General features: G+C 38.1%; 95 protein-coding genes and 1 tRNA gene (2 of these 96 running past the window's edge). 56 read left to right on the forward strand and 40 right to left on the reverse strand.

Features of this window, described 5'->3' with window-relative positions; genetic code table 11:
• A protein-coding gene (locus ACS604_RS12055; RefSeq protein ID WP_151964171.1) for a PaaI family thioesterase crosses the window boundary here: on the reverse strand, positions 1-262 show its 5' portion. The gene continues 176 nt to the left of window position 1, outside the view; only the first 262 of its 438 coding nucleotides appear in the window; the start codon lies at positions 260-262; its stop codon lies off the left edge, out of view.
• A gap of 240 nt (positions 263-502) precedes the next feature.
• On the opposite strand from ACS604_RS12055, the gene ACS604_RS12060 reads away from it, so the two are divergent.
• Positions 503-1,342: a DMT family transporter gene (locus ACS604_RS12060; protein WP_312821078.1), complete on the forward strand. Its 840-nt coding sequence runs from the start codon at positions 503-505 to the stop codon at positions 1,340-1,342.
• A gap of 52 nt (positions 1,343-1,394) precedes the next feature.
• Here ACS604_RS12060 and ACS604_RS12065 read toward each other — a convergent pair whose 3' ends face one another.
• A complete protein-coding gene (locus tag ACS604_RS12065; protein WP_004790755.1) occupies positions 1,395-2,630 on the reverse strand; it encodes a pyridoxal phosphate-dependent aminotransferase in 1,236 nt (411 codons plus the stop codon).
• Positions 2,631-2,838: 208 nt separating this feature from the next.
• On the opposite strand from ACS604_RS12065, the gene ACS604_RS12070 reads away from it, so the two are divergent.
• Positions 2,839-3,018 (forward strand): hypothetical protein, encoded by a 180-nt coding sequence (locus ACS604_RS12070; RefSeq protein WP_002118942.1) that lies wholly within the window; start codon positions 2,839-2,841, stop codon positions 3,016-3,018.
• Between the two features lie 29 nt (positions 3,019-3,047).
• Here ACS604_RS12070 and ACS604_RS12075 read toward each other — a convergent pair whose 3' ends face one another.
• Positions 3,048-4,487, reverse strand: coding sequence for a sensor domain-containing diguanylate cyclase (locus ACS604_RS12075; RefSeq protein WP_174740115.1), 1,440 nt, complete (start codon positions 4,485-4,487; stop codon positions 3,048-3,050).
• Between the two features lie 175 nt (positions 4,488-4,662).
• The gene (locus ACS604_RS12080; protein WP_004790757.1) at positions 4,663-5,454 is read right to left on the reverse strand and encodes an A1S_2505 family phage non-structural protein; all 792 of its coding nucleotides are present in this window, start codon (positions 5,452-5,454) and stop codon (positions 4,663-4,665) included.
• A gap of 180 nt (positions 5,455-5,634) precedes the next feature.
• Here ACS604_RS12080 and uvrB point away from each other — a divergent pair, with 180 nt between their 5' ends.
• From uvrB to proB, 8 genes are all read left to right on the forward strand, one after another.
• Complete coding sequence (gene uvrB / locus ACS604_RS12085) at positions 5,635-7,656, forward strand: excinuclease ABC subunit UvrB (protein ID WP_049837230.1); 2,022 nt, start codon at positions 5,635-5,637, stop codon at positions 7,654-7,656.
• Positions 7,657-7,749: 93 nt separating this feature from the next.
• Positions 7,750-8,337 (forward strand): lipocalin family protein, encoded by a 588-nt coding sequence (locus ACS604_RS12090; RefSeq protein WP_005307444.1) that lies wholly within the window; start codon positions 7,750-7,752, stop codon positions 8,335-8,337.
• Positions 8,338-8,447: 110 nt separating this feature from the next.
• On the forward strand, positions 8,448-9,395 hold the full coding sequence (gene rarD / locus ACS604_RS12095; RefSeq protein WP_081399477.1) for an EamA family transporter RarD: 948 nt from the start codon (positions 8,448-8,450) through the stop codon (positions 9,393-9,395).
• Between the two features lie 216 nt (positions 9,396-9,611).
• Positions 9,612-11,069: a glyceraldehyde-3-phosphate dehydrogenase gene (locus ACS604_RS12100; RefSeq protein WP_004790760.1), complete on the forward strand. Its 1,458-nt coding sequence runs from the start codon at positions 9,612-9,614 to the stop codon at positions 11,067-11,069.
• Between the two features lie 149 nt (positions 11,070-11,218).
• Positions 11,219-11,944, forward strand: coding sequence for a hypothetical protein (locus tag ACS604_RS12105; RefSeq protein ID WP_004790761.1), 726 nt, complete (start codon positions 11,219-11,221; stop codon positions 11,942-11,944).
• Between the two features lie 11 nt (positions 11,945-11,955).
• Complete coding sequence (locus ACS604_RS12110; protein WP_005307432.1) at positions 11,956-12,630, forward strand: hypothetical protein; 675 nt, start codon at positions 11,956-11,958, stop codon at positions 12,628-12,630.
• Between the two features lie 182 nt (positions 12,631-12,812).
• Positions 12,813-14,033 carry an Obg family GTPase CgtA gene (gene cgtA / locus ACS604_RS12115; protein ID WP_004790763.1) on the forward strand — a complete coding sequence of 407 codons (1,221 nt, stop codon included), beginning with the start codon at positions 12,813-12,815 and terminating at the stop codon, positions 14,031-14,033.
• A gap of 15 nt (positions 14,034-14,048) precedes the next feature.
• Positions 14,049-15,182: a glutamate 5-kinase gene (gene proB, locus ACS604_RS12120; RefSeq protein WP_151826778.1), complete on the forward strand. Its 1,134-nt coding sequence runs from the start codon at positions 14,049-14,051 to the stop codon at positions 15,180-15,182.
• Positions 15,183-15,210: 28 nt separating this feature from the next.
• Here the strand turns inward: proB and ACS604_RS12125 are convergent, their stop codons facing one another.
• Together ACS604_RS12125 and ACS604_RS12130 are read right to left on the reverse strand one after the other, a co-directional pair.
• Positions 15,211-15,867, reverse strand: a complete 657-nt coding sequence (locus tag ACS604_RS12125; protein WP_111854459.1) for an HAD-IB family hydrolase — start codon at positions 15,865-15,867, stop codon at positions 15,211-15,213.
• Positions 15,834-17,042, reverse strand: a complete 1,209-nt coding sequence (locus ACS604_RS12130) for a DUF1615 domain-containing protein (RefSeq protein ID WP_192835355.1) — start codon at positions 17,040-17,042, stop codon at positions 15,834-15,836. Before ACS604_RS12130 ends, ACS604_RS12125 begins: the two co-directional genes overlap by 34 nt.
• Before the next feature lie 83 nt (positions 17,043-17,125).
• Between ACS604_RS12130 and dusB the strand changes: the two genes are divergently transcribed.
• Positions 17,126-18,151, forward strand: a complete 1,026-nt coding sequence (gene dusB, locus ACS604_RS12135; RefSeq protein WP_312821074.1) for a tRNA dihydrouridine synthase DusB — start codon at positions 17,126-17,128, stop codon at positions 18,149-18,151.
• Positions 18,152-18,189: 38 nt separating this feature from the next.
• Here the strand turns inward: dusB and ACS604_RS12140 are convergent, their stop codons facing one another.
• Positions 18,190-19,236, reverse strand: coding sequence for an NAD(P)H-dependent flavin oxidoreductase (locus ACS604_RS12140; protein ID WP_474771866.1), 1,047 nt, complete (start codon positions 19,234-19,236; stop codon positions 18,190-18,192).
• Between the two features lie 117 nt (positions 19,237-19,353).
• Positions 19,354-20,055 (reverse strand): VIT1/CCC1 transporter family protein, encoded by a 702-nt coding sequence (locus tag ACS604_RS12145; protein ID WP_004790769.1) that lies wholly within the window; start codon positions 20,053-20,055, stop codon positions 19,354-19,356.
• Positions 20,056-20,306: 251 nt separating this feature from the next.
• Between ACS604_RS12145 and ACS604_RS12150 the strand changes: the two genes are divergently transcribed.
• Positions 20,307-21,527 (forward strand): tetratricopeptide repeat protein, encoded by a 1,221-nt coding sequence (locus tag ACS604_RS12150; RefSeq protein WP_474771867.1) that lies wholly within the window; start codon positions 20,307-20,309, stop codon positions 21,525-21,527.
• A gap of 1 nt (position 21,528) precedes the next feature.
• On the forward strand, positions 21,529-22,671 hold the full coding sequence (gene wecB / locus ACS604_RS12155) for a non-hydrolyzing UDP-N-acetylglucosamine 2-epimerase (RefSeq protein ID WP_474771868.1): 1,143 nt from the start codon (positions 21,529-21,531) through the stop codon (positions 22,669-22,671).
• On the opposite strand, the gene ACS604_RS12160 is transcribed toward wecB, so the two are convergent.
• From ACS604_RS12160 to ACS604_RS12200, 9 genes are all read right to left on the reverse strand, one after another.
• Positions 22,656-23,576, reverse strand: a complete 921-nt coding sequence (locus ACS604_RS12160) for an alpha-amylase family protein (RefSeq protein ID WP_174759435.1) — start codon at positions 23,574-23,576, stop codon at positions 22,656-22,658. The genes wecB and ACS604_RS12160 overlap by 16 nt on opposite strands.
• Positions 23,554-25,398: a hypothetical protein gene (locus tag ACS604_RS12165; RefSeq protein WP_474771869.1), complete on the reverse strand. Its 1,845-nt coding sequence runs from the start codon at positions 25,396-25,398 to the stop codon at positions 23,554-23,556. Before ACS604_RS12165 ends, ACS604_RS12160 begins: the two co-directional genes overlap by 23 nt.
• Positions 25,399-26,649 (reverse strand): glycosyltransferase family 2 protein, encoded by a 1,251-nt coding sequence (locus ACS604_RS12170; RefSeq protein ID WP_005307402.1) that lies wholly within the window; start codon positions 26,647-26,649, stop codon positions 25,399-25,401.
• Positions 26,636-27,532, reverse strand: a complete 897-nt coding sequence (locus ACS604_RS12175; protein WP_474771870.1) for a hypothetical protein — start codon at positions 27,530-27,532, stop codon at positions 26,636-26,638. The genes ACS604_RS12170 and ACS604_RS12175 overlap by 14 nt, the downstream gene beginning before the upstream one ends.
• Complete coding sequence (locus tag ACS604_RS12180; protein WP_004790776.1) at positions 27,532-28,275, reverse strand: hypothetical protein; 744 nt, start codon at positions 28,273-28,275, stop codon at positions 27,532-27,534. Before ACS604_RS12180 ends, ACS604_RS12175 begins: the two co-directional genes overlap by 1 nt.
• A 196-nt stretch (positions 28,276-28,471) precedes the next feature.
• Positions 28,472-29,914 (reverse strand): cryptochrome/photolyase family protein, encoded by a 1,443-nt coding sequence (locus ACS604_RS12185; protein WP_474771871.1) that lies wholly within the window; start codon positions 29,912-29,914, stop codon positions 28,472-28,474.
• A 118-nt stretch (positions 29,915-30,032) separates the two neighbouring features.
• Positions 30,033-30,515, reverse strand: coding sequence for a peptidylprolyl isomerase (gene slyD, locus ACS604_RS12190; protein ID WP_005307390.1), 483 nt, complete (start codon positions 30,513-30,515; stop codon positions 30,033-30,035).
• A 135-nt stretch (positions 30,516-30,650) separates the two neighbouring features.
• Complete coding sequence (locus tag ACS604_RS12195; protein ID WP_238611838.1) at positions 30,651-31,937, reverse strand: NAD(P)/FAD-dependent oxidoreductase; 1,287 nt, start codon at positions 31,935-31,937, stop codon at positions 30,651-30,653.
• Positions 31,938-32,035: 98 nt separating this feature from the next.
• The gene (locus tag ACS604_RS12200; protein ID WP_111854451.1) at positions 32,036-33,355 is read right to left on the reverse strand and encodes a D-alanyl-D-alanine carboxypeptidase PBP6B; all 1,320 of its coding nucleotides are present in this window, start codon (positions 33,353-33,355) and stop codon (positions 32,036-32,038) included.
• Between the two features lie 171 nt (positions 33,356-33,526).
• Here ACS604_RS12200 and ACS604_RS12205 point away from each other — a divergent pair, with 171 nt between their 5' ends.
• The gene (locus ACS604_RS12205; protein ID WP_474771872.1) at positions 33,527-35,230 is read left to right on the forward strand and encodes a M61 family metallopeptidase; all 1,704 of its coding nucleotides are present in this window, start codon (positions 33,527-33,529) and stop codon (positions 35,228-35,230) included.
• Between the two features lie 398 nt (positions 35,231-35,628).
• Positions 35,629-37,866: an NADP-dependent isocitrate dehydrogenase gene (locus tag ACS604_RS12210; RefSeq protein WP_107882857.1), complete on the forward strand. Its 2,238-nt coding sequence runs from the start codon at positions 35,629-35,631 to the stop codon at positions 37,864-37,866.
• Positions 37,867-37,979: 113 nt separating this feature from the next.
• Here ACS604_RS12210 and ACS604_RS12215 read toward each other — a convergent pair whose 3' ends face one another.
• Positions 37,980-38,768 (reverse strand): rRNA large subunit pseudouridine synthase E, encoded by a 789-nt coding sequence (locus tag ACS604_RS12215; RefSeq protein ID WP_474771873.1) that lies wholly within the window; start codon positions 38,766-38,768, stop codon positions 37,980-37,982.
• A 196-nt stretch (positions 38,769-38,964) separates the two neighbouring features.
• Here ACS604_RS12215 and icd point away from each other — a divergent pair, with 196 nt between their 5' ends.
• Positions 38,965-40,221, forward strand: a complete 1,257-nt coding sequence (icd, locus tag ACS604_RS12220; RefSeq protein ID WP_443273633.1) for an NADP-dependent isocitrate dehydrogenase — start codon at positions 38,965-38,967, stop codon at positions 40,219-40,221.
• A gap of 35 nt (positions 40,222-40,256) precedes the next feature.
• Here the strand turns inward: icd and ACS604_RS12225 are convergent, their stop codons facing one another.
• Complete coding sequence (locus tag ACS604_RS12225) at positions 40,257-40,382, reverse strand: hypothetical protein (RefSeq protein ID WP_013197121.1); 126 nt, start codon at positions 40,380-40,382, stop codon at positions 40,257-40,259.
• Entirely contained in the window at positions 40,379-41,605 is a 1,227-nt protein-coding gene (locus ACS604_RS12230; protein ID WP_474771874.1) for a YbfB/YjiJ family MFS transporter, read from the reverse strand. Before ACS604_RS12230 ends, ACS604_RS12225 begins: the two co-directional genes overlap by 4 nt.
• A gap of 48 nt (positions 41,606-41,653) precedes the next feature.
• Here ACS604_RS12230 and ACS604_RS12235 point away from each other — a divergent pair, with 48 nt between their 5' ends.
• The 4 genes from ACS604_RS12235 (at position 41,654) to ACS604_RS12250 (ending at position 47,988) form a co-directional block, all read left to right on the forward strand.
• Positions 41,654-42,535, forward strand: coding sequence for a LysR family transcriptional regulator (locus tag ACS604_RS12235; RefSeq protein ID WP_474771875.1), 882 nt, complete (start codon positions 41,654-41,656; stop codon positions 42,533-42,535).
• A gap of 208 nt (positions 42,536-42,743) precedes the next feature.
• Positions 42,744-44,138 carry an L-cystine transporter gene (locus tag ACS604_RS12240; RefSeq protein ID WP_474771876.1) on the forward strand — a complete coding sequence of 465 codons (1,395 nt, stop codon included), beginning with the start codon at positions 42,744-42,746 and terminating at the stop codon, positions 44,136-44,138.
• 149 nt (positions 44,139-44,287) lie between these two features.
• Entirely contained in the window at positions 44,288-45,103 is an 816-nt protein-coding gene (locus ACS604_RS12245) for a PhzF family phenazine biosynthesis protein (protein ID WP_474771877.1), read from the forward strand.
• A 122-nt stretch (positions 45,104-45,225) separates the two neighbouring features.
• On the forward strand, positions 45,226-47,988 hold the full coding sequence (locus ACS604_RS12250) for a M16 family metallopeptidase (RefSeq protein WP_174728463.1): 2,763 nt from the start codon (positions 45,226-45,228) through the stop codon (positions 47,986-47,988).
• A 61-nt stretch (positions 47,989-48,049) separates the two neighbouring features.
• Here the strand turns inward: ACS604_RS12250 and ACS604_RS12255 are convergent, their stop codons facing one another.
• Positions 48,050-48,433: a DUF3144 domain-containing protein gene (locus ACS604_RS12255; protein ID WP_004790823.1), complete on the reverse strand. Its 384-nt coding sequence runs from the start codon at positions 48,431-48,433 to the stop codon at positions 48,050-48,052.
• Positions 48,434-48,540: 107 nt separating this feature from the next.
• Here ACS604_RS12255 and ACS604_RS12260 point away from each other — a divergent pair, with 107 nt between their 5' ends.
• Positions 48,541-49,173 carry a hypothetical protein gene (locus ACS604_RS12260; RefSeq protein ID WP_004790825.1) on the forward strand — a complete coding sequence of 211 codons (633 nt, stop codon included), beginning with the start codon at positions 48,541-48,543 and terminating at the stop codon, positions 49,171-49,173.
• 35 nt (positions 49,174-49,208) lie between these two features.
• On the opposite strand, the gene ACS604_RS12265 is transcribed toward ACS604_RS12260, so the two are convergent.
• The gene (locus ACS604_RS12265; protein ID WP_474771878.1) at positions 49,209-50,672 is read right to left on the reverse strand and encodes a CYTH and CHAD domain-containing protein; all 1,464 of its coding nucleotides are present in this window, start codon (positions 50,670-50,672) and stop codon (positions 49,209-49,211) included.
• Between the two features lie 165 nt (positions 50,673-50,837).
• Here ACS604_RS12265 and ACS604_RS12270 point away from each other — a divergent pair, with 165 nt between their 5' ends.
• From ACS604_RS12270 to rapA, 6 genes are all read left to right on the forward strand, one after another.
• Positions 50,838-51,221, forward strand: coding sequence for an Mpo1-like protein (locus ACS604_RS12270; protein WP_081399479.1), 384 nt, complete (start codon positions 50,838-50,840; stop codon positions 51,219-51,221).
• Between the two features lie 115 nt (positions 51,222-51,336).
• A complete protein-coding gene (gene thiE, locus ACS604_RS12275; RefSeq protein ID WP_004790830.1) occupies positions 51,337-51,948 on the forward strand; it encodes a thiamine phosphate synthase in 612 nt (203 codons plus the stop codon).
• Positions 51,949-51,990: 42 nt separating this feature from the next.
• Positions 51,991-53,289: a glutamate-1-semialdehyde 2,1-aminomutase gene (gene hemL / locus ACS604_RS12280; protein ID WP_474771879.1), complete on the forward strand. Its 1,299-nt coding sequence runs from the start codon at positions 51,991-51,993 to the stop codon at positions 53,287-53,289.
• A 61-nt stretch (positions 53,290-53,350) separates the two neighbouring features.
• A complete protein-coding gene (locus tag ACS604_RS12285; protein WP_474771880.1) occupies positions 53,351-54,055 on the forward strand; it encodes an acyl carrier protein in 705 nt (234 codons plus the stop codon).
• 132 nt (positions 54,056-54,187) lie between these two features.
• On the forward strand, positions 54,188-54,826 hold the full coding sequence (locus ACS604_RS12290; protein ID WP_004790835.1) for an RluA family pseudouridine synthase: 639 nt from the start codon (positions 54,188-54,190) through the stop codon (positions 54,824-54,826).
• Between the two features lie 144 nt (positions 54,827-54,970).
• Entirely contained in the window at positions 54,971-57,808 is a 2,838-nt protein-coding gene (rapA, locus tag ACS604_RS12295; RefSeq protein ID WP_474771881.1) for an RNA polymerase-associated protein RapA, read from the forward strand.
• 56 nt (positions 57,809-57,864) lie between these two features.
• On the opposite strand, the gene ACS604_RS12300 is transcribed toward rapA, so the two are convergent.
• Both ACS604_RS12300 and fabR read right to left on the reverse strand, forming a co-directional pair.
• Entirely contained in the window at positions 57,865-58,881 is a 1,017-nt protein-coding gene (locus ACS604_RS12300) for an AI-2E family transporter (protein WP_004790840.1), read from the reverse strand.
• A gap of 166 nt (positions 58,882-59,047) precedes the next feature.
• On the reverse strand, positions 59,048-59,743 hold the full coding sequence (gene fabR / locus ACS604_RS12305) for an HTH-type transcriptional repressor FabR (RefSeq protein ID WP_107882831.1): 696 nt from the start codon (positions 59,741-59,743) through the stop codon (positions 59,048-59,050).
• Positions 59,744-59,882: 139 nt separating this feature from the next.
• On the opposite strand from fabR, the gene ACS604_RS12310 reads away from it, so the two are divergent.
• The gene (locus tag ACS604_RS12310; RefSeq protein WP_238611822.1) at positions 59,883-60,950 is read left to right on the forward strand and encodes a ferredoxin reductase; all 1,068 of its coding nucleotides are present in this window, start codon (positions 59,883-59,885) and stop codon (positions 60,948-60,950) included.
• 12 nt (positions 60,951-60,962) lie between these two features.
• Entirely contained in the window at positions 60,963-62,057 is a 1,095-nt protein-coding gene (locus ACS604_RS12315; protein WP_004790847.1) for a fatty acid desaturase family protein, read from the forward strand.
• A gap of 44 nt (positions 62,058-62,101) precedes the next feature.
• On the opposite strand, the gene ACS604_RS12320 is transcribed toward ACS604_RS12315, so the two are convergent.
• Positions 62,102-62,803 carry an SIMPL domain-containing protein gene (locus ACS604_RS12320; RefSeq protein WP_151766895.1) on the reverse strand — a complete coding sequence of 234 codons (702 nt, stop codon included), beginning with the start codon at positions 62,801-62,803 and terminating at the stop codon, positions 62,102-62,104.
• A 466-nt stretch (positions 62,804-63,269) separates the two neighbouring features.
• Between ACS604_RS12320 and ACS604_RS12325 the strand changes: the two genes are divergently transcribed.
• The 3 genes from ACS604_RS12325 (at position 63,270) to ACS604_RS12335 (ending at position 67,894) form a co-directional block, all read left to right on the forward strand.
• Positions 63,270-64,643 carry a diaminobutyrate--2-oxoglutarate transaminase gene (locus ACS604_RS12325; RefSeq protein ID WP_174759340.1) on the forward strand — a complete coding sequence of 458 codons (1,374 nt, stop codon included), beginning with the start codon at positions 63,270-63,272 and terminating at the stop codon, positions 64,641-64,643.
• Between the two features lie 2 nt (positions 64,644-64,645).
• Positions 64,646-66,178, forward strand: coding sequence for a pyridoxal phosphate-dependent decarboxylase family protein (locus ACS604_RS12330; protein ID WP_174731409.1), 1,533 nt, complete (start codon positions 64,646-64,648; stop codon positions 66,176-66,178).
• Positions 66,179-66,463: 285 nt separating this feature from the next.
• Complete coding sequence (locus ACS604_RS12335; RefSeq protein WP_474771882.1) at positions 66,464-67,894, forward strand: aldehyde dehydrogenase family protein; 1,431 nt, start codon at positions 66,464-66,466, stop codon at positions 67,892-67,894.
• A gap of 70 nt (positions 67,895-67,964) precedes the next feature.
• Here ACS604_RS12335 and ACS604_RS12340 read toward each other — a convergent pair whose 3' ends face one another.
• Positions 67,965-68,450 (reverse strand): Lrp/AsnC family transcriptional regulator, encoded by a 486-nt coding sequence (locus tag ACS604_RS12340; RefSeq protein ID WP_474771883.1) that lies wholly within the window; start codon positions 68,448-68,450, stop codon positions 67,965-67,967.
• 134 nt (positions 68,451-68,584) lie between these two features.
• On the opposite strand from ACS604_RS12340, the gene ACS604_RS12345 reads away from it, so the two are divergent.
• The 9 genes from ACS604_RS12345 to blp2 all read left to right on the forward strand — a co-directional run bounded on the left by ACS604_RS12345 (position 68,585) and on the right by blp2 (position 81,426).
• Positions 68,585-70,306: an alpha-keto acid decarboxylase family protein gene (locus ACS604_RS12345; RefSeq protein WP_174741786.1), complete on the forward strand. Its 1,722-nt coding sequence runs from the start codon at positions 68,585-68,587 to the stop codon at positions 70,304-70,306.
• Positions 70,307-70,446: 140 nt separating this feature from the next.
• Positions 70,447-71,826 carry an amino acid permease gene (locus ACS604_RS12350; RefSeq protein WP_174731415.1) on the forward strand — a complete coding sequence of 460 codons (1,380 nt, stop codon included), beginning with the start codon at positions 70,447-70,449 and terminating at the stop codon, positions 71,824-71,826.
• A gap of 476 nt (positions 71,827-72,302) precedes the next feature.
• A complete protein-coding gene (locus tag ACS604_RS12355; RefSeq protein ID WP_474771884.1) occupies positions 72,303-73,334 on the forward strand; it encodes a substrate-binding domain-containing protein in 1,032 nt (343 codons plus the stop codon).
• A 100-nt stretch (positions 73,335-73,434) separates the two neighbouring features.
• Positions 73,435-74,814, forward strand: a complete 1,380-nt coding sequence (gene pstC / locus ACS604_RS12360; RefSeq protein ID WP_004790865.1) for a phosphate ABC transporter permease subunit PstC — start codon at positions 73,435-73,437, stop codon at positions 74,812-74,814.
• On the forward strand, positions 74,811-76,208 hold the full coding sequence (gene pstA, locus ACS604_RS12365; RefSeq protein WP_353154985.1) for a phosphate ABC transporter permease PstA: 1,398 nt from the start codon (positions 74,811-74,813) through the stop codon (positions 76,206-76,208). Before pstC ends, pstA begins: the two co-directional genes overlap by 4 nt.
• 13 nt (positions 76,209-76,221) lie before the next feature.
• Positions 76,222-77,124, forward strand: coding sequence for a phosphate ABC transporter ATP-binding protein PstB (pstB, locus tag ACS604_RS12370; protein WP_004790869.1), 903 nt, complete (start codon positions 76,222-76,224; stop codon positions 77,122-77,124).
• Between the two features lie 146 nt (positions 77,125-77,270).
• Entirely contained in the window at positions 77,271-78,233 is a 963-nt protein-coding gene (gene sohB / locus ACS604_RS12375; protein ID WP_004790871.1) for a protease SohB, read from the forward strand.
• A gap of 137 nt (positions 78,234-78,370) precedes the next feature.
• Positions 78,371-78,988 (forward strand): cytochrome b/b6 domain-containing protein, encoded by a 618-nt coding sequence (locus ACS604_RS12380; protein ID WP_474771885.1) that lies wholly within the window; start codon positions 78,371-78,373, stop codon positions 78,986-78,988.
• A gap of 245 nt (positions 78,989-79,233) precedes the next feature.
• Positions 79,234-81,426, forward strand: a complete 2,193-nt coding sequence (gene blp2, locus ACS604_RS12385) for an Ig-like repeat protein Blp2 (protein WP_474771886.1) — start codon at positions 79,234-79,236, stop codon at positions 81,424-81,426.
• 40 nt (positions 81,427-81,466) lie between these two features.
• Here blp2 and ACS604_RS12390 read toward each other — a convergent pair whose 3' ends face one another.
• From ACS604_RS12390 to ACS604_RS12430, 9 genes are all read right to left on the reverse strand, one after another.
• Positions 81,467-82,105 (reverse strand): DUF2238 domain-containing protein, encoded by a 639-nt coding sequence (locus ACS604_RS12390; protein WP_174742052.1) that lies wholly within the window; start codon positions 82,103-82,105, stop codon positions 81,467-81,469.
• Positions 82,106-82,187: 82 nt separating this feature from the next.
• Positions 82,188-83,576 (reverse strand): adenylosuccinate lyase, encoded by a 1,389-nt coding sequence (gene purB, locus ACS604_RS12395; protein ID WP_004790879.1) that lies wholly within the window; start codon positions 83,574-83,576, stop codon positions 82,188-82,190.
• Positions 83,577-83,631: 55 nt separating this feature from the next.
• The gene (gene hflD, locus ACS604_RS12400) at positions 83,632-84,363 is read right to left on the reverse strand and encodes a high frequency lysogenization protein HflD (protein ID WP_004643577.1); all 732 of its coding nucleotides are present in this window, start codon (positions 84,361-84,363) and stop codon (positions 83,632-83,634) included.
• Between the two features lie 13 nt (positions 84,364-84,376).
• Positions 84,377-85,510: a tRNA 2-thiouridine(34) synthase MnmA gene (gene mnmA, locus ACS604_RS12405; RefSeq protein ID WP_005307300.1), complete on the reverse strand. Its 1,134-nt coding sequence runs from the start codon at positions 85,508-85,510 to the stop codon at positions 84,377-84,379.
• Between the two features lie 4 nt (positions 85,511-85,514).
• Positions 85,515-86,003 (reverse strand): NUDIX hydrolase, encoded by a 489-nt coding sequence (locus tag ACS604_RS12410; protein WP_151964127.1) that lies wholly within the window; start codon positions 86,001-86,003, stop codon positions 85,515-85,517.
• Between the two features lie 144 nt (positions 86,004-86,147).
• The gene (locus ACS604_RS12415; RefSeq protein WP_474771887.1) at positions 86,148-86,699 is read right to left on the reverse strand and encodes a gamma carbonic anhydrase family protein; all 552 of its coding nucleotides are present in this window, start codon (positions 86,697-86,699) and stop codon (positions 86,148-86,150) included.
• 90 nt (positions 86,700-86,789) lie between these two features.
• Positions 86,790-87,938 (reverse strand): D-alanyl-D-alanine carboxypeptidase PBP5/6, encoded by a 1,149-nt coding sequence (dacC, locus tag ACS604_RS12420; RefSeq protein WP_004790888.1) that lies wholly within the window; start codon positions 87,936-87,938, stop codon positions 86,790-86,792.
• A gap of 126 nt (positions 87,939-88,064) precedes the next feature.
• Entirely contained in the window at positions 88,065-88,487 is a 423-nt protein-coding gene (locus ACS604_RS12425; protein ID WP_004790891.1) for an MCR_0457 family protein, read from the reverse strand.
• Between the two features lie 152 nt (positions 88,488-88,639).
• Entirely contained in the window at positions 88,640-89,011 is a 372-nt protein-coding gene (locus ACS604_RS12430; protein WP_005307290.1) for an MCR_0457 family protein, read from the reverse strand.
• 101 nt (positions 89,012-89,112) lie between these two features.
• Here ACS604_RS12430 and surE point away from each other — a divergent pair, with 101 nt between their 5' ends.
• The 3 genes from surE (at position 89,113) to ACS604_RS12445 (ending at position 91,850) form a co-directional block, all read left to right on the forward strand.
• Positions 89,113-89,883 (forward strand): 5'/3'-nucleotidase SurE, encoded by a 771-nt coding sequence (surE, locus tag ACS604_RS12435; protein ID WP_151964126.1) that lies wholly within the window; start codon positions 89,113-89,115, stop codon positions 89,881-89,883.
• A gap of 111 nt (positions 89,884-89,994) precedes the next feature.
• Complete coding sequence (locus tag ACS604_RS12440) at positions 89,995-90,819, forward strand: peptidoglycan DD-metalloendopeptidase family protein (protein WP_049837198.1); 825 nt, start codon at positions 89,995-89,997, stop codon at positions 90,817-90,819.
• Between the two features lie 101 nt (positions 90,820-90,920).
• A complete protein-coding gene (locus ACS604_RS12445) occupies positions 90,921-91,850 on the forward strand; it encodes a LysR family transcriptional regulator (RefSeq protein ID WP_004790899.1) in 930 nt (309 codons plus the stop codon).
• 50 nt (positions 91,851-91,900) lie between these two features.
• Here the strand turns inward: ACS604_RS12445 and ACS604_RS12450 are convergent, their stop codons facing one another.
• On the reverse strand, positions 91,901-94,519 hold the full coding sequence (locus tag ACS604_RS12450; protein WP_474771888.1) for a Lon protease family protein: 2,619 nt from the start codon (positions 94,517-94,519) through the stop codon (positions 91,901-91,903).
• Positions 94,520-94,684: 165 nt separating this feature from the next.
• Here ACS604_RS12450 and ACS604_RS12455 point away from each other — a divergent pair, with 165 nt between their 5' ends.
• From ACS604_RS12455 to rpmE, 4 genes are all read left to right on the forward strand, one after another.
• On the forward strand, positions 94,685-96,871 hold the full coding sequence (locus tag ACS604_RS12455) for an AmpG family muropeptide MFS transporter (RefSeq protein WP_474771889.1): 2,187 nt from the start codon (positions 94,685-94,687) through the stop codon (positions 96,869-96,871).
• A 2-nt stretch (positions 96,872-96,873) separates the two neighbouring features.
• On the forward strand, positions 96,874-97,275 hold the full coding sequence (gene gloA / locus ACS604_RS12460; protein WP_107882805.1) for a lactoylglutathione lyase: 402 nt from the start codon (positions 96,874-96,876) through the stop codon (positions 97,273-97,275).
• 132 nt (positions 97,276-97,407) lie between these two features.
• On the forward strand, positions 97,408-98,379 hold the full coding sequence (locus ACS604_RS12465; RefSeq protein ID WP_171056844.1) for a bile acid:sodium symporter family protein: 972 nt from the start codon (positions 97,408-97,410) through the stop codon (positions 98,377-98,379).
• A gap of 194 nt (positions 98,380-98,573) precedes the next feature.
• Positions 98,574-98,798 carry a 50S ribosomal protein L31 gene (rpmE, locus tag ACS604_RS12470; protein WP_003650476.1) on the forward strand — a complete coding sequence of 75 codons (225 nt, stop codon included), beginning with the start codon at positions 98,574-98,576 and terminating at the stop codon, positions 98,796-98,798.
• A 63-nt stretch (positions 98,799-98,861) separates the two neighbouring features.
• Here the strand turns inward: rpmE and ACS604_RS12475 are convergent, their stop codons facing one another.
• The 3 genes from ACS604_RS12475 to epmB are packed head-to-tail and all read right to left on the reverse strand — an operon-like array spanning position 98,862 to position 103,747.
• Positions 98,862-100,973 carry an EAL domain-containing protein gene (locus ACS604_RS12475; RefSeq protein WP_474771890.1) on the reverse strand — a complete coding sequence of 704 codons (2,112 nt, stop codon included), beginning with the start codon at positions 100,971-100,973 and terminating at the stop codon, positions 98,862-98,864.
• Positions 100,970-102,715 (reverse strand): GTPase, encoded by a 1,746-nt coding sequence (locus ACS604_RS12480; RefSeq protein WP_474771891.1) that lies wholly within the window; start codon positions 102,713-102,715, stop codon positions 100,970-100,972. The genes ACS604_RS12475 and ACS604_RS12480 overlap by 4 nt, the downstream gene beginning before the upstream one ends.
• 15 nt (positions 102,716-102,730) lie before the next feature.
• On the reverse strand, positions 102,731-103,747 hold the full coding sequence (epmB, locus tag ACS604_RS12485; protein ID WP_474771892.1) for an EF-P beta-lysylation protein EpmB: 1,017 nt from the start codon (positions 103,745-103,747) through the stop codon (positions 102,731-102,733).
• Positions 103,748-103,820: 73 nt separating this feature from the next.
• Here epmB and efp point away from each other — a divergent pair, with 73 nt between their 5' ends.
• From efp to ACS604_RS12520, 7 genes are all read left to right on the forward strand, one after another.
• The gene (efp, locus tag ACS604_RS12490) at positions 103,821-104,390 is read left to right on the forward strand and encodes an elongation factor P (RefSeq protein ID WP_004790907.1); all 570 of its coding nucleotides are present in this window, start codon (positions 103,821-103,823) and stop codon (positions 104,388-104,390) included.
• A gap of 164 nt (positions 104,391-104,554) precedes the next feature.
• The gene (locus tag ACS604_RS12495) at positions 104,555-106,651 is read left to right on the forward strand and encodes a carbon starvation CstA family protein (protein ID WP_004790908.1); all 2,097 of its coding nucleotides are present in this window, start codon (positions 104,555-104,557) and stop codon (positions 106,649-106,651) included.
• On the forward strand, positions 106,651-106,956 hold the full coding sequence (locus ACS604_RS12500) for a YbdD/YjiX family protein (RefSeq protein WP_151964121.1): 306 nt from the start codon (positions 106,651-106,653) through the stop codon (positions 106,954-106,956). The genes ACS604_RS12495 and ACS604_RS12500 overlap by 1 nt, the downstream gene beginning before the upstream one ends.
• Before the next feature lie 167 nt (positions 106,957-107,123).
• Positions 107,124-107,200, forward strand: a tRNA-Val gene (locus tag ACS604_RS12505).
• Between the two features lie 335 nt (positions 107,201-107,535).
• The gene (locus ACS604_RS12510; RefSeq protein ID WP_474771893.1) at positions 107,536-110,463 is read left to right on the forward strand and encodes an McrB family protein; all 2,928 of its coding nucleotides are present in this window, start codon (positions 107,536-107,538) and stop codon (positions 110,461-110,463) included.
• 6 nt (positions 110,464-110,469) lie between these two features.
• Positions 110,470-111,753, forward strand: a complete 1,284-nt coding sequence (locus ACS604_RS12515) for a 5-methylcytosine restriction system specificity protein McrC (protein WP_312820976.1) — start codon at positions 110,470-110,472, stop codon at positions 111,751-111,753.
• Positions 111,754-112,859: 1,106 nt separating this feature from the next.
• Positions 112,860-113,414 carry a TetR/AcrR family transcriptional regulator gene (locus ACS604_RS12520; protein WP_474771894.1) on the forward strand — a complete coding sequence of 185 codons (555 nt, stop codon included), beginning with the start codon at positions 112,860-112,862 and terminating at the stop codon, positions 113,412-113,414.
• Between the two features lie 42 nt (positions 113,415-113,456).
• Here the strand turns inward: ACS604_RS12520 and ACS604_RS12525 are convergent, their stop codons facing one another.
• Positions 113,457-114,368, reverse strand: coding sequence for a LysR family transcriptional regulator (locus ACS604_RS12525; RefSeq protein ID WP_312820972.1), 912 nt, complete (start codon positions 114,366-114,368; stop codon positions 113,457-113,459).
• 416 nt (positions 114,369-114,784) lie between these two features.
• On the opposite strand from ACS604_RS12525, the gene ACS604_RS12530 reads away from it, so the two are divergent.
• Positions 114,785-115,343: the start of a cation:dicarboxylate symporter family transporter gene (locus ACS604_RS12530; protein ID WP_125698737.1), read on the forward strand. The gene runs 743 nt beyond the window's last position; only the first 559 of its 1,302 coding nucleotides appear in the window; it begins with the start codon at positions 114,785-114,787; its stop codon lies off the right edge, out of view.

The raw sequence follows: 115,343 nt of genomic DNA on the forward strand, positions 1-115,343 counted from the left end.
TGCCATAGCCTACACCCGCAGGTAACATCGTATGTACTGCACAACCAGTCACCGAATCTAGAACTGTGGCAGCAAAACCACCATGTACGCCACCTAGTGGATTTAGATGGTTATGATCTGCTTGGGCTTTGAATGTAACAGATCCTTCTGAAATTTCAGAAGGTTGCATAGGTATGGTTTTACTAATACTCGCTGCTGGAATGTGGCCATCTATCATGGCTTGTAAAAATTCAAGGCCAGTCATTTCCATCGGATTTTTCATTTTTTGAGTCCTTTAATTCTTTAGGTTCTAAAATGGAACTTGATATTAGCCTATTATTAAGTCATCGATATGTCAATTCTATAGTTAAAAAATGAACTGATAAGGTGAATCTTCGAAACTTGTCAATCTAATATAATATTCCTTTATTATAAAAATTGAATTAAATGAGTTGCATAATGAATTAGATAGATAAGAGGTTCTTCTTATACACTATAAAAAAATAGCAGGAGCATAGGGATAATGCTTTTAAAAATTGCACTAGCAATGATGGCTTTTGCAGCAAACTCCGTGTTGTGCCGTTTGGCTCTAGCAGGGCATCATATTGACCCAATGAGTTTTAGTCTAGTAAGAGTAGTAAGTGGTGCAGTTGTTTTATTGGGGCTATTTTCATATTCAAAATCACCTCAAGCCAAAGTCCAATGGAGTCTAAAAAACGCATTTTTTCTAGCGATTTATATTTTGGCATTTTCGTGCGCCTATCTTCAAATCGATGCTGGTATTGGTGCTTTACTATTGTTTGGCGTTGTACAGCTGACTATGGTGCTTTACGGTTATTGGCATGGTGAGCAGATTGGTATATACCGTGGTATAGGCTTATGTATTGCTTTAGCCGGAATTATTGTTTTGTTATTACCTGGTGCTCATGCACCTGATTGGGGATACGCACTAATAATGGCGATATCTGGTTTGGCATGGGCTGGATATAGTATTGCTGGTCGTAATATGACGCAGCCTGTCGGCAGTACATTGGCAAACTTTACATTAGCTGTGCCAATCGTTTTGTTGGCAAATGTATTGCTTAATCAAGAGCGGTATATTGATTTGCAGGGTTGGGTATTAGCGATTTTGTCTGGTGGTGTGACTTCAAGTGTAGCTTATGTACTCTGGTATGCAATTTTGAAGCATATTGATCGAATGACGGCCAGTACCGTGCAGTTGAGTGTGCCATGTTTGGCAATTATAGGTGGAAGCTTATTTGTGAATGAAGCTGTAACAGGGCGAGTGATTTTCTCTGGTTTTATGGTTTTGTTTGGAATTTTTCTGGTTATTTATATGGTGCCAAAGAAAAACAAAGCATAGATCACTTAAAAAAGGGTTCCCTAAAGAGAACCCTTTTTATGCAAAATGCAGATTATTTCGCAGCTTTTTCAGCTTCAATAGATGCAATCGCAGCATCTACACCTTCAATTGAGTCAGCAGCTTTTTTGATACGTGCTAACGCATCAACAAGTACTTCGTCAGCTGTAGCATATGAAATGCGCATAAAACCGCCTAAACCAAATGCATCACCAGGTACTACTGCTACGCCAGTTTCTTCTAGTAACCATTCAGAGAACTCTGTGCAAGATTTTAAGCCTTTTGCACGAATAAGAGGGCGAATGTTTGCATAGGCATAGAAAGCGCCATCAGCAGGTAAGCAAGAGATACCTTTGATGTCATTTAAGCCGTTTACAACTAAGTCATGACGGCGTTTAAACGCTTCAATCATTGGCTCTAAAACATCTTGTGGACCATTCAATGCAGCTTCAGCAGCAACTTGCGAAATAGAAGTTGGGTTAGAAGTTGATTGAGATTGGATTTTTTTCATTGCACCAATGATTTTTGCTGGACCGGCTGCATAGCCAATACGCCAACCAGTCATTGCATATGCTTTAGATACACCATTTAAAACAATCGTGCGGTCATATAAATCTGGAGCAACTGTTGCGATGTTGTAGAACTCATCTTCCCAACGAATTGGTTCATACATATCGTCAGATGCAACAAATACTTGTGGATGACGACGTAAAACTTCAGCTAAAGCTTCTAATTCAGCTTTGCTATAAATCATACCAGTCGGGTTAGAAGGGCTGTTTAATACAACTAAGCGAGTGTTAGGTGTAATAGCAGCTTCTAATTGTTCAGGAGTGATTTTGAAACGTTGGTCTTCGCCACATTTCACAATGACTGGAGTACCTTCAGCAATAATGACCATATCTGGATAGCTTACCCAGAAAGGTGCTGGAATGATAACTTCATCGCCTTTGTTTAATAGAGCAAGTGCCAAGTTAAAGAAGCTTTGCTTACCACCACATGAAACCAAAATCTGATTCGCTTGATAATCAAGATTATTATCACGCTTAAATTTAGCAATAATTGCTTTTTTTAACCCAGGAGTACCATCTACAGCCGTATATTTGGTGAAACCATTATTAATCGCTTCAATTGCAGCATCTTTGATGTGTTGCGGGGTATCAAAGTCTGGTTCGCCAGCACCTAAACCAATCACGTTCTTGCCAGCAGCTTTAAGTTCAGCAGCTTTGTTGGTTACAGCAAGTGTAGGGGACGGTTTGATAGCATTGACACGATCAGAAAGACGTACGTCCACGGCAATATTCCTCTTATGGGATTAAAAAATAAAAAGCATACTATCTTATCGCAAAAATTAAGTAATTTGCGGATGTAGGTATTTTTAGATGTAAAAAAGTTTGATTTAAGAAAGATCTTGTCGCTGTTTCATTCAATTGAAGCTTTTTTGGAAAGAAATGATAAAAATCATTTATAATAAGTCGCAATCGAAATTTCGAGAATGAATCATGACTGAGCAACAGCCAAAACAGAAAAAGGCTTTGGTGAAATTGCCATTCCCAATGCCGAATGAAAGCAATCAAGCCGACGATGCGGTACACAACCAAGTACGTCCTAAACCAGAGCAATACGCAGATAGAACGTGGATGCCTCCACGTGGTACGCGTCGTTCTATGGGAAAACGCTAATTTTGAAAAACAGGCAATATGCCTGTTTTTTATTGATTGAGTAAAATTTCCTGATAATAACTTTTTTTCTTTTGGTACATGTGATGGTCCGCTCGCTTTAACATGTCCTCAATTTGTTCATTTGTTTGAGTGGTTGCATGTCCAATTGCAATCCGAACTGGATGACTTGAATAATATTGATTGTCGATATTAAAAAGCTCCTGAATGGTCTGAAGCATAATAAGAACATTTGCTTCATCTGCCCCCGGCATTAAAATCACAAATTCATCGCCACCTATTCTAGAAGCCGTATAGGGCGTATTTAAAATAGCCTGACTTAAAATATTTCCAACGCGACGCAATAAACCATCCCCAATATCATGACCAAACTGATCATTGGTTTCTTTCAATCCGTTCATATCTAAGAAAATTGAAGAAACAGGGCGAATAATGCTTCGGTTTAAACGGTTAAGTTCTTCTGTAAAAAAAGCGCGGTTATATAGTTTGGTCAGGACATCGTGTTGTCCCAAATATTCAAGATAATTTTCCGCTTTTTTCCGCGCGGTAATATCTGTAAGTGCAACTTGTACTAGCCCCCAAGTTTCTTCATAACCGGGAAAAACCGTAAATTGAAGCAAGACATTTCTTATTTGGCCATCTAAAGCGTAGTTAATGGCTTCACGTTTATGATGAATATTACCTTGCCATAATTCGATGAGTTGCTCCCGAAAGGTTTCAATCATTTCTTCCGCAAAAATCTTATGTGTATTTCTTAAGAGGGTAGACTTATCAGGAGCCTTAAATAAATCAAGAGTTGCCTGATTAACATCTAAAATTAGAATATCTTCTACACACTGGCGGACAAATTCAGGATGAACATCTAGAAAAGTTCTAAAATCTTCAATTCCCAATAGCCTAAGTTGATCAATTCTATTCTTTATACGGCTGAAATCTTCGACCCAAAGAGATGTAGGTGAATAGATAAACATGGATTCAGCCAAGCGACGATTTTTTTCTTCTTCACGAAGCGCATTTTGATAAGGTGTAATGTCTTCTGTAGTAATTAGTACACGTTCAAAGGTCGATTCAGAACCGGGTAAAATTGAGCCTCTTAACTGAACATCAATACGTTTGCCCGATAAAGTGTAATTTACAGTCGTACTTGAAAAATGGGTTTTACCATTCCATAGTTCTTCTAATTCATTAATATGGGATTCAAACATCTCTTTTTTAAAAATAAGATTTAAACTCGAATACAGTTCTTCGTGAGTTTTTGCTTCAAAAAGTTCTAATGTTTTTTGATTCACACGAATAATTTTAATTTTATGCGCACATTCAATAATTAAATTTTTATTTTGGCTTAAAAATTCATGGAGGTTTTCAATACCTTGATTTCTCCATAGATCAAATTGTTGTTTAACTTCACTGAAATCCTCAATCCACATTGGAATTGGGCTAAGGTCAAAAATTGAAGAATCTAAAGTTTCCATATGTTTCTTTAAGTATTCAGTTTGCCTTAAAGTATAATGAGAAAAATTAAGATTTGGGAATATAAAGAACTTAAATTTATTAGAATAATTAAAAATAAGAAAATTAAATGTAAGTAAAAATAAAATAATGAGAAAGCAGATATTATCTGCTTAGCTCATAAGTTTATTAGAGAAATTAACGATTAATTGGGTGATCAATATTCTTTTCACCACGCCATAACTTGATAAAGTCTTGCTCGTCAAAATCATAAAGTTCCATGAGTGCAACGACTGCACTCACAAAAATCATAGCGCCCTCAGAGTTTCCATGCAGGTCAAAAATTTTACCGTTGAGCTTACCTAAAATATCGCTAAGCTCATGATCGCGGCCTCGGCCATATCGATCTCGAGGGTAGAGTTCTTCATTTAGAACAATAAGAGCAATCGCTTTTTCAGCAGCGGATAAATCTGTTTTATCTAAGGCTTCTTCGAAAGATTCACTTCCGTGATTAAAGTAAAAAATTACTTCATCATTAATGAAACTTTTTACCATCTTTTGAGTTAATGTTGGAAATTGTGAAACAGCATTATCTTCAACATAAGGTTTAAAAGATTCTGGAAAGATAACGTTGTGATCAATATCTTTAAAAAGTGGTGCAATTTCAGAAACTTTATAACCTGCGATGCCACAACCCAAAGCAGTGACAAAATATTTCATTTTAGGATGATTTTTTGCATATATCTTAAAATCTTCAACATAGTGCTCAATTTGGGAAAGAGGCATTTGTTGAATGTGTTCATTTAAAGTTGGAATTGCAAAGCTTTGACCAGCCCAGCCGCGACCCACACCTTCAACTGCACCGAAGTGTTGACTGGCAACGCGTGCTGCACCGCTACCATGCTGTCCAGCAAGGTTACTACCAAATACAAAAACTGTATCTTCTGGGAGTTCGGTTACAATACTTTCATCATGATATTGATAGGTCATGGTTATGCTTTTTATTTAATGGATAGGTTCATGTTGCAACTGATTATGGTATTGGTCAAGTGTTAAGATGCTTAATCTTTTACATTGAATTTCCAACTCAATTTGCACTTTAAATTAAGATAAAAATCCCCATTAAAAAGGGAGACGTTAAATTCAATTTTTTCATAAAGAGAGATAACTTTGAACGAAAATCAACCTTTTGATTTGGTCACTCATTATCAGCCAGCAGGTGATCAGCCACAGGCAATTGAAAAGCTGGTCAATGGTATCGAGCATGGTTTTCGTAATCAGTTATTGCTAGGGGTAACTGGCTCAGGTAAGACCTATACCATGGCAAATGTGATCGCTCAAACACAGCGCCCTACAATTGTGATGGCCCATAATAAAACTTTGGCTGCCCAACTTTATGGTGAGTTTAAGTCTTTCTTCCCCAATAATGCGGTTGAATATTTTGTAAGTTATTACGATTACTACCAGCCAGAGGCTTACGTTCCATCATCGGATACGTTCATCGAAAAAGATGCAGCCATTAATGATCACATTGATCAGATGCGATTATCTGCAACACGCGCTTTATTAGAACGACGTGATGCAATTATTGTCGCATCGGTATCTGCAATTTATGGTTTGGGTGACCCAAATGCTTATATGCAAATGTTGCTGCATGTGGTCGAGGGTGACCGAGTAAGCCGTGATGAAATCATTCGCCGTTTGGTTGAAATGCAATATACGCGTAATGAACTTGAATTCTTACGTGGTACATATCGAATTCGCGGCGAAATTATTGATATTTTTCCAGCAGAATCTGATCAACATGCAATTCGCATTGAACTATTTGATGATGAGGTCGACTCAATCCGTTGGTTTGACCCGCTAACAGGTAAAATGGTTCGTAAAGTTTCTCGGGTAACGATCTATCCGAAAAGCCACTATGTCACACCAAAAGATCACTTAACACGTGCCATCGATACAATTAAGGATGAATTACAAGATCAACTTAAATTCTTCCGTGAACATGACAAATTGCTCGAAGCACAGCGTATTGAGCAACGGACACGTTACGATCTGGAAATGATGCAACAGTTGGGTTATACCAATGGTATCGAAAATTACTCACGTCATTTGTCTGGACGACCATCTGGTGAAGCTCCGCCGACTTTATTTGACTATATTCCAGAAGATGCTTTGCTGATTATTGATGAATCACACGTTACGGTTCCGCAAATTGGAGCGATGTATAAAGGTGACCGATCGCGTAAAGAAAACTTAGTAAATTATGGCTTCCGTTTACCAAGTGCGCTTGATAACCGTCCAATGAAGTTTGAAGAGTGGGAGCGTATTGTACCGACTACCATTTTTGTAAGTGCAACACCTGCTAAATATGAATTAGAAAAGTCAGACCAGATCGTTGAACAGGTGGTACGTCCAACAGGTCTCATCGACCCTGAAATTGAGATTCGTCCTGTCTTAACCCAAGTGGATGATGTTCTTTCTGAAATTAATATTCGTAAGAGTTTGAATGAAAGGGTATTAATTACGACTTTAACGAAGCGTATGGCAGAAGATCTGACTTCATATTTAAAAGAATATGGCGTTAAGGTGGCTTATCTCCACTCAGATATTGATACGGTTGAACGTGTCAAAATTATTCATGAATTACGTACAGGTGTGTTTGATGTTTTAGTCGGTATCAACCTGTTACGTGAAGGTCTGGATATGCCAGAAGTTTCTTTGGTTGCCATTTTAGATGCAGATAAAGAAGGCTTTTTACGTTCGGAACGTTCTCTTATTCAGACAATCGGTCGTGCTGCGCGTAATGTAAAAGGTAAAGCAATTTTATATGCTGACCGGATTACTGACTCTATGCAAAAAGCAATAGATGAAACTGATCGTCGTAGAGCCAAGCAAATTGAATTTAATGAGTTGCATGGTATTACGCCACGTAGTGCAGTTCGTCAGGCTGTCAAAGAAATTGACTCGGGTGAAGTACTTTCAGATGACGAGATTGATGAAAAAGTACTTGAACAAGCACAAGCATTGAGTGCCGATGAAAGACATATTCTTTCAGATCCTAAATTGTTTAGTAAACATATTACTAAGCTTGAAAAAGATATGTTAAAGGCCTCGAAAGATTTACAGTTTGAACAAGCAGCGCGGATACGTGATGAAATTCTTCGATTAAAAGCGCAGATGTTGCAATAAATGAATACATAACGCTACATAATGTGTTTAAAAAACAAGCTACTGTAGATATTTGAGTTCTTTTGTATTCACAACTAATCGTTGAGGGCAACAATGGCATTTCGAAATAATGTTCCGCAAGCCAGTTGGCGTTTGGCTAAAATTGCGTTAGGCGGTGTCGTTTTGGCTGGTTTAGCTGTTGGAACCTATGTCTATGCTCAGCCGAAACCCTTGCAAACTGTTTATAAAGTTGAACTGGACCGATATTTAGGTGTTTGGTATGAAGTCGCCCGTAAGCCTGCATTTTTCCAAAAAAAATGTGCTTATAACGTATCTGCAACTTACACCTTAAATGAAAATGGAAATGTGGTTGTAGATAATCGCTGCTATGACAATAGAAAACAATTACAGCAATCTATTGGTGAAGCCTTCGTGGTTAACCCGCCATATAACAGCAAATTAAAGGTGAGTTTCTTACCTGAAGCTGTGCGATGGATTCCAGTTATTCGCGGAGATTACTGGATTTTAAAAATAGATGAAGACTATCAAACTGTTTTAGTAGGAGAACCTTCTCGTAAATATCTTTGGGTATTATCAAGAACTCCTCATCCTGAACAAGAAGTGGTGGATGAATATCTAAATTATGCAAAAACATTAGGTTTTGATATTCGCGATATTATCCGTACAGAACATAAAGAATAAATATAAATGTCTGATTAAGAAAAAACCATGTTTTCACATGGTTTTTTCTTTTTTATAGTGGATAAATCAAGTATTGTGGTGAGCTGTTTTTACTAAAGTCTAAGAGGGTGGTGATGTTTAAGGGCGTGAGCTTGTCTGTCATGGCATCTGTCACTTTTGGTGTACTTTATTTTTATACTCAATTGTTAGGCCAGCTTGATAGTGAGCAAACTTTCGGATGGCGGATTATTGCAACAATCCCATTTCTAACTTTGTTTATGTGGTGGAGTGGTGATTTAGCGTATATCAAAAATATCTACCAGCGTATTTTGGCTAAGCCATCTTTATTATTGTTGTTAATCACAACCTCCGTTTTAACTTCAGTCCAACTTTGGCTGTTTTTATGGGGGCCTATGCATGGGCGAGGCCTACAAGTATCTTTAGGATATTTTCTATTGCCGCTTGTTTTAGTATTGGCTGGAAGTGTGCTATATGGCGAAAAAATATCAAAATTTCAATGGGTCGCAATTATTCTTGCTGTCATTGGTGTGGGCCATGAAATCTGGCGTTTAGGAAGTATTGCTTGGGAAACTGCATTGGTGGCGGTTGGCTATTCTGCCTACTTTTTATTACGTAAAAAAATTAAAACAGACAATTTAGGCGGCTTCTGGTGGGACTTAGTCATTATTTTGCCGATTGCGATTTATTTAACCCATACAGGTTTACTTCCTTATAGCAAATTTATAGATCAACCGAGCCTTGCTTTGATCATTATTGGGCTTGGAATTTTAAGTGCTATTGGTTTGGGAAGTTATATTCTGGCAAGTCGCTTTTTACCTTTAGTTGTGTTTGGACTTTTAGGATATTTGGAACCAGTTTTGCTTGCTTTAGCTTCTCTAGTTTTAGGGGAGAGTATTGGCCAAGAAGAATGGTTTACTTATATTCCGATCTGGTGTGCAGTATTTGTACTCGTTTTAGAGGGTGCAGTTCACCTTTATCAACAACGTCAAAAAGCCAAAAATTTGCAGTTAAACATCGCAAAATATCAAAAAAGATTAAAAAATGATGCTCAAGATTAGAGCATCAGAATCTAAAAAGTAAGAAAAAGCAAAAATTTAGCTGCTTTAAACAATAAGATAATAAAAAATAATTATAGGTATTTTATGAATTTATGATGAATTTTAGGAAAATCTAGCCACTAACGTCAGCTTTTGATTCATTCTTGTCGATAATTCCATTACAATTACGGGGTTTAAAAAATCACGCCTAGATATAATTAATTAGAGGACGTATCTGTGAGCAAAGACACTATCATCGCCCTGCATGCTGAACACCAAGGCCGTTGGAAAAACCGTGAAGAAATCGCGGAACGTATGATTGCCGTAATCGGTCAATTATACCGTGAAAAAAATATTGTCGTATCTGTTTACGGTCGCTCTTTAATTAACCGTTCTGTTATTCAAATTTTGAAAACTCACCGTCGTACACGTGTTGTAGATGTTGAGCTTTCTGTTGTAAATACATTTCCAATTTTAGAAGCTTTAGCAAAAGTTGAAAACATTGGTTCTGCAGAAGTTGATATCGGTAAACTTGCAGTTGAATATAAAGAAAAAGGCGGTGATGTTGACGCTTTTGTTGCTCAAGCAGTTGAGTCAATTAAAGGTAGTGCAACTTCTGAACAACCTAAAGATGTAGTTCTTTATGGTTTTGGTCGTATTGGCCGTATCTTGGCTCGTTTAATCATTAGCCAATCAGGTTTAGGTCGTGGCTTAAGCCTTAAAGCAATTGTTGTGCGTAAATCTTCTGATGGCGATTTAGCAAAACGTGCTTCTTTACTTCGTCGTGACTCTATTCATGGTACTTTCGCTGGTACAATTGCTGTTGATGAAGAAAACGAAGCAATCATTGCGAATGGTAACTTCATTAAAGTGATTTATGCATCGAGCCCAAGTGAAGTTGACTATACTGAATACGGTATTCAAAACGCGCTTTTAATCGATAACACTGGTAAATGGCGTGATGCTGAAGGTCTAAGCCAACACTTGAAATGCCCAGGCGTTGCACGTGTTGTATTGACTGCACCAAGTAAAGGCGAAATGAAAAACGTTGTATTTGGTGTAAACAACACAGATATCTTAGATGAAGACAAAATCATCTCTGCTGCAAGTTGTACAACAAATGCAATTACTCCAATTCTTAAAGTATTGGATGACAAATATAAAGTTCTTAACGGTCACGTTGAAACTGTTCACTCATTTACAAATGACCAGAACTTAATTGATAACTACCATAAAGCAGATCGTCGTGGTCGTGCAGCTACATTGAACATGGTTATTACTGAAACTGGTGCTGCTAAAGCTGTTGCTAAAGCATTACCTGCATTGAAAGGTAAGTTAACTGGTAACTCTGTACGTGTTCCTACGCCAAACGTATCTCTTGCTATCTTGAACTTAACGCTTGATAAAGAAGTTGATCGTGAAGAAGTGAACGAATACATTCGTCAAATTTCGATTAACTCTAGCCTTCAAGGTCAAATTGGTTATACCAACTCGACTGAAGTTGTATCGAGTGACTTTATCGGTTCTCGTACTGCTGGTGTATATGACGCTCAAGCAACGATTACTTCTGGTAACCGTTTAACTGCTTATGTTTGGTACGATAACGAAGTTGGTTATAGCTGTCAGGTATTACGTATCGCTGAACAAATGTGCGGCGTAAGCTACAAAAAAATTCCAGCAGAATTGAATGCTTAAGATCATTTAACGATCTATAAAAGATTTTCACAAAAAGACCCAGTTTAGACTGGGTTTTTTTACAACCGTACAAAATATATGCTGACTATTTTTTTTAAATAAATGAGAATACAAATTAAGGAAAAAAAGAAAATAGTAAGGGATAGGAATTGTCGCAGTTTAAACGTTTGTTGGTCGTTTTTATATTCATCATTATTGCCAATTTATGTGGTGTACTCATTGCAATATGGGTGTTTAAGCATTTTAATATTTATATTCCATTGAAGAATCAAGCAGTTGCTATTGACTTGCAAGAACCTCTACAAGTTAAGGTTAAAGTACAAGATGCTTTAAACGTGGATGTAAAAGGGCGGGTAAATGCCAGTATTCCAATTGATGAGAAGCTGAATATTCCATTAACACAAACATTAACTCCACGTGTTTACTTCGATAATATGGTGCCGATTAGCACTACAATTCCTGTCAAAGAAACATTAAAAGTTGAGCAGAATTTACCAATTGATACGAAGGTTCAGGTGAGGGTTTTGGGACGTGATATTACGTTACCATTAAAAGGAACAATTCCATTAAAACTTGATGTTCCAATTGATATTAATGTTCCGCTTGAGCAAAAGGTTCATTTGAAATTTGATGCGCCTGTACGGACGGTATTAAAAGAAAATTTACATATTCCTCTAAAAGCAAGATTGGATACTAATATTCCAATTGAGGGTAATTTGAATGTTCCTGTTAAAACAGCACTAAATGCTTCGGTCGATGTGAAAAACACATTGCCTGTGAAGATTGCAAATGGTGAGTTAAAAATTCCTCTGTCCACTATGCGATTAAATCGGGTAGTGGGTTCAGAAACATCGCAGACAACAACTGATCAATAGGGTGAATAGTAATGTTTCGTTCACTCAAGAGTATGTTGATCAGTTTTTTCTTAATGATGATCCTTGCTGCTGTTATGTTTTGGGTATATCTCAATATTCAAGCTAATTTAGTCGTTTCGGCTCATAATGCCGATATTAGTTTGCCTGACTCTTTAGAAACAAAGATTCAGGTTGGTAATACTTTACAGGTTCAATCTATTGGTAAACTTGATACAACATTAGATATAGACCGCCAACTGACATTACCTTTAAAAGGGAAATATCTGGCAGATTTAAGTTTTGCTGTAGAGACACCAATTACAGTGAGTGTTGACTATTCAACAACTTTAAAAATTGATCAGGTTATGCCTCTTGAAACTACGACAGACCTCGTCTACCAAAGTAAGTTTTTACCAAAATTTCCACTTAAACTAGATATTCCCATCAAGTTAGATGTTCCTTTTAATTTAAAACGTAGCTATACCATTCCAGTTAAAATTGTTTTTGATGGTCCTGTTTATTTTGAATTTGATGAGCCAGTAAATTTATCGGTTAAACATCGGTTTAACCCAAGTCTACAAGTGAATGATCCTATGGAAATGGGGAATGTCTCTTCATTTAATGCGATCATGTATAATTCGGTTCCAAAAACAAAAGCAAATCTTGATATGCAAATGACCTTGCCACTGCGTAATGTCCATCCTTAAAAATTGAATAGTTATTCTGCATTTTATTTTGAGTAAAGCCTGTATTTGTAAATCTAAAATGCTTTTGACGACTTAAAGATAAAAACAGATCGTTATAAATGGGAATTGTCCCATTTTCTATTCGAGAATTTTATGAAAATATGGCAGAATAGGCGGTTTTAGAGTTTTTAGAGGATTGGCAGATGCGCTTTGTTGATGAAGCAGTCATTACCGTAGAGGCTGGCGACGGTGGCAATGGCGTAGCCAGTTTTCGCCGTGAAAAATTTGTACCATTTGGTGGCCCAGATGGTGGTGATGGCGGACGTGGTGGAAGTATCTATATTCAAGCTGATGATGATACAAGTACGCTAGTCGATTACCGTTACACACGTAAGTTCCGTGCTGAGCGCGGAAAGAATGGTGCAGGCGCTAACTGTACCGGACGTGGTGGTGAAGATGTGGTTTTAAAAGTACCCGTTGGTACAACAATTGTTGATACAGATTCAGGCGATATTATTGGCGATTTGGTTGAAGATGGCCAAAGAATTCTGGTTGCAGGTGGTGGTGATGGTGGTTTGGGGAATACCCACTTTAAATCATCAACTAACCGTGCTCCGCGTAAATGTACGACAGGCATCAAAGGTGAATTTCGTGAAATTCGTCTTGAATTAAAAGTATTGGCGGATGTTGGTTTATTGGGTATGCCAAATGCTGGTAAATCAACCTTTATTCGTGCTGTAAGTGCTGCAAAACCAAAAGTAGCAGATTATCCATTTACAACCATGGTTCCAAACTTGGGTGTTGTAGATGCTGACCGTCATCGTTCATTTGTAATGGCCGATATTCCTGGTTTGATTGAAGGTGCAGCGGAAGGGGCTGGTTTGGGAATTCGTTTCCTTAAACATTTGGCACGTACGCGTATCCTTTTACACATTATTGATGTGCAACCAATTGACGGTTCGGATCCTGCGCATAATGCAAAAGCAATTATGAATGAGTTAGCTAAGTTTTCTCCTACTTTGGCTAAACTTCCAATTGTTTTAGTACTAAATAAACTGGATCAGATTGCTGAAGAAAGTCGTGAAGAGTGGTGTCAGCATATTCTAGATGAACTAGAGTGGACTGGGCCTGTCTTTAAGACATCAGGTCTATTAAGTGAAGGTACAAAAGACGTTGTGTATTACCTCATGGATCAGATTGAACAACAACGTGAACGCGAAGTTGAAGATCCTGAATATGCAGCAGAAGTAAGAGCTTTCCGTGAACAACTAGAAGTTGAAACACGTGAACAAACCATTGCGGCAAAAGAAGCATATCGCGCTATGCGTCGAGCACAACGTCTTGAAGGCATGTTGGGCGATGATGATGATTTTGACGATGATGAAGACGACAATGATGTAGAAAGCATCTACGTTCGTGACTAAAAAACCGAGGAAAACATGATAGAAGTGGTCGATGGGCAACGTCAGCTCAGTGAGTGTAAACGAATCGTTGTTAAAATCGGATCATCTTTACTCACAGCCAATGGGCAAGGTTTAGATTTGAATGCTATTTCGCATTGGGCGAAACAGATTGCAGATCTACACGATGCCGGACACGAAATTATTTTAGTGTCTTCTGGAGCTGTGGCTGAAGGTATGGTTCGTATGAAGCTTGCAAGTCGACCCACCGATCTACCCAGTCTACAAGCCTGTGCTGCGATTGGGCAGATGGGTTTAATTCATACTTGGTCTAGTGTGCTTGAAGAACATGGCATTCGTACTGCTCAGGTTTTACTCACCCATGATGATCTAGCGGACCGCCGTCGTTATTTAAACTCATGTGATGCTTTGCAAAACTTGATTGATTGGCGCGTGATTCCGGTTATTAATGAAAATGACACGGTATCTACCGACGAGATTCGCTTTGGTGATAACGATACTTTAGCCGCAATGGTTGCAGGTCAGGTTCATGCAGAATTGTTGATCATTTTAACTGATCAGCAGGGTATGTTTGATTCAGATCCGCGTCACAATCCCGATGCTAAATTACTCTCTACTGTTCGTGCCATGGACGATGTTTTATTCGAAATGGCTGGCGGTGGTGGTGTGCTCGGCAGAGGTGGTATGGTGACTAAGGTTCGTGCCGCACGTTTAGCTGCTAAATCGGGTTGTCCAACGCTCATTGCGAGTGGTGAAAGTGACAATGTCTTGTCACGTGCGATGGCAGGTGAAATGCTAGGTACGTTGTTTACTACAGATAAAGACCGTATGACTGCTCATCAACAATGGCTCGCTGCTCATTTACAAACGGCAGGCCGTCTTGTAATTGATGATGGTGCTGTTGAAGCGATTAAATTAAAACATCGCAGTTTGCTTCCAGTTGGGGTTAAAACTGTTGAAGGACATTTTGATCGGGGCGATGTGGTTGAATGTGTAGATAAACAAGGTAAACGTATTGCAGTAGGTCGAGTGAATTTCAGTTCACGGTCTGCTGAAATTATTAAAGGCTTAGCCTCAGATAAGGTTTATCAAGTGTTAGGTGAAGCTCGTTCACTTGAAATGATTCATCGTGATCATATGGCAATTTATTAAGTTATGTCTAAATAAAAAAAAGCTCGCTTTATGCGAGCTTTTTTTCTGGCGTTAAAATAGGTAGCACACGGTCTTCACCTACCATATAGGGGTGTGTCGCGAGACTGAGCATATCTAGGTCTTCTGAGCTATTACCATACGCATAAACTTGATGGTAATGCTGGAGCGTATATTGCTGATGTATTCTTAATTTCTTTTGTTCACTACTACAATCTGGGGTGGAGTAGTAACCTGTCATCATGCCGTTTTTAATTTGAGTTTCAGTACAAATTAATTCGATATTCAGTAGTTTACAAAGTGGAGCAAGATAAACATCAATTGAAGCTGAAACCAGTACCACTCGATCACCACGTAACTGATGATGTTGTAACTGTGCGAAAAGTTCAGGTGAAAGCGAAGAGACTAACTCTTGTGCATATTCTTCACCTAATCTTTGCAGTTCAATTGCAGGGGTATTTTTGAACATGCTGCGAAATAACTTGGCACGCATAGCATGAGCTGGATAAAAGTTAAGATAGTAGGCTTGAATCCATGGCAGGATTTTCAAACCTTGTTTAACAATATGGCGCTTAGACAAAGCATAAAAGATGAAACCTGTAAAACTATCTTTACTACACAAGGTTCCATCAAAATCGAACAGGGCGAGACTTTTTATAGTCTTATGCGTTTCGCTCGTTGCATACATGATTCATATCGTCCGTTTACGCGGGTTGCATACCAGTTGGTATTATAGTCACGACTTAATTTTGGCCCAGAAATGACCACTTGTGGCATCATTGCATAGATAGGTTCTTTACCTGTCTTTGCTTTATAAAGTTTCGTCAGAGCAATATAGGTTTGAGTACTTTCAAACTTTTTCTCTTTTTCTAATTTAAGATCATCACGAATTTGTCGTGGGGTAACCAATACATTATTTTTTGCAAATACAGTAATCAGTTCTTTTTCTGACTGGCTTTGAGTCGGACGCGGATCACCATCTTTTGTGTAAAGAAGTAGATCACCATCAAGACTGATTTCAGTATCTGTTAGGTCATTTAACATGCTTTGAAAAGCAGCATTACGGCTAGAATACATACCTGAGTTATAGTCTGCAAATCGATAAATGGCTTTATCGTAGTCTGCTGGATAAACCATTAAACGATGAATACCATAATATAAACCGCCATATTCAGTATATAAGTCATCACGAAGTGCAGCGGTATTCATGCTTGAGCGTTTATTGGCTTTCGCATAGTTAATATGAACTTGCATAGAACCCAAGGTGGTAATAGGGTTCATTTTCTCGCCAATATCTTGCCCAACTAATTTGGCAGCACCTGTTAATGCACTCACATGGTAATGCTTAGCCATAAAATCGAAAATTTCTCGGTAAAGTAAGTCGAGGTCTTTCTCAGTTTTAACTTTACGCATTTGACTCATATAGTTGTTATCGGGAGAAGGCTGAGTTCTTAGCACTTCTTCAAAATAACCGGCAATTGTTCCACCAATGGTTTTGCCAAGCTTATCTTCAAACTTTTCATTTAAACGTGTGCTAACTTCTTCAACTGCTTTTTGGCCTAATCCCGGTACTTGAGGGTTGGCAACAAAGTTAGATTCTTGATCTACTACAGCCACAATACTACAGACATTTTTCTTGGTTTTAGGAATATCCAAGTCTTTCATAATGTCGTCAATATCTTTAGCCCATGACTCACGATCATGCACACGCGATGGAATTAACTTTTTAATTTGCTGGCTTTCTAATTCAGGCTCATCATTATTTGACCACCAAGCTTTATCACCACAAGCAGCTAAACTCATGCACACGGCAACCATACCGAATGATTTTAATAAAAAACGGGAAGACAACGGTTTGTTCATGGCGAGGAAAGCACCTGCATAAAAAGATGAGCCGATTAAGCGGATGAAGTATACTATGTTGATCATCAATTGTATGAATATATATGTATATTGGTCCCTATCAACTGTCAAATAATTTAATCGTTGCTCCTATGGCGGGGGTTACTGACCGTCCATTTAGAACGCTCTGCAAGTATTTTGGCGCAGGCCATGCAGTCAGTGAAATGATGACTGCCGATAAGACTTTGCGGATGAGTAAAAAGAGCCTCTACCGTGCAAATTTTGACGGCGAACTCGCTCCAATTTCTGCTCAAATTGCAGGTTCTGATCCTGAGCAATTAGCAGAAGCTGCACGTTATCAAGTGGCAAATGGCGCACAAATTGTTGATATCAATATGGGATGTCCAGCCAAAAAAGTATGTAATAAACTTGCTGGTTCAGCATTATTACAAGATGAAGATTTAGTGGCACGAATTCTTGATGCAGTGGTTACTGCTGTTGATGTTCCTGTGACATTAAAAACCCGTTTGGGCTTTTTAAATGGTCAAGAAAATATTTTAAGAGTCGCAAAAAGAGCAGAAGAAGCGGGAATTGCTGCATTGGCTTTACATGGTCGCACCCGTGAAGACATGTATTTAAATACAGCACGTTATGATTTGATCAAACATGTCAAAGAGTTAATCAATATTCCACTTATTGCGAATGGTGATATTGATAGTCCTGAAAAAGCAAAATATGTGCTCGATTATACAGGGGCTGACGCAATCATGATTGGTCGTGCTGCTCAAGGTCGACCATGGATTTTCCGTGAAATTGCTCATTATTTAAAAACTGGAGAGCACTTAGCTGCACCTAATATTGAAGAGGTGAAGCATGTGCTACTTGGGCATTTATCAGAACTTTATCAATTTTATGGCGAATACTCTGGATGTCGTATTGCCCGTAAACATATTGCTTGGTACACAAAAGGATTACACTCAAGTAACGAATTCCGCCAAAATATGTATAAAGTTGAAAGTACTGCTGAACAAGCATTAGTGGTCGAAAACTATTTTAATCAGCTATTAGCTGAAGGCAATTTGATGAGTGATGTGCAAGTTGAGCAGGTTAACTTACTAGAAACTCATTAAAGAAAAAGCCAGTAAATGTTTACTGGCTTTTTTTAAATTTATTCATCTTCTAGCATTTCTACCACTAGCTGATTAACTAAATCGGCAGCAGCTAATTCACGTATTTGTGAGACATTACTACCCGCCCAAAAAGCACCGAAGCCATAGTCTTTATTCTTACTTGCAATTGTATTGAGTTGCTTGGCTAAATCATAGGTATATGGATATTCGGGTTGAGGAGGGCGATTAGGTAAATCAATTTGTGTGTGCCAATGGTTGAGTAATCCACGGGCCGGACGTCCAGAAAGACTGGCACTAATTTGCGTCACAGACTCATTAAATAAAGCTTTACGATATTCGACAGATGCATTTGAAGATAAACATTGAACGAAAGCAGTTCCGAGTTGAACAGCTGTAGCTCCTAAACTCAACATATGTCGTGCTTGTGCGCCGTTCATAATACCACCAGCGGCTACCACAGGTCGTTTGCAATATTTGACAATAAGATGTACTAAATCACTCGTTTTAATTGCTGCATCAAAAGTCTTATTAAAGATTCCACGGTGTCCGCCTGCTTCAATCCCTTGAGCAATAATAATATCTATACCAGCTGCTTCAATGGCTTGTGCTTCAACTAAATTGGTAGCAGAAACCATAGTGACAATTCCGGCATCTTTTAATGCCTGAATTTGATGGGGATGGGGAATACCAAAATGAAAACTGACAGCTTTTGGTTTCGTATCTAATACGACATTTAGAAAATCATCGTTATCAAGAAAACTTGGATAAATACAGTTTAAGTTTTGAGGAGGCTGTTCTCCGAACTTTTCAAACTGTGGCCGTAAATATTCAATCCATTGTGCTGAGGTTTGAGGATTAAGTTGTTCGGGTTGATGGCAGAAAAAATTAACCTGAAATGGTTTTTCTGTAAGTGTTTGAGTTTTTAAAATCTGTTCTCGAGCACTTTGCGCCGTATTTGCTCCGAGCCCTAATGACCCAAGTCCCCCTTGATTAGAAACTTCTGCGGCAAGTTCAGGCGTAGATACACCCGCCATAGGGGCAAGAAAAATCGGATGTTTAATTTCAAGTTGTTGTAACAGGGTCATTTTATTCACCTCATTTCTTTCTCATCACCATAACGTGAAATCAGAACCAAGAGCAAATAATATTGGGCATTTAGTTTTTAAATATTTATTTCTTAAATATTTAAAAGTTCTGGTTTTTTAAAGTGGAGTAACATGAAACAAAGATCCGATCCAGCTTGAAAAAGCCATCGCTAAAATTCCCCACAAGGTAATGCGTAAACTTCCTTTCAGCTTAGAAGTACCTGCAAAATGACTTGATAGCGCCCCTAAAATCGCTAATGAAAGAATTCCTGTAGCTAGGACTGCACGCATAATCCATTGATTCGGGCTCAATAATATAGCGAGCATAGGGAAAAAAGCCCCAAAAGAAAATGATGCAGCAGATGATAATGCGGCTTGTACAGGATTAGCTGCGGTATTTTCATGGATACCGATTTCATCTCGAGCATGGGCCCCTAAAGCATCATGGGTTGTTAACTGCAAAGCAACCTCTTGAGCCAATTCTTTAGACAGGCCTCTAGAAATATAAATTTGGGTGAGCTCATCTAATTCTTTTTGAGGGTGCTTCGAGAGTTCTTTTGCTTCAATCGCTAGATCTGCTTTTTCAATATCTTCTTGAGATTTTACAGAGATATATTCTCCTGCAGCCATTGATGTAGCACCAGAAATTAGTCCGGCAATACATGTAATTAATAGGGTGTGTGAATTGGCTCCACTTGCTGCCATACCCATAATTAAGCTAGTGACGGAAATAATCCCATCATTGGCTCCTAATACTGAAGCTCTTAACCAACCTGAACGGTGAATTGCATGATGCTCTGTATGATGTGGAAAAGCCATGTGTTTTGCCTTATAAATGTTTTATAGATGCTATGAAATTTTACAATTTATTGATCAAAAAATATGTCATCATTATAGGGAATTTAGGGATGCTAAAGAATAGATCATTAATAAAAATGGAGACTAAATAATTAGTTTTAAAAATGCTTAACCTAATTTAACGATGTAAATTATTCTTTTTAATTATAATATTATTGGTCATTCAAAGAACTTGCCCTCCCTAATAAGTCTAATTTACTGTAGAGGTGAAAATGAAGAATAGCAAAACAATAAATTCTATAACTCATTCAATATTAATTATGGGAGCAGTGATTTCTTGTGTAGGCGTGCTAAACATAAGCTCGGCTTTTGCACAAGATCAAATAAATTCTGAATATAAACCGGGTAATCCGATTTATGATAAATGGGACCAATTTTATAAAATTGAGAAGACTCAACCGGAAAATGCCGAGAAGTTATTATTAGAACTCGGCGAAATGACACCTCAAGATATTAAAGTATGGAAAAGTTTAACTTATTTGCAGATTAGAATAGGCAAGCAAGAAGCCGCTTTGCAAAGTTTAAGAAAAGCAGAGGTATTAGACCCAGCAGACGATAATTTAAAACTCCAAGAAGCCTATCTGCTTAACTCTCAAAAAAATAATAAAGAAGCTTTGGTGGTTTTTAAGGAACTTACGCAATCTAAAGATGAGGATATTGCCAATAAAGCGACACAGGCTGTAAAGAATTTAAGTGGAGGGGAAGTCAAAACTTATTTCCGTGATGTGTATTTTGCGCCTTCATATGAGTCACGTTACGACGATGTGATTTTTCCTCTGAAAGCCCGTTATGGTAAGAATCTTGATAATGGTCGAGCACAGGTGTATGGCTTTTTAAACCTAAACCGCGATACCCAATCTCAGGGCGGGGTACGACCTGAAATTATTGATGAAAATGCAGTAACTTTAGGTGTGGGCGCTAATTACCAACCTTGGACATCTATACCTGTGCGCATGTATTTAGAAGTGGGGGGAAGCTACGATCTGATTGATCGAAATAGAGATAAGTTTCGTGAGAGTGTTGTCGGTGGGGTGACAGGTTATCACGAGTGGTATTCTCAAAATAGTTGTAATCAGTCACTTTGCTTTAATGATTACTTCACTGATTTATATGGCAATGCAGCGACTTATTCTAGAGAAGATTATAACGTTATTGGTGATTTGAGATTACGCACGGGGCTGAATGTCTATAAAGGCGAGAACGGAACTGTACAGGCTTATATGAAATTGCATGGTTTAGCTGACAGTAAAGATGAATATTACAATAACTTATTTGAATATGGCCCCGGCATTTCATGGCAGCCTTTTAATTACCAACCTATAAAATTACGTATAGAACGACTATATGGCAATTACTTTAAAGATGTGCCAGTAAATACGAAAGATCATTACAACAATACTCGAGTAGAACTCGTTTTTTATAAGGATTTTTAAAATGAAGAAAGTTTTTATATCTATTGTATTTGGAACCCGTCCTGAATTAATCAAACTTGCCCCTGTTATTTTATTGGCAAAACAAGATCCTCGCTTTCAAGTTGAGGTAATTTTTACTGGACAACATGACGAACTGGTAAGAGATGCGATAGATTTCTTTGGGGTTGAAATTGACCATCGTCTTAAAATTATGAATGCTGGACAAAGTTTAAATCAGCTACTAATACACGGTTTGAGCCAAATCGAGAATGTATACACGGATGGGCAAAAAAGAGATGCAATTGTTATTCAGGGAGATACAACAACTGTTTTAGCAGCTGGTTTAGTCGCGTTTTCAATGAAAGTTCCTGTTGCACATGTCGAAGCTGGTTTACGTTCTTATGATTTGGATCATCCTTTTCCAGAAGAGGGAAATCGTCAGTTAGTGTCACGTATTACTAAATGGCATTTTGCCCCAACAGAACAATCAAAAAGGAATTTACTCAATGAACAAATTCCACTAGAACTCATTACAGTTACAGGTAATACCGTTGTTGATGCGGTGTATTTAGGACGTAAATTAATTTCTGAAAAATCTGATTTGAAGAACCAGCTTGAACCTTATGGAATTCAATTAAAGCAAGATGACAAAGTTGTGCTTATTACTGCGCATCGTCGTGAAAACTTTGGTGGTGGAATTCAAAATATTTGCAATGCGGTTGAGCATTTAGCCAAAGACCATCCTGATTTACATTTTATTTGGCCAGTCCATTTAAACCCAGCCGTACATGATGTGGTTCATGATAAGTTTAAAAATCATTCGCAGATCCATCTTGTTAAACCATTAGACTATCCTAGTTTATTGGCAGTCATAGACCGATCTACTTTTATTTTGACGGACTCAGGTGGCTTACAAGAAGAGAGTCCATCTTTTAATAAGCCAGTTTTAATCTTACGAGATACTACAGAGCGGCCTGAAGTTGTTGAAGTTGGGGCAGGTGTTTTAGTGGGTACAAACCAACAAAAAATTATTGAAGAAGCTGAAAAGCTACTTACTGACCAACAGCACTATGAAAAAATGGCGCACGTAGAAAACCCATTTGGTGACGGGCAAGCAGCTCAACGTATTCTTAATCAAATTGCTAAATCTTATGAATTGGTATAATTATGAGTTAAGAATTTCTTCTCACTTATGGCTTTATTAACACCACCATAAGTGAGTCGATACCACAAGCTCACAATATTGACGCACCAGCGGCTCATGTAATGAGGACCATCAAAAATATAGACAGTTTTTCCTTCATATGCTTTTAGCTGAGAAATAATTTCCCAAGGATATGCAGCTCTAAATTGCCCATTTTTTTTAACTCTAAAGGCTTCTAGTACTATAATTACTTTATCTTTTCCAAGCTTTTGTTCAAGTTGATCTAAAATATGTTTGGCTTGCTGAGGAGACCGTACACCTACGCCAACGCCGTCTTGGAAGAAAACGCCGTTATGTTCTGGTAACCAGCTTTTAACCCATAAATCATAATGTTCGGGTTCGCGTTCACCACTATAAATACTGACCCAAACTGGTACTGGAAGTTTACTTAAAACCTGACCTAAAGCACTTACTCTTAACCAAGTCGGATCTGCTTCTACCGGAAAATAATAACCTTTAGGTGCAGTTTTTTGCTCTTTTATAATTTGGGCAGATTTTTCCCCTAACTCAGTAACATTTGCCCGAGCTTTAGGTTCATTATATTCGCCGGCTAAACCCAATATTAGATTTTTAGCCCAAGGCTCTTGTTTAATTTTTTCTAAATTAATTGCTTTTTCCCATTGAGGAAAGTTTGATTCTTTCCACCATGATTTAGACTCAACAACAGACCATTGGGGAACAAAGGTGTTAACACCCAAATAGTGCCAGTTTCCCTCTGGTGGAGTAGTGTTATTGTCGGGCTGCCAGAAAATTCCTTCAATATGCGGGGCTTGTCCTTGATGTTTGAACAACCCCGCATAAGCTATGACACTACAAATAATTAAAATGATAAAAGCAGCTATTTTAATTGGTATCTGTTTTTTCATTATTTCGTCTTAACCAGTACCACAAGAAGATAATTATTATCATGATTGCAGAGATAATCACAACTAATAAGAAGAAAGAAGATTGTTGGACTAAAGGCGCTTTTTGATTTCCGACAATAAGTTTTTGTAAAACATAAATATTTCCATTTTCTGAAACTAACATTTTTGTCACGTTATTTGGAATTTTATGTTGGATTTTTTCCCAAAGATGCATAAAGCTTTGTGCACCACCTTCTGAGTCGGTAATCACGTCAAAGCGATTATTGTTATAACTCACAATAAAACCATTAACAGCAGCAGGCGCATAAATAATATCTTGATGCATTAATACCTGTTGCTGATAAATATCTTTATTCACACGAACATTTACTGATTGTGGTGCACTTGGTGAATACCGGACTAGGTTAAGTGGCATTGGTCCTTGTGTTAAAAGCATTTTTTTCGCAGTTTGGCCTAATACAATCGCGATATTTAGAGCACCCGATTGATCATCAATTGCAATGGTTGGGGTTGTTGCTAAAGTCATTGAAATTGCCGCTACGCCATTTTTGAGTTTATGCGGCAGTTTTAAAGTCGATTTGGCTGTATCAATCCAGAGTGAGCCATGGGCATTGGGTAAACACTGAGAGTTAGCAATCACCGAGTTTTCAAGCTTTAAATTAAAATTGGTCGTATTAGAAATAGCTTTTGCAAAAATGTTGAATTGTCGGTTTACGGGATCGGAAGCAAGGTCAGCTGTTTTCATGCTGCCTGCAAGTCCGCCATCAATCCAAGCCGTAATATTTGAACCTTGCAATAAACCACTTTGAATGCGAAGTGCAATTTGTCCTTGCAAGATATCGGTTGGTTGCCACACTGCTGGGAAATCAAGAAATAAGTTCTTTTCAGCGTGGTTTAATCTGAAGTCTTCAATGCCTAAATCGGCAAGTGTATTAATTTTTTTAAATTGTGCCCAAGCGGGATTGGAGATCGTTGTGGGAAAAATTGCACTCCCAGTATCAAGCTGCTGTACATAAGAGGGGTTAATTAATCCATTTACAGCAGCCGAGAGTTCTTGTGGGGTATGATAAGTAATTGAAAGAGTGGCTACTCCATCTGCTGGTTTTGCAATCTGTACTAAAGCACCTCCTTTGAGTGGTGTAGCTGAGTGAATCACTTCAATAATAAAATTTGTTTCATCATTTAAATTAATTTGTCCTGAATCAACCCATTCTATCGGCGTGATTGAAGTCCATGAACTTGCTAATCTAGCGAGCATAGAAGCTTCTATAATTTCTTTGCGATTATATTTTAAGATGCCAACAAATGGGGTAGGTCGTCTTGTTTGTGGGTTAAATAATGCATCAGGTAAGTAGTTAAGCTGATAATTATTTCTGATTGAAGTAAAGTCGATTTGAGAATTACTGAAGTAAGTTAAATGATCAATATCTTCTGAACAGAAGGTTTCTTTTGTTTGATTAAGATTGGTAGGCTTAGAATATTGCTGAATAATAAAATCTAAACGGTGGAAGCCACTTTGACTTGGAGGAATATCAAATTTGAATTGACCGTCCCCACTCAGTGTAGTGTTATAAATGAGTTTATCATCATATTTTACGAGTAAAGTTGTATCACTTTCAGTGGAATAATCACTTGAAAATTGAATGTTTTGCCACTGGGCACCTTTTCCAATATAGAAAAAATGAGGCTCGACCGTATATTTAGTTGAAGTGCTAATATCATCGAGTTTCCATATGTACGCATGAGCAGACATGGCGAGCATAAGACTGGTGCTGGCAAGGAGCACTTGAGCTGTTTTATAGAGATCAAAAGTCTTTTTCATTTATTTTTTCTCCTTGCTACGTTCCGTTTTGTACCATTGAAGGGAGTTGCCCTGTATTTTATTTTTAAGCATGTCATATGCGGCTTTAAAAACAATAAATAGAAATATTTGTGAGTAACTTACATAAGATAAAACAGAGTAAAAATAGAGTTCTGGTTTAACTTTTTCGAGAGAAAGGGTAAACCACATTTGTGCGACATATAGACAAAACGAGAGGCCCCACAGTAATGTGAAGGGGCCTGGAACTGAAATGCCTGCGATACCCAGTAACCCAAGCGTCAAGGTGATATGACTCCAGAATAAAGCGGGTACGAAAAGTATGTAGCACATAATGTTATTTAGAATTTCAATTCCAATAGGAAATGGGGTTCTTAACGCTACTGGTAAATATTTACGAGTCACATAAAAATTACCTTGAGTCCAACGTGAGCGCTGTTTAACAAACACACTTAAAGATGGTGGGTCTTGTTGCCAACCAATTGCATAGGGAACCCATTTAATTCGTTTTTGACCGATAAAAATCCGGAAGCTCATTTCAGTGTCATCGACCAATGACTTCTCATCAAAACCACCCAAGGTTTCTAAAGCATCACGCCAAATGACATAGTTGGTACCCATTAATGTTGATAGCTCAAAACGTTGCCAACGTCCGCCTTGGAAAATCCATTGGAAAAAGATGAACTCAATGGCAATAAATCGAGTCAAAATACTATCTTGCCAATTACGGGTTCTTACTTTGCCATTTACAGCCACTAATTTTTTATCCGCAAGTAGTGTTTGAGCTAATAAACGTACACAATCGGGTTCAGGTGTACTATCTGCATCATAAACAACAATGAGTTCACCCTTAGCATGGGGTAGGCCATTATTTAGTGTTCTAGATTTACCTTTGCCTCCCATCCCTTTAGGAACATTGACAATTTTTATACAAGGATAAATCTGCGCTAGATTTTCGGCGATTTCTAGGGTGTTATCTTTAGAACCGTCATTAATGAGCAAAACTTCATATGCTTCGGCTGGATAATCCTGTTGCGCGATTGCATGTAAAGTATCTTCAATCACTACGCCTTCATTATAGGCAGGAATCAAAACACTCAAAACAGGCCATCTATCGGGCACGGGTAAGTTCTGCAATTCTTTTTCTGCTGTTTTTGAGTATTTCCAAGCCTGATAACTTAGCCATGCCCAAAATGCTTGAGGAATCCAAATGCCTAGAAAACCAAATAGGAAGAGAATATCAATGGGAGCCATTTGATTTAACCCTCCTAATAATAGATGAGATCAGCAATAACAATAAAATCACCCCGATGACCAAGGAGATCCAAGAAATATAGCTGCCGAAAGTACCAAGAAGGTCAGGATAGGTTGTGGTTAAAATAAGATCGAGTGGAACTACGACTGTGCTTAAACCAATAAAAATATATCCAATAAAACTGGTATTTATATGTTCGGGGGTACTTATGTATTTAATATTATTAAATTTCCATGAAATGCCGAGTTGAGGGTATCGAATATTTGTGGTCGGAAGATCAGCAGGAGGATTAATAATAATTTCATAACCCGAAACATGGCCATTAAAATTTTTAGCTGAATAAAATAAGTGCTGCTTTTGTTTAATCTCTCTAGAGGGTAGCGGAAGTTGCTTTGGATTAAACTGAACAATATAGCTGCCAGCGGTCTGGGAAATTAAATTTTCATCCCAACCTGTTGAAACAAAAGCAGCCATAGGTCGTAAGCCAATTGCAGTTGAAAATGTAGCTTTGGCTGCAAAATATTGGGGTTGTTCAGATTTAAAAAGAGCAATAGGAATAGCACCTTGACTCACTGCTTCTTTTAATAAGAAATAGTGAGAAAAGCTAAAAACTTCATCTGGTAATATGATGCCTGGCTTTATTCCTTTATGAATAAGACCTTGAAAACTATCTGAACTGATTTGGTCAATTGTAAAAATAGGCCACCATGTGTCCTGTGATGGGAAAAACATGGAAAGATCATCCATACTCTGAACTTCAGTTTTTGTTTGTTCAGATTTAATCTCGCAATGATAATATTGACGATAGAACTGTTGCAAAGTGCCATCTGGATATTGACTAGAGGCTATAATAATTCCACAAATATTAAGAAGATTAGACATTAAGTAACCTCCTCTTCAGGTGGAATCTGGATAACTTTATATTCGACTTCAAGCCGCAAAGTCATAATTTCTTTTAACTTTTTAATAAATTCAGGTTCTTCTTCTGTTTTTTGTTTACGAATAACAATACTGTATATCGTTTCTAGATCATCATCAGCGAACTGGAAAACAATTTCTTGCGGATGATGCTGGCTCAAAATTTTAATCATTTCATTTTGAGTAGTTTTCCATACATCATCACCTAACATTTCTTTAATTAAGCTTCGGTTGAGAATCCTGATTTCAAAGACTTCATAATCTTGTATGTGGTGGTGATCAAGAAGTTTAAAGAAACTACGCTGAAAATACTTAAGTGCGCTAAGTGGGAAAATATCACGGCGATAATTTCGATCATAACTTTGTATATCACGATATTTTTGGACGTTAATTTCAATATTGTGGCGTACAGCACTCAGAAAAAGAGGAATGAGAGGGATAATAAAAAGTAAAAGGAGTTGACGTTCAATATGTGTTTGCGCGCCTAGATCAAGCAGAAAATATACTGCAACGCCTACGAAAGCGATTAAACCTACAATTAAAGATGCACCGACTTCTAAAAAAGCACCAGAAATTAAAAGAATAAGAATAAAAATCCAGCTTCCTCTAAAGCTTACAGGCAGCCACTCATATGCCACCATCCCCATAAATAGATGAGCTGCGATAATCCATAAGACGAGTGTTCTTCCTGGGTTCTTTTGTTGCATGCGAGCTCTGGCTACCTTTTTGTAATGTTAATTTTTATACTTTTATAATGAACTGTGATGATTTTTGAATTTAATTTATTGTTGTGTTTGTCCTTTTATAAATCCCTTTAGTATTATTTTTAGAGTAAAGTCACAATATAGTCAAATTTCTCGTATTTTTTTAATAAAAAATAAACAGATAAGACGTAATTCTTATCTAAATGCTCTTGAAAGTTTCAATTGCCTTAATACGAGTTTCTTTCAAATCAACAATTGGCTTTGGATAATTCAACTGAAGCGGAGTTTTACTTGAGTAGGGTTCATGAATCATTTTATTGTCTAGATGAGCTAACTCATTTACCCATTGACGAATATAGTCTCCGTTTGGATCAAATTTCTTAGATTGAGCAATAGGATTAAAAATTCGGAAATAGGGTACAGCATCAGTTCCAGTTGATGCACACCATTGCCACCCACCATTATTTGCTGCTAAATCACCATCGATTAAGTGTTCCATAAACCATTGTTCACCTATTCGCCAATCGATGAGTAGGTTTTTACATAAAAACATAGCGGTAATCATGCGGACTCGATTATGCATCCATCCTGTTTTTTGAAGCTGACGCATGCCCGCATCAATAATCGGTATACCTGTTTGGCCGGTTTGCCATGCGGTTAGGTGCTCTGGATTATGATTCCACTTAATTTTCTGAGTATCTTTTTTAAACGGAATGTGTTTAGAAACATGTGGAAAATCAAATAAAATATGCTGATAAAATTCTCTCCAAAGCAGTTCATCTAACCAAGTCTGCTGACCTTCGTTTGTCAGATGGAAGTTGCCATGTTCAGCCCTGAAAAGAGCTTGTAGGCACTGGCGGATAGATAAAATTCCAAGATTTAAATAGGGGGAAAGTTGGCTAGTTGCTTTTACATTTGGAAAGTCACGTTCTAATTTATAATTAGATAAATGATCTTCAATAAATAAGTCGAGTTGCTCCAGAGCAAAATCTTCTCCAGTCGGCCACAAGTTTTGTTGGTCTTTAGAAATAGATGAGTCAAAAAAATTTTCTACATCTTCGAGACTTAAACTTTTTATATTTGAATCGGGCTCTGGTTTGGCTTTTTGCTTTTCAGGAATTGGATAGCACTGAGGCAAACCGCTGATATCTAGTTTTGAATAACATGCTTTTTTGAATGCACCGAAAACTTGATATGGTTGCTGTGACTGATTGCGAATAGAACGTAAAGGAAAAATCGTACGGTCATGAAATAAAAAAAGTTCTTTACCTTGTTGATTTAAAGCTTGCTGTACAGTTTTATCTCTTTTTAACTCATTCACGCCTACTTCTATATTGGAGTAAACATTTTCGATATGAAGTTGTTTTGTGAGTTCGCAAATATAATCTGCAATATCTTTCCAGTAGGGAATGACTTGAATGATCAGTGGAATATTAAGCTGTTCTAATTCTTTTTTAAGTTGTTGAAGCTGACGTAAATAGAAATTAATTTTTATAGGTGCATCGTGATGTATTTTCCATTGTTCAGGCGACAAGATAATTAACCCAATCGAAGGTCCTTGCTGGCAAGCATGCCATAAAGCAGCATGATCTCGAACTCGCAAATCCTGACGAAACCAAATCAGCTGATTTACGTTTGACATGAAAGATACCCTTATAAAGTTGAGTGAGTTAGAGGTTTATTATCAAGATATTATATAAAAATAAATACATAAAAAAAGCAAAGCCGAAGCTTTGCTCTTATCTTCATCTAAAGATGAATTAGTGGTGGTGACCACCTGCACCGTGTACGTGACCGTGATCTAATTCTTCTTCAGAAGCTTCACGGATTTCTACGATTTCAACTTCAAAAGTTAAATCTTGACCAGCAAGTGGGAAGTTAGCATCTACAACAACGTTGTCGCCTTCAACGGCTTTAACAGTTACGATCTGAACGCCGTCATCTGTTTGAGCTTGGAATTGCATACCAGGTTGAATGTTTTCAACACCTTGGAACATTTGAGCTGGAACTTCTTGTACTAGGTCTGGGTTGTATTCGCCATAACCTTCAGCTGCTGGTACATTAACAGTAAATTTGTCACCAACAGTTTTACCTTCTAATGCATTTTCAAGACCAGGAATGATATTGCCTGCACCGTGCAAATAGGCAAGTGGTTCGCCTTGAGATTGATCAAGTGTTTCACCCTCAGCGTTTGTTAATTTGTAGTGGAATGAAACCACGTGGTTATTTGCAATAGCAGTCATGTTTTTGATCCATTCAATCAATTAAAGCGTACATCATAAAGTGAAAAATAAATTTTGTAGACTACAAAATCTTAATCTTTGGCACTTTTTCTAATGCGTTTTTATATAAATAGGGACGAACTTAAAAAATTCAACTTAATACAGCTTAATTTTTGGACGTACACGTCTTGTAAGTAAATCTTTCATTGTGAGTAGTCCAGCTTGAGTGTATCCATGAATCGTTGCTTGATGTAAACGATACAAAGATACGTACATGGTTTTTGCAATATAACCTTGCACACTTACATCGCCAAGTAATTCTCCAACGGCTTTATTACGACTTAAAGACACGAGGGAACCTTTGTCGTTAAACGTGAACATAGGCTGTGAACGATTGTTTAAGCGGGCAGCGATAGCATCGACTAAAAAGCTTGCTTGTTGGCTGGCAACTTGAGCACGCGGAGCAAGGGGAGGATGTCTTGCATCAAGCTGGCAATGAGCACAATCACCAAACGCAAATACATTTGGATCAGAATAGGTTTGCAACGTTGCATAGACCATTAAACGGTTAATGTTATCGCGTTTAAAGTCTGTAAAACTTTCTAATACCTTAGGTGCTTTTACGCCTGCTGCCCAAACGGTAATATCACTTTTGAGTTGGTTGCCATTACTAAAGTAGATGCAATGCTTATCAATTTTTTCAACGCGGTGTTGAGTCAAAATTTCAACGCCCATTTTTCTGAGTTGCTCTGCACTGTGTTCAGCAGTTTTATCCGTCAGAGCAGGTAAAATGCGTTCAGAGGCTTCAATGAGTGTAATTTTGACTTGGTTGGGGTGAATTTTCTTTAAACCATATCGATAAAAGTTTTTAGTTGTTTCAATTAACTCGGCTGCAAGCTCTACACCTGTTGCCCCCGCACCAACGATTCCGATATTTAAAGTCCGCTGATTAGGTTGATTTTGAGCTTCAATATAAAGATGGAGTAAATCTTGCTGGAAAACATCGGCTTGTTTTCTGCTGTCGAGGAAATGACAGTTTTCACGCACACCCATGGTATTAAAGTCATTTGATACTGAGCCAAGCGCTAAAATAAGTGTGTCATAACTGAGCTCTTGCGGATGATTCTGTTGGTCCTTAGACACTTGAGGGGGCATTAGTTCAATTAATTTTTTATCTTTATTGACTCCAATTAATGTTCCTAGCACAAATTCATAATGATGTTTTTCTGAGTGTGCGAAATAGTTAGTTTGTTCTTCGTGTGGATTTAAAGATCCAGCAGCAATTTCGTGAAGCAGGGGTTTCCAAATATGAGTGAGGTTTTGGTCGACCAATGTAATTTTTGCTTTACGACTTTTCCCAAAAGTTTCACCGAGTTGTGTTGCCAGTTCTAAGCCACCAGCACCACCACCAACAATTACAATATGATGTAAATTTTGGGCCATTTTTTTCACCTAATTATTTTTCTATAAAAAAAGATGGCTGAATTATGCCATCTTTTATTTATAAAATTTATTGTGCATCTGTGCACAATTTGATGTTTTTAGTGCGAATCTACAGGGTAGAGTTTTGCAGCACTATGTTCACTTGATGAAAAAATAGAGAAGAGGCTAGAAAACCACATTGCAATTTTTTGGAAAATATTAGCTTCTTCAATATGTACGTTATCTTCGATTTGAAGACTACGGATCAGTTGATTATTTTGATAAATCGATACTGTTGCTAAGCTCATTACTTTCATTAACGGCGCAGTTAATTGTTTTTCATTGAGCTCAATGTTTACACGTGTTTGAGTCGTTTCAAGCGGAGCGATAACTTTTGGTTGCAGGTTGCTATCAAGTACTTGAACGCGCTGAGTGATATTATCAAAATTATTTAGGTCAATTGGTGCTGGGTCAGCATATAAAGAAGTCGTTACAATCGTAGGTTGCTTTGTCGCTACCTTAAACATTTTTAACGTCGACTTTACTACAGGCAGCTCGGCAATTAATTTTTGCTCAGGAATAATAACTTCATCACGTGTATAGGTATAGGCAAGATTCATTAATTTATCTGCAATCTCAGCACGTTTTACCGCACTCGGTGTACCTAAAACAATAACCAATAAACGTCTTTGAGCTAAGTCTGATGAAAATGAAGGACGTGAAGCCGTTAATGCCAAATTATAACCCGCTGCTTTAGTGTAGCCAGTTTTTAGGCCGTCAACAGATGGGTCATATTTCAAAGCAAGGTTAGTCGCATGGTGAAAACGTTGGTTGTAGCTAAAGCTTGGCATTTTTGAATAATGCAAATATTCAGGCGTTTCTTTAATTACAGCTTGACCTAATAAACTTAAATCATGTGCCGTAGTGTAATGATCCGGCATCGTAATTCCAGGAGGATTACTAAAATGGGTATCTTTCATACCCAAAGCCTGAGCTTCCTGATTCATACGTTGTACAAAGTGAGGAACATCGCCAGAAATTTTTTCAGCTAAGGTCACGGCTGCATCATTTGCAGACATAACAATTAAACCTGCCAATAACTGATCAACAGAAATTTGTTCACCAGCTTTAAGATACATTTGTGATTCGTCCCACTGCACGACACCAACCACTGGTGTTGCAGTAATAATTTCTTCTTTTTTCAGCTTTCCGGCTTTAATCTCTTTTAAAGCAATATAGGCAACCATCATTTTGGTTAAAGATGCTGGTGCGCGTTGCACGTGGCTATTATGCTCGGCAATGATTTGACCCGATTGAGTATCTACAATAGTCCATGCAGCGGCTTCGACACTTTCAGGTGCAATATTGAGTAGCGCAGCATTGGTTAGGGTGGTGCAGAAAAGACTGAATAGGGTAAAAAGAGATAGAAAAAATTTCACGGATGACCTTAACTTTTACTGGCAAATACGGGACACAGATGCACAGCATGCTATGCCTTTTTTTAATGGAAGGCTAGTGGAAATTGTTGCCAAAAAATACATGTACGCAAGACGATACAAAAAAGTGATAATCTAATGCGAAGCCGTTCTTATTTTTAAATTGAAGAATTTATGTTGCATTATCAAATTGAGTTCGATGATTACAAACAACACCTTGTTCACGTGACAATTCGTTTTTTAGCCAATCCGAATCAGGAACTTTGGCTGCCAACGTGGATTCCGGGTAGTTATCTAATTCGAGAGTTCTCAAAACATATTGAAGCCGTTAAAGCTTATGATGAAGCTGGACGTCTGCTGGATATTAAAAAAACGAGCAAGAATCGTTGGCGTTTATTTAATACCGATCATGAGTTAATGACGATTGAATATGATGTTTATGCATATGATTTGTCTGTCCGTGGTGCATATGTCGATCAGACCCGTTTATATATTAATCCAGCATGTGTATGTTTAGCTTTAGAAGGACAAGAACAGTCTGCTTGTGAAGTCGAAGTTTTCTTGCCAGATGAGTTAAAACATTTTCAGCTAGCGACAGGTTTGGCTTCAAAAAGTCTAGTCAAAGGTCGCTTTACTTTAAAAGCTGATCATTATGATCAATTGATTGATAGCCCGTTTGAATTGGCTGATCAAACACGTTTTAGTTTTGAAACACATGATATTGAACATGAGTTTGTAATTTCTGGCCCACATAATGCCAATGTTGATCGCTTAAAAGCTGACATTGAAAAGATTTGTGCAGCCGAAATAAATATGTTCGGTTCAGCGCCATTTAAAAACTATACCTTTATGACGATGGCAACAGGGAACAGTTATGGTGGATTAGAACATTGTAATAGTACAAGTCTGATTACACCGCGTGACGATTTGCCAAAATCGAATGAACCAACGGAACCTTCTAAAGACTATCAACGCTTTTTAGGCTTATGTAGTCACGAATATTTTCATTCATGGTTAGTAAAGTTCATCCGTCCAGAAAACTTTGCAAACTATAATTTGCACCAAGAAGGCTATACCTCTTTACTTTGGATATTTGAAGGCTTTACTTCATATTATGATGACCTGATTTTATTACGTAGTGGCGTAATTTCTCAGAAGTCTTATCTTGATTTACTCAAAGCACAAATTGATCGCTATTTACAAAACCCAGGCCGTTTTGTTCAAACAGTTGCCGAATCAAGTTTTGATGCTTGGATTAAATTTTATCGTCAAGATGAAAACTCAAATAACGCGGGTACGAGTTACTACAATAAGGGTGCTTTAGTTGCGTTGTGCCTAGATTTAGGCTTACGTCTACGTGGTTCTAGTCTTGATGCTTTAATGCGTCGATTATATGAAAATACTCACAATGGTATGCAAGTAAACGAAAGAACCATTTTTGATTTATGTAAAGAACTGACGGGTGATAATTGGATTGAACAAATTAATCATTTGATTAACACGACTGATGAATTACCGCTTGATCAATTGTTTCCTGAATTTGGCTTAAGCTATAGAGTTAAAACTGACAAATCTTTGCCATTAGGTTTAAAACTTGTCGATAAGCCAGAAGGTGTGCTTGTGCAAAGTGCCCGCCGTGATAGTGCAGCAGCGAAAGCAGGTATTTCTGCTAATGATGTGATTATTGCAATTGATGGTTTAAAAGCATCCACTAAGCTTGTCGAGAAGTATGCAAAGCAGGGCGGAACTTATACTGTCTTTGCTTTCCGTCGTGATGAGTTAATCTCTTTTGAAGTCGATTGCGCTACATCTGAATTAACCGAAGTTGAACTCATCGTTGAAGATCAAGCTAAAACTGAAAAATGGTTAAAAGCTTAGATTAAAGCTAAATAGTTTATAAAAAACCGATGTTTTGCACATCGGTTTTTACTTTTAAGTACTTCCAGATGGCGAAATCCGTTTTGCCTTTGAGTTTATTTTGAATGAAAAGTATAATAATTGTCAGAACACTGAAAGATATCTCATGTAATTTAATGATGTTTAATGCCTGAAAAGTGATCTGAATGTGCGTATTACAATGACTTAGATATCAGAAAATTATCTATATATTTGAATTATGTATTATTTCGCTGCGAAATGTCGTTATCACTGGATATTTCGTTGACTGAAAGGCAATGAGAGCCGATACTCTCAGGGTTTTATTTAAGCATATCGGTTCGTAGGCACTGGGCCAAAAGCTCGGTCCTCAACACTCAATCAAACGGAAGGGGCTATATATGGCTGGTGAAAAGTCAACTATTATTTACACACTGACTGACGAGGCGCCACTATTGGCGACCTATTCGCTACTGCCGATCATTGAGACCTTTACTAAGCCAGCTGGCATCGAGATTATTAAAAGTGACATCTCTGTAGCTGCACGTGTGCTCGCAGAATTCGCTGATTACCTAAGTGAAGAGCAAAAGGTATCCGACAACCTTGCAGAGCTTGGTCGTCTTACACAAGATCCAGATACTAACATTATCAAACTCCCGAACATTAGTGCGTCTGTTGCGCAATTAACTGCATGTATCAAAGAGCTTCAATCAAAAGGTTATGCAATTCCTGATTATCCGGAAAATCCTGCAACCGAAGAAGAAAAATCAATCAAAGCTCGTTATGGTAAGTGCCTTGGTTCAGCAGTAAACCCTGTCCTTCGTGAAGGTAACTCTGACCGCCGTGCTCCAGCAGCAGTTAAAAACTATGCGAAAAAACACCCTCATTCAATGAGCGAGTGGAAACAGTGGTCACAAACTCACGTTTCACATATGGAAGAAGGTGACTTCTACCATGGTGAAAAATCAATGACACTTGATCGCGCACGTAATGTGAAAATGGAACTTATCACGACCAGTGGTAAGAGCATTGTTCTTAAGCCAAAAGTTGCGCTTCAAGAAGGCGAAATCATTGACTCAATGTTCATGAGCAAGAAAGCACTTTGTGATTTCTATGAAAAAGAACTTGATGATTGTAAAGAAGCGGGAATTTTATTCTCTCTACACGTAAAAGCGACAATGATGAAAGTTTCACATCCGATCGTTTTCGGTCACTGTGTGAAAATTTACTACAAAGAAGCTTTCGAAAAACACGGTAAGTTATTTGACGAATTAGGCATTAACGTTAATAACGGTATGGCTGGGTTATACGAGAAAATAGAAACTCTTCCTACTTCATTACGTGAAGAAATCATTGAAGATTTACATGCTTGTCAAGAACACCGTCCTGCACTTGCAATGGTTGACTCGGCAAAAGGCATCACAAACTTCCACTCACCAAACGACATCATCGTTGATGCTTCTATGCCAGCAATGATCCGTGCTGGTGGTAAAATGTGGGGTGCTGATGGTAAGCAATATGATGCTAAAGCTGTTATGCCAGAATCAACATTTGCCCGTATTTACCAAGAAATGATCAACTTCTGTAAGTGGCATGGTAACTTCGATCCGAAGACTATGGGTACTGTACCGAACGTTGGCTTGATGGCTCAAAAAGCTGAAGAATACGGTTCTCACGACAAGACTTTTGAAATTTCAGAAGCTGGTATTGCAAACATTACCGATCTTGACACTGGTGAAGTGTTATTGACTCAAAATGTTGAAGAAGGCGATATCTGGCGTATGTGTCAGGTTAAAGATGCTCCGATTCGTGACTGGGTAAAACTTGCAGTAACTCGTGCACGTAACTCAGGCATGCCTGCAATCTTCTGGCTTGACCCGTACCGTCCACACGAAAATGAATTGATCAAGAAAGTACAAACGTATTTAAAAGATCATGACACGACTGGCCTTGATATCCAGATTATGTCTCAGGTTCGTGCAATGCGTTACACACTTGAGCGTGTAGTACGTGGTCTAGATACTATTTCTGTGACTGGTAACATCTTACGTGACTACTTAACTGACTTGTTCCCAATTATGGAACTTGGTACTTCTGCGAAAATGTTATCTATCGTTCCGCTTATGGCGGGTGGTGGTATGTACGAGACTGGTGCGGGTGGTTCAGCGCCAAAACACGTACAACAGCTTGTTGAAGAAAACCACTTACGTTGGGATTCGCTTGGTGAGTTCCTTGCTCTAGCCGCTTCTTTAGAAGAAATGGGCATTAAAGAAAATAATGCTCGTGCTAAGTTACTTGCGAAGACTCTTGATGAAGCGACTGACAAGTTACTTGATAATGGTAAGTCTCCATCACGCCGTACAGGTGAGATTGACAACCGTGGTAGCCATTTCTACTTGTCACTTTACTGGGCAGAAGCACTTGCTGCACAGAACGAAGATGCTGAGTTAAAAGCTAAATTTGCTACACTTGCAAAAACTTTAGCTGAAGAAGAACCGAAGATTGTTGCTGAACTTGCTCAAGTACAAGGTAAACCAGCTGACATCGGTGGTTACTATGCAATTGATAAAGCAAAAGTAGATGCTGTAATGCGTCCAAGTGCTACATTTAATGCAGCTCTTGCAACTGTTGGTGCTTAATCACTAACTCGTTAGTGAATAGCTCAAAAGCCGGTGTATAAACACCGGCTTTTTATTTTAAAAATAAATGGCATTAAAAAAGCCCACCGAAGTGAGCTTTGAAAATTTAGATCTTAACGACTATTACGTCCACGACCACGTGGTGCTTTTGTATTTGGACGAGTTGTACCATTAGTCTTACGACGTGGTTTTTCACTTTCATCCATTTGCCAAATACGTTTTGTACCCGACTTTTTCGCAGAACCATCTTTGTTTTTACGAACCATCGGTTTGCCGCCAGTACCACCTGGTTTTTTCACATATGAACGTGAACGATAAGGCTCTTCCGCAGGAACATCTTTAAAGTCTGGGTAGAGTAGAGGTTCGATTTCTTTGGTGTCACCCGGTTGTAATCCTAATTGGACTAAATCAATTGAACCAATTTTAGTACGAATGAGACGTAAAGTCGGGAAACCTACCGCAGAAGTCATACGACGAACTTGACGGTTACGGCCTTCACAAATAGAGATTTCAATCCAAGACGTTGGAATGTTGGCACGGTAACGTACAGGAGGGTCACGGTCCCATAACCATTCAGGTTCACTTACCTTAATCGCTTTAGCTAGTAAAGTCATACCATCATTAAGCTCTACACCTTTACGCAGTTGCTCAAGCGCTTCTTCGGTTACATCGCCATCAACTTGAACTAAATACGTTTTGTATTTTTTATTCGCAGGGTTGGTAATGAACTGATTCAAACCACCATGATCGGTTAAAAAAACTAAACCCTCAGAGTCCATATCAAGACGGCCTGCTATGCGTAAAGTCGGGTCATCAACAAAGTCAGAGACCGTCATGTGCGCTTCGTCTTTACGAAACTGGGAGAGCACGTCATAAGGTTTGTTGAGAATGACGATTTTCATAAAAAATGGCTTCTTCTTTCAAATAACTAGAGAAAACATTGAGCTATATTTAAGTGTGAAATTTGCTTATTTCCCACATAAATCTCAAAAAGAATTAAATTCGATTAAGCTATTATGCGTTAATAAAAGTTGAAAGTATTGTTTATCGATAATTATTTTTAGTTAATTAAGTATTATAAAAGGGAGAATTTACACAATGGGTTATCAGAAGATCGTGGTTCCTGCTGACGGTGACAAAATTAAAGTAAATGCAGACCTGTCACTGAACGTACCAAACCATCCAATTATTCCTTTCATTGAAGGTGATGGCATTGGTGTGGATATTACACCAACCATGAAAGCAGTCGTAGATGCTGCTATTTTAAAAGCTTACCGTGGCAAGCGCTCAATCGAATGGATGGAAGTGTATTGCGGCGAAAAAGCCAATAAAATTTATGGCAACTACATGCCGGAAGAAACTTTCGAAGCTCTTCGTGAATTTGTTGTATCAATCAAAGGTCCATTAACCACACCAGTGGGTGGAGGCATTCGTTCACTCAACGTTGCCTTACGCCAAGAATTAGATCTATATGTTTGCGTACGTCCAGTACGTTGGTTTGAAGGCGTTCCTTCACCTGTTCAGCACCCAGAATTAACAGATATGGTGATTTTCCGTGAGAACTCGGAAGATATCTATGCAGGTATTGAATGGAAAGCCGATTCTGAAGAAGCTAAAAAAGTGATTAAGTTTCTTCAAGAAGAAATGGGTGTCACAAAAATCCGTTTCCCTGAAGGCTGTGGTATTGGAATTAAACCTGTATCGAAAGAAGGTTCACAGCGTTTAGTCCGTAAAGCGATTCAGTTTGCAATCGAAAATGACAAGCCTTCAGTGACCCTTGTTCACAAGGGTAATATCATGAAATACACCGAAGGGGCATTTAAAGAGTGGGGTTATGAATTGGCTCTAGATCGTTTCGGTGGAGAACTGATTGATGGTGGCCCATGGGTTAAAATTAAAAATCCTAGAACTGGTAAAGACATCATTATTAAAGATGTCATTGCAGACGCGTTTTTACAGCAGATCCTTATGCGTCCAGCCGATTACTCTGTTATTGCCACGCTAAATTTAAACGGGGACTATATTTCTGATGCTTTGGCAGCAGAAGTAGGCGGCATTGGTATTGCACCTGGTGCAAATATTGGTGGTGCAATTGCAGTTTATGAAGCAACTCATGGTACTGCACCTAAATATGCGGGTCAGGATAAAGTAAACCCGGGTTCTATTATTCTTTCCGCAGAAATGATGCTACGTGATATGGGCTGGACAGAAGCTGCAGACCTGATCATTAAAGGAATTGCTGGAGCGATTGCAGCTAAAACCGTAACTTATGATTTTGAGCGTTTAATGCCGGGTGCAACCTTGTTGCGTTGTTCTGAATTTGGTGATGCGATTATCAAACATATGGGAGAGTAGTCTTCTATTAAAAAGCCCTCAGTTGAGGGCTTTTTTTATTGCATAAATTCGGGATGCTTCGGAGTTTTAATAAAACCTGTTTTCTTTTGATAACTCTGGTCTAGGGCTTGAATAACAAGAACGAAAGCAACTAGAAATAAAGGAAAGAGCAGAGTTTTCACGATTTGGTTTCTCCGAGAGTTGAGGTGAAAGAAGGGCGTAATGGAAGTAAAAGGCAAATCGCAAGAAGCAGAACGATTCCACCCAAAAGAAACAGATGTGCATAAGACCAATGCAAATGATGCAACGTACTAATGACCACGCCACCTAAGAGTTGAGTGCTAGCAAACCCAATCGTGGCAAGGCTCCATAGCTTTTGATAACGTTGTTCATAAATCTGTAACAGACTATAAGAACTAATAAATACGGTTGCGGGAGTGAGTAAACCTGTCAGAAGCGAAGATAAGGCCAGTAAAGAAGTCATTTGTGAAAGGAAAGGTAAAACAACAGCTAGGCAGTAAATGGCATATAACCATTTAATAGTCTGTAGATATCCCATTATTCGGCTCAAGCAGTAAGCGACAAATGCACCAATACAGCTTCCTACTCCATAGAGAACCCAAAATAAATTCCTTTGCTGTAATGGAAAATGCAGAGTTCCAGATAAATAATCCATCCAAAATAAAGAATGTGGAATATAAGCAAAAGCACTGCACATATAGGCAATAATAATGACAAGGCCTAAACGTGAATGTTTTATGTTTTTAGAAAGTTGAGTGGTCACTTGTACTGGCTGATTATGTTGATGCCTCAACAATTGAAAAAGTGCCAAGCTACCTAAAATAGAAAGTCCTGCCAAAATCTCCCAGACATATTGGACAGGCATGTTTTTAAGTAACGGAATAATAATGGTGGCCAATAACACACCGACACCAATTCCGCTAAATCCTAAAAAATTAACTTTCAGTCTTTGATGAGTCGCAATATTTTTCATGGCAAAGCTTGGAGCCAAAATCATGAGTAGGCCGCCTGCAACACCCGAAATGGTGCGCCAGAAAATAAACCAAACTAAAGGCATTTGAGTGAAAGCACAGCAGAGTAGACTTAAACTACCTGTGACTGCCGACCCTACAATAATCGAAGCAATAGATTTTTCTTTAATGCTAAAGAGTGCCCATAACGCACCGAGAAGATAGCCCAATAAATTTGCGCTGCCTAAGAAACTGGCGAAATCATGAGTCCAGTGGTACTGCTCGATCATGATGGGCATAAGCGCAGTATAGGAAAATCTAAAAACACCAATTCCCAAACAAGTTGCCAAAAAGACAACTGAGCTCATTCGATAAAATGTAGACATGAGAAGACGCTCAATTTTTTTATTATTAAAAGCGAGTTTATCAATCATTAAAAATGATTTAATATGATATTAATTATCTTGTTTTGAGATAGTGGTATGTTGCTTAAGTCTCTAGAGTTTTTTTTAGCGGTTGCAGAGAGTGGAAGTTTTTCATTGGCTGCACAAAAAATGTATACGGTTCAATCGAATATCACGAGCCATATAAAAAAACTTGAAGAAGAGTTGGGGGTTATTCTATTCAATCGTAATAATCCTGTGACTTTAACGAATGCCGGACAACAGCTACATAGTTATGCTGTTCAAATGATTGCATTGCACGATAAAGCTAAGAAAATCTTTCAAGAAGGTGATATTGACCCGAATGAAACCATTCGCTTGGGTAGCATGGAAACAACCGCAGCAATACGTTTGCCACAGTTGTTCAATCAATCTATGCAGCAATATCCGACTTTACCTATTGAGCTTCAAACTCATCCAACAGGTTATTTATTAAATGCTGTGCATAGGGGGGAATTAGATTGCGCCTTTGTTGCCTCTAAACATGCGATTCCAGAGCTATATAGTTTTCCTGTGTGGCATGAAGAGCTGGTTTTGGTTTGTCCTAAGCAACAACAGAGTTTTCCAGATAAGACAACCCTTGCAAAGACTAGATTTATTGCATTTCGGCAAGGTTGTTCATATCGACATGCCATAGAGCTTTTCTTGAATGACTTTAGTATTCCCCCTTCGCAAATTATGGAAATGGGAAGCCTTGACGGAATCGTGAGTTGTGTAGAGTTGGGTGTTGGTTTTGCTTTATTACCGAAATCATATCTCACAAAAGTTGCAGATAAAGTTTCAGTCAATTGTTTTGGACTAAATACGGAATCCGCTTTTTTCACTACATATTTAGTTGCCCAGTTACCTGAAACATGGGGAACCAATTTAAAGCAGTTTATTTATTTTATTGAGCAACAATTTGAATTAAAGGTTGCTTAAGTAGAGGCTGATTTTTATACATAAATATCTCACTTAATTTATAAATTAAAAGTGATATATATGTATTTAAAAGTCATTTTATATTCTCACGCAAGTTTGTAATCATCTTGATGCTATAAAATTGTTGAAAAGGGTAGTTTATATAGGCCGGCTATGGTCAAATATGCCCCCTTGAAAGATGACACAAGCAATAATTTGGAGTTTGGGAATGAATATACCCTTAATCATCAATATTGTGGTTTTTGTCGGGTTAATATTTTTACTCGCCCAAACACGTAAAACAGACTGGAGCTTATCGAAAAAAGTTCTGGCTGGCTTAGTTCTAGGTGTAGTGTTTGGTTTAGGACTACATTTGATTTATGGCGGTGGCCATCCGATTCTTGCTGAATCTATTAGCTGGTTTAATATCGTTGGAAACGGCTATGTAAAACTTTTACAAATGGTCGTTATGCCTTTGGTATTTGTGTCTATTTTGGGAGCGGTTGCAAAATTACACCAAGCCTCATCTTTAGGCAAAATCAGTTTTTATACAATCGGTACTTTACTCTTTACAACACTGATTGCCGCACTGGTAGGGGTATTTGTTACAAACCTATTTGGCTTAACTGCAAAAGGTTTGGTGCAAGGTGCGGCTGAAACTGCGCGTTTAACTGCCATTAATACAGATTATGTAAGCAAAGTTACCGATTTAAGTGTACCGCAATTTATTCTTTCCTTCATTCCAACTAATCCATTTGCTGAATTGACGGGTGCAAACCCGACTTCGATTATTAGTGTAGTTATTTTTGCGGTCTTTTTAGGGATAGCAGCACTCAACCTAATGAAAGATGATGCTGAGAAAGGCCAGCGTATTTTAACTGCAATTCAGACTTTGCAGTCTTGGGTAATGAAGCTGGTTCGTCTAGTGATGACACTTACACCGTATGGTGTTTTTGCACTTATGACAAAAGTTGTAGCAAGTTCGAATGTCGCAGATATCTTAAACCTTGGTGGTTTCTTGGTGGCATCTTATTTAGGTCTAGCTATCATGTTTGTCGTGCATGCCATTATTTTGACCCTGACAGGTGTTTCTCCGTTTAAATTCTTCAAAAAAGTTGCTCCTGTTCTGACTTTCGCATTTACCAGCCGTTCAAGTGCTGCCAGTATTCCACTGAGCATTGAGACGCAAACTCGCCGTTTAGGTATTCCTGAATCTATTGCAAGTTTTTCTGCTTCTTTTGGTGCGACCATTGGTCAAAATGGTTGTGCGGGTTTATACCCAGCAATGCTCGCGGTGATGGTTGCGCCGACCATGGGAATTAACACGCTAGATCCAATGTGGATTGCATCATTAGTGGGTATTGTGACTTTAAGTTCAATTGGGGTTGCTGGGGTAGGTGGTGGTGCGACTTTTGCTGCACTGATTGTTCTTCCTGCTATGGGCTTACCTGTGACTTTAGTTGCACTTCTTATTTCAATTGAACCACTCATTGATATGGGACGTACTGCATTAAACGTAAATGGTTCAATGACTGCCGGCGTAGTTACGAGTCAATTGATGGGTCAGACTGATAAAGATATATTAAATAGTGAAGATGAAATTGAGTTAACTCAACATCATTAAGAATTAGTATTAAACGGCTCATTCACTTTAGATGAGCCGTTTTTTTATATGCTTAAATTGACGCTGTGATGTTAATTTTTAAAAAACTGTATCTGTTTTTCTTTTAAATAATTTTCGAAAATGGACCTATTACAAAAGAGAGCACTATCATGAAAATGTATCAAGTTGATGCTTTTACTAAAGAGTTATTTCGCGGCAATCCTGCGGCTGTGATTGTTGAAAAAGAATGGTTAGATGCAGATTTAATGCAAAAGATAGCATTTGAAAATAATTTATCTGAGACTGCTTTTGTAAAAATCATAGACGCTGAAAATTATGAAATTCGTTGGTTTACGCCAGCAGTTGAAGCCGATTTTTGTGGTCACGCCACTCTTGCTAGTGCTTTCGTATTATTTAAAAATTTTACTGATAAAAAGACCATTAATTTTCATGTTCGAAACTTAGGTCTTTTTATCGTTCATCAAGATGATGATGGCAAAATCAGAATGAATTTTCCGATTCGTAAAGCTCATCAAGTCGAAGATTACCCAGCTGTTTTACGTGAGGCATTAACCAAACCTTTTAAAGCGGTTTATCAAAATGTTCAAGCTTACATTGTTGAGTATGAATCAGTACAAGATGTGTTAGATGAGCAGCCTGACATGAGCTTGCTCAAAACCCTAGGTAAACGGACTGCGATTACAACGACAGGAATGGAGGTTGCAATAACCTCAAAAACAGACCAGCAATACGATTGTGTATCGCGCTATTTTGCACCTGTCGCGGGTATTAATGAGGACCCTGTTACAGGTTCAATTCATACCGCAATAGCGCCGTTATGGGCAGAAAAACTGGGCAAAAATAATATTACGGCTTATCAGGCTTCTAGCCGCGGTGGGGTTTTATATTGCAATATCCTGTCTGGAGAGCGTATTGAAATTTCAGGCTACGGAAAACTTTATATGCAAGCTGAAATTTTTCTTTAAAATATAAGGCCGTTTAAATAAACGGCTTTTTTTTCAAAACTTTACTATTAATGTCAGCTTAAATTTCCTACTATAGTCCCACAACTATTGATTTTTTATTATTCAAATTAATTGGTATTTATATGTTTATGCAGTTTAAACAACTGACTCTCTCCCTATGTATTCTTGGTTTAAGTGCTGCGTCTTTTGCACAAACTACACTAGTAAAAAGCAAGCAAAATATTGAGGAATATAAATTAGATAATGGTTTTCGGGTTGTACTTGCACCGAACGACAAAGAAAATAAAATCTTTATTAATACCATTTATTTAACTGGTTCATTAAATGACCCGCAAGGTAAAAGCGGTTTAGCTCATCTGCTTGAACACTTGGCTTTTAAAGGGACAAAAAATGTTAAAGGGGAAGAATTCCAGCGTCGTCTAGATCAATATACATTGATGACGAACGCCAGTACCGATTATTACTCGACCAAATATACCAATATCGTTCGTCCGGAAAAGACTGCGCTCAATGAAGTGTTATATCTTGAATCGGAACGTATGGATAAATTAGTTCTACAAGAAAAATTTGTTCCTTCTGAAATCGAAATCGTAAAACGCGAACGTGAAGTCCGTATGGATCAGCCTTTTGCTGTCCTGATGGATCAAATGTGGAAGTCAGCTTATGGTAACCAATATTTAGGTCGTTTACCGATTGGTGATTTACCTGAACTTAAATCTATTAAAATGCCTGAATTGAATCAGTTCTATCGTAGCTGGTATGCGCCTAATAATGCAGTCATGGTGATTTCAGGTAAGTTCGATAAGACAGATGTCTTAAAAACTATTGATCAATACTTTAGCCCAATCGCGGCGCGTGATGTTCCTAAGCCTGTACAGATTCCCGTGCTCGACTCTACAAAAATAAAAAATCGTCAGTTTGTGGTGAAAAAGGGGAGCGATCTCGCTAAATTCCATATCTATATGAATGGTAAAAATACCAAAATTCAGCCGACACTCGCTTTAGCGCCTTTATTATATACCATGCAGCCAAGTGGCCACCTATACCAGAACATGGTTGAAACAGGCATTACCACAAATGTTGATGCAAGTACGTGGTTAGACCAAGATTTTAATGTGGTGTTTCTGGGTGCCATTTATGCACCAAGTAATGACCCTAAAAAAGTTGAAAGCTCTCTGCTCGCTGGTATTGAGAAAGGAAAGCCTTTTACTGAAGTTGAATTAAATCGTGTTAAGAGTTTAATGAAAACCCAAGGCGATTTAATTACTAAAGATGCGGTAGCACTTGGGTCACGTTTAAGTGATTACACGGTCGCTGGTGGGCAATGGGATCAATATTTTAAAGATTTAGATTCAGTAGAAAACGTTAAGTTAGACCAAGTGAATCAAACTTTAAAACAGTTCCTTGTGGCTGAGCATCGTATTGACGGCGATATTTTGCCAACACCTGAAGATCAGAAAAAAGCTCAACAACAAAATGCAAAAGAAGCACCTAAGACTTTAGATCAGGTAGAAGCAAAGGCAGAGCCTTTAAAAGATCCAAAGGTGTATCAACAAGAAGTCGCGGAGTTTTTAAAAACTTCTAAGCAATATGTTGAAAGCAATGAGAAAAAGATTATCCGTGGAAAACTAAAAAATGGAATGAAGTACGCTTTATTCCCAGTTGAAACACGTGATGATCGTACTTATGCAACGATTACGATGGACTTCGGAACAGAAAAATCTTTATTTAATAAAGGTACGGTCGTTGATTTAACCTCATACTTATTGCTTCGTGGTTCTGATAAATACAGTTTGCAAGATATTGCTGATAAATCGATTGATGCGGGTGGCGCGGCTTATGCAAGTGCTGACGGCAATGGCATGACCATTAATATTCAATCTAAATCTGAAAAATTTGATGAGTTTTTCGAGTTTGTTCTTGATGTGATGAAAAATCCAAAATTTGAGCAATCTCAATTTGATTTAATTAAATCACAAAGTTTATCGAGCCTTGATCGTCCTTATACTGAACCAGATGTCGTGGCTGGCTTAACACTTTCACGTTTGCTTGAAGAATATCAACCGGGTGATTTGCGTTATCACTTTGAACCTGAACTGGCAAAACAGCAATTGAAAAATGCAACTCAAGAGCAAGTGAAAGAGTTGTATGAGCGTTTCTTTGCAATGAACCATGCTCAAATTGCCATTACGGGTAAATTTGATGCGAAAAAAATGCAGAAATTACTTAATCAGGAATTTGGTCGTTGGAATGGTAAACAGCCTTATCAGAAAATCTTGATTAATCATGTTGATTTTCCAGCTCAGCAAGTTCATGTTTTGTCTGAGCAGCGTGAATTTGGTAGCTATCAAAGTGTGCTTTCAATTCCAGTTGGGAAAAACCATCCAGATGCATCTGCATTAATTTTACTTAACTATATTTTAGGTGAGTCTCAAATTTCATCACGTTTGGCTCAAGAGCTTCGTGAGAAAAATGCGCTAGTCTATGGTTTTGGAAGTGGGCTGCAACTTGACCGTGATACGAATGTGGGGGCCTTAAGCATTAGTGCAAATTATACTTCGGGGCGCTCAGCGCAAGTGTCTGCATCAATACATAAAGTGTTGAATGACTTGTTGAAAAATGGGGTGACTGAGCAAGAGCTTGCAGCCGCTAAAGCAGATATCATGAAGAAACGAGTTACGGCATTAGAAGATGAACGTAATATTCATGGAATGTTAAATCTACAGCTTGAAACAGACAAAACATTGCAAGACCGAATTCGACATGATCAGAACTTGACTAAACTGACTGTTGCAGACGTAAATGCAGTAATTAAGAAGTATATTAAACCTGAACATTTAGTCGAAGTGATGGCTGATCAATATGGTCAGGCAGCAAAAAAATAAAGTCTTATCGCAAATAAAAAGCCACTCAATTGTGGCTTTTTATTTGGATGTTTAAATCATCTTAATGATCATGTTTATGCGCATGAAAATCTTCATTTTTACGGAAACGTAAATAATTTTCAAACTGTTCACAGTACTCATCAAAGTTATCTTCAAGCATCATTTGAAATTGTTGCACAAGGTAAGACATCACTTGATCTTTAGCAGCGCGCATTTCTTCGCCATCTTTAAAATTATTTGCTGCTACCCACGTGTTAAAACGGGCACTAGCAAACAACATTGCTGCACTTACTTGACCACGCAGCTCGGCTGGATCTGGCTTTTCACCTTTTGGCGGGCGACAAAAATCATTGGCTTGTTTAATGAATTCATCCGCACGCTCAAAGAAAACCGCATTTAACGCTTCTTCTTCAGTAATATCTGTTGCATTAATCTTTTGAGACATGACTTATTCCCGCAAAAATAGAGCTGCTTATTATAGGCAAACGCTTGCGGAAACAAAACCTTTGACTTAGTCTGTAAATAGCCTAAGTATTGGTTGGAGAGTCTGATATGCAAGATGCGATTGCTATTCAAAGTTTAAAAACAGATATTGCTTTATTACGCCAGCATGTTTTTCCACCTCAATATTTAGAGCATGTTGAAGGACTGCCGATTTATTATGGCTTGCAAGAAGAAGTCGAAAATTATTATCGCCAATGGCAAGGTCTAATTGAAAGGGCACAAGAACTTTTTCAGCCATTTATGGAAGATGAATTACCAGATGCCATTCATTTGCCAAGTCATTTAAATTTACCGCTCTTCTTTTTTCATGTAGATCGAATTCGGATTAATAAAACACGCGCAAAAGAATCGAAAACTTTCCGTGGTGTTGCAAGTCTTATTGAAAAATGCGGGCAGTTCGAAACTGATCAGATTTTTACGATGCAAGAATGGTTGCAGAGCGACGATACCGCGGCTCTAGTTGCTCACCGTGAATTCATTGATTTAAGAACCTATGTATTTCAGCACGGGCAAAGTGAATATACCCGTTCACGTTTTTATACTAATGGTATTGTGTTAGGAGTTGAACCACATTTTAAATTGGTCGATGCCCGTGATAAGCCAAGAAAGCAACGCAGTGATAGCTATAATGACCCATTAGCAGATAATGGTGTATGGAAAGTGTTTGGTAAGTACCGATAAAAAGTCGCTGCTTGTTTACAGCGACTTTTTATAAATTACCAGAAAGTTTCAGTCTGACTAAAAGTTTGCAAAGCTTTTGCTGAGCGCTTTTGTAGGTGAGGTTGTTTGGCTTTTACCCACCCTAATGCAAACCAGAAAGATGAGTCATTTTCGACAACTTTATTGAAAATACCTTCCGCAATAAATAAGTCGTTATATTGACCTAAGGTGTTTTGTACAGGTTGTAGATGTTTTAAATATTGCTGTACTTTTTTGTCAGGATAAAGACTTGAAATAAACTCAACACAATAACGTAACTGCTTAGCTGTCTTTCGTATTTTGTGCTGTTCAGTCACTTCAAGCTCAGAGAAGTGTTCAGCATTGCTAATCACTTTATGATGTAATTTATCTAAACTCTTTTTAATATGTTTTTTTAACCCACCTGTTTTGTTCTTTGAATCTTCTTCTGAATACGCAAATGCTAATAAATCGAGTAATAGCTTAATCGTGTCCGCAGAGGTAAAGATTGTTGAGAGTTCTTTTGAGGGCTGAACTGAAACAGGTAGTAACAGCTCAGGCGAACCATGTTGTTGAATGACAGGTAACACCTCGGTACGAATAGCATCTTCATCACGAGTGTCTCCAAGCTTACGGAAAAGCTCCGCAATTTGTTCTTCCCAAACAGAGTTTAGCTCGCTAGACCAACTAGAGAAATGTTTAAGTGCACTGCGTAAACGACGTAAACTTACACGTGCCTGATGAATATGCTCAGCTTCAGCAACTTCATCGGCAATTGCAGCCATATTTGGTAAAAATTGTCCTAAACAGTTTTCGATAATCTTTTTTAGAGCCTGTTCAGCAGTAATATCTTTATTTAATGTCAGCGCTTTGGCATGTACAGCGGGTGAGGCTGCTTGCCCCAGTGCTAATAAATTCCCACGCTCGGCTTTACTTCTGACATCAAGCCAAAGTGCATAACGATTAATCCATTGCTGTGCAAATTGAATTAGCGTTTTTACTGCGCCTTGTTTGAGTTCAAATTCGACTTCACAAATTATACTTTGCGTATCTGCTGTTTTTACGACGCCGTCATCTAAGCAAACTTCAATAGCTGTATTATCTGCTTCAAACACATGATAAGTGCGCTGTACATCGGTCTCAAACTGCAAACTTAGTTTTTCAGCTTGCGTTCCTAAAACCGCGTTAATTAAATCAGTTACGACTTTATTATCTTGATATAACGCAAGGTTTAAGTCAGGTTCTTGGTCACACGCACCTAAATGAATTTCTTCTTCAACACGGTGCAGGTGGCTTTGACCTGCGGCTTTAAATGTTTGTACCCATTGATCATCTTCTTTACGTAAACGTAAGGCCATACCATTTTTTGCGAGTAATCGATCAGGGGTATCGTAATATTTTGCCTGTAAGTGAATATATTTCGCTTTATGTTTTTTTAAGTATTGCTGGACAGTTTTTTTCTTCGATTCAGGTAACTGAAACTTTAGTTCGACTTCGACCATAATATATCTCCCTGAATCAGGTATTTAAACTATCTTGAATAAGTATAATAGCTTAGCGCTAAAAGTAATGCTTTTGATAGAGAAAGTTACAATCAAACATATGACGCTAGGCTTTTATTTAGGTGTACAATCAGCTGACGTTTTGATCAAATAAAAATCAGGAAGATGATCGTGAATGCACCAGTAAACTTTAGCCATGACGCTCAGCCAGAGTTTGAATTGCCGATTAAAAACTATCAGGAATTTTATCGTTTTTATTTAACTGAACACCGTAACATCATGAGCAGACGCTTACATGTGGTGGGTAGTAGTATTGGTATATACTTTTTTTCAAAAGCAATTCGTAAGAAACAGGCCAAATATGTGCTCTATGGTTTGGTAGCGGGTTACGCAAATGCTTGGGTTGGACATTTTGTGTTTGAAAAAAATAAGCCTGCCAGTTTTAAACAACCTTTCTATAGCTTTATTTCTGATTGGCGAATGCTATCTGATGTTGCACGTGGCCGTTTGAGTTTGGTTGATCGCAAGCACGATAAAATACCAAGTTAATTTTACTTTCTATTCTTAACATACCGATTGGTACTGGTAAGCCTATATCAATCGGTACTTATGATGTCCTATAAATCCGTTATACTAGCGAAGTTTTTTAAAGCGAGAGTAGAGTATGCGCGGTTTATATCTCATTACCAATGATGACCCAATCCAACTATTATTAGAAAAATTAGACGCCGCACTCGCAACTCATCAGGTCGCAATTTTACAGTACCGCCGTAAGAAAGTAGAAAAAGCCGACCAACCCGCAGAAGTTGAACACATCAAACTTTTATGTGAAAAATATCAAGTTCCTTTTGTGATTAATGATGACCTAAAACTGGCCGCTCAGTTTGGATTAGGTGTGCATTTAGGACAAAGTGATGGCGAAATTACTGATGCAAAATCGCAATTACCAGAAGGCGTCATTATTGGTCGTACTTGTCTAAACTCATTAGAACTCGCCCAAAAAGCAATTGCAGATGGCGCGACTTATATTGCATTTGGTGCAGTCTACGCGACCTCTACAAAACCTGAAGCAGGTAATGTAGGTATCGAAGTGATTAAGCAGGCAGCAGCCCAATATGATTTACCCATTTGTGCGATTGGTGGTTTAACTGTTGAAAACTCAAAACCTGTGATTGAAGCTGGGGCTGACCTCTGTGCAGTCATTAGTGATATATTAGGCCGATCAACTGCTGAAATTCCTGCCCGTGTACAGGCCTGGGCACAATTATTTTCTTAAGCTTTCAAAATTATTTTTTAGATATTTAAGACGAGCATTTCCATGAGTTTATCTCCAAAGCAAGAACAGTTATTTAAACAAGCCAGCAAACACATTCCAGGTGGTGTGAACTCTCCGGTACGTGCCTTTAATGGCGTTGGAGGAACACCTGTTTTCATCGAGAAAGCAAAAGGTGCTTATTTATGGGACGTAGATGGTAAGCGTTATGTTGACTATGTTGGTTCTTGGGGACCGATGATTTTAGGTCATGCTCATCCAGAAATTATTAAAGCAGTACAAACAGCCGCAGAAGATGGTTTAAGTTTTGGTGCACCAACTGTACATGAAACAACGTTGGCAGATATTATCTGTGAAATCATGCCATCAATTGAATTGGTGCGTATGACTAACTCTGGTACAGAAGCGACCATGACGGCTATTCGTTTAGCGCGTGGTTACACTGGCCGTGACAAAATTGTGAAGTTTGAAGGTTGCTACCACGGTCACTCTGACTCACTTTTAGTAAAAGCAGGTTCGGGCTTACTTACTTTAGGTGAGGGTGAGCCGACTTCAAAGGGTGTTCCTGTTGATTTTGCTAAACACACTTTAACGTTACCTTACAACGATATTGCTGCATTAAAAGAATGTTTTGCTAAATTTGGTCATGAAATTGCTGGCGTTATTATTGAGCCTGTCGCGGGTAACATGAATATGGTGAAACCAATCAACGGTTTCTTACAAGCCATTCGTGATGTGTGTGATGAATATAAATCTGTATTCATTATTGATGAAGTGATGACAGGTTTCCGCGTTGCTTTAGGTGGTGCTCAATCGGTTTATAACGTTAAACCTGATTTAACAACTTTAGGTAAAATTATTGGTGCGGGCTTACCTGTTGGTGCATTTGGTGGTAAGCGTGAAATCATGGAATGTATCGCGCCTTTAGGTGGCGTATACCAAGCAGGTACATTGTCTGGAAACCCACTTGCTATGCGTGCGGGTATCGAAATGTTTAAACATTTGCGTCAACCAGACTTTTACAGCAATTTATCTGCTCAACTTGAAAAATTACTTGCAGGTTTACAAGCCGCAGCTAATGAAGCAGGTATTCCATTTAAAACTCAGCAAGCTGGTGCAATGTTCGGTCTTTACTTTACCGACCAAGAAGATATTACAAGTTTTGACTCAATGTTGGCGTGTGATATTGAAGCTTTCAAAAAATTCTTCCATGGCATGTTAAAGCGTGGGGTAAACTTAGCGCCTTCAGCATTTGAAGCAGGCTTTATTTCATCTGCTCACTCTGATGAAGATATCAAATATACGATTCAGGCTGCCAAAGAAACTTTCGCTGAAATGAAGTAAGCAAAAAAGCCCGTTTAAAACGGGCTTTTTAATTTGAGCTATTTTTTACTTGTTGAGAACAATGTTTTATCCTTTACCTCGAAAAATCCAATTAGCAGCAAATACTTCAAATTGGCCGATTGAGTCTACGCAAAGTATTTTACTCATGGTTGGGCTAAATGAACTTGAAAAATCACCTGACTGGGCGCACCAGCCATTAGCTGATCATTTAGAATTGCTAAGTAAAAGAGCACAGGTCCTCGAAATTCCAGTTATTTTTATTGATGCATCTCAGCTTCAACAAACCATGTTGCAGTTGGGGCAGCGACTGTCATCAAATAGCAAAGCCCAAGTTGTGATGGCTGGTGATTTATCACCGCTGTTTAAACAAGTCATGCAGCTTGTTTTATCTATTACCGATTATGTAGCTATTGTAAATGATGCGATCTTGGCGGCTAATCTAGAACAGCACATTCAATGGGTTGAAAAGATTAGTTTTGACCATATAAAACATTTAAATACACAGACCTTAATGCGTCTATGGTCTTTAAGTGCGCCGTCTGAATATATTTTGTCGGATAAAGGAATCTTATTGGTAATTGCTGAACAGGTGGGGCGACACCCCATGGAGATTCATCCTGAAATTGATTTACGAAACTACGGTTTAGATCAGTCTGCTGTGAATTATCTGGTCGAAGTGTGGCGTGCGAATGGTGCGAGTGTAAGCGCTGAAGAGGTAATGCAGGCACCTACATTGCAGCATATTATGCAGTTATTGAAGCCTTGACTAACTATAGACTCCACGTGATCCATAATATTTGCAAATTATGCTGTTAATTTACCCGAACGGCATTGTAATTCGGACGTAAGCTTTTTATTATTGCCCGCTTGTTTTTCATCTTGCCTTGGGAATACAACTTTGAGTGATTTTCTAAGTGAACATCTGATCTATCGTGATGATGATTTTATGGTGATTCATAAACCTTCGGACATCTTGAGTGTTCCTGGTAAAGGTGATTTACATGATAGCGTTTTGACAAGGTTGGTTGCGATTGAACCTAAAACTTTGCTCATTCATCGTCTAGACCGAGATACTTCAGGTATTTTAGTATTTGGTTTATCAAAGCGCGGTCAAAGTGCGATTGCGCGTCAATTTCAAGATCGTCAGACTTCAAAAATATATGAAGCGCTTGTCGCAGGTCATTTAGAGGGTGAGGGGACTGTAGATATTCCTGTCATCTATGATCCAAGCCGACCACCTTTACATATTGTCGACGCTTCTCACAACAAACCTGCTTTAACACATTGGCAGGCAATAGAACATTTTCAGATTCAGGGACAGCCTGTAACTCGTGTGAAATTAACACCAATTACGGGCCGATCTCATCAACTCCGTGTACACATGCAATATCTTGGGCATCCAATTGTAGGTGACACGCTGTATGCAACACCGGAGCAGCAACTTGTTCCGCGTTTATGTTTGCATGCCAAACAGTTAAGTTTTAATCATCCTGTCACAACAGAAACATTAACTTTTGACTGTCCTGTACCGTTTTAATGTAAAAATTTTAATGCGTGATTTTTTGTAGCAAAGTCATTTAATTGGTTTTTGCTTCAAAATTTTGCTTTAAAGACTACATAAAAAGATGCAAAAATAAGCTAATTTGCATCGTACAATATGTAGTGCGAACTTGAGAGAAAGGTGGAAAAATTGCAGCAGTATGCTATTGGTCAACGTTGGCTATCAGACACAGAAACTGAACTCGGTTTAGGTGTGCTTATTGATGTAGATGAAAGATCTGTCAGCATTTTATTCCCCAAAAGTGATGAGACACGTGTCTATGCACGTAACAATGCTCCACTATCTCGTATCATCTTTAACACAAATGATGAAGTTCAAGATCAAGAAGGCAAGAAGTGGATTGTTGAGTCTGTTGAAGATCGACATGGTGTTTTACGTTACAACGTTGTTCGTACCTTAGAAAATGGCGAACAAGATCGTAAAGCGCTAAATGAAACACGTATCGGTGCACAAATTCAGTTATCGAAACCTTTAGATCGTTTGCTTGCAAGTCAGGTCGACTATAAAGAGTGGTATGACCTGCGTATTGAAGCGATGCTTATGCAAGCACAAATGCAGAATAGTCCTCTACGTGGTATGGTTGGGGCGCGTGTTGGTTTAATTCCACATCAGCTTTATATCGCACACGAAGTTGGTAAACGTTTTGCACCTCGTGTTTTACTTGCCGATGAAGTGGGTTTGGGTAAAACAATTGAAGCTGGTTTAATTATCCACCAACAGCTTAAAACCGGTCGCTCAGAACGCATTCTTATTTTAGTCCCTGATTCTCTACAGTATCAGTGGATGATTGAAATGCGCCGTCGTTTTAACTTGCAATTCTCTCTGTTTGATTTAACACGTACAGCATCTATTAAAGAACATGATCCAGAACTTAACCCGTTCTTGACTGAGCAATGCATTATTGCCAGCGTTGACTTAATGGTTGACCATGATGATTTACGTGAGCAAGCCATAGAAGCTGGTTTCGATTTGCTCGTGGTCGATGAAGCACATCATTTGATGTGGAGCGAAGAAGAAGGCGGTAATGATCGCTACGATTTAATTGAAGAGCTTGCTGAAAATACCGCTGGGGTGTTATTGCTTACCGCAACACCTGAACAGCTTGGTGTGGAAAGTCATTTTGCACGTTTACGTTTACTTGATCCGCAGCGTTTTAGCAGTTTAGAGCGCTTCTTAGATGAAGAAACTCAATACCAGCAGACTGCAAAAATTGCTGAAGTACTCATGTCTGATCAGCCTTTAGCTCCAGAGCATTTATCTGCTTTAGAAGGCTTATTAGGTCACAGTATTGAAGACCAACCTGACCAACGCTTTAGAGCAATTCACGAATTATTAGACCGTCACGGTACAGGTCGTATTCTATTCCGTAATACACGTGAAGCAATTCAAGGCTTCCCAGGGCGTGATTGTCAGCCAGCACCATTACCAGCACCAGAAGATTGGTCAAAAGATGGGAAACTGCGTGAGCAAATGTGGCCAGAAGAAGCACACCTTGATGGTTCATGGATGCAAAATGACCCACGTGTGCTATGGGTAATGGAAATTCTGCGCAAAGATCTCAAGCATAAAAAAGTGCTTTTAATTGCGCGTAGTGGACCAGTTGTGGAAGCTCTAGAAAATGTATTGCGTTTGCATGCAGGCATTCGTACTGCAATGTTCCATGAAGGCATGAGCTTACTTGAACGTGACCAGGCAGCGGCTTATTTTGCTGAAGAAAGCTATGGTGCACAGATTCTCCTGTGTTCGGAAATTGGTTCTGAAGGCCGTAATTTCCAATTTGCCAGTGATCTAATTTTATTTGATTTGCCAGCTAATCCAGATGTTTTAGAGCAACGTATTGGTCGTCTAGACCGTATTGGTCAAGAAAACCGTATTCAGATTCATGTGCCATATCTTGTTGGAACAGCTCAAGAGCGTATGTTCCGTTGGTACAATGAAGCACTTAATATTTTCAGCAATATTTCTCCGACAGCACAAACGCTGCAAGAGAATTTTATTGTTGAATTAAAAGACTGTTTGCTTGCAGACCAAGGTCAAACATTTGAAGATTTACTTGAAGAAGTGAATGTTCAACGTCAAGCTTTGGAAGCTGAACTTCAAGCGGGCCGAGATCGTTTACTTGAATATAACTCATGTCGTCCTATCGTGGCGCAAGAGATTGTTCAGGCACTTGAAGATTATGATGACAATACAACGCTACCAATGTTTGTGAAGCGTTTCATGTCATCAACCAATATCGATTTTGATGAGCAAAGTAACGGTACTGTGATTATTCGTCCAACAGACCAAATGCAAGTGCAAGGTTTGGCGTTAGACGAAGAAGGGATGACTGCTACGTTCTATCGTGATCAGGCTCAACTTCGTGAAGATGCTCAATATTTAACTTTAGAGCACCCATTCATTGAAAGTGTAATGGAAATGATCCGTACGCAATCATTTGGTAGTACCAACGTTGCTGTACTCAAATCTAATGCGTTAAAGCAGGGTTCAGTATTAATTGAAGTGTGGTTTAAAGTCGATGTAGTTGCGCCTAAGGCGTTGAACTTACCATCGAGCTTGCCTAAGCAGCTTATTCGTGTGCTATTAAGCGAAACTGGGCAAGATTTGTCTGAAAAAATTGATCCAGCAATTTTGAAACCATATTTACATCACTTAGATGGCAATAGCTGTCGTCAGGTGGTTAAAGCTCGCCGTGATATTATTGAGCAACGTTATAAACAAGCGTTGGATATCGCGAAAGTTGATTTGCCACAGCTTCAGCAGCAAGCAAAAGAACACTATGGTAATAAATGGCAATATGAAATTGACCGTTTAACTTATCTAAAACAGTTCAATCCAAGTATTCGTCAAGATGAAATTGAACGTTTACAAAAGCTGCAAAAAGAAGGCTTGAGCTTGCTTGATGGTTTAACTGTTACACCAGAAGCAATTCAAGTATTAGTTGTGGTTAAGCCATAATTAACTTCAAATAAAAAAGCGCCTAGAGGGCGCTTTTTTTATACATCGATTTTGAATTAGATGAGACCAGCATCTTTCAGTTCTAATTTTAAATATGCATAGAAAATTGGAGCTGCGATTAAACCGCCTAAGCCAAAAATTGACTCAAATACCAGCATTGCTAATAAAATCTCCCATGCATTTGCATTGATTTTATGCCCAATAATTTTAGCATTAATAAAATATTCAAGTTTATGAACAAGAACGAGATAAAGTAATGCTGCCCCTGCGAGCCCAAGTGAAACAGTAAGAGCCGCAATGAACGTCAATGTATTGGAAATAAGATTACCTAAAATTGGAATCAATCCAAACATGAAGGTCAAAATAGTAAGCGTTTTAGCAAAAGGAAGATGCACTCCCCAAAGCGGTAATAAAACAAATGCAAATAAAATAAAGAGCAGCGTATTAATTGCTGAAATTTTTATCTGTGCAAAAACAACATTTTTAAATGAAATTGATAGTTTCTGAATACGTTGGATCAGAAGAGATTTAAAAACAGGTTGCGGTGTACGGCGGTGAAAACCATGTATAGCCACCAAAATACCGATAATGAGGCCCATAACCATCGTCACGAAGTTATGCAAAATATCGGAACTGGTATTTTTTAATATGGTCACGTTATCTTTCATAAACGCGAAAATTTCATCTTTTAATTCTGTCACGCTATCAGGAATATAACCCGGAAGATATTTGCTAATTTCAGCTTGTAAATGCAGCAGGGTTTGATCAACTTTGCTGTTGATGTTGTGGATGCCTACACCTTTTAAATCGTGAACCACAAAGCTAATTAAACTTGTAAAGAAAAAGGCGATTAGTGAAATCGTAATAATACTTAATAAAATACTAATAAAAATGCGGGCTCTTTGACCATCAATATAACGTTCTACAACCGAGCTTAAGCTAATAATAATTTCATAAATTAGAAAGCCTGCAAAAAAACTTGCTAATAGATGTAATGGGATAACCGAAAGCAAAAAGATGCCCATAAGAATGTAGCTTGCAATCAGACTTTGACGATTATTCAAATTTTGCATGTTGATCCCTAAGATCGTTGGGAATATAGAAGAAAGAGCAAATGGAATAATTATTTATACTCTCGCAAGCTATTCGCTTCAATCGGTGAATTATATTTTTGTTGGAAAATAGAAGAGTTAGATGTAAAAATGGCCTGTTTATTAACAAGCCATTCATTAGACAATTTTAACGAATTTCTGCTTCATCCAAATGCCGAGCACCTTCTAAAATCATTCGAATCATAATCATCGTTTGCTCAGCAACTTCCGCACGTTGATGAATTGGAAGATCAATCACTTTGGCGCCCATGTGAAACACAAGTTGCGTAATTGCTTTTGCAACAAGATCAGGGTGATATAAGTGGTTATTATTTAAGTGCTCTAGACGAATTAAATCTTCTTGTAGTTCTTGCTGAAAGAAGTTTAATTGACGATCAACAGCAGCTTTATAAGAAGTAGAACCTGTAAAACCTTCGCGTAGTAATAAACTTAAATTACCTTCATCGGCATCGAGCTGCTGAAGAAAAATATCGACAGAACTGCGAATAATACTTTCTTGCAAGGAAGCACGTAGGCGAGCCTGTCGGATAATTTTACGTAAGACGATACCTGCACGGTCAATTAAAGAAATTGCTAATTCATCAATATCTTTAAAGTGTCGATAGAAACTGTTTGGCGCAATGCCAGCTTCTCGTGCTACTTCACGTAAACTTAATGAAGCAATACTCTTTTGTGGGCCAATCAGATTGAGAGCAGCCTGAAAAAGTTCTTCTTTAGTAATTGTCGCTTTTCTTCCCACAGAACGCGTAGCTGTTTTAATTTCAATGACATCTTGTTGTTGAGGTGTGTCATTCAGGTTCTGAGAAAGTGAAGATTGGGTCATGCTGTTCAATATATTTATAAACTCTCAGGATTATAGCCTTAGAAGCTGAACTTGTGAAATTGTAATTAAAAGTACGTGTGTATATACAAATATATATACATGTGTATAATAATTAAAAAAGAGCGACAGAGCCTCAGTTATGCAAGCAATCGAAAAGAGAAATTCTCTATTCAATTCATTGACACAAGCCATCTTTGATAAAGAAATGGCTAATTTCTGGCTACAAAAAGTTAATCCTTTATGGTCTGTAAAACATGGCCTTGTTCAAATTGTAAAAAAAGAATTTGTCGCTCACGACATGGTGAGCTTGACGCTAAAATGTAACCGCTTAGTGAAAATGGGCGTTGCAGGCCAGCATCATCCTGTAATTGTAGAAATTGCTGGTCGTCGCTATGAACGTACTTATAGTTTGACGCAAATTGACGAACAACATTTACGTTTAACGATTAAAAAAGTGGCTGATGGTATTGTCAGTAACTGGTTTATGACTGAAAGCCAAATTGGTGATGTTTTTGAGCTTGGTCAGCCTTATGGCGACATGCAACAAAATATCAAAACACCAAAATTAATTATGCTAGCTGCAGGTAGTGGTATTACCCCAATGTTGAGCTTAATCACTGCAATTAAACAAAGCCAGCAGTTAGATAAAGTTCAAGTACAGCTTTTATATTGGGTAAAGCAACGCTCAGATGCAGCTTTTGTTGAATACTTTGAAAAAGTTGCACAGCAATTTCCAAATTTTAGTTATCAGGTTTTCTATACACAAGAAACACCAAATGATGAACGTTTAAATGCAGAGCATTTAGCATTAGTAGACGATTTGGAAAATAGCACCATATATGCATGTGGACCTTCTGGTTTCGTTTCAACAGTGGAACAGCTTTTTGAAAAAGCACCGACTGTATTAACGGAAGCTTTTAGCTTAACGCGTGATAGTACGGCTGAAGTTGGTTATGTAAATGTCACATTAACCCAGTCTAATAAGGTTATTGCAATTCCAAAAGGCGAATCAATTTTGGTGAGCCTTGAACATGAAGGTCTTAAGCCAACACATGGCTGCCGTATGGGAATTTGTAATAAGTGCGTTTGTAGTAAAGCTCAAGGTTCTACACGTAACTTACTCAACGGTAGTGAAAATACCGAACCAAGCCAATTACTCAAAATTTGTGTGAACTCAGCACAATCTGATCTAGTTATTGATCTTTAAGAGAGAACTTTTATGAATATGCCAGTGAAAGTCGAATATTTTAAAAATCCTAAAAATCGCGATTTGACTCCAGCAGAACTTGACGCATTTGCAAAAGAGCTTGATCAGATCAAACAAGAAGTATTGGATGATTTGGGTGAAAAAGACGCTAAATATATCCGCCGTGTCTATGCAGCAGTTCGCTACAGTAGTTTTTTAGGCCGAGCATGTTTGTTTGCAGGTTGGTTCCCACCAGCATGGATTTTAGGAACAGGTCTATTAGGCTTTTCTAAAATTATGGAAAACATGGAACTTGGTCATAACGTTATGCATGGCCAATACGACTGGATGAACGATCCTAAATTTAATGGTCAAACTTACGAATGGGATACTGTCGGTACTTCTGATAACTGGCGTCAAACGCATAACTATAAACATCACACATATACCAACATTAAAGGTATCGATGATGATATTGGTTATGGTTTACTTCGTTTATTCCCAGAGCAACGTTGGAAGCCTGGTTTCTTGCTTCAACCCGTTTATAGCATTCCATTTTGCTTATTGTTCCAGTGGGGCGTAGCGATTCAGAACCTTGAAATTGGTCGCGTTCTTTATAAGCGTAAGAGCATGGCAAAATTCTTGGAAGAATTAAAACCAGTAAATAAAAAGATTGGTACCCAGCTTTTCAAAGATTACGTTTTTTTCCCATTAATTGCAGGACCAGCGGCATTACCTGTATTGACAGGAAACTTGGTTGCGAATGGTCTTCGTAATATCTGGACGTTTACGATTATTTTCTGTGGTCACTTTACTAAAGATGCAGAAGTATTTCCAAAGTCTGTTTTACAGGAAGAAAGCCGTGGTCACTGGTATATGCGCCAGATTCGTGGTTCTTCAAACTTAAAAGGTTCAGAAGCATTACATATCTTAAGCGGACATTTGAGCCATCAAATCGAGCATCATTTATATCCTGATGTTCCTGCGCGCCGTTATCGCCAAATGGCTCCAAAAGTTGAAGCTGTATGTAAAAAATATGGTCTAAATTATAACAACGCGAGTCTAGCTAAACAGTTTGGACAGGTTGTCGGCCGTATCTTTAAATATGCTTTACCGTTTAAAAAATAATCAAAAAAGCCCTGGTTAGTTCAGGGCTTTTTTTGAGAAACAAATTATTTAAACTGAATTGAACCGTTTGCATTCACAGTAATTTTAGACTCCCCAGCTGCCATGTCTTGAGCTGGTGCAGCTTCCGCCATAGCAAACTTAGCCATACTTGCTCTCATTACAGGCTGAGGGAAATAATTATTGGTATTTAAGTTTAAGTTAACGAGCGTGTATTGGCTTTTATTCCATGCTTGAGTCAACATTTGAGCACGTTGTTGAAAGTTTTTAGATGCTTCAACCATCAAATCATTTTCAACTTTTTTACGTTGTTCATCTGAAACCGTAAAATTAATCGATTGAGTTTGGAAGCTTTGTTGCAATTCATTGACTAACTGGCTTGCTGCTTTAAAGTCTTTACTTTCTAGACGGATTTCAGCGCGGCCACGCCATTCTTTTAGCTTATTACTGTCGTTATCGTAAATTGGGTAAGTGCTTTGAGCACCAGTTTCCACTTTAACTTGCGGATATTTACGAGAAACAGCGAGTGCCTGATTCATCAATTGATTAATCTGATTTGAAAGTTCGGCTGGTTGCTTGTTACTTTTTTCAATATATAAAGTTGCGTGCATTTCATCATTAGAAACTTGACGAGAAGCTTCGGCTTGTACATTCACAATATTATAGTTCAAAGCATTATCATCCTGAGCAAAAACCAAAGGGCTAAGGAGAGAACCTAAAAGAAGGGTTGAAACAGCTAAAGTACGCATAAATTTTTCCTTTAAAAATTAATATAAATTTAATTTTTTTCATTAAGAAATGTTAAACATAAGTTATGCATAACTTTTGCAGATTTTGTGGCGTATTTGTAATATTTAGATCAGTTTTTTTAAATTTTGGTAAATATAAAATCTTTTAAAAATAAAAACTTAAAAATAAAGTGTGTCAATGTAACTTAAAAAATCAAAGTAATATAAAAAAAGAATATTTTCTTTAGGTTGTCACATAGTATGATGATAATTCATCTTAACTATTGGGATGATACATTTTTTCAATAAGATTAGATGAGTAAAGTACATAAAAGACGTTTTTTTTCTTGTAAAATTAGGTATCATCGCGCTCCTAGTTACAAGATATAAAATAAGTGTCTTTACTAGTTCTATAAAGCACCGAGTCAAAGGACCAATCGTCACCAGACTTATTTCTTTCTACCCCTATCAGAGATGGTAATCCGATATGAGCGTTACTTCCGTTAACCCTGCCACTAATGCTACTAACGAATATTATTTGACTCGCCAAAGTCAAATGGAATCAAATGTTCGTAGCTATCCACGTAAATTACCGTTAGCGATAGCGAAAGCACAAGGGTGCTGGGTTACTGATGTTGAAGGTACAGAGTACCTTGATTGTTTAGCTGGGGCAGGTACATTGGCTTTAGGTCATAATCATCCTGCGGTGATTCAAAGTATTCAAGATACATTGGCAAGTGGTTTGCCATTGCATACTTTAGACTTAACCACACCTTTAAAAGATGCATTCACTGAAGCATTGTTAGCATATTTACCTGGTGGTAAAGAAGAATATTGCTTGCAGTTCTGTGGTCCTGCTGGTGCAGACGCAACTGAAGCAGCAATTAAACTTGCTAAGACTTACACTGGCCGTAGTTCAGTAATCAGTTTCTCTGGCGGTTATCATGGTATGACCCATGGTGCACTTGCTATGACTGGTAACTTAAGTGCAAAAAATGCAGTTAACGGTTTAATGCCAGGCGTGCAATTCATGCCATATCCGCATGAATACCGCTGCCCACTTGGTTTAGGTGGTGAAGCTGGTGTTGATGCTTTAACTTACTTCTTTGAAAACTTTATCGAAGATGTTGAAAGCGGTGTAACAAAACCGGCTGCTGTTATTCTTGAAGCGATTCAAGGTGAAGGCGGCGTAGTTACAGCTCCAGTAAAATGGTTGCAAAAAATCCGCGAAGTGACTGAAAAGCACAACATCGTTTTAATTTTAGACGAAGTTCAAGCTGGCTTTGCACGTTCAGGCAAAATGTTTGCATTTGAACATGCAGGTATTGAACCTGATGTTGTTGTAATGTCTAAAGCAGTAGGTGGTGGTTTACCACTTGCAGTATTAGGTATTAAACGTAAATTTGATGCTTGGCAGCCTGCTGGTCACACGGGTACTTTCCGTGGTAACCAACTTGCTATGGGTACAGGCCTTGTCGTATTAAAAACGATTACTGAACAAAATCTTGCTCAAAATGCGCAAGAACGTGGTGATTACTTACAAGCTGAATTTAAAAAATTAGCTCAAGAATTCCCATGTATCGGTAACGTACGTGGCCGCGGTTTAATGATCGGTGTTGAGATTGTTGACGAGCGTAAACCAGCTGATCGTATCGGTTCGCATCCTGCTGATTCACAATTAGCTGCTGCAATTCAAACTGCTTGTTTCAACAATAAACTATTGCTTGAAAAAGGTGGCCGTAACGGTACAGTAATTCGTTTACTTTGCCCGCTTATCATCACTCAAGACGAGTGTGTTGAAGTAGTTGCTCGCTTTAAGAAAGCAATTGCAGAAGCATTGGTTGCAGTACGAGGCGCATAAGTATGGTGGATTTTGCAGAACATCGTAAAGCGTTACTCTGCAATGATGCACAATCCATTGCTGACTATGAGTCAGCAATGGGCGAAGCGGTAAAAGCCGTTTCAGCATGGTTGCAAAATGAAAAGATGTACACAGGCGGTAGTATTAAAGAATTGCGTTCAGCAATTTCTTTCCAACCTTCAAAAGAAGGTATGGGTGTACAAGAATCACTTCAACGTATGATTGAGCTTTTCTTAAATAAAAGCTTAAAAGTACATCATCCACATTCATTAGCGCATTTACACTGCCCAACCATGGTGATGAGCCAAATTGCGGAAGTGTTAATCAATGCAACTAACCAGTCTATGGACTCATGGGATCAAAGCCCAGCCGGTTCATTAATGGAAGTTCAGCTTATTGATTGGTTGCGTCAAAAAGTTGGTTATGGTTCTGGTCAGGCAGGTGTTTTCACTTCTGGCGGTACTCAATCTAACTTAATGGGTGTGTTACTTGCTCGTGACTGGTGCATTTCGAAAAACTGGAAAGACGAAAACGGTAATCCGTGGTCTGTACAGCGTGATGGTATTCCAGCTGAAGCAATGAAAAACGTCAAAGTTATTTGTTCTGAAAATGCGCATTTCTCTGTGCAAAAGAACATGGCAATGATGGGCATGGGCTTCCAGTCAGTTGTGACTGTTCCTGTGAATGAAAATGCGCAGATGGATGTAGATGCTCTCGAAAAAACGATGGCGCATTTGCAATCAGAAGGCAAAGTGGTTGCTTGTGTTGTTGCGACAGCAGGTACAACTGATGCTGGTGCAATTGATCCATTGAAGAAAATTCGTGAAATCACAACGAAATATGGTTCATGGATGCATATTGATGCGGCATGGGGCGGTGCATTAATTCTGTCAAATGACTACCGTGCAATGCTTGATGGTATTGAGTTATCTGACTCGATTACCCTCGACTTCCATAAGCATTACTTCCAAAGCATTAGCTGTGGCGCGTTCTTGTTGAAAGACGAAGCGAACTACCGTTTCATGCACTACGAAGCTGAATACTTGAACTCTGCTTATGACGAAGAACATGGTGTACCAAACCTTGTTTCTAAGTCATTACAAACGACTCGTCGTTTTGATGCATTGAAATTGTGGATGACAATTGAATCACTAGGTGAAGACCTTTACGGTTCAATGATTGACCATGGTGTAAAACTTACTCGTGAAGTTGCAGATTACATCAAGGCAACTGACGGTTTAGAGCTTTTAGTTGAGCCTCAGTTTGCTTCGGTATTGTTCCGTGTTGTGCCACAAGGCTACCCAATTGAGTTTATCGATAGCTTGAATCAAAACGTAGCGGACGAGTTGTTTGCACGTGGTGAAGCAAATATCGGTGTAACAAAAGTGGGTAATGTGCAGTCATTGAAAATGACCACATTAAGCCCAGTTGTGACATTCGAAAATGTTAAAAACCTTTTAGGTCAAGTATTGGCTGAAGCTGACCGCATTAAAGATGCGATTGCTTCTGGTAATTATGTACCACCAATCGACTAATTGAGTTGATAACGAAAAAAGCCCGGCTTCTTGCTGGGCTTTTTTATTACAGATTCTTTTATTCAAAATGTGTATGAGTAAATAAAAATATGCACAAACCATGCATATTTTTCAAAAACAAAAATAATTATGCATGATCTATCTTATGCAAATTTCTTATTGTATTGGTATGTCCCCAATATTTTTGGTCACATTGATATATCAATATCGTACTTACTTGAAATCATCCCGTTTTAACTGAAAAAAGTAAGTGGCTGTAATTACAATTAAGACAAGGAAGAAGAAATGCAACAAGTTAATGTGCTTAATGAATTTAAACTAATTATTAACGGTCAATCTTGTTCAGGTGAACAGGGTGAACTAGAAGTTATTAACCCTGCTACAGGTCTAACTGCAGCACGCTGTGCAAAAGCATCGGTTGAGCAAGTAAATCAAGCAGTAAGTGCAGCTAAACAAGCATCTAAAGCTTGGCAACAAGTTTCACACGAAGAGCGCAAGTCAATCTTAAATAAAGTTGCAGATGGTATTGAAAAACACGCTGAAATGCTTGCAGAGTTGGTTGTACTTGAGCAAGGTAAGCCACTCGCACTTGCACAAATGGAAGTGCAGGGCGCAATTGGCTGGACGCGTTACGCGGCTGCTATGGATTTACCTGTTGAAGTGATCGAAGACAGTGAAACCAAGCGCATTGAACGCCATCGCCAACCATTAGGAGTGGTAGCTTCAATTACTCCTTGGAACTGGCCACTGATGATTGCGGTTTGGCATATCATGCCTGCATTGCGTGCGGGTAACGTGGTCATTAGCAAACCTTCTGAATACACGCCACTCTCAACTTTGCGTTTATGTGAAATCATTCAGCAAGAAGTTCCAGCAGGCGTGATCTCAATTGTGGTCGGTGCTGGTGAGATTGGTGAAGCATTATCTTCTCATCCAGATGTACAAAAAGTTGTGTTTACGGGGTCAACTCGAACAGGTCAGCACATTATGGCTGGTGCAGCTCAACAGTTAAAACACCTAACTTTGGAGCTTGGTGGTAATGACGCTGGTATTGTATTACCAGATGCAAATATCGATGAAATTGCAGCTAAGATTTTTAATATGGCATTCTTAAATGCAGGCCAAACATGCGCCGCCTTAAAGCGCCTATACGTGCATGAAAGCCAATATGAAGCTTTATCTCAGAAGTTAGCTGACATTGCCAACGCTCAAGTTGTAGGTGATGGAATGGAATCTTCTACAACATTTGGTCCAGTGCAAAACCAAATGCAATATAACAAAGTGAAAGCCCTTATTGCTGAAGCCATTGAACAAGGTGCAAAAGCACTTTCTGGTCAACAGCAGTTACCAGAGCAAGGTTACTTTATTGCACCCACTATTTTGACTGAAGTTTCTGACTCTTGCCGTGTGGTGCAAGAAGAACAGTTTGGTCCTGTGTTACCTGTTTTAAAATATACAGATATTAACGATGCAATTGCCCGTGCCAATGACAGCGAGTTTGGTTTAGGTGGTTCAATCTGGTCGTCAGATATTAAAGCAGCACAGACTTACGCTAGTCAGCTTCAATGCGGTACTGTTTGGATTAATACCCATGCAGAAGTTCTTCCTCATGCACCTTTTGGTGGCTGGAAAATGTCAGGCTTAGGAGCTGAGTTTGGTTTAGAAGGTTTACTTGAAAATACGATCGGGCAAACAGTTCATATTAGTAAAGTCTAAATATTAATTTTAAGGCGGATGATAGATCCGCCTTTTTATCTTCACTTTTATGAGTGAAAAGCTGAGCTGTTTATTGGGAGTGATGATAGCTCATGCTTTTAGGCTTGATTAAAAAATGATTCTGTTCTTTAATTTTTTTTAGAACAATGTAAGACTTTATATGACCTATAAAATTATAAGAAAGTAATCTTTCAGTCACAAATTGAGAGAGCTGTTCTAAGTTTTCAGCAACGACTTTTAAAATAAAATCCGCATCGCCACTAATTGAAAATGCATCTTGAATGTTATCTTCCGCTTCAATGAGTTCCTGAAATGCTTGCTGAGATTTTGCCTCATGTGTTCTTAAATTAATGTGAATCATCGCTGTGACTTCCAGCCCTAGCGCTTGTTGCTGGATGCGGGCGGTGTAACCCAAAATTATGCCTTTTTGCTCAAGTAGCTGTCTTCTTCTAGAACATTGAGAAGCAGATAAACCGATTAAATCTCCAACTTCCTGATTGGTGAGCCGTCCATTCTTTTGTAGTGCCTGAATGATTTGCCAGTCGAACTTATCCATTGCATAAAATCCTTTTATGATACACAAATCATGTATTTTTATTGAAATGCGTTTTCATTATGCACGAAATCTAAAAGGTAGATGAAATATTATTTTTCTATGGAATAAAAATTGGTCTCAAAGGATATAGAGCAATGTTCATAGAAATCGGTGACTTTTTAAATCTTCGTTTAAAACAAATGGGTATCCAACATCTTTTTGGTGTACCTGGTGATTTTAACCTTTCATATCTAGAACAAGTTGAAGCAGATCCAGAACTCGAATTTATCGGAAATTGTAATGAATTAAATGCTGCCTATGCAGCAGATGGTTATGCACGAATTAACGGTTTTTCTGCCTTAGCAACCACTTATGGTGTAGGTGATTTAAGCGCGATTAATGGCATTGCGGGTGCATATGCAGAAAATGTACCTCTTATTCATATCTCTGGTATTCCGCCTTTACATGCAGTTCAAAAGGGTACTTTAATTCACCATACGCTTGTCGATGGTAACTACGACAATATTATGAACTGTATGAAAGAGTTCACAGTTGCTCAAACACGTTTAACTCCTGCAAATGCAGCTTTTGAAATTGATCGTGTATTACGTCAGTGTTTCCTTGAACGCCGTCCTGTGCACATCCAGTTAGCGGGAGATATTACTCACGTTAAAATTGAAGTTACTGACCGCCCACTTGATTTAAGTTATCCATCTGTTGAACCAGACTTATTGCAAAGTGTGGTAAGCAAACTTTGTGACATTTTGAACAATGCAAAAAGTCCAGCACTTCTTATTGATAATGAAGCTTCAGTTTTTGGTGTAACTTCGCTTTTAAATGATTTATCTCAAAAATGCTCAATTCCATTTGCGGGCATGAATACTGCAAAAAATATTATGGATGAAGGCTCGCCTCGTTATATCGGAACGTATGTAGGTGGGGCAAGCCAACCGCATGTGAAAAATATTATTGAGCAATCTGACTGCCTAATTGGTATTGGTGCACGTTTTACAGATGTTGGTTCAGCCGTATTTACTCATCAAATTGAGACCAAGAATTACATCGAAATTAAATCTTATGGTCTGAACATTTTCGGTCAGGATTTTCCGGGTATTGAAATTGGACAGTTACTTGTTGAGCTAAATAAAAAAGTTGCACCACGTAAATCATCAATGCCTCTTCTTGAAAAACAGCCACAGAAAGTAATTGAAGCTCCAGCCCAACAAAAGCTAAACCAAGATGTGCTTTGGAACTACATTTCAGGTTTCTTAAAAGAAGACGATGTGATTGTTGGTGAAGTAGGAACTTCAAACTCAGCTTTGTCTGGTTTAAAACTTCCTGCTACAGCTAAATATATTGCTCAGCCGCTTTGGGGTTCAATCGGTTATACCTTGCCAGCTTTACTTGGTAGCTTATTGGCAGCTCCTGAACGCCGTCAAATTTTGTTTATTGGCGATGGTTCTTTCCAGCTTACGGTACAAGAGCTTTCTACAATTATCCGTCACGGTTTAAAACCTATTATTTTCTTGCTGAACAATGGCGGCTACACGATTGAGCGCTTAATTATGGGTGAAAACGCAGCTTATAACGACGTGCAAAACTGGAAATATACTGAAATTCCAGCTGTATTTAACGGTAAAAAAGGCCATACCACTTATGTGGTTGAAACTGCCGGACAGCTTAGAAGTGTTTTAGACAATGTTCATTTAAATGATCAGTTAACTTTTATTGAATTAAAACTACCAGCAATGGATGCACCAGTAAGTTTGAAAAAATTTGCTTCAGTCATCGCGCGTTTTGATTACGGCGATCGTGGCTACGAAATTTTAAAGGAGCGTTCCCAGCCTATTAAATGTAAGGATGCAAGCTCGTTTTAAATAGAAGATAGGACAAGTCTTCTTAAAATTAAATGGACTCATATTAAAGCAAACGTATTTCCGAAGGTCGGTTTCTGGCCTTCGGATATGGTGCTGAATAAAGGTGTACAGGAAGTGACACCAACATTGGAGATAATGTTATGGATGCAAACAATAAGCACGAGTTAAAACAAGGCTTATCCAATCGGCATATTCAACTCATCGCGCTAGGAGGTGCGATCGGAACAGGGTTATTCTTAGGTCTTTCTCAAACGATTAAACTGGCAGGTCCTTCAATTTTATTAGGATATGCGATTGCTGGAATTATCGCTTTCTTAATTATGCGTCATTTAGGTGAAATGGTTGTTGAGGAACCAGTAAGTGGTTCTTTTAGTTATTTTGCGAACAAGTATTGGGGCAAAATGGCTGGTTTTATGTCTGGCTGGAATTACTGGGTGTTGTATGTGCTGGTAAGCATGGCTGAACTCAGTGCAATTGGAACCTTCATTCAGTTTTGGTGGCCTGAAATTCCGACATGGCTGACTGCTTTATTTTTCTTTATTTTAATTAACGGCATTAACTTAGTGAATGTCCGCTTTTTTGGGGAATCCGAATTCTTATTTTCCTGCATTAAGATTGTTGCAATTTTAAGCATGATTGGTTTTGGTACTTATCTCTTATTTACAGGTTCTGCTGGTCCGCAAGCAGGTATTGCAAATTTATGGCAACACGGTGGTTTCTTCCCGCACGGGATTCACGGTTTTGTCATGGCTTTAGCTGTTATTATGTTTGCATTTGGTGGTCTAGAACTTATTGGTATTGCTGCTGCTGAAACGAAAAAACCTGAAACTACTATTCCTAAAGCAGTAAACCAAATTGTTTATCGTATTTTAATTTTTTATATCGGTGCTATTGGGATCTTGCTGTGCCTTTACCCTTGGAATATGGTGGCAGAAGGTGGTAGCCCATTTGTTATGATTTTCCAGTCATTAAACAGTAATGGTGTTGCGAATGTCTTGAACTTTGTGGTCTTGATTGCTGCTATTTCAGTTTATAACAGCTGTATCTATTGTAATAGCCGTATGCTGCATGGCTTAGCAGAGCAGGGCAATGCTCCGGCAATTTTGAAAAAAGTAAATAGCCGTGGTATTCCAGTTCCAGCAGCGGTTGTTTCTGCATCAATCACAGCAATATGTGTGGTCGTAAATTACCTAATTCCTGGACAAGCCTTTCAACTCTTTATGATGTTGGTTGTGGCTGCACTTGTCATTAACTGGCTTATGATTTCAGTCACACATTTGAAATTTACCAAAGCAATGAAATTGCAAAAACGTCAAACCAAATTTCAAAGCATTATGAGTCCATGGAGTAATTATTTAACCATTAGCTTTGTATGCTTTATTCTTATTATTATGGCAATGACGCCAGATATGAGATTGGCCGTTATTTTAGGCCCAATTTGGCTTGCTGTTTTAGCACTGATGTATTTTTTAAAATACCGCAGAAAAATGATCGCAATGCCAGAAGTGCAATCGAATTAATCCAGTAAATTTACAATGATATTGCGGTTACCTTACACACGGTAGGTAACCCTTTATCTTTTGTCATATTATTTTCATGTTACAAATAAATTATTATCTACCGTAATTTTTGATCAGAATTTTAGTAATAAAATTATTTTTAATAGTAAAAGTAAAAATACAGTTAAATTATCGATTTTTAAAATAATTATAATATCTTTTGTTTTTATATTTTATGAAGACTTAAAATCTATATTTTTAATCAGTGTCATAATAGAGACTAATATACAGAGTAAAATATCCGCTCAAGTTGAATTAAATATTTGATAACAGATAAAAAATAATAATGTGACAATTAACAATATCGAAATCATTAAAGCGTCATCATACTGTAACTTAATTGTCATATTTTCTATTCACAATGCAGCTATCGAAGAGCGTACAAGCACTCAACAAAAAGTGACGTACAACCTATTGCATTAATGAGAGAGAACAGAATGCGCTTAAATCCACGTCAAATCGCAATTGCGTTAGCAGTAACTGGGGCAACTGTAACAACGACTGCAAATGCAGCTCGTGATACGATTCAAATTGCTGGTTCTTCAACTGTACTACCATTTGCCAGCGTTGTAGCTGAAGAGTTCGGTAATACATTTCCTCAATTTAAAACTCCTGTAGTTGGTTCTGGCGGTTCTTCTGCTGGTTTGAAACAATTCTGTCAAGGTGTTGGCGATAACACAATCGACGTTGCTAACGCTTCTCGTAAAATTAAAAGCACTGAAATTGAAGCTTGTAACAAAGCTGGTGTAAAACAAATTCAAGAAATTAAAATTGGTTACGACGGTATCGTATTTGCGTCTAACTCACACAAAGCAGCTTATAAATTAAAACCTTACCATGTATTTGCTGCTTTAGCTGCACAGTTACCTTCAAAAGGTAAGTTGGTTCCAAACCCATATACAAACTGGAACCAGATTGACAAATCACTTCCAAATGAACCAATTACACTTGTAATCCCTGCATCTAACCACGGTACTCGTGAAGTTTTCCAAGAGAAAATGGTTGATGCTGGTTGTGAATCATATGAATACTTCAAGAACTTAGATAAAGATGCTCAGAAGAAAGCATGTTCTACTTTCCGTAAAGATGGCCGTGTAATTGAAATTGCTGGTGACTATACAGAAACTCTAGCTCGCTTAAAGACTTCTCCAAGTGCAGTAGGCGTGTTTGGTTTAAGTTTCTATGATATGAACCGTGACAAGTTACGTGTAGCAACAGTAAATAACGTTGTTCCATCTGAGAAAACTGTATTGAACGGTACATATCCTGTGTCTCGTCCATTGTTCTTCTACGTGAAAGGCGAACATTTAAAATCAGTTAAAGGCTTACCGCAATATGTAGAATATTTCGTAAGCAAAAAAGCAACAGGTAAAGGTTCTAAAGCTGAACGTGATGGCTTAATCGCAATGTCTGATGCTGAACGTGCAAAAGTTTTGGCTGACTTTAAAGCAGGTAAAACTGTTAAATAAGTTAGTTTGAATGAAGGCTGGTGATCTTGAGAGTTCATCAGCCTTTTTGTCTAACTTGTTTTTTCCAAATTATGACAATTGAGAAAACAGTGGAGAGTACATGAATCTGCTACTTATCGGTGTGTTGTTAGCCCTTGTGGCAATCGCATATCAACTTGGGCTGAGAAAGAGCCGTAGCCTAGCAGGTAAGGGAAGCAACTCGGCGACATTACATTCTCGTCCTGGTTATTATGGTGCACTGGTTGGTCTTTGGTGCGGTATCCCTGCTTTTTTAATTTTGATCATTTGGAGCTTGGTTGAACCAAGTATTTTAAATCACATTATCTTTAATAATATTCCTGCATCTGTAAGTGCATCACTTGATGAAGCTGGCAGAAGTGTCTTGATTGATCGTGTTCAAGCGATTGCTTCAGGTTTTGGAGTAAGTGATAAGCCGGCAGCTTATGAATTAGCTGCTGCACAACAGTTTGCAAAATTTCAAACCATTGGCTCTTTTGCCAAATTTGCTGTTGTAGTCTGTGCAGCTTTATTAGGTTTAGTGTGGGCAAAGAAAAAGATTAATCAACAATATCGTGCGCGTAATCAAGTTGAACGTGCGATTAATGTTGCTTTGATTTTATGTTCTGGTGTTGCGATTTTAACAACCATCGGTATTGTGATGTCGATGTTTGGTGAAGCAATGCACTTCTTCCGTTTTGTAAGCCCGCTTGATTTCTTCTTCGGGACAGAGTGGAACCCCGGCTTTAGTACTTCGGGTAATGCTGAAGGTAGTTATGGTTTATTGCCATTACTCTGGGGCACACTCATGGTCAGCGGCATTGCTTTATTAGTAGCCGTACCCATTGGATTAATGATTGCCATTTATTTAGCTGAATATGCTTCTCCTTGGTTACGCTCGTGGGCAAAACCAACAATTGAAGTTTTAGCGGGTATTCCAACAATTGTTTATGGTGTTTTTGCCATGATGATTATTGGACCATTTTTCAAGACAGCTGGTGCTTACGTTGGTCTTGAAATTAACGCGACCAGTGCTTTAACTGCTGGTTTCGTGATGGGGATTATGATTATTCCGTTTGTTTCTTCTTTATCAGACGACATTATTACCCAAGTACCTCGTGCAATGCGTGACGGTTCTTTAGGACTTGGAGCAACGAAGTCTGAAACAATTCGTCAAGTCGTTTTACCTGCTGCTTTACCGGGTATTACTGGTGCCTTTTTATTAGCTGTCTCTCGTGCCGTAGGGGAAACCATGATTGTGGTTTTGGCAGCAGGGAACAGTCCACTTTTACATGCAAATCCATTTGAAGCTGTTTCGACAGTGACCGTTACGATCGTAAAACAGTTAACTGGTGATACTGACTTTGCCAGCCCACAAGCTTTGGTTGCATTCGCGTTAGGTCTAACACTCTTTGTGATTACCTTATGTTTAAACATTGTTGCACTGTACATTGTGCGTAAATACCGTGAGCAATACGAATGAGTACATCAAATACATCGTCTCCTATGGATCAGAACGTATTTGATCCAAAAGCTGCTGCTGAATCACGTGAACGACGTAAACAGGTCATCCAAAAATCTTTGGCTAAACGTCATCGTAAAGAAAAAGCTTTTCGTTATGCTGGATTATCGGCAGTCGTCATTGGTCTTGCATTCGTTGCGCTGTTGTTTAGCAGTATTTTGGCAAAAGGTTTACCTGCTTTTTGGCAAACGAGCATGAATGTTCCAATTTACTTCGATCCGAAAGTCATTGATGCAGGTCCAGTACCTGTACGTACTCAAGGTGAAACACCTGCTCATTACCAAGAGCGTTATGTCGATTGGCAAACCAAAATGGGTATGGTGGATTGGGATGGCATTATTGTAAATGGAATGATTGCCAAAGATCCTGCACTTGCTAGTGAGCGTGATTACTTAAGTAGTCTTTATGCAAGTTCAGAGGCTTATCGTTTACGTGACATGGTTTTTGCAGACCCATCACTCATTGGTAAAAAAGAAAATATTAATTTCTTGGGTGATGCCAATGTGGATGTCTGGTTAAAAGGTAATATTGACCGTTCATTGCCAGATGATCAGCAACAACTTGAACCAGAAGTACGTAAACTTGCAGATGAACTAAAAGCAAAAGGTGTTCTTGAAAATACGTTCAATTTGAACTTGTTTAAAAATCCGGACTCTCGTAGTTCACCAGCAATTAGTGGTCTTGCTGGCGCATTTATGGGTTCATTATTCATGATGCTGATTGTGATCATTATTGCGATTCCAATTGGTGTTGCTAGCGCAATCTATCTTGAAGAATTTGCTCCAAAGAATATTGTCACAGACATTATTGAAGTTAACATCAATAACCTTGCTGCTGTTCCTTCAATTGTGTTTGGTTTACTCGGTGCGGCAATTTTTATTGGCTGGATGCATTTACCCTTATCTGCTCCGTTAGTCGGTGGTTTAGTTTTAAGTTTGATGACATTACCAACAGTCATTATTACGACACGTGCTTCATTAAAAGCAGTGCCACCTTCTATTCGACAAGCCGCACTTGGTTTGGGAGCTTCTAAATTCCAGACTATTTTCCACCATGTTTTACCATTAGCTTTACCAGGCATTATGACCGGCTCAATTATTGGTGTTGCTCATGCGCTTGGTGAAACGGCACCTTTACTTTTAATTGGAATGAGTGCATTCGTTGCAAGTATTCCAACAACACCATTTGATCAATCAACTGCATTACCTGTTCAGGTTTACTTATGGCAAGGTAATGAGTTGCGTAACTTCTTCGAAGGCCGTACTGCCGCTGCGATTATCGTACTACTTGCATTAATGATTGGTTTAAACAGTCTTGCAATTTGGTTACGTAAAAAGTTCGAAGTGCGTTGGTAATAGAGGATAAATAATGAATACTATTGATATTACGAATTCCTTAGAAAAGGATAAGTTAGTGAACACTGAACAATCTCAATTTACAGATAAATCGCAGAATCATGGCACTTCGTATGTTTCGCATTTTGAACCACAAACTTCAAAAAAGCAGAACTCAACCGAAATCAAAATTAGTGCACAAGATGCCCATGTTTATTATGGTGATTTTGAAGCGATTAAAGGTATTGACCTCGATATTTACAAAAACGAAGTTATTGCTTTTATTGGACCGTCAGGTTGTGGTAAATCTACCTTTCTTCGTACGATAAATCGTATGAATGACACCATTGATGGTTGCCGTGTGACAGGTAAAATTACACTCGATAACCACAATATTTATGATCCAAACCTTGATGTCGTATTGTTACGTGCTCAGGTTGGTATGGTATTCCAAAAGCCAAACCCGTTCCCTAAAACTATTTTTGATAACGTAGCTTACGGCCCTAAACTTCATGGTCTCGCGCGCGATAAATATGATCTTGAAGAAATTGTTGAAAATAGCTTGCGTAAAGCGGGTTTATGGGAAGAAGTGAAAGATCGTTTGAATCAACCAGGTACTGGTTTATCAGGTGGTCAGCAACAACGTTTATGTATTGCTCGTACAATTGCAGTAAGTCCTGAAGTGATTTTGATGGATGAGCCATGTTCTGCACTTGACCCAATCGCAACAGCAAAAATCGAAGAATTAATTTCTGATCTATCAGAGCAATATACAATTGTAATTGTGACTCACTCAATGCAACAAGCGGCACGTGTTTCAGATCGTACTGCTTATTTCCATTTAGGTGATTTGATTGAAGTTAACTCAACTGAAAAAGTCTTTACTCAACCTGACCATCAGTTAACAGAAGCTTATATTACTGGACGATTCGGTTAATTAGTCATCCATATAAAAAAAGAGCCATGTGCTCTTTTTTTATTTTATAAATGAAAATGACTCTATTTTGCAAAAACGCTATTGAATTTTAATCAAAAGGACCACATCTTAAGGCTATAAAAGATAACTTATGAGCTTAGAATTTTATGTTATTCCATTTGCCTAAACTCCCTGCAGAAATACGTGTTAGTCATTTAAATGCACGTGTAAATGAACAGAGAAAAAAAATTGCACAAACAACTGCAAGTCGTTTAGAACTTTTACAATTGGCTCAACAACTTGCTAAAGAAGCTAAAATTCGCCGTAAAAATAATCAAAAAATCTTTGTTTTAGATTTTAAGGGTGATATCCAAGCCTCAGCAGTTGAAAACTTGCGAGAAGAAATTACCCTCATTTTAGCAACTGCTAAAGCAGGCCGTGACCGTGTTGTGGTTCGCCTTGAAAGCCCAGGAGGCATGGTACATGGTTATGGTCTAGCAGCAGCTCAATTGGTGCGCTTGCGTGATGCAGGCTTCCATTTGACGATTTGCGTAGACAAAGTAGCAGCAAGTGGGGGCTATATGATGGCATGTATTGCAAATGAAATTATTGCAGCGCCGTTTGCTATTGTTGGTTCAATTGGTGTGGTTGCTCAAGTTCCAAACTTTAACCGTCTTTTAAAACAACACAATGTGGATTTCGAGCTTTACACAGCAGGGCAATATAAGCGTACTGTCACGATGTTTGGTGAAAATACCCCTGAAGGTAAAGCGAAGTTCGAAGAAGAGCTTCAACAAACTCATGTGTTATTTAAACATTTTGTAGAGAAGTACCGTCCACAACTTAATGTTGATAAAGTCGCTACAGGTGAGCATTGGTATGGTGAAGATGCGCTAGATTTAAATCTTGTTGATAAATTACAAACATCTGATGAGTATCTATTAGCGTTATTACCACAGCATGATGTTTATGTGATTAATACGCGTAAGAAAGCAACATTAGGTGAAAAGTTAGGTTTGCAAGCGGCTCAAATGGCAGATAGCTTGATTCCGGCTGTAATGAATAAAGTTGCAGACACGTTGGCCAAAGCCAATTCAACCTTAGTGCAAATGCGTGATACTAGATTTTAATTAAGCTAAATTTTGAAAAAGAGAGTGCCTGCATAGGTGCTCTTTTTTTATGTGAGTGATGAAAGAAATTTGATTAATATTTGTTTAAGTTTCAATTGTCAGAGTTATAGTTAATCTTTCACTTCTGAGTTTTTGTGATGTCAAAAATATGGTCACACATTGATATTCTCATACGTATTTTACATATCATTATTATGCTTGGTTTTATTGGTGCTTACTTCACAGGAGATAAAGAAGATCTGCACCAAGTCCATATGATGTTTGGTTACGTACTTCTTATTAGTATTACCGTGAGAGTGATCTGGCATTTTTTGAGTCCACGTATTTCAGGTACAACACCATTCGGTATTAAAAAGCGAAGTAACATAGCAATAAATGCGATCAAAAAATCCTTAAGTCATTCAAACCTTAAGAGTATTTTTTCTAAAAATTCAATTCATTTAATCAGTATTGGACTTTTTCAAGCTTCAATTGCACTTATATTTCTCGTGATTCCAATTGTGGTGGGGCTAGGGTATGCAACTGAACATGTTAATTTTTCTTTGAAAGACCTACACGAATTTTTTGCAAACTTGTTTTTAGCTTTGGTTTTGTTGCATGTTTCAACTCTTATTCTAAATAGTATTTTTGCAAAACGTTTTCAGGGCTGGAGTATGCTAAAAATGACCTTATCAGATGCGAAAATAACTAAATTTGCTGCTTTATGTCTTTTGATTCTGATAGGCACCTTTAGCTTCTTTTACTTACGAATGTAAATGATGGAATTAATATATGAGAGATTTAGTAAATAATCGAACAGGATGAAATTTAAGGTTGATATGAGTTTTATGAGGAATGGATATTTTAATTAAAAGTCAAAAATAATTATTGATAAATATGCTTTTTGAATTGTGATAAACACATGGTTTTGATATTTTAAACAGCAATAAAATAGCTTTTAGATGAATCATTTAAAAAGTTAGACATTTAAAAATATAACTGAAATTCAGGATAGGAAATAATGACAAGAATAATTGTGGCATCCAAAGAGGGTTTGGACGTTCTACAAGATGGTCAGCTCAATAAAGTGGTTTTAAACCAACCAGCAATCATTCAAATTGGTGTAAGTCAAAAAGATATAACATCGATGGAAAAGCAAGGTGGAAGTCTTATTATCCATTTAAAAAATGGTGAAACCCTTGTTTTAGAAAATTTCTTTAATGAAGCAACAAATACAACAGACCATTCACTTGTTTTTCCGACTGAACACGGAAAATTTGTTGAAGCCCAATTCGACGCACAAGGTAAGGTGATCGACTATACAGGTTTAAACCATGTCACAGATTTAGCCTATACAAGTACTAGTCAACCAGCTTCAACAATGGCAGTTGATAATGATCCAAGTTTTTCGATGGGTAATGTCCTAAAAGCAGGCTTAGCAGTTTTAGCCGCTGAAGGTTTATATTTGTGGGCTTTTGATAAAGATGACAAAGATGATTCACCTGTTGATGTCCCAAACACTGCGAAACCAACAGAACTCAAACTTGCAGATGATGCTGTTACCGTCACTGGTAAGGCAGAAGCTAATGCCAAAATTTATATTAAAGATTTAAATGGAAATGTGGTTGCTTCTGGTAACACAGATGCAAGTGGTAATTTTACGATTAAGCTTGATAAACCCTTGACAGATGGAAATAAATTAAATGTCTTTGCTCAAAATGGAGGTGGTAAAGAATCTACTGGTGCTGCTATTACAGGTACAAAAGATACAATTGCTCCAGATGCACCACAAGCTCAGTTAAGTGAAGATGGTTCGATCTTGGATGGTAAGACTGAACCAGATGCAATGGTTTTCATTTATGATGCCAGTGGTAAATTCATAGATACTACAAAAGCAAATTCAGATGGGAAGTTTTCTTACAAATTTACTCCGCCTTTGACCAGTGAAGCGGGTGGTAAAGTGGTTGCTGTAGATAAAGCTGGAAATGAATCTGAGCCAACTAAAATCATTGCTGGAAAGGACACTTTCGCTCCAGATATTCCTTTAGTTGAAGTGAATAAAGAAGGAACAGTAGTTGAAGGAATCGCAGAGGCTAATACCAAAGTACAAATTAAAGATGCTAATGGCAAAGTGATTGGAACGGGTACGGCAAATGCAGAAGGTGAATTTCAAATTACGCTTTCTCCAGCATTAAAAGAATCACAAAAGGCGACAGTCATTGTTGAAGATGCGGCGGGTAATACCTCTAAGCCTTTAGAAATTAAATCTGGCTATGACACCATAGCGCCAGATAAACCTACAGCTCAAGTGAATGCAGAAGGAACTTCAGTTACTGGTACAGCTGAAGCCAATTCAAAAATAGAAATCAAAAACTCAGCAGATAAGGTTATTGGTACTGGTACAGCAGATGCGAATGGTAAATTTACAATTACGATTTCGCCTGCTTTAACTGATAACAAACATGCTTCAGTTTCGGCGATTGATAGTGCAGGAAATAAATCTGAGGTGCTTGATATTATTGGTACAAAGGATACAACACCTCCTGATAAACCAGTTTTTAATAAATTAGAAAATGATAATGGTACTACTGTAAAACAAATTACTCCTAACTCAGAAACTGATGATTCGACTCCAAAATTTACTGTTAAAGTTGAAGCCAATGCGACCTTAACTATTTATGATAATGGAGTCGCAATTTCGGTTGTTAAAGTTGGTCAAGTAGATGGAAATAGCTATTGGTCATTTACACTTGATAAAAATTTAGCTGTTGGAAAACATACAATTACTTTAATTCAAAAGGATGCAGCAGGTCTTCCCAGTGAAGAGAGTGCATCATTTACCTTCTATGTCGTTGCGCCAAAAGTGGCGAGTACGAGTGAAGTTGTCAGTAGTGATGTAAATGAAGTTGTCCCTTCTATGGTGGATAGTGTCGGGTTAAATACATTAAAGTTAGCGCAAACTACAACCAATGAAACGACTAGTCAGCAGCAAAAATCTGTGTCATTAGATGATTTATTAAAAAGTTCTTCAACGGATGCTTCTGATCCAATCGCAAAAATTTTATCTGCAACAGATTCTAAGCCTGTAGTGAATGAGCAGAGCGAAGTAAATAATACAGCGAGTGATGCCACAACTAATCTAGAACAGCTTCTACCAAATACGACTTCTTCGGCTTTATCAACTCTGTTAGATCAAACTTATTCAGTCGTTTAAAGAACTCTTAAAAAAAAGCGCTCATTGAGCGCTTTTTTATTTATGAATTATTTATTTTAGGTATTTTTATAAGAGCCGCCAGTCCATAGAGAATTGCACCAATCGTTGCTAACAACATATCTTTATGGGCATCCCACATGTCACCTTGTTGCCCATTATAATTTTCGGCTTGCTCTGGCGATAAGCCAATTGCAATTGCCCATTCAATGAGTTCATAAAAAACGCTAGATGCCATGACGAATTGGACCACAAGTAAAAACAGAGTAAAAGGCCGTGCTGTAGGTAACCAAACTTGAAAAACTCTATAAATAAGAGGGTAGAGCAAAACACCATAGGCAAGATGAACTAAACGATCATACATGTTACGGGACCATCCCATGTATTGATCTAGATTGAAATGGAATATATGTTGAATCCAATCATTGTAAGGAACATATGAATACAAATAGTGCGCACCGATAATATGGATCAACAAGAACACTAAATAAAAAGTAAAACTTAAAAAATCGAGGCCAATCTTTTTAAAAATAATAAAAAGCAAAATCAACATAAAAACAGTGCCTGCTTGATGAAGTAAATAGGCTTCAAATTCAAGGGGCTGGATCCCAGACAATATAATGGCAATAAAAATAAGGCCAAGAGCAATATAGTGTTTAAGTTTGAATTGTTTTTCGATCATTTTAGAAATATAACTTTATTGTGCTTTATATTAGTGTAATAAAAAAGCGAAGCCGAAGCTCCGCTTTTTATGAACTTTTTAATTAGATTTTGCTAATTAAATCGTTAATTTGTTTAGCTTGTTCAGCTGCATTACCTGTGTAAGTTGCAGGAGTAAGTTCAGCTAAACGTGCGCGCTCTTCGCTTGGTACTTGAGAAAGTTCATCACCATTTACGAAGTTAACCATCATGTCGCGAGTCATTGCTTGACCACGAGTTAATGCTTTTAACTTCTCATATGGCTTTTCAACGTTATAACGACGCATAACAGTTTGAATTGGCTCTGCTAAAACTTCTTGAGCTTGATCAAGATCTTCAAGTAAACGGTTTGCATTGAGCTCAAGTTTGCCAACACCTTTTAAACACGCATCAAAAGCAATTAAACTTTGCGCAAAACCAACACCCATATTACGAAGTACAGTAGAGTCAGTTAAGTCACGCTGCCAGCGAGAAATTGGTAATTTTTCGCCTAAGTGTGCCAATACAGCATTTGCAATACCTAAGTTACCTTCAGAGTTTTCAAAGTCAATTGGGTTAACTTTGTGTGGCATAGTTGAAGAACCAACTTCACCATCTTTCAATCTTTGTTTGAAGTAACCTAAAGAAATGTAACCCCATACGTCACGGTTAAAGTCGATTAAAATCGTGTTAAAGCGACGTAAGGCATCAAACAACTCTGCCATGTAGTCATGTGGTTCGATTTGTGTCGTGTATGGGTTGAACGTTAAACCTAAAGATTCAACAAAAGCTTGAGCATGTGCTGCCCAGTCAACATCTGGGTAAGCAGAAAGGTGAGCATTGTAGTTACCTACAGCACCGTTGATTTTGCCGAGTAGCTCAACATTTTCAAATTGTTTAATTTGGCGAGCTAAACGGTATGCAACGTTCGCCATTTCTTTGCCCAAAGTTGTTGGGCTTGCAGTTTGACCGTGTGTACGAGACAACATTGGTTGTTCAGCGTGAGCTGTTGCTAAAGTAGAGATCGCATTTAAAATTTGCTTCATGCTTGATACTAAAACTTCGCGGCCGTTTTTAAGCATAAGTGCATGAGACAAGTTGTTGATGTCTTCTGAAGTACATGCAAAGTGAATGAATTCACCTGCATTTTGTAATTCAGCGATACCTGCGATTTTCTCTTTTAAGAAATATTCAACAGCTTTTACATCATGGTTAGTTGTGCGCTCAATTTCTTTAATGCGGTTAGCATCTTCTTCAGAAAAGTTGCTAACAATTGCATCTAAAGCTGCATTTGTTTCATTTGAAAAAGGAGCAACTTCAACAATTTCTGGACGGTTAGAAAGCGCTTGTAACCAACGCACTTCTACAGTGACACGAGCATGAATTAAACCAAACTCAGAAAGAAAAGGGCGTAGCGCATCACATTTACTGGCATAACGTCCATCTAATGGTGATAGTGCGGTTAAAGCGTTCATAACGATTCCTTAATGTTGGAATAAACATAAAACAAAAAATAATCTCTTTACAGCCTTAGATGACTTGGTACTGTAAACGAGCAAGTGCCTGAATATCCTGTAGCAATTTACGTTTGCTAAAAATCATGTTCCACGAACTACCACCGAGTTGTCGCCATAAATGGGCCATTTGCAAGCCAGTAAACAGACAAGCACGGATGCGGTTAGTATGGTTGGTATCTTTAAATGCTTCTGCATTACCACGAACGAGAATGCGAGGGTTAATCTGCCCAGCAGTATCAACATAAGTTTGGGCCAAATTGGCTAAAATGCTTGGGTGTAAGTAGTTATTATCAAAAAAAGAAAGCTGTTTTAAAATCTTTTGCTGAGCTTTTTCAATGATTGCGACGTATTCAGGGTTGCTATAGACCTTCTTTTCTAATTGCAAAAGGGACATCGCATATGACATTGGAAGCTTGGCTGTGCCCATCTTCGGAAGGCGGGATTTGGGCATGTTTGTAAAAGGTTGAGTAATACAATTTTCGAGAGTCTTAAGCCCTAAAGAAATATCTGCCAACTGATTAAAAAAATCTAATGTTTGAACACCATTGTTGACTGTAGGGCGAATATTTAAACTCGCTTTGATTAACAGCTCAAAATAGAAGTTACCACTTTCACCAATACTCTGCTGACCAGTTAAAGCTGTCATGTGCGTGAGCTGGGTAGCCTGAAATACCCCAGCCAAGGCAAGGGCACGGTTTTGGCGAACATTCAAGGCTTGTGATTGTTGAAATGGTAACTCCACCATGTCATTCATTCCCTTAAATAAAATTTGGTGTAGGGGCATTTGTATGGTGAATGACACCCCCGCCTAAGCAAACTTCATCTGAATAAAATACAACGCTTTGACCCGGTGTAACAGCACGCTGAGGTTCATCAAACTCAACTCGTACACCGTGTTCACTATTTTCATCAATAAAAACTGTACATGCCTGATCAGGTTGGCGATAGCGTGTTTTAGCTGTACAGCGTAAACCTTCAACAGGAATATTCTGTTCACCCGCCACCCAGTCAATTGACTCACTCCAAAGCTGTGTACTTTGCATGAGAGGGTGTTCATGTCCCTGACCAATAACGAGGCGATTATTGGCAATATCTTTATGTAGTACAAACCATGCACCTTCCGCTGCACCTTTCAAACCACCTAGACCAATTCCGCCACGTTGACCGAGCGTATAGTACATCAGACCGTGATGTTCACCAACTTCTTTACCTGTATCAAGTACAATTTTTCCAGGTTGAGCGGGCAAATATTGTTTAAGGAAGTCATTAAATCGACGTTCGCCAATAAAACAGATTCCTGTAGAGTCTTTTTTCTTGGCTGTAGCAAGATCAAGTTCTTCTGCAATTCTGCGAACTTCTGGTTTTTCAATCTCACCTACTGGAAATAGGGTTTTGTTAATTTCTTTACCATGAACAGCATGCAAGAAATAAGTTTGGTCTTTGTTATTGTCTACACCACGTAATAATGGTGCGTAGGCTTCGCCTTTCGAGTTATATGCAGTTTCACCACGGCGAGCATAATGACCAGTCGCGATAAAGTCTGCACCTAAAGTCATAGCATGATCTAAAAATGCACGGAATTTAATTTCTTTATTACATAAAATATCTGGGTTTGGGGTGCGTCCAGCTGCATATTCAGCTAAGAAAAGTTCAAACACGCGGTCCCAATATTCCATAGCAAAGTTTGCTGTATGGAGTTTAATACCGATTTTATCCGCTACTGCTTGAGCATCGGCTAAATCTTCCATTGCCGTACAGTATTCCGTGCCGTCGTCTTCCTCCCAGTTCTTCATGAAAAGACCTTCAACTTGATATCCTTGTTGAAGTAAAAGTGCTGCAGAAACAGAAGAGTCTACACCACCAGACATACCGACGATGACACGTTGTTGCATAGGACTAGGCATCCAAATGAGAAGTTAATGAGGGAGAAAAAGGGTGCTCATAAATAAGCGATAAAGGATAACGGTGGCCTTTTATGGCATCTTCAACTGCTTTGAGTACGAGTGGACTACGAGCACGAGCAGATTCTTTGAGCTCATCTGGTGTCATCCACACAGCAGCTACAATATCTGTATCGAGTTGAGGATTATTTTCAATTTGAGTCACATGTGCTAGAAAACAGAAGCGGTAATAGGTACGATCCGGAAACATGGGCGGGGTATACGTATAAATACCAAGCAATGCATCAATTTCAACATGATGACCTGTTTCTTCAAGTGTTTCTCGAATAGCGGCTTCTGTTAATGACTCACCGCATTCCACATGACCAGCAGGTTGGTTAAATACTGTGTGTACAAAACCTTCGCTATGTTCTTCAACAAAAAGATAGCGTCCGTCTTTTTCTACGACTGTAGCAACAGTGACATGAGGAGTCCATGCGGCCATAAAAAAGCACCATGATTTAAAAGACGTATGATACGAAATTTAGGGGTTTTTGGCTATGGTGATCTGCTAAACGATATGAGCAATACTACAAAACTATATCGTTTAAAAAACCAGAATTTTATTGCTGATATTTCATAGAGCTAATTAATCTTGCTCTGCTTGAGCCGCTTTATGATTATTTTGTACTTTTACATAATGCCTTGCCGAATAAGGAAGAAATGCTAATTCTTTTTCGGTTAGCGGTCGCACTTGTTGTACAGGGCTTCCTACATATAGATAACCACTTTTTAAGACTTTGCGAGGCGGAACTAAACTTCCTGCACCAATCATTACATCATCTTCAATAATCACGTCATCTAAAATAACAGTATTGATTCCGATTAAAACTCGGTTGCCGATGGTACAACCATGCAAAGTTACATGATGTCCGACTGTCACATCTTCACCAATAATAAGAGGTGAGCCATTAGGTTTTGCATCATTTTTATGGCTAACGTGTAACATACAATGGTCTTGTACATTACTGTTTTTACCAATTTGAATACTATTTACGTCACCACGAATGACGGCAAAAGGCCAGACAGAAACATTTTCGGCTAAGCTGACTTCACCGACTACAACGGCCATGTCATCGACATAACATGTTGTATCAATTTGAGGACGGTGTTCAAGATAAGGACGTATGTTCTTTGCCATGAGTAGTATCAAAATAAAATTTAGATGAATTATAAAATAAAAAAGCACTCAGGCTAAATAGCATGAGTGCTTAATTCAACTATTCAAAAATTAGAATAAGTTGCTGAAGAATTGTTTAACATGGTCGATTAAGCGTGCAAAGAATCCTGCTTCTTCAACTGGTTTTAATGCTACTAATGGCTTTTCAGCAATTACTTTGCCGTCAAGGCTAGCAACAAGTTTGCCCACAACTTGGCCTTTTTGAAGCGGTGCATTTAAGTTAGGTTGAACAACTAACTGTGTTTTAATGCCGTTAGCTTTGCCTTTAGGCATAGTCACGCTAAAGTTTTCAGCTAGACCAATTTGAACTTCATCTTCTTTACCAAACCACACTTTTGCTTTTGCAAGAACTTGATTGGCTGGTTGAATATTTGCAGTTTCAAAGTTTGCAAAGCCCCAAGACAATAATGTACGCGTTTGGTTGGCACGTTCATTAACGCTATCCGTTCCGAAAATAACGGAAATAAGACGCATCGGACCACGTTTGCTTGAAGTTGTTAAGCAGTAACCCGCTTCATCTGTATGACCTGTTTTTAAACCATCTACGCTTGGGTCTGTGTAAAGCAAGGCGTTACGGTTACCTTGTTTAATGCCGTTAAACGTAAATTCTTTTTCAGAGTAGATTGGGTAATATCTTGAGCTGTCTTTAATAATATGTTGCGCTAAAACAGCCATATCTTTAGCACTTGAATAATGACCTTCTGCCGGTAAACCAGTTGAGTTCATAAACTGGGTATTTGTCATACCGATACGTTTTGCTTCCTGATTCATCATGTGAGCAAACGTGCCTTCATTTCCGGCAATATGTTCAGCCATTGCTTTTGATGCATCATTACCTGACTGAATAATGATACCGCGAAGCATTTCTAGAACAGTCGCTGTACCATTTAAAGGAACATACATACATGATTCAGAGCTGCTTCCTTTACACCATGCAGACTCGTTCATACGAACCTGCTCATTTTCAGTCAGTTCACCTTTTAATAATTTTTGTTCAATGATGTAGCTTGTCATCATTTTTGTCATTGAAGCAGGTGCAAGCTTTTCGTTTTCATTTTTAGAAGCGAGAATTTGTCCTGTCTCATAATCCATTAATACATAAGACTTATTATTTAATTCTGGCGGAGCTGATAAGACAGTTGCTGCATAAGAAAAACTTGGTAAGAGGAGGAGTGCAGCAATAGCGCTTTTTCGAGTCATTCTAGGTAATTCCAATATCTTGTATGAAGCAGAAGAACCTAGCATTTTAGGATAAAGCAAAGCCGACTTCTATGGGGGAAGTCGGCTTTTTCAAACAGTATTGTAACTCAAGAGTTTTTTACTAATTTAGTTTTGCGATTGATAAGCTTTCACGTCTTGACAAACTAATGTGTTTTGCTCGTTACCCGCAGCTTTTGCATCATTACGCGCTTCTTTTAGGACTTTCTTGAAACTTTTGTCTTTAGCACGTTTCTCTAAAGCTGCAACTGGGTCGGCTTCATTTGGTAAATAGTCTTTTACTAAACGTTCATAACCTTGAGCAAAATCAGCATCTTTTTTGCCAATAAGGCTTGGGCAAATTTCAGAAAGTACTTGAATTGCAGCTAATTCTTCAGGAGTTATAGTTTGCTGTGGAGTTACTTCAACAACATTTTCATTTTCGGTTTTCTTTTCAGCTGTTTTCTTCTTATCAGCAGCAAAACCAACTGTTGCCATGCTCATAAGTAAAACCAAAGAGAGCGATTGAACTAAGCTTTTCTTCATAAACATCGATAACCTAAAATAAAATTTTTAAATATGTCGATAGCTTAACCAATTTACAGGTTAAAAAAATGGAAAAAATGTATTGTTATGTTGGTTTTCTGCTTAATACCAAGCAGAAAACCTCAGTAAATAAAAATCTACTCTAAACGAGCAAAAACCTATTCTTTATAGTTGACGATCTCTTCACAGAGTTCATGTTGCTCATGATGGTCCATTTGTTTTGAAGCTTGACGTGCTTCATTTAACAGGGTTTTAAACTCTGCATCATTTTGTAGAGCAGAGAGGGTAATTGATTTATTTGAATACCCTTGAAGATACGTTGTGATAATTTTTTGAGTATTTGACTCAAGTTTTTTATTTGTCCCTACGAAAGCTGGACAAATTTCCTGTAAGACTTGCGTTGCCGCAATATCATCTTTAATTAAGCTATCAGCTTCTTGTGTTGAGATATCCTCATCTGCAAAAACCGCTTGCGTACACAATGTGATACTGATCCCCAATACTTGAAAAAAAGGAGCAAAAGTTTTCATTTTTTCACAATTTTATAATGCTATGGAGGCATAAATATATATAATTCAACAAATAATTCAATTGTGAAAACCTTTAGGTTTATTTGTAGAGAAAGATTTTAGTGAATATTTTGATAGCGAATGATGACGGTGTTTTTGCGCCAGGTATACAGGCTTTAGCTGAAGCATTAAAACCGCTTGGACGTGTGGTTGTGGTTGCACCAGAAAGTGAAAGAAGTGGTTTTTCAAGTGCATTAACACTAGATCGACCATTGCGCCCAATTCAAATTGCCGAAGATGTATGGGCAGTGAATGGTACGCCAGCAGATTGTGTTTATTTATCTATGAATGGTTTGTTTGATTTCGAATTTGACTTGGTCGTAAGTGGAATCAATAGTGGCGCGAACTTGGGTGATGATGTTTTATATTCTGGAACAGTTGGTGCTGCATTTGAAGGCCGTTTAATGAAGCAACCTGCAATTGCTGTTTCTTTAGCTGGTCCTGATGTACGCGCTTATAATGTTAAAGAAGATTATGCTCAGGCTGCACAGTGGGTACATGATTTTATTGCAAGCGGTTTACCAGCTTTGCCTCCGCGACACATCTTTAATATCAATATTCCTGATGTGCCGAAGTTAAAAGGAGCACAAATTACGTATCAGGGACGTCGTGCTCAATCTAAACCTATTACCAGCCATGTCGACCCAAGAGGACGCCAAGTTTACTGGATTGGATTAGCAGGCGAGGCGGTTACAGATCCGGAGCGTGTTTCAAGCCAGATTCAATCGGATTTCTTTGCGGTAGCAAACGGTTATGTCAGTGTTACACCTATTCAAATGGATGCTACAAATTACGCCGTTTTAGAAGATCTTCAGATCAGTTTGAGTCAATAATTGAGCTCGAATGTTATAACTTTGTGAATAAAGAAAAAGAGGAACGTGTTTCCTCTTACTTTTTTGGTACTCTTAGCCGAAATGATTTGTAGCATTTAGTGAGGGAGATCAATGCATTTAATTGGGCAACAAAACAGAGTGCATATCCAAAAAGACAAAATAATGAAAATTATGTTGTTGTCTGCGGTTGTAGGTTTTACCGTAGCTATGGCAGGTTGTGCTTCTAAACCACAAATTAATAATAGTTCTCGCTATGCAATGGCTCCTAACTATTACACAGTTCGTTCAGGTGATACTTTAAGTGGTATCGCAATGCGTTATGGTCTGGACTACATCAGTATTGCCGAAATGAATGATATTCCTGCGCCATATCGTATTTATGTCAATCAATCGTTACGTTTGAAGAAAGGTTCATCACCAAGAACGGTATCTACACAAGTCATGGCGCAGCCTGAGCAAATCAAGCGTCAAACGATTGCTTTGCCAACTACACAGCCTGTGACTCCAGTAACACAGCCGTCTACTGTACCGTCAACGAATACGACAGTGGCATCAGTTGCACCAAATTCGAGCTTACGTTGGATAAAACCGACGAATGGACCAGTGATTCAAGGGTTTAATTTGGCAAATAATGTCAAGGGAATCCGTTATGGTGGAAATCAGGGTGACCCTATTTATGCCGCAGCCGATGGTCAAGTTGTCTATGCAGCTGATGGCTTAAAAGAATACGGAAATCTGGTTTTAATTAAGCATATTGACGGATATATCAGTGCGTATGCCCACAATAGCAAGATGTTTGTGAAAAGCGGTGATAATATAACTGCTGGACAAAAAATTGCCGAAATGGGATCTACTGGCGCATCTCAAGTCATGCTCGAGTTCCAGATTCGTTTGGATGGAAAACCGATTAATCCTGTAAATCTTTTACCAAAATAGCTAATGCAAAAAACTTAGGTTTCCTCGTATAATGTAATTGGTTGCTTTCATTACAACAATAAGCATTTTTTATAAATTTAAAATTAGATTCGAGGAAACCTATGTTAGATCAGCTTCGTGCGATGGGTGTTTTCGCTTGTGTGGTTGAAAAAAGTTCATTTAGTGGTGCGGCACGTGAATTAGGAATTACAACAAGTGCGGTGAGTCAGCAGATACGCTCGCTTGAGCATGAAATGGATGTAACTCTATTACATCGCTCCACTCGTAAACTTAGTTTGACAGAAGCCGGACAGGCTTTTTTTTCAAGCTGTCAAGAGATGTTGGCGGCTGCTGAAAGGGGAAAAATCCGAATTAATGAATTGAGGGATGACTTAATCGGGGATTTGCGTATTGCGACAACTCCTGATTTGGCAGTTCAACACCTCATTCCTGCATTATCTCACTGGATGTCGGCTCATCGCGGTTTATCTGTGCATTTCGAAGTTGGGCATCGTTATATCGATTTAATTGAAGAGCGAATTGATATTGCAGTCCGCATGAGTTCTACTCCTGTAGAAGAGAGCAGCTCGATCATTCCGTTGGCTTTTGTAGATCAGATTTTGATTGCTTCTCCTAGTTATCTCAATCAGTCTAGTCCAATTGTGCATCCTAATGATTTAAGAGATCATGAATTGTTGTCGATTAATGTCATGAATGACTCACGCCATTTCAATTTTCAACATGTCAAAACAGGTGAAACACTCAATATTGAAATGCAAAGCCGTTTGCAGAGCAATAATTTACAAGTTGCAAAAGCGTTATGTCAGCAAGGACATGGTATTGCACGAATTTTATATTTGGATGCCCAGAAAGAATTAAAAAATGGTTCTTTGATTGAACTCATGCCAGATTGGAAATTACCAACCTTTACATTGTATGCAGAGGTTGCCAAGCATGATCAACAACCAATGAAAATTCAACGTTGTGTTGAAGCACTTAAACAATATTTTAGCCAGTTAGCAGGAGGACGAGCGATTCAGATCGTTCGTTAATTTTGCAAGTCTAAAAGTAAAAGGGCCTGTATTTTACAGGCCCTTTTTTATTACTTCTGTTTTAATGTAGCTACTTTTTCTGCATTTTCTTGTGGCAGATCGTCAGCTGTAAGTTCTTCATGCTTCTTAATTTTTTTCTTATTTTTCTTTTTCTTTTTTGGCTCTTCTTCAATTTCAGCACCATCTTCAATGGCTTGCCAATATTCAAGTTGTTCCATTACTGCTGCATAAATTGAATTTTTGCTGTATTTACCCTTTTTATCGAGCGTACCGACCGGACGAGCCATCAAAATTTCAAGTGCTTGATCAATCGTATCAATTGCATGGATATGGAATTGACCGCTGCGAACAGCATCAATAACATCTTGACGTAACATCAAATGCTGCATGTTTTGACGAGGAATAATAACACCTTGCTTACCTGTCAGACCTTGTAGTTTACATGCATCATAGAATCCTTCAATTTTTGCATTTACGCCGCCAATAGGTTGAACTTGTCCTAATTGGTTCATCGAGCCGGTAATTGCCCATGATTGATCAATTGGTATTTGGCTAATTGCAGAAATCAACGCTGAAAGTTCAGCAACAGTTGCACTATCGCCATCAACTTGACCATAGCTTTGCTCAAATGCAAGCGCAGCGGAGAAGTGTAAAATCTGTTCACGACCAAAGTGAGCTTTCAAGAAGCTAGACATCAGCAGCACGCCTTTCGCATGAAGTGAGCCACCAAGTTCTACACTACGTTCAATATCAAGAATATCACCGCCACCTTGATAAACAGATGCCGTTAAACGAGAAGGCAAACCAAATTCAACATCCGCATAATGAATGACGGAGAGGGCATTGATTTGACCTAAACGGTATCCCGACGTTTCGATTAATTGTGTACCACGTGAAAGATCTTGCCAGTAAAGCTCTCTTAAATAGCCTAAGCGATATTGGCGATGTTGTAGAGCGAGGTTAATGTGTTGGTCGGTTACCAGCTTCTCATTCGCTTTAAATGCATGATGATGTGCTTCGCGAATCAGATCACCTAGAGTTGAAGCATGTAACGACAGTGAACTTTGGTCTTCAGCCTGACGACTTGAATCAGTAAGTAACGCTGCTAAAGCACTACGATCAAACGGAAGCAATTTATCCGCTTGTACATAGTCAGCAATGAGCTGCATGTAGGCTTGTTCATTTTCGTCATTACGTTGTAATGTATCAGTAAAATCTGCACGAATTTTAAATACACTACCAAGCTCTGGTTCTACTTCTAAAATTTCATAATAAATTTCAGGTTCTGCCATAAGAACCACTTTAATATCAAGTGGAACCGCGGCAGGTTCTATCGAGATAGAGCCTGTTAACGTCAGCATATGTTCAAGAGAAGATAACTTGAGTTGGCCTGATTTTAAGGCACGCTTTAAACCTTGCCATGCATAAGGCTGTTCGAGTAATTGCTCTGCCTCAAGCATTAAAAAACCACCATTCGCTTGATGTAAAGCACCTGGACGAATGAGAGTGAAATCTGTAGTAATTGTACCGTTATGAGTGAGCTGTTCAACGTGGCCAAGTAAATTATAGTGCGTTGGAAAGTCTTCAAAAATAACAGGAGCGCCACTATTTGGTTTATTTGCAACAATCACATTGGCTTGATAACGTGCTGGAACACGATTGAACATTGATGGAGTAAAATCATCTTCATCTTGTTCTAAGATCAGTTCAACATTATCAATAATATCTTGGGCATATTGTTTTAAATAATCTTCAAGTCCTTTCACTTGACCATATTTATTTAAAATAAGCTCCATTCTTGGCATAACAACTTGCGTTGCAATATCCCGATTTAACACAGACACTTTGTCACGTGCATCATCTTCTAAATCACCTAAATGTAGACCAAGGCGATCTAGCTTTTTATCCATATAGCGAATATTGGCCGCAATTTCAGCGCGTTGCTTACTATTTAATGCATCAATATCTGTTTGGGTAAGTTCTTGAACCTGATCATCTTTGACGTGTACAGGAACAAAACCGTGTTTCTCATTACGAGAAATGAGTTTTAAATCGAGCTCTTCGCCTTCTTTGGTTAGTTCAACAAGCGCTTGTTGTTGTACATCACCTGTTTCCTGACGGATACGTTCAATACGATTGTGATAAGTCTCTGCACTAAAACGGCGTTCAAGTTGTTTTAAAATAATTTGCCAAGTTTGGTCATGTGCTTGTTGAAACTTAGTTCCTTGACCTGCTGGAAAGCGTAGGGCAATAGGTTGACGTGCTTGTTTGAAATTATAGACATACACCCAGTCATCAGGCGTTGGCATTGTTTTAGCGTGTTGCTGTAACAAACGTTTAATCATGGTACGTTTGCCTAAACCAGCAGTTCCTACTGCAAAAATATTATAGCCTGAGTAGGGTAAAGAAATTCCCGCCTCTACAGATGCTTTAGCACGATCTTGACCTAAAAAATTATTAAGAGGTTTGATGCGTTTAGTTGAAGCTGGAATTTTTTCAAAATCTGGAATATGTGTAAGTTGTTCAGGTTTTAAAACGGTTTTATCTAAGGTCATTTTTATATCAGGTTGCTCAAAAGCTGAAGGAAATGCATTTACTGTGACGTTTGTGGTGGTTGTTTTAGCGAGTGATAAAGTTGAAATAGTCACTTGATCAAGTTTTTGTGTCACTGTTGATATCCAGCAAAAGAAAACGAAGGTTGAAGCCTTAAGGTATACAGGTTTAGCATAAAATATCAAGCAAACTTGCGGTTTTTATCGCCAAAACAAAAATGTTTGCATAAAGAATCTTGAAAGCAATTGTAAGAAGGGTTTGAATAGGCACATTTATAATTTATGGAAAATAAAAAACGAATGACCACACAAGCTTCGGGTTGGGTCTCGGCTTTTAAAGCGTTTTTAGATCGCCGTGCATTAATTATGCTGTTTCTGGGTTTTTCTGCCGGAATTCCAATTTTATTAATTTTTTCTAGTCTCTCTTTATGGCTTGGAGAGGCGGGCATTGATAAAAGTGCAGTCACTTTTTTTAGTTGGGCGGCTCTAGGTTACTCTTTTAAGTTCGTTTGGGCTCCTCTTATTGATGAGTTACCTGTACCACTCTTAACTAAAATGTTAGGACGAAGACGAGCTTGGTTATTAGTTGCACAGTGTTTGATCGTTCTTGCTATTTGTATTATGGCTTTCTCTGACCCAGCTTTAGGTCAGAGTTATCTGGTTCAAATGGCAGTGGGTGCAGTGTTGCTTGGTTTTTCAGCAGCAACACAAGATATTGTAATTGATGCCTATCGTATTGAACTAGCAGAAACAGAAATGCAAACCGTATTGGCATCTACCTACAATGCTGGTTATCGAATCGGAATGATTGTGGCTGGAGCGGGGGCATTATTTCTAGCTGCGCATTTGGGAACTGCTAAAGGTAATTACATTTACGAAGCTTGGAAAATGACTTACTTAACCATGGCAGCGGTTATGTTAGTCGGTATTGTAACGACTTTGCTCGTTCGTGAACCTCAGGTAAATCGTGTCTATAAAAACTATAAGAGTAGTGATTATTATCGCTTGGTGTTCGTGTTTTTTGTTGCCGTTATTTCATTTGTAGTCACCTATATTTATTCTGGGCAGATTACAGATGCAATCTCACAAGCTGGAAATATAAAAGATAACGCGGCACTGTTTGGCTTAGAAGCTTTAAGATTTTTAACGGCTACAGCTTGCGCCATTTTTGTGGGTTATTTACTGGTTAAATTTGGTGTAGTTAATCAGCAAATGGCGAAAGAAACGTGGATTGCACCCATTTTAGATTTCTTTAAACGTTATGGTGTCAAACTTGCCTTAGTTTTATTACTTCTCATTGGTTTTTTCCGTATTTCAGACATTATTGCTGGTGTCATTTCCAATGTGTTTTATCAAGATCTTAACTTTAGCAAAGAAGAAATTGCCGAAGCAGTAAAAATCTATGGTGTGTTATTCAGTTTAGTTGGTGGATTCTTAGGAGGACTTTTAGCACAGCGCATAAACATTATGAAGCTGATGTTTGTGGGTGCAGTTTTAGCAAGTTCTACTAATCTCATTTTTATTGGGCTCGTAAAATCTGGTCAGCCATTAGATATGGTTGATGTAAAAGTTGGTGGTCAAAGCTATCAAGTTAAACCAGATGAAGTAGGCTTATGGAAATTAGAAGTTCCAAGTTCTGCTTTTAGCGGAACAAAACAAATTGAAGTAAAAGCTGCTTATGCTGCACAAAATACTGTGCCGCCTGTGGTGCGTACTCAGCCGTTACTGACCACCGAATTGGCAAAATCACCTCTACAAATTTTACCTGTTATGGGAAATGATCAGGTTTCATTAAAAGATGGAGAGGGAAGTGTTGTTGTTCGAGGCCAATACTTTGGGCAAGTTTTAACTCCTGCACAAAAAATCATAATTAGTCTTGATGGACAAAATTTTGATGCAAAAATGACTGACCAAAAAGGTGTTTTTAGTACGACAATCGATGCGAAAAAATTAGTAGCATCAACTAGTAAAGAGCTTAAGGTCGCTGTAGTAGAGGGCGAACAGAAAATACTTTCTGCATCTCATCCATATGCGGTGAGTGCGAATCTAAAAGCGACAAGTGAATTAGATGTGAATATTGAGCCGCTCCCTTACATCGATCCTCTTTCTGGCCAAACAGTTGAAGTCAGCGGTAAGGTAATTAAACCATATAGTTCTTTATGGCTCTATTTTGCCATTATTGTCGACAACTTAGCTTCTGGCTTGGCTGGTGCAGCATTTATTGCATTCCTTTCAAGTTTAACGAGTGTGTCATTTACAGCTGTTCAATATGCGATCTTTAGTTCACTCATGACGCTCACACCAAAACTTTTGGGTGGATATTCAGGTACCATAGTGAGTAATATTGGCTATCCAAAGTTCTTTTTGATGACCACTCTTATTGGTATTCCAATCTTGATTTTAGTGGTTTGGGTTGGAAAGCTTTTAAAAGATCATCAAACTCATGAATCAGAAAAGGCAGGTGAATAAACATGCGAATGCTTCATACAATGTTGCGAGTAGGCAATTTAGAACAATCTTTAAAGTTCTATACCGAAGTATTAGGAATGAAGTTACTTCGTAAGCGTGATTATGAAGAAGGGCGCTTTACACTGGCATTTGTTGGTTACGGTGATGAAGCAACCAATACTGTGCTTGAGCTTACCCATAACTGGGATACATCAAGTTATGAGTTAGGTAATGCCTATGGTCATATTGCGATTGGTGTTGACGATGCCTATAAAGCGTGTGAAGAAATTAAAGCACGTGGTGGTAAAGTTGTGCGTGAAGCAGGCCCAATGAAAGGTGGTGTGACCGTTATCGCATTTGTTGAAGATCCAGATGGGTATAAAATCGAGTTGATTCAACAAGATGCTAATGCGACAAATAACTAAAAATTGACTATGATACTTTAAGATTTAGGTCTTAAAAGTCTAGCTTTATTTTTTTAGCCCAGTATGATGAACGTTTGACCAGATGGTCAATTTATCAACTGGGTTTTTTATTATCTAAAATAATCATAGGATGTGGCTATGTTGAAGTTATTGGCACTTGATCGATTTACAATTTTGTTAGTTGGAATGGTACTGCTAGCAACATTTTTTCCAGTCAGTGGTCAAGCAGCGCAATATTTCAATACACTGACTACTGTCGCGATTGCAATTTTATTCTTTTTACATGGTGCAAAGCTGTCTCGCGAGGCTGTCATTGAAGGCGTTTTGCATTGGAAAATGCATTTACTTGTCTTCGCATTTACTTTTTTTATTTTCCCCGTGCTGGGTTTGTTAGCTAAACCGATTCTGTTACCTCTACTCGGCCAGCAGCTGTACTGGGGTTTTCTGTTTATGTGCTTTTTACCCTCTACGGTTCAATCTTCTATTGCATTTACATCAGTTGCAAAAGGGAATGTGGCTGGAGCGGTCTGTAGCGCATCTTTTTCCAATTTGATTGGTATGTTTATTACACCAGTGTTGGTGAGCTTTTTTATTTTAGGCCAAAGCCAACATGGGTTCGATCCGACTGCTTCAATTATACAAATTACATTGTTGTTATTAGTGCCGTTTATTTTAGGGCAAATATTACGTCCTTATATTTTTCCTTATATGGCAAAAGTCCCAAGTATTGTTAAAGCATTCGATCAAGGCTCGATTTTGATGGTGGTGTATGGCGCATTCAGTGGGGCAGTGGTTGCTGGTCTTTGGCATCAGGTAAACTGGAAAACCTTACTTATTTTAGTGGTTGCTTGTTCAGTTCTTTTAACGGTCATTATGTTATTAGCACTGTATTTACCTCGTGCTTTTGGATTTAACCGCGCAGATCAAGTTACGGTTTTCTTTTGTAGCTCAAAAAAGACATTGGCAAGTGGTGTGCCGATGGCGCAAATCTTATTTATTGGCCAGCCTTTAGGCATGATTGTGTTACCTATTATGATCTTTCACCAAATCCAGTTAATGGTTTGTGGGGTCATTGCAAATTACTGGGCTAAATCTAAAGATTAATTCGCAAATAAAAATTATTTGGCGTATAATCTTGTCCACTTGTTGTGCTTAGCTCTAACCCTAAGGGTTTCGGTGAGCCAAAAGAATGGTCTGTTGTGGTGTTGATCTGCTCATTTTGAGCTTTCCTCGATTTATATTGAGAGTGATCAATTGCGATAACAGCTTAAGCCTTTCTAAATTAGGAGTAATCGACGATGCGCGCCGATATTCACCCAAAATATGCAACATTAGTAGCAACTTGTTCTTGCGGTAACGTAATCGAAACTCGTTCTGCTTTAGGTAAAGACACTATCTACCTTGACGTATGTTCAGCTTGCCACCCTTTCTACACTGGTAAGCAAAAGAATGTAGACACTGGTGGTCGTATCGACAAATTCAAACAACGTTTCTCTGGTATGTCTCGCTCTATCAAGCGTTAATACTGCAAAACGAAACAAAAAACGGGCTTTATGCCCGTTTTTTGTTTATGAACGACAAGACCACTATTGGTCTTGTACGTCTGTTAATCGATCAAGTCTTTTCTGGAAATAACGACCTTGTAAGAAACGTGCTTCCACATTCCACGCGTTAGCAAATAAGTTCATATCATTAAGATCGGCAAGTAAAATCCCAACAGGTTTTACAGTCAAATAATTTAGAATCTTTTCTTGTAATTGAGCTAAACCAGCATCTGAGTTTAATAGCTCTGTCTTCTTCGATTGCAATTTTAAATATTGAACATCAAGTTGTTGCAATATCGATTCACTATACATAGAAGATGTGAAATCCCGAATTGAAATTTCTGCGCCGTGTTGACGTAGGCGGGCTATAAATTGCTGTGCAATTGCAAGGTGTGGCTGAATCGCTTGCTCTGAAAATTGTAAAATCAACGGGCTTTCTTGTTTACTACCAATAATGGTGAGTAATTTCGAAATGAGTTCAGGGGCTGATTTATCTTTGAGTAAGATATCAATATTTAAGTTAATAATCAGCTTAGCTTTAGGGTACTGCGTAACGAAATTATGTAGCTGCTTGCAAGCCTCGACCAAAATCCAACGGTCTAATTGAATCGAAAGTTCACTGTCATCTCTTAATGCAGCTAAATCATTTAAATCATGCCACTGTTCATCTGCAATAAAACCACTCGTCACTTCATAGTTATGGGTGTCTTGATCATGCTTATCATAAATCTGCTGATATTTTAAATGAATTTCACCCCGTGCCAGCTGTTGCTTTAACTGCTGCAATAACGGTGAAGGCATTGGAGCATCAACATCTTGAAGGCTTAAATCAAGTGACAGAGACGAGCTGGTAGGTTCAGAAGGAATAATATCGATTGTTGGCGTTAGCTCAATTTCTGGCTTGGCTTTAGGTAACGCTTGTTGATTTGTTTGATCAAGAAGCTTTGTAAAGCTAGCTTCATTTAATGGCTCTGTAATTTGCGCATAACTCAGCTTGAATTGTACTGAGTAATTAAGTTCATTAACCGTTAATAAATGCTCTTTTTGCAAACTTTGCAGACTAGCCAATTGGGAGTTAAGGACTGTACTGTTTTCGGCTTGCAAAACGCCAAGATATGCCCCAAGTTCAAGATTGAAAATCGGCATTTGAGCCTGTTCTTTCAGGAAACTTTGTAGCTGATTAAAATATTGTCCGGGTGTTTGCCAGTCTAGTTGAAACACTCGTTCTGGGCACTGATTTAGTCTGAATAAAACCAATGCATTCGCTTGAGCAGGATGTGTTGATAGTTGTCGATTAATGTGTTGCCAAGGCGCAGTTGAGCCGTAACTTTTTTCAGAAAATGCTGTATTTGCAGGTGATTGTAAATCCAGTTGATAGTCAATAGTTAACTGTACGGCGTCTTCTTCCTGACTCGGAATAAATTCAAGTTTTAAAGCATTATTACCTGAAATTGCTGCATGTTGACTCTGGATTTCAAAACGTGCCTGATCAAATTGACCTAATGAAATCTTCTTAAATCTTTGTTTAAAAATATTTAAATCATTGGGTTGTAAAACATCTAAGATGGGTAGGCCAATAATTTCTTCTTCTTGCTTAAAGCCAAAAAGGTTGAGGTATTCTGTATTTGCCTTAACGTGCATGCCTTCTTGAAAGAGGGCAACTGCTTTATGGCTGTTATTAACCAGTGTTTGTGTATGAGAATGAATAGTTTCTAATTCATTGGTCAGACGTTGCTCAGTTTGCAATAAGTGGCTATACGACAAGGTCCGAATAAGCGTGATATAAAAATAATCTAATGGCTCTAATGGGACTACGTCATAAATACCTTTATGAATATAGGATTGATATTGCTGAGGTTGATAATCTTCAGGTTGCAATAATAAAACAGGTAAATGTGGCTGCTCAGATGCTTGAATAAGGGAGAGTGTTTGTTCAATTTTTAGGTCATAAGCACGACCAAAAATAATAGCATCCCAAGGCGTATTTAACTGTTTTTCGAAACTTTTTAGATCATCAAGTAATAAAGCATGAACTTGATAATTATTCCCCAATAATAAATTTAAAATCTGGTTATAACGTAGCTGGTTGTCATCAATAATGAGTAAACGTGTTTCAGTACGTTTTAACTTTTTAGATAATAAAGAGTTTCTCACTTTAGTGCTTCCCATAAATCTTGACTGCTAGAGTTGCTATTCTTTTTCATCATGAACTGATCAAGCAGACTTTGTTGCTGCTCATTCAGAAGTTCGAAATGAAATTGAATAAAACTTTGAGTAATGAGTTGTGCTTTGAGTAGATACACTTTGATTTCTTCTGTCCCCAATCGTAAATGAATTGTTTGTTGCTCTCTAAAAATTTGTGACCCCGGTAAAATCAACGTATTTTGTATTTCTTCTAGATTTTGTGTTTGTAGTAATAGTGCAGGATGATAATTGCGTGTATGACGCTCAGCTTGAATATGCACTGCACAAGGGAACATCGCCTGTGACAGAATCTCTAGACCTAACTCTAAAGATTTTTCTGTCGACTGTTTAATCCAGCGGATTACGCCACCACGCCATTGTCCATGCAAAGTTTCTTTAACTAAAATGTATTCACCGGTTCTTAAGTTTTTCGGTGCTTCCCCAGACCATTTAATACGATATCCATTGACACTAATATCGAGAACTGTAGTTTGATAAATGGTTTTGCTTTCACGACTTAAGCGCTGATAGGAGCTTGTTTGTTGTTCTTTTTTCTCTAAATTTGATAAAACTTTAGACTCACTTTGTAAGTTGTAGTTATTGTTGAGTTGTAGCGTTTCTTCAAAGTTTTTTGCTTTCGCTAGATAGAAATGAGCTGTACTTAAACCGAAACAAATTTGTAGTTCTGCATTGTACTCATAGCGTTCATGACGACGTTGAGCTGTTGTACCTAAAATTGTTTGAACATGAAACTTTAAAGCTGGGCTTAAATAAAACTTTTCATTTTTAGAAATATATTGCGCATTTTTATGCATGGTTGCAGTCACATGCTCAAGTAAAGCTTGTGTGCCTATAAAAATGCTTGGACTGAAATTAGAGCTGCGTTTGGTGTTATAGACTGGCGGATGGTCTTTACTTGGGTCGACCACATATTTGGTTAAGGCAGTATCTTTCGGCAAAATATGAATCATTCTTGCCCAGTCAAAACTACATTGAAATAAGGCCTGAATTTCTGATTGGCGAATCTGATTTGTATTTAAAATATCGAGCAAAATTAGCTGAGCATAAGCTTGGGTAATATTTGCTAGAGGGTGGTGGATACCCTGAATATGATTAATATTGATGAGATGATATTTGTGTTGAACAGCGGTTTCGTAGAGCTGATGTGCAACTAGCCACTGTCCTTTAAGAGGCTCACTATAAAGCATATGCTGCTGATATAAGAGACTCGTTAATTGTTTTAGGGCATGAAAAGTCGATAATGTACGTGCCGTTTGCAAATTCTTTTTTTGCTTATAGGCAAATAGAGAAAACTTTTGATGCTGTAATTGCCCGTGGCTATTTTGCGCAATATTTAAATAAATGCTGGCAAAATAGCAACGCAGTAACATCGCCAACTCAATAATATGTTCATTACGGTCTGTACTAATCACACCTTGGTTAAAAAAGTTTTTTTCTAGACTTGCAAGAACGTTATTAATGGTGGGATGAAGCGTTTGTATAAGATCAAAACGTAAGGTTTCACTACACTTTAATTCATTGAGCTCTAAAATAGCGGTGAATAATGCTTTTGACGTATCGCCGAGTTGCATAATAGAAAGGGTAGTGACCCATTCATTAAGATCTTTAATATTGGCTTCACAAAAGCTTAACCGTTCACGAGTGAGTTCGGTTTGATTGTGAAAAATGTCCGATAGTGCATTATTCATCATCACTTATTATATAACTCAAAATGTTGTTGCCCCAAAAAGCGGTGTTTTATTCTTTTCGCCCGCAATTTCCCTGACGAGTTTAGGAACCAAATACCCCGGTAGGTTCGCTAACACATCACGATATATATCATCTATCTCAGATGGTATTAAATCAAAATGTTGTGCACCTTTTACTTTATCTAAAACATGTAAGTAATAAGGCATAACGCGAGCTTCAAATAAACGATAACTTAAATCAATTAATGTCTGTGCAGAATCATTAACACCTTTAAGCAATACTGCCTGATTAAGTACAGTAATGTGCTCGGCAGATAACTGCAACAATTTTGAACAGGTAAAGTCATCGAGTTCAGAAGCGTGGTTTGAGTGTACCACCAGAATAATACGCAGCCTACTGTTTTTTAATAAAGAAATTAGCTCTTCGTCGATCCGGTTTGGAATCACAATTGGAACTCGTGAATGAATTCTCAGAATCTTAATTTGTTTGAGAGATGATAAACGTTCTAACCAAAGTGCTAATTTACGGTTAGAAAGCGTAAGGGGGTCTCCACCACTTAAAATGATTTCATTAATATTGGGATTCGCTTCAATATAATTTTTAATATTTAGCCAATCATCATTTTTCGGTAAATTTTCTTGGTAGGGAAAATGACGACGGAAACAATAACGACAATGTACCGCACAAGCACCTGTCAAAGTCAGTAAAAAACGTGATTTATATTTATGTAATACACCGGGTAATTGATTTGCTGCTTCTTCGCCCAAAGGGTCCGTTACAAATTCAGGATGTTCTTCAAGTTCTAAATGATGAGGTAAAACCTGTAGCAAAAGCGGGTCAAAAGGGTTTTTAGCGTTCATTTTTCCGACGAACGCGCGAGGAACTCGCAATTTAAACTGTTCAGAAGCCAGAATCGCACCTGATAATAGCTGATCAGAGGATAACTCGAGTAGGCTTAGCAACTCCGACGGATCAGTAATAAGGTCACTCAGTTGTGATTGCCAGTTTTGCTCTTGGTATAAATAGTTTATCATTTGACACGATTAAGATAATGCAACAACGCATTATATCGCATAGTTGACTTGTTAAGTTTGGAGTGTGCCTTTCATGGCCTATTATTCTACAAATGATTTTAAAGCAGGCCTTAAGGTTATGCTTGATGGTAACCCATGTTCAATCATGGAAAACGAATATGTAAAACCAGGTAAAGGTCAAGCGTTCAACCGTGTAAAATTACGTAACCTTAAAACTGGTAAAGTATTAGAAAAAACTTTCAAATCAGGTGACTCTTTAGAAGCTGCTGATATTGTTGAAGTTGAAATGGAATACCTATACAACGATGGTGAAATGTGGAATTTCATGGATCCTGTATCTTTTGAGCAAATCGCTGCAGACAAAACTGCAATGGGTGATGCTGCAAAATGGTTAAAAGACGATTCAAATGAAAAATGTACAATTATGTTGTTCAACGGCGTACCTTTAACTGTAAACCCGCCGAACTTCGTTGTATTAAAAATTGTTGAAACTGATCCAGGTGTACGCGGTGATACATCTGGCGGTGGCGGTAAACCAGCTAAGCTTGAAACAGGTGCGGTTGTTCGTGTTCCGTTATTTGTTCAGCAAGAAGAAAGCGTTCGTGTAGATACTCGTACTGGCGATTATTTAGAGCGTGCATAATAGTTAAAAAATACACTATTATCGAAGGGATGATGTAAATCATCCCTTTTTTTATGCGAAAGTATAAGAGGAAAAAAGAAAAAGGAGGAGTAGAGTCACAGGGATTAAGAGAAACAGTACATAACAATATAAAAATGCTGTAGTTATTTATTGAGAGGTTAAGAATGGACACAATGCAAGCGAAATCTACGCTTCCCTCCAAGCTGGTCTGGAGCCTAGTGGCAATAATAGGTGCAATTTCTTTTGGGATGCTGGCACTCAGTCGTGGTGAACATGTTAATGCGGTTTGGCTTGTACTGGCTGCAGCATGTGTATATAGCATCGCATATCGATTTTATAGTCTATTTATTGCAACTAAAGTATTTGAATTAAACCCAAGACGTTTAACCCCAGCCCACCGTTTAGCCGATGGCCTGGATTATGTTCCCACCAATAAATATGTACTTTTTGGTCACCACTTCGCTGCGATTGCAGGAGCGGGGCCATTAGTCGGGCCAATTTTGGCTGCACAAATGGGTTTTTTACCAGGGACAATCTGGCTACTGGTCGGTGTGGTTGTCGCGGGTGCAGTACAAGACTTTTTAGTTTTATTTATTTCAACGCGTCGAGACGGTCGTTCGCTTGGTGAAATGGCAAAACAAGAATTAGGTTCTTTTGCTGGTATCGTTGTAATGCTTGGTGCGCTTGGAGTAATGATTATTATCCTTGCGGTATTGGCTTTAGTTGTGGTTAAAGCACTTGCCCATAGTCCATGGGGTGTTTTCACGATTGCAGCAACTATTCCAATTGCATTATTTATGGGCGTTTACATGCGTTTTATTCGCCCAGGACGTATTGCTGAAGTTTCGATTATTGGCTTCGTCTTAATGATGCTTGCAATTGTTTACGGTGGAAATGTTGCAGCAGATCCTTACTGGGGTGAGTTTTTCACCTTAACAGGAACACAGCTGACATGGTGCTTAATCATTTATGGTTTTATCGCCTCAGTCTTACCTGTCTGGTTATTGTTAGCGCCACGTGATTATCTATCAACATTCCTTAAAATTGGTGTCATTCTCGGTTTAGCAGTCGGTATTATCATTGCATTACCTGAACTGAAAATGCCAGCAGTGACTCATTTTATTGACGGTACTGGGCCAGTTTTCTCGGGTAGCTTATTCCCATTCTTATTTATTACCATTGCCTGTGGTGCGATTTCTGGTTTCCATGCGCTTGTATCAAGTGGTACAACACCAAAACTCGTCGATAACGAAGCAGATATTCGTGTGATTGGTTATGGCGGTATGCTCATGGAATCATTCGTCGGTATTATGGCGATGATCTGTGCAACTGTCTTAGACCCGGGCGTGTACTTTGCAATTAATGCTCCTGCGGCTGTACTGGGTACAACTGTAGAAACTGCGGCAGAAGCTGTGCGTAATTTAGGCTTTGTTGTTACTCCTGAAATGCTAACTTTGTTGGCTCAAGAAGTGGGTGAAAGCTCAATTCTTTCACGTACAGGTGGTGCGCCTACCTTTGCAATTGGTATGGCACATATCATTTCGGAAATTTTCAATAGCCGTTCAATGATGGCATTCTGGTACCACTTTGCCATTTTATTTGAAGCATTATTCATTTTAACTGCTGTAGATGCGGGTACTCGTGCTTGTCGCTTCATGGTACAAGACACGGTTGGTATTGTTATTCCTGCGGTTAAAGCATCCGGTTCATTCTTTGGTAACTTGGTCGGTACAGCGGTTGCAGTCGGTGGATGGGGCTTCTTCGTCTATCAAGGTGTGATTGATCCACTCGGTGGAGTTAACTCCTTATGGCCTTTATTTGGTGTTGGTAACCAAATGTTGGCTTCAATGGCACTCATTTTGGGTACAGTCATTTTGTTTAAAATGAAAAAAGAAAAATATGTTTGGGTGACCATCATCCCAACAATTTTCTTATTCATCACCTGTATGACTGCGGGTTGGCAAAAGATTTTCCACGAAAATCCTAAGATTGGTTTCTTAGCACAAGCACATAAGTTCTCTGACGCGATTGCTCGTGGTGAAATATTAAAACCAGCTAAAAGTATTGCTGAAATGCAAAACATTGTGATGTCGAATCAGATTAATGCTGCGCTTTGTGGCTTCTTTATGATTGTTTCGATTGTCATGATTATTGCTTCGATTGGTATTGTGCGCCGTGCTTTAGCAAGCCCTAAACCAACTGTAAATGAAGCGCCTGCTGTATATGCTGATCCGGAAGTGGTCACCCCACGAGGAGAGTAATGATGAATTTTAAATTTGCAAAAAATGGAACTGTCATTATTGCGAAAATCATCAAAATGACAGTGCTCTCGCAAAAAGAGCTGTTGCTTTCGCCAAAGAACTGGTCTCGTATTGCGACGCTGTGGCAGCGTTTACAGCAAAGCTTTCGACTGATGGTTGGTGTTCCAGACTACCAAACTTATTTGGAGCACATGAAAGCTCATCATCCTGATTTAACACCAATGGATGCAAAGACTTTCTATCGTCATTGTGTCGATGTGCGCTATCCATCGGCAGGCGGTACTTTGAAGAAATGTCCTTGTTAAGTTGAGCTTAATATTCAGCTAAAAAAAACGGTATGTGGTTAAACCATGTACCGTTTTTCTTTTTTTGGAAATGAAAAAAGGTTGCTTAAAGTCTGCTCATTTGTATTTTTTTCAATTGAAAATCACTTGTTTTGCTTTTGAAAAATGAATATTATGCTTTCCATTCTAGGTGTATAGCTCAGTTGGTTAGAGCGCTACGTTGACATCGTAGAGGTCTCCAGTTCGAGTCTGGATATACCTACCAAAATTTATAAAAGACTTATAAGCAATTTAGTAGCTTATAAGTCTTTTTTTATGCCTGTTTATTGCACTCAGAACTTGGCAGAGTTGGAAATTTTGGCAAAAAATGGCATTATTTTCATACCATTTATGACAAATCTGCGACAACATGAACATATCTTAGTTTGGTCGAGAACAAGATGCATCGCATCAAATTATTGGGCGATAAACTTAGTACAAGAAATTTTGACAATCAGTTGAATTAATTGATTTACAACTGGTACGCGCAGGTTGGCAAGTCGATACTCAGCTTCCCATTTTTGTCATACATACGAAATAGAAATACATATAGAGGCTTAAGTGAACACAGCAATAATTAAACAATGGTTTAATGACTATATTGAATTTGGTGATGGAAAGGGGTGGCGTAAAGATTATGAAAATACCTTCAATAAGGTACAGGAAATAAAACAAAAGCTGAATAATGGTTATAAGTTAAGTGCCCAAAATGATTTTGATTTTTTAAGTGAACTTTTGAAAAATGATGCAAATGGGGTTGCATCTAAAGGACAATCAAATCTCGCAAACGAAGTATTTGATAAGATCATTCAGGATGTGGAATTTCTTAATGTTGTAGAAAAACTTATTCAACAACCTAACGAAGAGACATATAAAGCGTTGAATAGTTATGGTGGTCAATTACTCACTCAGTTGGGTAGTACTCAGCGACCTTTATTATTCAATCGAGCATGTGCTTCATGTACTTTAGATGTTTCAACAATTGTTGATCGGAATAAATTTCATCAATTCGTTGAGTATGTAACAACTCAACAAATCATAGATTTTCCTCAAGAAATCAGAGAGAAAAATTGGTATGTAAAGAATGTATATTTAGTTCAGAAAATTAGAGAGATATTAAAGGTAGAACTTGAATCAGGTCAAACAGATATATTTTGGTTAAATATGTTTTTGTGGGACATATATGCTGAGAAAGTAGCGACAAATTTTAATTCAAAAAATGCAGTCGATTATCTGAATGAGAGATATCCAAATACATATACAAGCACGAAACATATAGCAGCGTTTAAAACATCTCAAGGTCGAGAGTTAGCATTAGATCCTAAAGCAAAAACGCCTGTAATTTTCTGTGATGCAGAACCACCGATAGAACTTAAATTACCAATTAAAAAAGCCTATTTAGAAGCCGATACTCGAAATCATCATTTGTCCACACATGCCAAATCATTGATGCTGGGTAATAAAACGTATTCTATTATTGTGGGTACACTTGATGATTTAGAAAAGCTTTGTGATTGGTATGAACAAAGTGATGATCAGACCACAGCGCTTGAGAAAAAGGTACAGCAATTTTTAACGCTTTGGCCAATTGAAGGTTTAAAGAATTTATCTATACAAGATTATCATCAAGCCCAAAATAAAGACTGTTTCATTGCTCAGATTGACAGTTTTGATCCAACACAAGGTAATCCTACCTTTGCCAATTATTTTGATATCTGGGAGCCAATCAGCTTAGGAAAGGATGATAAATATCATAATGAGAAGCCGTATTCATGGCATAAACGACTAGGGAATGATGCAGGGTTAGCATTTGAAACCCTCAAACAGGAAATACTTGATATTGTAGATGCTGTTCAGCGCCGTGACTTAAACGCAATTGATCAAATTCAGTTTCCTAAAGGTCTCAAATGGATGATTGCATTCTTATATCAAGATTTTAATGATCCTTGCATTATCCCGATTGTAAGTAAGGTCAATTCTAAACGTATTGGTTATGACCACTTATATTCAAAATTACCACTACCAGAGTTTTTACCAATTTTATTGGAAGATCGGGGCGAAAAAGCATTTTTCCCATATGTGGAAAAACTTTTTGCGATGGTCAGAAAAGCCTATTTGGATAACAAACAAAATAAACAGCAAATTGAAGAATTAATGGAAGAAGTCATGGCTCAACAACCTTTAAACCGTATTTTATTTGGTGCTGCAGGTACGGGTAAAACATACAATACTATTAACCATGCTTTAGCAATTTTAGAAGACAAAGATTTAACAGAAATTGAAAAACTAGAAAAGCAACTAGGTGGTAGAACAAGCCTAAAAGACTTGTTTGATAAATATAAAAATGAAGGGCGCATTAAATTTGTCACATTCCACCAAAGTTTTAGCTATGAAGATTTTATAGAAGGGATTCGAGCGGAAACCGATGGCTCGGGGCAGTTACGCTATGAAGTAAAACCAGGTGTATTTAAGGAGGTTTGTGAGGATGCCCAAACAGAAATAGATGCGAACCAAAATAATGTCTTAGCGCCGATTGAAGCGAGTATAAATAGTGCGATTGATAATCTCATTGCTCAAGCTAAAACTGCGGAAAAGAAGTTTTATACTAAACGTGGTGCAGAAATTAAAGTATCAAGTAATTCAGCAGGGACGTTATTTGCTCTTACATCTTCGGGTAGTAATATCCCATTGTCTTTTAGGCATATTCGTAATTACTTGAAAGCACAAAATGAAATTATTGTGGATCAAAAGAGCTATGAATGGGCAATTGCAAAGTCTCTACGTTCAGAAGTTCAATATTCAGATACTAATGAAAAAGTAAAACCTTATGTTCTCATCATCGATGAAATCAACCGAGGCAATATTTCACGTATCTTTGGTGAGCTCATTACTTTAATTGAAGACTCTAAACGTCAAGGTACTGATGAAGAATTATCAGTAACATTGCCATACTCAAAAGAAGAGTTTTCTGTACCAAGTAATGTCTACATCATCGGCACAATGAACTCATCAGATAGATCTTTAACAGGTTTAGATATTGCTTTACGCCGCCGTTTTACCTTCATTGAAATGCCACCGAAGCCAGAGCTATTAAATGATTTAGAAGTAGAGGGTCTAAACATTGGTGAACTATTAAAGGTAATAAACCAACGTATAGAAGTGTTATTAGACCGAGATCATTGTATTGGTCATGCCAACTTTATGAGTTTGAAGAAACAACAAACTCGAGAGCATTTAGTCGCGATATTTAAACAGAAAATTATTCCTCAATTACAAGAATACTTCTTCGATGACTGGGCAAAGATTAATTTAGTATTCTTCAATAATGGTATGGTTGTTGAGGATAAAAACATCAATACGGCAGGATTATTTCCACCGAATACAGAACAGGATATGCATTATTCTGAACAAAAGAAAATTTGGAAAATCAATGATGAAGCATTTAAATCTATAGATGCATTTATTTCTATACTCGGTTCAAAGGTCTAAATCCTTATGCCTGATTTTACTGTCCGAGAATATGCCTTCCTAAGCGTTGCTTACGAAGGTTGTCCAAAGTCTAGCTTGGCACATGCTTATATTCCTGAAAAAGCGTTTGAGCATCTATGTGAGCTTTCGTCATCCTTTTCTAAGCACGGCGCGAAAGTATTTGAACTTGCCGGGCGAAGAAAGCTGAAGCTAGATCAATATGTCGGTGTGATTGAAACGCCGTGTGGTACACGTATAGAAATATTACCGAAGCATGTAGAGCTCAATGGGACAAGTGATCAAGAGATTATTTTAGAAGAACGCAAACTCTTGCAAAAAATGCTGGGTGTATCTTTGCATTTACCTTATAGAGAAGCAGGGAGTGCTAATTTAAATCGTTTTAAACAGCCTTTACATGAATGGATTATTACCCAGTTCCTCGCTGCATTCGAGCGTTTGGTTCAACGTGGTCTACGTTTTGACTATAACCGTGTCCAAGAGGAACAAAAGTTTTTACGCGGGCAATTGCAGTATGTGAAATACATGTGTCAGTCGCCTGCAAAGAAGCATATCTTCCCAATTGAACATTATGTATATGAAGTCAATCGACCTGAGAATAGGTTGATTCGCACAGCCTTGGAGATCATCTGTAAAAAGACTAAAGATGCAAGTAACTGGAAATTAGCTCAAGAATTGCGCTTGATGACGAGTGAAATACCACGAAGCCAAAAGATTCAGCAGGATTTGAGACAATGGCAAACCGGGCGGTTGCTAGCACTATACGCTGAGATCAAACCTTGGACGGAGCTGATTTTAGGTGAATACATGCCTGTATCTACACAAGGTGAATGGCGAGGTATGAGTTTGTTATTTCCTATGGAAAAGCTGTTTGAGCATTTTGTGGCTTATCATTTGCGCCTTGGATTGCCTGAATATCAGATCAAAACACAGCATGCGACGGAACATATTTGTGAGCATGAAACCAGTAAGATATTTAAATTAAAACCTGATATTTTTATTGATCGCTCTCAAGCCAATGCGAAAAGCATTGTTATGGATACCAAGTGGAAGCTGATAGATCAAAATGATCGTGGTGGACGGTATGGTTTAAAAGATAGCGATATTCAGCAGATGTTTGCGTATAGCCACTATTATTTGAAACATGAAAGTGAAGTGATATTGGTTTATCCATACCGAGCAGAAAAGTTCACACGACCTTTGGATGATTTTGACTTTAGGCATACAGATGGTGCAAAACTTCGAGTGGTGCCATTTAACTTAGATGAACCACAAAATTTCAAAATTATTTAAGGTGAAGGCTGTGTGTTAAGTACAATATTTTGTATTTAAAGCCATGTGTTTGATTATTAAGTACAAATTTCTGTACTTAATCATAAATTATGCTGAATTTTTATTATTAAAACAACGTCGCATATTTTGGTAACAGTAAGATGAATGCAATATTCCATAAGGATATCTTGATTAACAAAATAGAATCAATTAGAAATAAGATAATTCATAATGGAGCTTTAGATACGAATCTTAAAGTTTATGAATTAATTGAAGGGAAAAAATGTATAGAAAAATTTATCCTTTTTACAGTTAATAGTAATTATTCTTCAGTTCCAAGAGATTTTAAAGAATACTTTAGAATGTATAAATGATAATATTACTTAGCTCTAAATCTTGTCTTTTTAAGAAAATGTCTATATTTTCTCTGTGAGTACCGAAATCTATACTCGGAGTTAATTTTTCAATATTGTATTTTTATAGTATTTTATTAAAATGTTCGATTGATTTTTCAACTTATTAAATTCATTTTGAATCGTAGATTCTTTAATTTTATAAACCTCACTTAATAATAACCAACTCATTATTTATCCTTACTTTTTAATGATCTAATTTAAAACAAATGTCATTTTGTGTGCTTGACTGCTAAAGGGCAGAGCACTATCCTTTGCCTGCTGGCCACATTGCCAGTCGGTTGTCGCAGACCGTTCCGAAAAAGCATTAAAAGTTAATTCTTTTAGTGACGAACCCTCGTGCCCCCTCTACGGTGGAACGGGAGGGGGACACCTTCGGGTGTGCTGGGTTTTTTCGGCCAGTCTGCGAACCCCCTTTCGTTCTGCCACCATAATTCTATAAATGTCTGGCAGAACTCCTAATAAAAAGGAGTTGGCTTTGCACATTCTTAATTTCTTGGCAGCCTTTGCCAAAAGCTATAACGACACAACTTAAACTTTTAAAGCAGTTTGAATATCTAAAGATTTTCAGGCTTTAAATCATTTCGTCTAAAAACTTAGTTCAACAATAAAACTTGAGATGTGCCAAGCACAGTCTTACGGCTTTGCTATGCCTTTTTTTCTCCCAAAAAAGTATCTCATTTAGAAACAACAAGAATTTATAACGGTAAAATTATGCGAAATTTAGTTCTCCCAACGCGTGCTATAGAAGTTGTTAATACATCAATTCATTTGTTTAACCATCACGGGTTTCATACCGTGGGCATCGACAGAATTGTGAAAGAATCTCAAATTCCAAAAGCGACTTTTTATAACTACTTTCACTCCAAAGAGCGGTTTATTGAAATCTGTTTAACCGTGCAAAAAGAGCGCTTAAAAGAAAAAGTGGTTTCAATTGCTGATGAGGCGAACCGCGCCAACGTAATTGTTCAATTAAAGAAACTTTATTTCTTACATACCGATTTAGAGGGGCTGTACTATTTATTATTTAAAGCCATTTTTGAAACGAAACTGACTTATCCAAAAGCTTATCAAGTCGCAGTGAGATATCGAACATGGCTAATTAATGAGATTTATAGCCAGCTTAGAACACTCAAAACCGATGTAACTTTTCAGGATGCCAAACTCTTTTTATATATGATTGAAGGCGCAATCATTCAGCTTTTAAGCTCGGATGTGTCAATTGAGCAGGAAAGGGTGTTGGATTGTTTTTTTGCGGGGTTGGTTTAATGCAAGTGCCTAAATCAATAATCTCAAAAGCCTAAAAAAATCTTATTTATAATTATTAATAACTGATCTAATTACTTCTTGGACGTCCAGAATTGCTTTGTCTTTTAGAGATGTTTTTCTACATGAAAGAACCATCGGGTAGGTCGGTATCGAAATTGGACATTTTGTATAAATTAGTGAGGGTACAATTTCAGAAATTTTCCTTGCAGCATGGGTGGGAAGTGTACAAACCGATCCTTTCCTTTTTAATAACCAAGGAATGGCTGCAAAATGTGAGGTAGATGCAAATATGTGTCTAGTTTTATTTAATTTTGTTAAATGTTCATCAACTATTCCGATCTGCGCTGTATTAGAAATTAATAGATGTTCAAAGCCTAAAAATTTTTCTAAGGTCAGATCAACAGCATCTTCAGGGTGAGTTACTAAACAAGAATAATCACCTAAAACCATTAATTCTCGGTACAAAGAGTGATAGTAAATTCCACCAGAAGTCACTCCAATATCGACATTATGTTTTACTAACATTTCAGCAATAATATGCATGTATGTCTGTTTAATCACGACTCTATAATGCGGAAATTTTAATCTAACTTGCTCGATAATCTCTTGTGCAAATGCAATTTCAAAATCATCTGACATACCAAGAGTTATAATTCGTTGCTGTAAGGTATTGGCATTATTGGGTAGAGATAGCAGTGTTTCTCTAAAAATATTTAAGGCATTGCTGACTAATGGTTTTAAAGCATGGGCTTTAGTGGTGGGTGCTAGACCTCGACCTGTCCGTTGGAAAAGTGGATCTTGGTAAATGTCTCTGAGTCGTCTTAAAGATGCACTGACCGCAGATTGAGTAATTCCTAAACGTTCCGCTGCACGTGAAGCATTCTGTTCTTCATATAGGACTTCAAAGCACTTCAAAAGATTTAAGTCGATTTGTGCGATATTAATTTCATTCATATCTGATAGTGCCTAAATCCTATTCCATAAAGATGGTGATTATATAACAATGAATTCAGACGTAAGGAATGGAACTTATATGGAAGGTTATAGATAAGCTTCTAACATTACGTGATGCTTTATCAAAAGATATCAATTTTAGTGAAAAGGTATTGATATCATTATTGATTTTTAACCTGATCTAGGAAGTAGGATTGTTCAGGTTTATTTGGAAAAATATGATTAAGGACTGATTCTATGACAGATTATCTTTTAAATCTAGCTTTTCGATGAGTTAAACACTCTAGACAATTGAACCCCCCGTTAACTTTAAATCTAAACACATATGAATGTTGTTTATAGGGGATTCGTTTGCCAAAAAATGCAGGGATGTGTTCAAGCACAAGCATTTTAAAGTTTCGATATAGGAATTCGACATGTTAAAAAAACTACATGTGCAGGTAATTATTGCAATTATTGCTGCCATTATTTTGGGTTTAGTCTCCCCTGAATGGGCAAAGGCAATGAAGCCATTAGGTCAAGCATTTATTGCTTTACTAAAAATGCTTTTAGCTCCTTTGATTTTTCTTACCTTGGTTCATGGTTTAACTCATATTAAAGATATGAAAAAGCTGGGCCGTTTGGGTGTTAAGTCGCTTATTTATTTTGAAGTACTAACAACTGTAGCAATGCTGATTGGCTTTGTGTTTGTCAATGTGTTGCAACCTGGGTTAGGTCTTCATGCAACCGACTTAGCTGAACCTGATGCAGCAAAGGGCTCAGCAACGCTTTCCGCCGTTGATTTCTTCTTAAATATGATTCCCCATACCATCGTAGATGCTTTTGCGACTGGAAACGTATTACAAGTTTTGGTTGTTTCAATTTTAGCGGGTATGGCTATCAATTTATGTTGTGGCCCAGACTCCGTCATTGTTAAAGGAATTGATGAAGCACAAACCATTTTGTTCAAGATGCTCGGCTTTATCATGAAACTTG

It is taken from the genome of Acinetobacter sp. Li1LvA2 (assembly GCF_056156705.1).

Coding starts and splice junctions, on each gene's coding strand:
- ACS604_RS12185 (WP_474771871.1), bottom strand. CDS start 29,914: ATGTCAAACGTAAATCAGCTGATTTGGTTTCGTCAGGATTTGCGAGTT.
- ACS604_RS12060 (WP_312821078.1), top strand. CDS start 503: ATGCTTTTAAAAATTGCACTAGCAATGATGGCTTTTGCAGCAAACTCC.
- efp (WP_004790907.1), top strand. CDS start 103,821: ATGGCCTATTATTCTACAAATGATTTTAAAGCAGGCCTTAAGGTTATG.
- ACS604_RS12310 (WP_238611822.1), top strand. CDS start 59,883: ATGCAAGCAATCGAAAAGAGAAATTCTCTATTCAATTCATTGACACAA.
- ACS604_RS12525 (WP_312820972.1), bottom strand. CDS start 114,368: ATGAATGAAATTAATATCGCACAAATCGACTTAAATCTTTTGAAGTGC.
- gloA (WP_107882805.1), top strand. CDS start 96,874: ATGCGAATGCTTCATACAATGTTGCGAGTAGGCAATTTAGAACAATCT.
- ACS604_RS12410 (WP_151964127.1), bottom strand. CDS start 86,003: ATGGCCGCATGGACTCCTCATGTCACTGTTGCTACAGTCGTAGAAAAA.
- ACS604_RS12235 (WP_474771875.1), top strand. CDS start 41,654: ATGTTGCTTAAGTCTCTAGAGTTTTTTTTAGCGGTTGCAGAGAGTGGA.
- mnmA (WP_005307300.1), bottom strand. CDS start 85,510: ATGCAACAACGTGTCATCGTCGGTATGTCTGGTGGTGTAGACTCTTCT.
- thiE (WP_004790830.1), top strand. CDS start 51,337: ATGCGCGGTTTATATCTCATTACCAATGATGACCCAATCCAACTATTA.
- icd (WP_443273633.1), top strand. CDS start 38,965: ATGGGTTATCAGAAGATCGTGGTTCCTGCTGACGGTGACAAAATTAAA.
- ACS604_RS12165 (WP_474771869.1), bottom strand. CDS start 25,398: ATGAAAAAGACTTTTGATCTCTATAAAACAGCTCAAGTGCTCCTTGCC.
- ACS604_RS12325 (WP_174759340.1), top strand. CDS start 63,270: ATGAGCGTTACTTCCGTTAACCCTGCCACTAATGCTACTAACGAATAT.
- pstA (WP_353154985.1), top strand. CDS start 74,811: ATGAGTACATCAAATACATCGTCTCCTATGGATCAGAACGTATTTGAT.
- pstB (WP_004790869.1), top strand. CDS start 76,222: ATGAATACTATTGATATTACGAATTCCTTAGAAAAGGATAAGTTAGTG.
- ACS604_RS12340 (WP_474771883.1), bottom strand. CDS start 68,450: ATGGATAAGTTCGACTGGCAAATCATTCAGGCACTACAAAAGAATGGA.
- purB (WP_004790879.1), bottom strand. CDS start 83,576: ATGAACGCTTTAACCGCACTATCACCATTAGATGGACGTTATGCCAGT.
- ACS604_RS12195 (WP_238611838.1), bottom strand. CDS start 31,937: ATGGCCCAAAATTTACATCATATTGTAATTGTTGGTGGTGGTGCTGGT.
- ACS604_RS12415 (WP_474771887.1), bottom strand. CDS start 86,699: ATGGCAAAGAACATACGTCCTTATCTTGAACACCGTCCTCAAATTGAT.
- ACS604_RS12160 (WP_174759435.1), bottom strand. CDS start 23,576: ATGAAAAAACAGATACCAATTAAAATAGCTGCTTTTATCATTTTAATT.
- ACS604_RS12140 (WP_474771866.1), bottom strand. CDS start 19,236: ATGACCCTGTTACAACAACTTGAAATTAAACATCCGATTTTTCTTGCC.
- ACS604_RS12520 (WP_474771894.1), top strand. CDS start 112,860: ATGCGAAATTTAGTTCTCCCAACGCGTGCTATAGAAGTTGTTAATACA.
- ACS604_RS12300 (WP_004790840.1), bottom strand. CDS start 58,881: ATGCAAAATTTGAATAATCGTCAAAGTCTGATTGCAAGCTACATTCTT.
- ACS604_RS12170 (WP_005307402.1), bottom strand. CDS start 26,649: ATGGCTCCCATTGATATTCTCTTCCTATTTGGTTTTCTAGGCATTTGG.
- ACS604_RS12285 (WP_474771880.1), top strand. CDS start 53,351: ATGTTTTATCCTTTACCTCGAAAAATCCAATTAGCAGCAAATACTTCA.
- ACS604_RS12260 (WP_004790825.1), top strand. CDS start 48,541: ATGCAAGATGCGATTGCTATTCAAAGTTTAAAAACAGATATTGCTTTA.
- hemL (WP_474771879.1), top strand. CDS start 51,991: ATGAGTTTATCTCCAAAGCAAGAACAGTTATTTAAACAAGCCAGCAAA.
- ACS604_RS12255 (WP_004790823.1), bottom strand. CDS start 48,433: ATGTCTCAAAAGATTAATGCAACAGATATTACTGAAGAAGAAGCGTTA.
- dacC (WP_004790888.1), bottom strand. CDS start 87,938: ATGACTCGAAAAAGCGCTATTGCTGCACTCCTCCTCTTACCAAGTTTT.
- ACS604_RS12355 (WP_474771884.1), top strand. CDS start 72,303: ATGCGCTTAAATCCACGTCAAATCGCAATTGCGTTAGCAGTAACTGGG.
- slyD (WP_005307390.1), bottom strand. CDS start 30,515: ATGACTGCTATTGCAAATAACCACGTGGTTTCATTCCACTACAAATTA.
- ACS604_RS12230 (WP_474771874.1), bottom strand. CDS start 41,605: ATGATTGATAAACTCGCTTTTAATAATAAAAAAATTGAGCGTCTTCTC.
- ACS604_RS12335 (WP_474771882.1), top strand. CDS start 66,464: ATGCAACAAGTTAATGTGCTTAATGAATTTAAACTAATTATTAACGGT.
- ACS604_RS12125 (WP_111854459.1), bottom strand. CDS start 15,867: ATGTATGCAACGAGCGAAACGCATAAGACTATAAAAAGTCTCGCCCTG.
- ACS604_RS12320 (WP_151766895.1), bottom strand. CDS start 62,803: ATGCGTACTTTAGCTGTTTCAACCCTTCTTTTAGGTTCTCTCCTTAGC.
- ACS604_RS12425 (WP_004790891.1), bottom strand. CDS start 88,487: ATGTTTATGAAGAAAAGCTTAGTTCAATCGCTCTCTTTGGTTTTACTT.
- ACS604_RS12495 (WP_004790908.1), top strand. CDS start 104,555: ATGGACACAATGCAAGCGAAATCTACGCTTCCCTCCAAGCTGGTCTGG.
- ACS604_RS12110 (WP_005307432.1), top strand. CDS start 11,956: ATGTTTCGTTCACTCAAGAGTATGTTGATCAGTTTTTTCTTAATGATG.
- ACS604_RS12390 (WP_174742052.1), bottom strand. CDS start 82,105: ATGATCGAAAAACAATTCAAACTTAAACACTATATTGCTCTTGGCCTT.
- blp2 (WP_474771886.1), top strand. CDS start 79,234: ATGACAAGAATAATTGTGGCATCCAAAGAGGGTTTGGACGTTCTACAA.
- ACS604_RS12445 (WP_004790899.1), top strand. CDS start 90,921: ATGTTAGATCAGCTTCGTGCGATGGGTGTTTTCGCTTGTGTGGTTGAA.
- ACS604_RS12515 (WP_312820976.1), top strand. CDS start 110,470: ATGCCTGATTTTACTGTCCGAGAATATGCCTTCCTAAGCGTTGCTTAC.
- sohB (WP_004790871.1), top strand. CDS start 77,271: ATGTTATTCCATTTGCCTAAACTCCCTGCAGAAATACGTGTTAGTCAT.
- epmB (WP_474771892.1), bottom strand. CDS start 103,747: ATGATAAACTATTTATACCAAGAGCAAAACTGGCAATCACAACTGAGT.
- wecB (WP_474771868.1), top strand. CDS start 21,529: ATGAAGAAAGTTTTTATATCTATTGTATTTGGAACCCGTCCTGAATTA.
- ACS604_RS12205 (WP_474771872.1), top strand. CDS start 33,527: ATGTTGCATTATCAAATTGAGTTCGATGATTACAAACAACACCTTGTT.
- hflD (WP_004643577.1), bottom strand. CDS start 84,363: ATGGTGGAGTTACCATTTCAACAATCACAAGCCTTGAATGTTCGCCAA.
- ACS604_RS12180 (WP_004790776.1), bottom strand. CDS start 28,275: ATGCAACAAAAGAACCCAGGAAGAACACTCGTCTTATGGATTATCGCA.
- ACS604_RS12265 (WP_474771878.1), bottom strand. CDS start 50,672: ATGGTCGAAGTCGAACTAAAGTTTCAGTTACCTGAATCGAAGAAAAAA.
- ACS604_RS12150 (WP_474771867.1), top strand. CDS start 20,307: ATGAAGAATAGCAAAACAATAAATTCTATAACTCATTCAATATTAATT.
- pstC (WP_004790865.1), top strand. CDS start 73,435: ATGAATCTGCTACTTATCGGTGTGTTGTTAGCCCTTGTGGCAATCGCA.
- ACS604_RS12430 (WP_005307290.1), bottom strand. CDS start 89,011: ATGAAAACTTTTGCTCCTTTTTTTCAAGTATTGGGGATCAGTATCACA.
- ACS604_RS12240 (WP_474771876.1), top strand. CDS start 42,744: ATGAATATACCCTTAATCATCAATATTGTGGTTTTTGTCGGGTTAATA.
- fabR (WP_107882831.1), bottom strand. CDS start 59,743: ATGACCCAATCTTCACTTTCTCAGAACCTGAATGACACACCTCAACAA.
- rpmE (WP_003650476.1), top strand. CDS start 98,574: ATGCGCGCCGATATTCACCCAAAATATGCAACATTAGTAGCAACTTGT.
- ACS604_RS12345 (WP_174741786.1), top strand. CDS start 68,585: ATGTTCATAGAAATCGGTGACTTTTTAAATCTTCGTTTAAAACAAATG.
- ACS604_RS12480 (WP_474771891.1), bottom strand. CDS start 102,715: ATGATGAATAATGCACTATCGGACATTTTTCACAATCAAACCGAACTC.
- ACS604_RS12455 (WP_474771889.1), top strand. CDS start 94,685: ATGGAAAATAAAAAACGAATGACCACACAAGCTTCGGGTTGGGTCTCG.
- cgtA (WP_004790763.1), top strand. CDS start 12,813: ATGCGCTTTGTTGATGAAGCAGTCATTACCGTAGAGGCTGGCGACGGT.
- ACS604_RS12090 (WP_005307444.1), top strand. CDS start 7,750: ATGGCATTTCGAAATAATGTTCCGCAAGCCAGTTGGCGTTTGGCTAAA.
- ACS604_RS12075 (WP_174740115.1), bottom strand. CDS start 4,487: ATGGAAACTTTAGATTCTTCAATTTTTGACCTTAGCCCAATTCCAATG.
- dusB (WP_312821074.1), top strand. CDS start 17,126: ATGTATATTGGTCCCTATCAACTGTCAAATAATTTAATCGTTGCTCCT.
- ACS604_RS12070 (WP_002118942.1), top strand. CDS start 2,839: ATGACTGAGCAACAGCCAAAACAGAAAAAGGCTTTGGTGAAATTGCCA.
- ACS604_RS12215 (WP_474771873.1), bottom strand. CDS start 38,768: ATGAAAATCGTCATTCTCAACAAACCTTATGACGTGCTCTCCCAGTTT.
- ACS604_RS12315 (WP_004790847.1), top strand. CDS start 60,963: ATGAATATGCCAGTGAAAGTCGAATATTTTAAAAATCCTAAAAATCGC.
- ACS604_RS12440 (WP_049837198.1), top strand. CDS start 89,995: ATGCATTTAATTGGGCAACAAAACAGAGTGCATATCCAAAAAGACAAA.
- ACS604_RS12500 (WP_151964121.1), top strand. CDS start 106,651: ATGATGAATTTTAAATTTGCAAAAAATGGAACTGTCATTATTGCGAAA.
- ACS604_RS12330 (WP_174731409.1), top strand. CDS start 64,646: ATGGTGGATTTTGCAGAACATCGTAAAGCGTTACTCTGCAATGATGCA.
- ACS604_RS12380 (WP_474771885.1), top strand. CDS start 78,371: ATGTCAAAAATATGGTCACACATTGATATTCTCATACGTATTTTACAT.
- ACS604_RS12145 (WP_004790769.1), bottom strand. CDS start 20,055: ATGGCTTTTCCACATCATACAGAGCATCATGCAATTCACCGTTCAGGT.
- ACS604_RS12250 (WP_174728463.1), top strand. CDS start 45,226: ATGTTTATGCAGTTTAAACAACTGACTCTCTCCCTATGTATTCTTGGT.
- ACS604_RS12350 (WP_174731415.1), top strand. CDS start 70,447: ATGGATGCAAACAATAAGCACGAGTTAAAACAAGGCTTATCCAATCGG.
- ACS604_RS12270 (WP_081399479.1), top strand. CDS start 50,838: ATGATCGTGAATGCACCAGTAAACTTTAGCCATGACGCTCAGCCAGAG.
- ACS604_RS12245 (WP_474771877.1), top strand. CDS start 44,288: ATGAAAATGTATCAAGTTGATGCTTTTACTAAAGAGTTATTTCGCGGC.
- proB (WP_151826778.1), top strand. CDS start 14,049: ATGATAGAAGTGGTCGATGGGCAACGTCAGCTCAGTGAGTGTAAACGA.
- ACS604_RS12080 (WP_004790757.1), bottom strand. CDS start 5,454: ATGACCTATCAATATCATGATGAAAGTATTGTAACCGAACTCCCAGAA.
- ACS604_RS12130 (WP_192835355.1), bottom strand. CDS start 17,042: ATGAACAAACCGTTGTCTTCCCGTTTTTTATTAAAATCATTCGGTATG.
- ACS604_RS12210 (WP_107882857.1), top strand. CDS start 35,629: ATGGCTGGTGAAAAGTCAACTATTATTTACACACTGACTGACGAGGCG.
- ACS604_RS12175 (WP_474771870.1), bottom strand. CDS start 27,532: ATGTCTAATCTTCTTAATATTTGTGGAATTATTATAGCCTCTAGTCAA.